Genomic DNA, 115,343 nt, shown 5'->3' on the forward strand with positions numbered 1-115,343 from the left:
AGGCCGTCATCAGGGCGGGGGCGATGCCCTTCCCCTTGTAGATCTGGACCTGCGACTCCGGCCGGGTGAGAACGAATTCGACGAACTTCCAGGCCGCGGCCTGTTGCTTGCTGCTTCCTGCGATGGCGAGGTGTGTGGAGTTCACCGTCGTGGCGCGCGTGCCTCCGCGGCTGACGGCAGGCGGTAGACGTACGCCCCATTTTCCGGCCTCCGCAGGAACCGTCTCCTCGATGATGCCGCCGAACCAGGTCGGCCACGGCAGGACCGCCGCTGTGCCCTTCTTGATCGAGCTGATCAGGGCGTTCCACCCGCCGGAGAGGTCGCTCACCAGTCCCGCGTCATTGAGCTCCTTGATGATCGTCATGGCCTTCACGGCCGCGGGCGAGGCGAGGGTGATGTCGCCGTCGAGATTGAAGTAGAAGGCCCCCTGCAGCTGGAGCAGCATCTGGAAGAAGTTCGCGGCGTCCGCCTGAGAGGCGGGCTTGTCGATGCCGAGCAGGTACTTGCCGGTCTTCTGCTTGATCTTCTTTCCCGCTTCGAGCGCGTCGTCCCAGGTTTCGAGGGCGGCGGCGTCCACCCCCGACTCCTCGAAGATGTCGGCACGGTAGTAGAACCCGGCCGAGTTGGCCTCCCAGGGCAGGGCGCTGACCCGGTCGCCCTTCGGAGACACCGTCTGCCACATGCCCTGCGCGAAGGAGTCCTTGTAGTTGGCGGCTCCGAGCTTGCCGAGGTCCGCGAGGCCGTCCGGGAACTTCTCGACGTATCCGGGAAGGTAGTCGACGCCGATGTGGAGCACATCGGCGAGACCCGCGCCGCCGGCCGCCATGGCCGTGGTGATCTTGTTCCAGATGGCCGGGTTGCCGATGTCCTGGACGTTCACCTTGATGTCCGGGTACCGCTTGTTGAAGTCGGGCACGAGGGCTCTGAGTTCTGCGGCCGGGCCCTGCCAACTCCAGACCGATATGTCACCCTTCCTGCCATCCCCGGCGGACCCGGAACCGGCCCCGGCGCCGCCTGTGCCGGAGCACGCGGTGAGGCCGGTTAGGCCGGCACCTGCGGCGAGAGCCCCACCGATTCCGAGGACCTTGCGACGACTGACGTTCATGACCGGACCACCTTTGTTCGCGAAACCACGCCCGCGTCTGACAGACCGGGAAGCTAGCAACCAGCCATCGCGCTTGCAAGATTTCATTGAAAATTTTCTGTCGCAACTGGCAATTGAAATGCGCAGGAGTCTTGCGAGCGGCTGGAAACCGTGGCTAGTTTCGAGCTGCCCTCACCCATCGATCCAGCCTGGAGCCGCCATGAGACCCTCCCGACCTGCGCGCCTTGCATTGACTGCCGCACTCGCGACGCTCGCGCCCCTCGCTCCCCTGCCCCTCGGCGACTCGGCTGCCACTGCGGCACCGCGACTCCTCACCGTGATGAACCCCGGCTTCGAACAGGACGCCACTGGCTGGAACTTCACCCCCGGCACCGGTGTCGCCACCAACCGCCCGCACGGCGGCGCAAAGCTGATCTACCTCGACGCGGGGGCGGGCAGGAAGGTCTCCCAGACGAAGACGGTGTCCGCCACGGGTTCCTATGACTTCTCGGCCTGGATCGCCGCGGGCGGAACGGGCGGGACGTTCGTCGTACGCGTCAACGGGAGCCCGGTCGGGGCGGTGGCCCTGCCCAGCCGCTCCGGCTACGCGCGGTACACAGTAAGCCGGGTGGCGCTCAGATCCGGTGACACACTGGAGATCGCCTTCGAGTCCGGCGACGGGTGGATCAACGCCGACGACGTCATGGTCTCGCCGGCAGCCCCCGCCGACCCGGTCGTCACCTCGTCCAACCCGAAGATCGTCGAGATCTTCGGCTGGTCAAAGCACAAGGCGAACAGCTGGGTCCAGCTGAGCGGCACCGAGGGCAGGCTCAACGTCGACGAGGGCAACCCCTCCGGCACCGCGTCGGGTGTCTATGCCCCCTCGTACTGGGCCGGATACTCGCACCGCAGCGGCTACTACTCACGCGACATGGTCCACCAGGTGGCCGGCGCCGCCGTCCTCGGACTGAACCGCGAGAACAAGACGATGCTGCGTTCCTTCGCCGCCTCCGCGACGGCCGAGCACAAGTACTTCCCCGTATGGGCGTTCAACTTCGACGCCAAGACCTACCTCTCGATCGACTACAAAAGCCCGACCAACTACGTCCGGGAGGTCCCCGCGGCGTTCGAACTGGTGGAGAAGGCCAACGAGGCATACCGCTGGAGCGGTGACCGCGCGTACATCGACGACGCGGCGTTCTGGAACTTCTACCGGCACGCCACCGATGAATTCATCAACCTGCACGACGGCGCGAAGCCGAACAACGTCGCCGAGGGCACGGGGAACGGCATCTTCGCCGGCTCGGCCAGCTACAACGAAGTCGACGACGAGCACCTCGCGGAGGCGGGCGACGCGATCAGCTCCCAGTACCAGGCCTACCTCGCCATGTCGGCACTCGCCACCGACAAGGGAGACAAGGAGCTCGCCACCCGGTTCAGCCAGAAGGCCGCCGATCTGAAGTCGTACTTCAACTCGACCTGGAGCGGCAACGGTTCAGGCAGCCAGATGGTTCGGGGGTACACCGTCGACGGCCAGGCGCTCACCGGCTGGGGCAAGGAGAACAGCTGGTTCATGCCCATGAAGCAGATCATCGCTCCGGGCGCACGCAACAGCGCCTATCTCGACTTCATCGACCAGCAGGCCGGCGGCAGCGGCGTCCCGGACAACATCGAGGCCATCACCTATCTGCCCGACACGTTCTTCGCCCATGAGCGGAACGACACCGCCTGGAAGTGGATGCAGCAGGTCTACGACCGGCGGGACGAACAGCACCCTGTCGGCAAGCAGGGCACCAACGGCGACTACCCCGAGGTGTCGTACACCTTGGTGAGCCAGACAGTGGAGGGCCTCATGGGCGTCGCCCCCAATGCTCCCAGCCGTGCTCTGACCACGCAGTCGCGCCTGCCGACCGGCACTGACTGGGTTCAGATCAAGGACATGCGCATCGGCCGGAACACCTTCGCCCTACGCCATGATGGCGCCACGAAGTCGACGCTCACAAACAGCGCAGGCCCCGACAAGTACACCTGGGAAGCGCGGTTCCGTGGCGACCACGACACCATCGAGGTGAACGGCAAGTCGCACAAGGCCGGCACGAAAGTGGTGAACGGTGTGACCTATGCCTACGTCACCGTGACCATCGCTCCCGGAGCGACTGCGACTGCCAAGGTCCGCTGATGCCCTGCCAATCACGGTGACGACCGGCCTGGTGGTCGCCGGGTCCACCGCGAACCGGTCCAGCAGCGCCTCCCGACACACGGTGCAGTCGTCGAGGCCTGCGTCGTACAACCGCGCCACCAACGCGTGGTCGGCATCGCCCTCACCCGACCGGGAATCGAGGGTCGGCACGGTGAAGTCACGGCGCCTGTCGCCTTCTCCACCATGATCGTGGTCGTGATCGCCCATCGTCGTTCGACTACCCTCGCTCGCGGGATCGTCCTCGGACGCATCGTCCCGCGCACGGCGAGACCACATACACGCTCCCGGCCCGAGGTCCGGGAGCGGCGTGCCGGGCGGGGGTGGGGCGCCGGGGAGGTGCGGCGAGCCGCGGTGCGCGCCGTGGGCGATCCGCATCCGCCGGCCGGTGCTGTGGGTATGGGGAACCGGCCGGCGGTATTGGCGGGCCGGTGGTGTCAGCGGGCCGTGCCGAAGTTCTGCGTCCAGTAGGAGTTCGGGCCCGCGAGGCCGACGCCGATCTCCTTGAAGGCGCAGTTGAGGATGTTCTGCCTGTGTCCGGGGCTGTTCATCCAGCCGGTCATGACCTGCTGGGGCGTGCTGTAGCCGTAGGCGATGTTTTCGCCGTAGGTCGTCCAGGTGTAGCCGGCGCGGGTGATGCGCTCGCCCGGGTCGGAGCCGTCGGAGCCGGTGTGCGACATGTTGGCGTGGGCGGCCATGTCTTGGCTGTGTTGCAGGGCGGCGGCCGTCAGTTTCGTGTTGACGGTGAGTGCCGGGCATCCTGCCTTGGCGCGCTCCTGATTGACGATGGTCACCACCTCGGCGGCGGGGCCCGAGGGCGGAACGGCCGAGGTGGTCGGCGTCTGCGTGTCGGCCGGAGTGGTCGGCTTCGTCGGGGTGGGGGGCTCGCTTGCCTCGGTGGTCGGCTTGCCGACCGGGTTCGTCGGCCGGGTCGGGGCAGGCTGTGTCGGTGTCGTCGCGGTGGGGGGCTTGGTCATCCCGGTGGGCTTGCGCTTGTGCGGAGTGTGAGTGGTCTTCGCGGTCGGCTGGGTTGCCCCGGTCGGATCGGCCGCACTGTCCATCCGGCTGGGGACCGGCGTGCCGGGGAGGGGCCGACTGGAGGAGGGGTGCGTGCTCTGATTGCCGAAGTTCCTCGTCGCGCCCGCGACGTTCTTCGTCGCGCCCGGGCCCTGGGGGCCTATGCAGGCCATGGCGGCGGTGGGTATGCCAATGATGCCCAGGGTGGCGGCGGCGATGGCCATCTTCTTTTTGTATCGCGTCCTACGGTGCTTCCGCATGCGTGACCTCACTTGGTTTCGGCGTAGCGTCCAGTTGCCCGAACTGTCGGACGCCGGCGGGCCGCCATTGTTGGAAGTCCTGGAACGGGCTCGCAAGTATCGGCGCCCGCGTGCCGGGCGGAGCCGGACGGCAGGCTTGACTCGGGCGGACAGTCATGCCTGTGGCGTGGTCACCGGGTGGTGCGAAATTGGTGATCGGCGATCGGAAACGGCTCTGGCCATCGAAAATGACGCATGGGATTCCGTTCGCTGGGATGCTCAATTCGGCCGAGAAGCGGATTGATCGCTTCCGGTTGGATAAAGCACGACATATGGGCGAGATTCGGAGGCGTAACGCTTTCGCGGTCACTCGCGCGCCCGTGACGCATGTCACTGTTTCAGCAGTGGTCGGAATGTGCCGTGGGCGTCGTGCGCCGCATTCAGTGGGACGGCGACACTCGTGGCGGCGGAACATGGCCGCCGCCGACGACCTGATCGCCGACCTCGAACGTGGCCGGCTTCCCTTCCCCCGCTGTCCGGCGGAACACCACGGCCTGGCCGTCGCCGACGCCGAGGCCACCCTCGACGAGGACCCCGACCTGGTCGCCGACGAAGCCGCCGGCCTCCCTGCCGACCCCACCGACTACCAGTGGAACGCCTGCCGGCGCTACCTGCTCACCACCTGCCGAACCCCCGACGAGGACCCGCAGCGGTGGTTCGCCCCGTTCCCGGACGTCGAACCACGCCGCCCCTAGCCGCCCGGACCACGCAAGCACCCGCACCCGACCGGGCAGGCCGCGCATTCAGGTGGTGGTGCGCTCCGGGAAGAACTCCGCGTTCAGGATCGCGAGCGTGGCGGCGTTGCTCAGCCGGCACATGGGGTGTTGGAGGGCGAATATGCCCTTGGCGGTCACGCTGTCTCCGCGGTCGACCGTCTTGAGCCACCGCACGGGCAGGACGTTCTCGGCCACGTCGGGATCGGTCTCGTCCCCGACGTGGCGGTAGTTCCCCACGAGCTGCTGCTCGGCCAGGCGCACCGAGCCGTCCCCGACCACCGCCTCCGTGAACGGCGCCGGCTCACCCCAGACCTCGCCGACGCCCACGTAGCCGACCTTGGGGGTGTACACGTCGACCCGGTCCCCCCGGGCGCGGCCGGCGCAGGCCCTGGGAGAACCACTTGTCGCCGCCGGCGGAGACGAACCCGACGAACCTGCGGGCGTCGTCCCACGACCGGGTGCCACCCTCTCGCCGAACGCGGAATACCAGTCGACACCGTTCCACGGCTCGCGGGTCGAGGACTTCCCCACCCGGGCGGGTGCGGCCTTGGCCTCGTCGCGCAGCCAGGTCCGCGCGAGGTAGCGGTGTCCGTCGTCCTCGTAGTAGTGGAAGAAGACGGCGTTGACCGGGACCTCGAGGTCCGCGAGGTAGCCCACGATCCGTTCGGTGGCCTCGTCCAGGCGTGCGGCCACGATCGTCACCCTGTGCGCGGCGTTCAACTCAGGCCCCGGACGCGGCCTGATCCTCCGCACACTGAGCGAGGGACCCCGCCACACGTGGACCACCAGCAGCCAATCACCCGAAGGACAGGCGTTCCTCCCGATCCTGGCCGCCGAGACCGCCACTGCGCTCACCGTCGGCAAGCCATGCCCACACATGCATGCCGATCACCTCCCCCACGGCACGCCCCGGCCCCGACCCCGCCTCGTACGACAGCGATGACGAGACGGCGCGACCGCGCGGGGCGGGCGCCGGTGCTTTTGGCCCCGTGCCGTCGGCGGTCGACGCGGCCGCCGGGGCCGTCTGCCGCGCGTCGCGTTCGACGGCGAACCGCCGGATCACCACGTCCCCCCCGCGGCCAGGTTCGTGAACAACCGCGCGTCGTCGTAGAGCAGCATGCGGCAAAGCTAGTGCGCGCCCCCGACATCGAGATCGTCGGCGGTGCCGGCGACGGCGGGCCTCAGGTCGTCCGGGAAGTGGGCCATCACCAGCGCGACGGCCTCCTGCGCGGTGTCGGTCTCGCCGATCACAAGACCACCGGAGCCGCGCCTGCGGACGCGGAACCGCCCATCGCGCAACGGCTCGACGAACGGCACCCGCACGGCGTACGGATGCTCGATACAGCTGCTGAAGGTCAGGTTGTAGTGACTGGTGAACGGGAACAGCCGCCGCAATCCCGGCTCCGCGCCGGCCGCCTCGATCAACTCCACGACGCGCGGATACGGAACCCCGGGCCGCTCGCTCTCGTGCCATTCACGCATCCACCCCCACCGCAGCGACAACACCCGCCACTGCGCCTCGACCGCGTCGGCCGGCCCACGGGCACGTGCCACGGCCATGTCGGGAAAATCCGGTCGTGGAGGCAGCGGCCGGCGTCCCGCCGTACCGGCGTCATTGGCGTTCACCGCAACAGTGTGGAGCCGCATCGCCACAGGGGAAAACCCAAGAGTGTCTTGGACAACCTCGGCCGGCCCCGCGTCAGCAAAGGGTTCTGGTACCACCGCCGATCCACGGACTTTGGTTGGCACCCACGCCGTCTTGCCGGCCATGCCTGAAATGGCGCGCGGACTGACGGAGGGTCGATCGAACGCCCGTCGGAGCCGGTCGACCTTGCTGTGGTGGTCCCAGGACCGCCCATGCCGAACACGATCGCCTGGAATCCCATGGAGCGGTCGAATGCGCGAGTGGTGAACCGGGCGCAGACGACGGCAGGCGCGACAGGGCGCACCTGCGGGTCGTCAGTCGCCGGCGCGGTCTCAGAAGGGCGGGTCGTCGCCGAACCCCTCGGCGTCCGCCCAGGGATCGTCACACGTGGGGGGTTGGTGGGCGCCCGGGTCGAACATCCGGTTCAGGGTGTGTGTCAGTCCGGCGCCGTCGTAATCGACCTGCCGTATCCAGGGCGCCTCGGCCATCAGGAGGCCGAGTTCGTGCGTGACGGTGTCGTCGAGGACGGCGCGCAGGTCATCGGGCACCGGGTCCTCGACCAGGCACAGCCATCCCAGCGCGGCTCCGACCCTGACCTCCGGTGGGCGTGCGGGGTCCGACCAGCACGTGCGCGTGAATCCGGCGGCGTCCTCGTGGCGGTGTTCCCTCGCCAGTTGCGCGATCGCCAGGACCAGGCCGGCCCGCAGGCGGGGAACCTCCTCGACGCGGAACCGCTCGTGCAGGGCGGCGGAGATCTCCCACGCCCGGCCGGACGACGCCGCCAGGACGTACGCCGCCGCCTCCCGCGCCTCCGGGTCAGGGTCGTCCAGAAGGGTGATGGGGATGTGCGCGTCCGCAGCAATCGCGTCACGAACCGGGCATCGTCCCCGCCCACCGATGGCACCCCGGCCCCAACGCCGACACCACACGACGCACTTGCCACCTCGGCGCCGTCCTACGCCTGCCCAACCACCGGCCCGCGGCCCGCGGTCACCACGAGTGACACGTGAAGCCGTCGAGGATCCCTCTTCCCGACGCGGCGCACCTTCGACGACCGCACCCCGAAGGCACCGCACCCGCCAGGGGGTGTCAACCGCCTCGGCAGCGACCCGCCGCCGACACCCGCCCCCACACGGATACGCGAACACACGTGAACGTCACCACCCCACCCCACGCGCAAAACTCCCTGGCCAGGCCGGCGATCGCCCTCCGGCTCTACCTCGAACCGCTTCCCGACGAACCGAAAGTCGGACACTGCCCCGGATGTGAACCCGCCGAACCCGGCTCGGGTCGCTCGACCACCGCAGCCGCGAACACCCGTACGCCACGATCACCGTCACCGACCACCGCTCAGGGAACCCCCACCACCCAGTCCGCGAACGCGTACCCCGCAGCGACTCACGCGCGTCCCACTCGCTCTTCCCGAACACACCTCGCTCGCACACCGGGCCGCCCCTCACCCGACACCGGTTCAGGTCCGCGCGCGAGACCGCCTCCTGGACCGGGTAACGACCGTGACGACCACCTCCAGCCGGAAGGCGTTCACACGGGCCGCAGCCGACATCGTCGTCGAACTGATCACCCTCGCGACACACCACGACATCCCGTGGCAGCGTGTACACAGCCACGTCGCCGAAGTCCAGCGGTACCGCAAACCGCGGCCCAAACTCGCCACCACAACATTGCGGACCGACCCCCACACCGTCTCCGGGCCGGATGCACCGTGACCGCCCCGGTGACACCCGGTTCCACGTCCCAAGCAGCACGTCCTCCCCTGAGTGGAGCGACTTTTTACAGTCCCTCGGCACGGCTTCCGCGTGAGGGTGGGGAGGGGAACGAAGAAGCGGACTCGGATGTGGTGTCCGGGCCCGCTTCGTCGGTTGGTGTGGTGTTCAGGGGTCACCAGGTGCCGGGTGTCGCCTGCCATCCGTCGAGTGCGGTGTCAAACCTGCCGTCGGCCTGTGCGAGGAAGGTGTGGAACCCGCTCGAGCCGTCGGAGGAGTCGTACATCGCGACGATGTCCTCGCGACCGTTGCCGTCGACGTCGCCGGACAGCGGCCGGGCGGCGTCGCCCCACCACGTGTTGGCGGGGGTTTGCCAGCTCTTGAGGTCCTGCGTAAACACGCCGGCGGACCCGCCGCCGTAGTCGTACATCGCGGCGACATCGGCACGATGATCGCCGTTGTAGTCGCCGGAGGTGAGCTGGACGCGGTTCCAATCCCAGTTCCCGGCCGGGACGTTCCAAGACTTGACGGTTCCGTCGAAGCCGCCGTCGGGACGGGATCTCATGGTGAACAGGGCGACCGGCCCGCCGTTGAGGTCGCCGTAGCCGTACATCGCGGCGATGTCGTCGCGCCCGTCGCCGTCGAAGTCGCCGGCGACGTACTTGCCGCGCGGCTGTGCCCAGTTCCAGGCGCCACTCCGCCAGCTCCCGAACGCGTCGTCGAAGGTCCCGGTGCCGTCGGCCTTGGCGATCCAGGTGTAGGCGCCGGAGCGCGCTGATGGCCCAGTGCTGGTCGTATTGGCAATCGGGGCGCCGCAGGTAGCGGTTCAGATAGGCCGCCAGGTACCGGGCATCCTCCTCGGCGCCGAAGCGGGCGAGGGCAAAGCAATAGCCCTGGCCGGAGAAGCAGAATTGACTGACCGAGAAAGCAGGTCACCGAGGACGTCGCGAAAGTACGCGCGGCGGTCGATCCCGATCAGCCAGGCGGCAGTGATCCGGGAGCCCCATTCGCTGTCGAGCAGGATCTCGAGTTCGTCATCGGTGACCTGCCGTGCAGCCATGCCGGCCACCGTTGTGCCGAATCCCGATCAGCGTGCCCGCGTCGTCGTAATCGAGCGCGATCGCATTGCCGTTGCGGTCGACCATCGATTCGAGGACGTGGACCGTCGACCCCTCGATCGGGCGGAACGTCAGCCCCACACCGAGTTTCGGCTGCCCGATCACCACGACCCCGCCCGCCTCGCCGTCCCACGCCAGGGGCCACCGCGAGCCACCATAGGGAAGAACGAATCGATCCGGCTCCGGCATCGGGTACCGCAGGATCATGCCGTCGGCGGAGCGGAAGACGACCCCGTCCTCGTCGAACTCCACGTGCTGGTCCAGGAACGAAGCCCAGGACGCGCCGCAGTGGCGACCGTGGCGGTACGACGATCGATGGTCCCGTCCGAGCAGAACGGGTAGCGCACCCTCCAACCGCACATCGATCTGCGACAGCGACACCTCGCCCGTCACCGGATCCACGGGATCCCCGCAGTCCTCACAGGTGTCCTTCGGACGGTCCTTCTTGCTCAGGTCGACCGGATCCGGCGCGTCCGGTTTGGCGATCGTCACCGCCTTGCTGCTGCCACCCGTCAGCAACCCGACGAGCAGATCCGGGGCGGTGAGACCGAGCGCCCGCGCCGGGTTCTTGCTCCACTCCTCCCAGTTCACCGCGTCCTTCGCGAACCCCACGGGATCGGTGAACACCTTCTGGTACCCCGCGGCGATCTGCTTCAGATCCGTCAAATAGGCACCGGGCTCCGCGTACAACCGGCCCGGGTTCAGCATCGCGGCCGTCTCCACCAGACCGACCACACTGTCCTTCGCGCCACCACCGAAGCTGGTGAGCGCCGTGGTGATCGGATCACCGCCGCTGGGCGCCGCCTGGATGCCCTTGTCGATGCTCTTCGTGAAGTCCTCTTGGGCGTCCTTGAGCCGCCCGCGGATCCGCCCCAGTTCGTCCTCGGCGTCCTTCAGCCGGTCCTTGCCCAGGTCCTTGTCCGGAATCGAAGGGTCCGGTGGCCCGTTCCGCGTCGCTTCCCGGTCCATCAGCCACTGTGCCGACGCCGCGGGCCGCGTTCGCCTCGGGGATCACCCGTGCCGCGACGTCCGCCTGGGCCCGTCGTAACGCGCCCGCGTACCCACGCAACGCGTTCGCCGCGTCGGTGAAGTGGCGGACCGCCTTGTCCAAGGTCTTGGGCAGATCCTCCATCTGCCCGACGAAACCCTCGGCGGCCTCCCCGCCCCACTCCTCCACCCTCGCCATCGGCCGCATCCGACCGGCCGCGTCCGCGGACGAAGTGGAGTACAACGCCAGGGAGTCCGCCAAGACCTCCAACACACCGGCGTCACCCGGGATCAGGTCCGACACGACGGGACAATCGGGGATGCTGTTCCTACCCATGAATAGCGACCCGCCTTCTACTTCTCCGGGGGTGGGGCAACGGCCGGGGGATTCGGCGCGAGCGGATTCGGCGTCTGTGGAACCCCGGCGCTTCGGGACGCCCGCTCGACCGCCCCGGGTGGCGCGGGCACGAACCCCTGCTGCGCCTGCAACTCTGCCAACTCGTAGTTCGCCACCACCTGTTGAAGCGCCGCCGCTATCGCCGACCCCTGCTTCACCACCACACCCATCGCATGACCCCAGTCATGCACGAAACGCCGCACACCGTTCGTCACCGGATCCGAGCCACAGCGCTCGACCCCCGCCGCGATCTGGCCGTCGTCCTTCCAGATCCGATCCGCCACCCGGCCCGCGCCGCGTTCGCGCATTTGGGGACCGGGCACTCGGAAAGGCACCGGAGAAACCCGCCCAGCTCCTGATTGCCGACCTGTTCGGTATTCCCCCGACGACGGTCGACGAGCAACCATGGCCCGAGTGGCTGTCCGAGGACCCCGCCCAGCGACCCGCACCACGCTCCTGGACGCTCCTCCGCGCCGCGCAGGCACTCACCGAGGTCGCAGGGGGCGCAGTGGACACCACCCGCAGGGAACTCGTCCTGATCGCCGGCGGAACGCTCACCGCCTCACTGCTCGCCTGGATCACGGCCGACCCGGCCGCCGCCGGCCAACTCACCCGCGGAAGCCGCATCGGCGAAGCTGCCGTCGCCCGACTCGAGGACCGCGCCCGCGTCCTGCGCCGCATGGACGACCGGGACGGCGGCGGCACCGTCCTCGCCGAGACCGCCGGCGCCCTCGCCCTGATGTCCGCGCTGCTGCGCACCCGCTCCTACACCGACGCACACGGCACCCGCCTGTACGCGGCCGCCGCGGACCTCGCCCGACAACGCGCCGCGGCACTGTTCGACGTCAACGGCGAATGCGCCGACGGCGCCTACGACACCGCCCTGCGCGCCGCGCACATCGCGGGCGACGCGGCCCTGGGTGCGAACGTCCTCGCGTTCTGGACCGTCGCCGCCTACAACACGGGCCGGCTCCACGACGCCCTGGCCATGGCCTCGACCGGACTCACCGCCGTCCGCGGCCGCGCCACCCCCCGCGTCGAAGCCTTCCTCACCTCACGCCGCGGCCGCGCCCGCGCCCACCTGGGCGACCCCGCATGCTGGAAGGACTTCGACCGGGCCGAATCCCTCCTCGCCGAAGCCGACGGGCACTCCGATCCGGACTGGGTCTACTGGTTCGACGAGGCGGAACTCCTGGGGGCACGCGCATCCAGCCACCGGGACATGCACCAACCGGGCCCCGCCGCCGACGCGTTCGCCCAGGCCCACACCCTCTTCGACCCCGCCTGCGTGCGCACACACGCCCTGTACCTCACCCGCCAGGCCGACGCCCTGTTCGACCAGGGGGAGATCGAGCGCGCGTGCGCGACAGCGGGCGACGCCCTCGACCTGGCCGAGTCCATCAGCTCACACCGCACCACCGAAACCCTGCTCGGCCTCGCCGACCGACTCGCCGCCCACAACACACCGCAAGCACGCGACTTCAGCGACCGCGCCCGGACCACACTCGCCGCCTGACACGGACTCGAACCCGGCCCGACCGTGTGCCGGTCGAACGACGTCGACCGGGAGCCGGCAAGGGTGCCGTGGATGCCCGGCGAGGTACGGTGCGCCATCGGCGACCGCGCCCTGGCCCCGGACCACACCCCCGGTCGTCGTGAGACCGCGGGCGGAGTGGAACCGGTCGTGGTGGTGCCGGCCGAGATGAGGACGTTGTACTTGACGTTCGGAGACGACCCGGCGGACGACATCGGAGGCCACCTGTACACCTACAGGGTCCGGGCCGCAGACGACGTCGAGGCGGCGCCTGGCTGTCGCAGGACTGAAGGAGCGTCGGGCGCTCCCGCGAGCACACGCGAGGTGTAGGCCGGTTCGCCGTCCCCCGGCCGGCAAACCGGCCGAGGGACGGCATCGTCTGCTCGACGACGGAGTGCACGGTGGCGGGGGTGTCGGAGGCCAGGAAGCGTCCCGCCTCCTGGGGCCATCCGCCGAAGCGCGGTACGGCTCTACTCGACGTAGAGGAACTCCGGTCCGTAGGTCTTCCCGCCGCCGTCCGGAAGCGGCTTCACCATCAGGGAGCGCGCGAGGGGCCCCATGTTGAACATGTGGCCGACCGCGGTACCCACTTCGCTCTTGCCCGCGTTCGGATCGTCCGCCCGCCACGCGCGCTCCAGCGCCCGCAGCATCGAGCTGAACTCGGTGTTGAACGCGTCGAGAGTCTCCCGGATCTCGGGAGTGGGAGCGTTCGTCGGGTCGTTGGCCCAGCCACCCTCGGGGACCCTGCCCATGGGATGCGCCGGGGGCAGGGGAACGGCGTCACCCGTGAAGTCCCAGACGTCCGGGGATTCCGAAACCTTGATCAGCTTCCGGCCGTGGAAGAGTTCGCGGAACACGTAGAAGTGCGCCAGCTCTCCCGGCTTCCCGGGGAAGGGATTCTCGGGCGAGGCGGAGGTGCCCTCGCCCTGCTCCTTGATGACCTCGATGGCGGCGCGGACCTTCTCGATGCTGTCGAGCGGGACGATGTTGTTGCCCTGCCCGTGGTGGGCCAGCGAGTAGTCGATCTGTCGGGCGCCGGTGATCAGGTGGCTGTGCGTTTCGAACGCTTCCTCGATCGCGGTGTAGAAGGCCCCGATCGTGGTGAAGCTCTCGAATTGCGCGACGGGGTCGTCCGGGCGCTCGATCTCGGAGAACATCTCGACGGAAGCCTTGTTCAAGCCCTCCAGGAAGACGATCAACTCGGGGCGCACACCACCCGGCAACGGGTGCTCGTACTTCGGCACCACGCTCACGTCGGCGATGACCGGATCCCCGCCGATGGTGGTGAGCATGTTGCACACCAACCCCATGTGGGTCATCTCGTCGAACATGACCGCCCGGATGGCGTCGTAGACCGGCCCCTGCCTCTGCTCGATCGACCAGAGGCCACTCGCGTAGGGGCCGATGGTCGCGACCTCGACCATGATCGCCTGCTGTAGGGCGTTCCTGAGCCACTCCGCGTCGCGCTCCGCAGGGCGAACCCCCATCAGTTCGACGATGGCGTTGCTCTGGTACTCGAGAGTTTGGGTCACACCGCAACCTTTCCGATCCGTGCATGAAGACGCGCCGGCCGCGGGCCGCCGTCGACGGATTCCAACGTAGGTGCCCCGGGCCCGCGGGCCGCCGCCACACGAGACAACCATTCGGGTGATTCACGGTTCGATCCGCGCACGGCGCTTCGATCGACGGCGCGCCCGCCCAACGACCATCCGATTCAAAGGAAACGGCCGGCCGTACCACCATCCGAGTGCGTGCGGATGTCCTGCCGCCGGCGCGCACGGCGGGCAGCACCCCTACCGCTCCAGCTATGCCTATTCCCCGCAGTCGGCGCACCGGTGGCCCGTGCGGGCACGCGGCGTACGTGCTTGTCCCAGTACGGATCAGCGCCGGAAGACTGGCGCCTCATTCCCGGACACAGTTTCCGTTGGCTGTAGCCGCCGGCAACGGCGATTCCGGCCTGCCGCCCAGAAGGGTTCCGAGTCACGGAAGTGGCCGCCGAGCGTGTGCCAGGTCAGGCCGGGATGCTCGGCGCGAAGGGCCGCCAGGCCCGCGGAAGCAAGGCCGCACCGTTGATACTGCGGGTGGGTGTAAGGCTGTTCGACCCACCCGACTCGACAGTCGCGGCAGATCAGATAGTCGCCGGCGAACACGGACTCACCGAAAAGGTTGGCCACGCGTTGACGCCAGCCGTTCCGCTCACCCGAGACCGTGTCCTGCCACGGCGTGTCCAACTGCGGAACAACGGCCCAGCCGCGTTGTCGACCCCACCGACCTCCGCTGATCCGCCGAAGGAACGCGCGCCTTTCGGGTCGGTCGAGGATCGCAACGACGGGCCCTGCCCCGGGTCCCGACCGGTCCGGAGTGGCGACCGGCCCTCGGGCTGGTCGAGGATCGCAACTTCAGAGGGCATTTGATCTGGATGAAATGCCCTCTGAGGTCTTCCGCTTCGGCCGGCACGATCTCCGGACCCCGCAGCAGGCGGAGCCCACGGTCCGACGATTCCTCAAGGACCTGTTCACCGCGTTCGGCGTCACCACGACGTGAATCGGCCGCATCCGCGCCGACACGGACCCGGCCGCGGAGCCGGTGTTCAGATCCGCCAGGAGCGCAGGAGTTCGGCGGCGGCGTACACGTCGGTAGGGCCGGTGTCGACGGCTCGGGCGAGATCGATCAGCGCCCCGTAGGGGGCGTCGACGCCTTCGTCGCTCGCCGCCATGTAGGCCACCGCGACGCCGCACGCGAACAGCGCGTTGCGAGCGGGCAAGGGGCGCAGGCGGATCAGGGTGTGCAGGAGGGCGGCGGCGCGCCAGGCGGCGTCGGCGTCCTCGCCGAGGCGTGGTGTGTTGACGCGGTGGCGGGCGATCGCGGCGACCAGGCCCGAGTAGTCGTGGACGTCGATGCCGTCGGGCAGGACCGCGGTCTGGCGCTCGAGGAGCCAACGCAGGTCGATGTGCAGGTCCATGGGGTTCAGGCGGCTCCGCGTCGGCGCTGGCGGGCGGCGGGGGCGTCGTCGGGGAACGCCTCGTCGAACGCGGCCGCGTTCTCGCGGACGAATGTGTCGAGGACCTCGGTCATGCGTGCCAGGGCGCGGTGTCGGTCGAGGTCCCCGGTGACGGCCTCGCGGACCAGGCCCTTGAGGGTCACCCCGCGTTCATGGGCGGCCGCGCGCAACTCCGCCAGTTCCTCGTCGCTGAAATCAATGTTCAAAGCCGGCATGCACCCACACTACCGCTCCGGTACCGCTGAGGAAATAATCCCTGGTCACAGGTCATATGAATAGGTACCAGGCAGGGCCGCGAGGAGTGGGCTCTCTGGCCGGGCGCGGACTCGGGCGTGCGGCGGCGCGGCGCCTCGCTAGTGTCGTGCGCCGGTGATCAGTCGTAGATCGTGGGTGACTGGCTCTTCGGGTGTTTCGGTGCGTCGTCGGGGTCCGAGCTTGGAGCCGTTGCGCCTGGACGAGGACGAGCGGGCGGTGTTGGAGCGGTGGACGACAAGACTCCCGCGATCAGGAAGTGGCCGGCTCTGCACCCCGGATTCCACATGCTCTTCACCCCGACCGGGTCCTCGTGGATCAACCAGGTCGAGAGGTGGTTCGGCTTCCTCGCCGACCAGATGATCCGCCGCGGCGCCCACAAGAACGTCCAGAACCTCGAAGCCGACATCCGCGCCTGGGTCAAGGACTGGAACGAAGACCCCAAGCCGTTCGTCTGGACCAAGACCGCCGAAGAGTCCTCGACTCCCTGGCCCGCTTCTGCCAACGGATCACCGGCGCAGGACACGCGGGGCTTCGGGTACGGCGGCTCCCGATGGGGTGAGAAAGGTACTCGGGGGAAGCGGGCATGCCGACATCCGGAACGCCTGCCTGGCTTGGCCGAGAAACGCGGGGAGGAGTCGACCGATCCACCCGTATCCAGCCCCCGGTGGCCTCTTCCTTCAGGAGGTTTCGGCCAAGCAGCAGCATAAACAAATACTTCCAAATTAATATATAAATCCAAATGTGATATTTTATATTGGAGGAGAGATGTTATCGGTGCGTAGGGAGCCGAGCCGGACACGGATCCGACGGAAAGGCGGGGCCGACGGTGGATCTTGGCAGCCCCACAAGCCTGGGAAGTAGGGCGGAGAAGGCGCGAACCGACAGGTTGTGCCTGCTTGCGGCTTTGGACAACCAAGCGACGGACACCGACGTATTGACTGCTGCGGTGGAGCACGCGACCGCAGCGCTCGGTGGGTTCGGCGCCATGGGACACCTGAGCGCGAGCGCCTCTCAGGGCTTGCACTTGGTCGCGAGCGGTGGACTACCCCGAGCTGTCACCCGCAACTGGGAGGACATCCGCATCACCGATTCGGTGGCTCCGGCGCGAGCCTTCCGGACCGGCGAATTCGCCTACGAGTCCACCGCGAACTGCCCGGCACGCAACCCATCGGATCCGCCTCACCCGTCGCCCGCCGCGGACGTCTCGGCGCGCTCCGCAATGGCGGCCGTACCGCTGTCCGGACCGGACGGACCGCTCGGCGTCCTGTCAGTGCTGCTACCGGTGGCCGGCGCGCCCTCCGCCGAGCAACAAAAGTTTCTCGAGGAGGTGGCCCGGTGGGCGACGGACCGGCTGCGCCTGGCCCCTCCCACGCCGGACGACGTGTCCCGCGCTTTGCTGGGGACGCCACCGGACCGCGCCCCCGGACAGGGACCCGGTGGGACCTCAACCGAATTCAAGTTCGAATTCGATGTGCAGGCGAACGAGGTTGTCCTCGACGAGCGGTTGCTCGACGCCATCGGCATCGAGCGAGAGACATTCGACGGGCGGCTCGCGACCTTTGACGACTACGTCCATCCCGACGACCTCCCCTGGGTGGTGGGAGAGGTCGAACAAGCACTCAGGACCCGTGGCCGAGTGGATAGCGAGTACCGGGTCCGCCGTTCGGACGGGACGTATGCCTGGGTGCGCTTCCGCGGCCGGGCGGTCTCGCGCCAAGGCAGCGAGCCGACCGGTCTGGTCGGCACCATGTCGTACACCACGGAGACCCATGCCGCGCTGGAATCAGTGGGACGTGCCCTGGCACACATGAGTGATGGCTTCCTGTCCGTGGACCGCGACGGGCGGATCGGATTCGTCAACGTGGCCGCCGAGCGTCTGTTCGGCCGGCCGCGTGACCTGGTGGGACGGTCGCTGTGGGACGTCTCCATCGTCCGGAAGGTGCCCAGGCTGGAGGAGCGCTCCCGCCGCGCCGCCACCGCGGGGGTGCCCGACGGGTTCGAGGTGCCGTGGCCGGGCACCGATCGCTGGTACCACCTACGACTGGTCCCCGTCGCCGACGGACTCACCCTCTACATCACGGATGTCACCGAAAGGCGCCTGCGCGAGGCGGAGAGCGCCGCTGTCGAGCGCGCCGCTGCCGAGCGCGCCGCCTTCATAGCCCGGCTGACCCGAGCGCTCGCCGAGGCGGCTACCACCCGGGACGTGACCGCCGCCGTAGCCGAGAGCGTCCTTCCTCCTCTCCACGCCACCGGGCTGGTCATTCTCGCCCTGGAAAACGACCGACTGGACCTCGTCGGCTCCGTCGGCTACTTGCCGGAGCTCCTCGACCGCCTCCACGGCATGCCGGTCGTCGCTGCCACACCTCTGGGAGAGGTTCTGCACAGCCACGCACTGATGTTCATCGAATCACCCGACGACTTCACCGCTCGCTATCCCGGGCCCGCGGACTTCCCGGTTGCCGGAGGGAAGAAGGCGTGGGCCTTCCTTCCGTTGATCGTCTCGGGCCGCGAAATCGGTGTCGTCGTCGTCTCCTTCGACCAGCCGCGACATCTCACCGAGGACGAACGGACCCTGCTGACCGTGTTCAGCGGCCAACTCGCCCACGCGCTGGAGCGGGCCCGCCAGTACGACGTGGCCACGACTCGCGCCCGTGATCTCCAGCGTGCCCTCCTGCCCCGTGACCTGCCCGCGCTTCCCGCGGTCACTGCCGCCGCCCGCTACCTGCCTGCCGGACATGGTGCAGACGTCGGTGGCGACTGGTACGACATCATTCCGCTGTCCGCCGACCGTGTGGCCCTGGTCATCGGCGACGTCATGGGCCACGGCATGCCCGAGGCCGCCACCATGGGCCGCTTGCGCACCGCCGTGCGCACCCTCTCCGACCTCGAACTGCCTCCGGACGACGTCCTCGCCCGGCTCAACGACATCGTCGGCGAACTCGGGGAAGAGTCCTTCGTCACCTGCCTGTACGGCGTCTACGACCCGACCACCCAGATCCTCACCTATGCCAACGCCGGCCATCTCCCGCCCGTGGTCGCCCGCCCCGACGGCATCGTGTCCCTGCTGACATTCGATCCCGACCCGCCACTCGGGATCGCCGCCCCGCCCTTCGGCGTCAACGATGTCCCCCTGCTCGACGGCAGCTTCCTCGTTCTCTACACCGACGGTCTCGTGGAGACCCCGGGTCACAACATCGACAAGGGCCTGCGTCACCTCACCGAGACCATCACCGCCGCTCTTGCCGACCGCGATGGGCCGGCCGGGGAACCCGACCTGCTGTGCGACGCCGTCACCACAGCCCTGCTGCCGGCACACCGCCGCACCACTGATGACACCGCCCTCCTCATCGCCCGCGCCCGTTCCCTCCCGCCGAATGACATCGCCGTCTGGGCTCTCCCCGAAGACCCCACGGCCGCGGGCCAAGCCCGGCAGCATGTCCATGAGCAGTTCCGGATCTGGTGTTTGGACGCGGAACTGGAAATGGCCACCGAACTCATCGTCAGCGAGCTCGTCGGCAATGTCATCCGCCACGCAACAGGTCCGATCCAGCTGCGCCTGCTGCGCAGCCGCACCCTCATCTGCGAGGTCACCGACGGCAGTTTGACCACGCCTCATATCCGACATGCCCGTGCGACGGACGAAGGTGGTCGCGGCCTCCAACTCGTCGCCGCCATGGCCCAACGATGGGGCACTCGCTACACCCTCACCGGCAAATGCATCTGGACCGAACAAGCACTGGGTTTATCGGAGAAATGGCTCTGAAAGAATTCTCGTAGCCGTTGATCGACTTTGCGGTATCGGCCTCGGCAAGTGCCTTGGTGGGCAAGGCTGGTGCCGTGTGATGACGAATCGACAGCGCTGCTTCCCGAGCCGCCTTCGGTGCTGGTCGAGGCGGTGGAGGCAGGCAAGGGCCTGGTCAGGATCACGGTGCGGACCGCCACCGGGTCCCGGTGACCTGCCCGAGCTGCGGGCGGGAGTCGGCGTGGGAGCACAGCCGATACGTGCGGCATGTCGCCGACGAGGCGATCGGCGAGAGACCGGTGATGATCGACGTGTCGGTGCGCCGCTTACTGGAGAACCCGGACTGTTCCCAGACCACGTCCGTCGAACAGGTCCCCGGGCCGACGGTGCGCTACCGGCGGCGGACCCCCGCCCTGCAGAAGGTGGATCTCATCGGTCGCGACCGTCCCGGACGGGAGAGCCGGGGCAGGCCCGGTTGCAGATCCATCTGCACCGGACCCTGTCGTGGGCGAGCATGCCGACCACCTTGTCAGGCGTCGCCCTGCCCACCGTGGCGATGCCCGCGGTTCTCGGTTGTGGACGACTTCGCACTGCGGCGCGGCCGGTTCGCACGGATGGGTTGGTCAACGACTCGCGTTTCGTCGCTGTCGGTGAATGAGATCGGCGACAGCCGTGGGCCGGCTCAGGTATGGCGAGTGGCTGGTCTCCCATGTCTCCGAGGCCGAGCAACGGGCCGCGAAGCGGCTGACCAGTGGAGCTGCGATCGCACGGTCGTCGCGGGCGGCAACATAGACGGAGGGTGTGTCGCGCCAGCTAACGTGGCTCGGTATGGCCCCGAAGATCGAGGGCGGTTCCGGACGCAGCAGCTCGATTGCACGGGTAGCCGCTGGTTCGTCGACGTCGCCGTAGAGGTTCTTTCGAGCATCTGCGGGATCGAGTCGAAGCCGCCCGTTGTCGTCGAGGGCAGCGAGCAGCCCTTCGGCGGGGGCACCGGTTTCCTTCGCGACTTCTTCGAGGAGCTGTGCGGGTGATTCACCGACATCGAGAAGCCAACCGGCCAGGAAGATCAGTTCTGCCGCGCCACGGACCATTCCGGCGGTCACACCGCCGAAAGAGTGCCCGAGCACCAGCGGAGGCCGCTCGGAGGCGGTGACGAGGTCCTCGACCAAGGCGGTGCTGTCGACCGGCGACAGCTCGTAGAGGTCGGGCACTTCCACGCTCAGATTTCGGGAGCGCAGCAGCCCGACCAGGTCATCGTAGTGAGCCGGTTGATGCCAGGCACCGTGCAAGACGATCACGTCGGTCATGCCCGCAGGCTACTCCAGGCCAACCGGCACCATTCGCCTCCGTGCTACCCGGCCGCGGTCTTGTCCGAGGAAGGGCGGCCGGGGCAACTGCCCCCCGCCGCCCGTGTGTTGCTCCGCCGGCACAGGTTCACAGGCGGGATCCGGTAGGTGCCGCCCCCTGCGAGAACCTACGACATCGCGACGACCGCCGCGCCCGGCACCGCCCACCCCAGGTCCTGTCGCCGCACCACCGACTCGACCGGGGGCTGCCCGTCCAGGCCGGGAACGGTGTCCCCCACCCCGGATGGCTCGAACATCCATACCCCACACCGAAGGAGACACTGCCCGACCTGTGCAAACACGAGAAAATCCATAGCGATTCCCGCGATACATCCGGCATTCCAGCCAAACCACGGAAAACGCAGGTCACAGCGCTACTCATTTCCGCCCCGAGCCGAAACACCCCGCAATCCACCCAGCTCAACCGGCACAGCGGGAAAAGCCGGATTCGTCCAACCAAGCCCCGGGATCACAACTCAAGCCCCACTCGCCTACCCAAGAAAAACCGAGAACTCACAGCAGGCTCCGCCGGGATCGCCGTGGACCGGGACCGGCCCGCGGCCCCCGAACCGCCCGCCGGTCGGTCGGTCGGTCGGTCGCCGACGCACGCGTGACGCCGTGCGTCGCGGCGGATCGCGCGCACTGCCGACCCTCGACCCCGAGCCCACACACCGCGAAGTCGACGATGTGCGAGGGGGGGTTCGCGCCACCTCGGGCCCTCCGCGCGACCCTCATATCCGACCTCGCCGGTCGACCGGCCCACGGCACTCCGGGTGATGCAAACCCTCCAACCCTCCAGCCCCCAGCCCCCAAGACGGAGCACGGAGCCTCGTAGGATCGCCACTCACGGACGTGGTCGATCAACGGCACGAGCCGGCGGCGGCCCGACACCGGATCTCTTGGGGAGCAGTCGATGCGCCGCGCGGTCGTCATCCTGGGCATCGTCACGGGCGTACTCGCGGTCGTCGTCACCGCGTTCGCGTTCTTCGTGGACCACGCACTGTCCGCCGACGCGGATCACGAGCAGACATGCTGCTGGAAGGACGGCGCGACCCCCGCCTGGACGAGTGAGCTGATCGGCGTCGGAGTCCCGGAGACGGCCACGGACCGGCGGGCCGGATACAAGACCGGCTCCCGCTACGACGTGGCCCTCCTCGCCTTCACCCTTCCCGAACCGGAAGCAGACGCCTACCTGTTGCCGCTCAACCCGAAGGGGACCAGGATGATCCCGAACCTCCACCCCGAGGCGAAGGACTACCGGCCGGCGGCAGGTTTCGCGCATCTGGGCCTGCCCGAGCCGGAGACCCTGCTCCAGGGTCTACGCGAGGGCGGGCTGTGCCCGGGTGATGTCACGTCCCCCCACGGCAAGAACGTTCAATACTGCGTCGACCTCTTCGCCCACACCCTCGAGACGGGGCAAACGCGGATATACATCCGGTCGACAATCGAGCCGGGCGTTACGCCGCCCCCATCACCTCGATTTGTCCCGGGTGCCTGAGGTTCTCGCGGCTCGTCGTGGGCATCTGCGTCTTCTGCGGGGCGACGACGGTCATGGCGTTCACGCGTTCCGCCGTGCGGTGTCGGTGACCGAGGGATGGCGTCGTGATCGTGTGAGGCCGCACCGGCAGAAGCATCACGACGGCGGCGGTCAGGTCAGGGACTCGCAGCATTCTCGACACGGCCTTCCGAAGAGGGGAACAGGCCGGCAACGGGGCGCTGCCGGCCGTGGACTCCGGACGGCCGCCGTCGTGGTCCGCGTCCAACGCGCCGGCGACCACGTCCTCACCACGGTCAAGGGGCGGGCGGGCACAGGCAGCCTGCCCGCCACTACGCCGAACAGCCCAAGCGGTCCGCGGGAGGATCCGACGGCCGTCCTGCGCCGAGTGTCAGGCCAACAGCTGTGCGAGCTCGGCCATTTCGGTCTCCGGGTCCACAACGGGCTGGATCACCAGCTCGTCGACCCCCGACTTCTCCAGCTCGTCGATCCGCTCGGTGACCTCGCCCCTGGTACCGACCAGGCCGAATTTGTCCACCAGGGAAGGCACGATTAGTTCGCGGTCCTCGGGGGACAGCCGACCCAGGTAGTTGCGGTAGAGCGCCTGGTGAAGCTTGGGATCGGTGGGGGTGGTGCCGCGCAACCGGAGCAGACGGTCGACAGCCGCGGCCTCTTCCGGAGGCAGGGCCGCGCGGAAGGCGGGGTCCTCCGCGCCGAGGATCAGTGCGCTCAGTGCGATGTGCCCCATCGAGTCCTTGACCGGATCGCCGTAGCGGTCCTCGCCGTCGGCGAGGACATGCAGGGAGGACATGAGATACGAACGGGTCTTCTCGGCGCTGCCCGCGTCCCGCGCCGCCGCCCGCCGGGCCTGGCCGAGGGCGGACCAGGCCGCGGGGTCGTGCATCCCGAAGGAGATCACTCCCGCGCCGAGCCGGCCGGCGACCGCGGCAGCCTTCGGGCCGAACGCGGCCACGACGAACTCCACGGGAGCCTCGGTGTTGACGTACGGGCCGACGTGCAGGAATCGCACCCTGCTGGACCGGGTCCCCTCGCGGTAGTCCGACTCGCGGCCCGCGGTGAGATCCTGTAGGGCGGCCGTGAACGACTCCAGCTCCGCCGTCTTCGTAGGCCGCATGCCGAGCGTACGGCGCGCCGTGTTGCCGGTGCCGACCCCGCAGACGATGCGGCCGGGGGCGAGGGCGTTGAGGCTGCCGACGGCCGCCGCCGCGGCGGGCGCGGAACGCAGTGCCGGTGAGGTGACACCGATGCCGAGCCTGATCCGGTGGGTGGCCTTGGCGCAGAGTGCGAGACTCACGAACGGATCGCCGTGGATCATCGGCGTGTCGTACACCCAGAAACTGTCGAAGCCGAGTTCCTCCGCGCGGGCGGCCAGGTGTTCCACACCCGGCCCTGCTGTCATGACGATGCCGGTCCGCATGGCGACTCTCCTCGCCGTCGAGTGAGGTGGCTGAACCATTCCGGTTGCAGTTCGCTGTCGTTCATGGTCAAGAGCATGCTTCCCAGTGCGCTGGTGGGCCTACCGCCGCGGTTTCAGGATCGGCAACTCGCAGTCGACGAGGCCCTCGTTGCTCAGCCTGCCGCTGCCGACGCTGCCGGGGCCCAGGTCGATGAGGCCCTGCGGGATGCGCACGAACAGGTGGGTCGGGCGGCGCTCCGAGGAGCGTCGGAAGCCCGGCGCGTCGGGGCTCGGGCCCAGCGGACGTTCCGCCACCGCCCGCGGGCGGGGCCGAGAGCGCGAGCGTTCCGTGGTCGCGCACACCGGTGACCGCCGGGTCGTCCCCGACCTCCGCGATCACCACCACCGCCGACGCCCCCAACGCGACCACCGCGCCGCCGACCGCATGTACGCGCACGTCCGCCCCGGCACGAGCCAACGTGCCGGCCTCCTCGACCACGACGAACCCCCGGGCGGACGGCAACCCCGACTGATCCTTCATCCGCACATCGTCTCGGAGAGGAACGGCTCGCCGTCGCAAAAACATCCACGAACCCGGGATCCTCCCGGTGGCGGAAGTCATCATGGGACTGCTCGACAACGGCGAGTTCCACCAGGTCCTTCGTTCGCGTTCGACGGTCCTGCGAGAGCGACCGGGCGTCCGTAACTCGCGCCCGGGCTTCTCGGCGATGGAAGTGCCGGCGGGTCGCTACCCGATGCGGCGCCGGGCCTGGAGAACGACGGCCACGACGTCGTCGGACACTTCGTTGCCCACCGAGATCCGAACGTCCGTGACCGTGCCGGGCCAGGGCGCTGTGAGCTCGGTCGAGACGTAGTCGTTCTCCAGGGCCGCCAGCAGCTCACCGTCGCGGACCGTCCGCCCGCGCTCCACCAGGCCCTCCATCACGCGCCACGGTCCGCCGAATGGCGCCGCACCCCCCGTGGTGAGCTCCTGTGGCCCCATCTCGAGCCAGACCGGCGGTGCCAGTGGTCCGCCGATGCGTCGCTCGATGCGGTCCAGCGCCTCCGAGGCGCGTCTTGCCGTGTGGCCATCGTCGGCGCTCAGCCTGCGCAGCAAGGGGCCGATTGCGCGGACGTCCCCCAGTCGCCCGAGTACGTCGAACGCCTCGGACCGCGTCAGTTCGCTCGCGTCGTCCAGGCAGTCGACAACGGCCTCCGTGTGAGCGGCGGTGCCGTGCACGGCCAGACCGCACAGGGCTGACCAGCGGACTCCGCTACCGGGGTGCAGCCCGCGTTCGAGAATCGGCACCGCGCGGGGATCCTCAACGCTCTTCAGCATCCGCATGACCGCCGGTTCGAGTGTGGGGTCGTGCGCCACCGCGTCGAACAGGGTCTCGGGAAATGTTCGGGCGAGGAGTCCCTCCAACTGGTCGAGGCGCTCGAACTCCTCCCGGCCGCAGCGTTCCCCCTGTGCCCCCGGGGCGTCCCAGCCCAGGTCGGCCCGGCCCGCCAGTGCGCCGATCAGACGGCGCAGACTCACCGGTCCAGCGGCCACCAGCCTGTCGCCGGCCCTGTTGTCGCCACCCAGAAATGACACGATGAGGTCGTCGATCCCGTCGGGTACCACGTACATCGGAAATCAACCGCGCTTTCGGCCGGCAAGGAGTCGGTGCAGGCAAGGGCACGGCGCTGGCAAGAGCACGGCGCAGGATGCACGGACCGGCCCCGCCCAGTGTCCCTTCAAGCGGCGGCCTGCGGAAGTCGGCTCTGGAGCGGCGTACCGGTACTCGGCGACCCAAGCAGTGCGGCGTATTCCTCAGCGTCCGCGTCAGACTGCGGCGATGACTTCGAACTCTTCTCTCCCGACCCACCGTGAGCCGTCACCCGCGAACCCTGATCAGTTCTTGGCGCCGGTGTCGCGCCCGCGCCCGCGCCCCACGCCGGCTGCGGTGAAGTGTCCCGGCCCGCCGAACCGTCCCCGACGCAGGTCTATTTGTCGGGGACGGTGGCGTTGTCGGCGAAGGCGGTGCCGGTCAGCTTGAACTCGCCGGGCCCTGGTCCGGTCGGCCCGAGTAGACGACGTCGATCAGCAGGATCCGGTCGTTGCCCGCCGTGCCGTCCTTGTCCGTGGACGTGGTGAGCCAGATGTCCCCGTCGGGGTCGACCTCCACGGTGCGCAGCCGGTCGTACGTCCCCTCGAAGAACGACTTCTGCTCGACCAGGTTGGAGCTGGAGTCGATGCGCAGCCGGTAGACTCGCTGACCCCGAGTCGTGGCCACGAACACGTGGTCGTTGATGATGGTCAGGCCGCTCGGCGAGGCGGACGACACCGGCCAGGTCTTCTTCGGCGCGATGTATCCGGAGCAACTACCGTCGGTACCCTCACAGTTGGGCCAACCGTAGTTGCCGCCTTTCTGGATCAGGTTGACCTCGTCCATGATGTTGTCGCCGAACTCTGCCTGCCAGAGGCGTCCCTTGGAATCGAAGTCCAGGCCCTGCGGGTTGCGGTGCCCGATGGACCAGACGGCATTGCCGAACGGGTTGTCCGACGGGATCGAGCCGTCCGGATTGATGCGCAGGATCTTGCCGTTGAGGGAGTTCTTGTCCTGCGCCCGGGAGTCGTTCTGGGCATCGCCCATGCCGGCGTACAGCTTGCCGTCAGGCCCGAAGCGAAGCCGCCCGCCGTTGTGGTAGCGGCTCTTGGCCATGCCATCGAGCAGCACCTTGTAGCCGCTGAGCGCGTTGTTCTCCAGCTTCATCCGGGCGATGCGGTTGCCGTCGGACGAGGTGTGCAGGAAGTACACGTAGTGGTCGGTGGCGAAGTTCGGGGAAACCTCCACGCCCATGAGGCCGCCCTCGCCGCCGGTGGTCTGGGAGTTGGGCACCTTGCCGAGCTGTGTCTTCTGGCCGGACTTGGTCAACCGGTAGACGTTGAAGGTGTTCCGCTCGGTGTAGATCCCGGAGCCGTCCGGTAGGAACGCCACGCCCCAGGCGACGTCCACACCGCCGGCCAGGGTTTTCACGGTGCCCGGATCGGGGGTGCCGCCCGGCAGGGAACCGGCGGTGGTGACGCTGATCTCCGGGCCGAACGCCGACCGGTTGCCCTTGGCGTCGAAGGCCCGCACCTTGAACCTGTACGTCGTGTCGGCCTTCAAGCCCGCGACGGTCGTGGTCGCGGTTCCCGTGGTACCCGCGGCGGCGCCGTCACGGTAAATGTCATACCCCGTGACCTTCACGTTGTCGGTGGACGGCGTCCATGCCAGGTCGACGCTGGTCGCGGTCTTGCCGGTGGCGTGCAGCCCCTGCGGGGCGCTCGGCGCCTCGCCGTCGGGCGGCGCGGGCAGCGTGGCGATGGTGACCGCGTTGCTGGCGTCGGAGACGTTCGGGGCTGCGTCGCGCGCGAATACGGTCCAGTCGTAGCTGGTCTCGGGCGTCAGGCCGGTCACCGTGGTGGCCAGCGTGGAGCCGTCGACCTGCTTCATGAGCTGGCCGTGCTGGTAGACGTCGTACCCGGTGACCTTCACGTTGTCACTGGCCGCGTCCCAGGTGAGGGACACGGAGGTGGTGGTCGGCTCCTTGTCCTTGCGCAGGTTCTTCGGGGCCGTCGGCTTCTCGGTGTCGGTCGGGCTCTGCGGGGTGACGGTCAGGCTGTCGAGGTTGGGGCCGTCCACACCCGAGGTGGTGGCGCGGATCTTGTTGGTGCCCGCGGCCAGTGCCGTCGTGACGGAGGCCGTCTTCCAGGTCGTCCAGGCGCCGGTGCCGGGGAAGGAGAGGTCGTCGGCGGCCTGGGTGCCGTTGACCGTGATGTCCAACGGCCGGTCGGCGGAGGTGCCGTTGGCGTAACGGAAGTCGAGCTTCGTGGCTCCCGGCTGCCCCGCCTGGACGGTGAACTCGACGTACGCGTCGGAGACCACGTCGAAGTTCACGAAGCCGGTGCCGGTGTGGCCGGCGTGGTTGGACTCCACCTTGCCCTTGACGATATGGGCGGCCTCGGCCTCGTACGTGGCGGCGCGAGGGAGGGAAACGGAGTGGGCAGCGGGCAGGCCCACACAGAGCGAGGCGGTGGTGGCCGCTGCTACCAAGGCGCCGAACGCCCTGGACGGCCGGGGTTTGATGCATCTCACGGTGTCCTCCAGCGAAGAGGGGCTGAGCGCAGGGCGACTCAGCAGCTCGTGGTGCCGCCCGGGCGGATCCGCTGCGAAGGTCACACGGCAAGCGACTTCCGGCAACGGGCGATCACGCGGGGGAAGTTGGCGCTGGACCTCGATAGTTAGGAAACTTTCCTATCCGGTGATGGGCACGCTAGGGCTCGGTTGTGTACCTGTCAACGGGTCACGCGCCACTCGATGTGCGGGCCCACTCCCGACCGCGCCTCGGTCATGCCGCTGAATCGCCGCAGAGGCATTGAAGCGAGTACCGAGCCGCTCTGCACTCACCCGGCCTCGGTCGTGACGGTCGTTCAGATAACCGAATGCATCGCCGGGAGCCGGCGGGTGAAGCTGCCGATCGAGCGGATCGCGCAAAGCATTCCCACCAACCACTCCCGGTACTTCGCGCCCGTGCTCGACCCCACCCTGACGACCGGTGTCGAGACACTGGTGGCCGCCGCCCTCACCTGGCTCGCCCGTTAGCGCGCAGCCGCGCCGGGCCACGGTCGCCCACCCACGACGCCGCCCCTGTCCGGGCGTTCGGACAGGGGCGGCGCGCCGGGTGTGTGGTCACACCGCCAGTCGGTGCACGCTCCCGTACGTCGTCCCCGCGAACAGCCACCGGCCGTCGGCCGACACGGTCAGCGACGACACCGACGGCTCCGGCAGGTTCCTGGTGATCGAGCCCCAGGTCCGGCCGCCGTCGGTGCTGCGCAGCACCCCGAGCGCCGGGGTGAGGTAGTAGTGCGAGCCCGCGAACACCGTCGAGCCGTCCGGAGTGAACGCCAGCGAACTCAGGGAGCCGGTCAGGTCGGCGGCCACCTTCGTCAGGTGCTTGCCGTCGTCGGTGGTCACGTAGAGCGCGTCCTTGGCGGCGATGACCGCGTGGCCCGGGGTGCGCGGGTTCAGCGCGATCGCGCTCACCCAGCCGTCGAGGACCTTGTTCAGGGTGACGCCGCCGTCGGTGGTGCGGAACAGCCCGTCCGGGCCGCCGAGCCAGGCGCTGTCGGGATTGGCCCGGTCGACGGCGACGCTGGTGAAGCCCTTCAGGTCGTCGTGCCAGTTCTGGACGAGGGACTCGCCGCCGTCGTTGCTGGTGTACACGGCCGACGGCGAGTGGGTGGCGATGTACAGCCGCTTCGGGTCGGCGGGGCTGACCGTGATGCCGAGTGCCTTGCCCGGCACGGCGGTCTGGACGATGGTCCACCGCAGGCCCGCGTCGGTCGACTTCTCCAGGTAGAAGCAGGGTTGATCGGAGGTGCAGGTGTTGCGTACCCGGTACACCGTCGAAGGGTTCGACGGATCGGTGGCCAGGCCGTCGATCCGGTTGCCGAAGGTGTGCGGCGCGGTGCCGGAGAAACCCCATTCCTGGTACCCGAGCGGCAGCTCGCTCTTCAGGGGCGCGGACGACTGGTAGCTGCCGGTCATGGTGCCCGCGACGATCGCCGGGCCCGACGTGCCCCGGGTGACGGTCAGCGACAACACTTCGGAGCCGGGCACCCCGATCCGGCGGAAGGACTGGTGGTCGTCGGTGGTGTAGATGCCCGCGCCGGCCGAGATCACGTCCGTGCCGGGCCGTCCGGGGAAGGTGCCGGTGGCCTCGTACAGGTCGATGCGGTCCAGGCCCGCCTCGGGGTGCCAGGTGCGGCCGTTGTCGCGGCTGCCCCATTGCTGCATCTCGCCGGTGGCTTGGTTGACCTGGATGTGCAGCCGGCCCGAACCGTCCACGATCGCGGCCAGGACGACCACGTCGGTGCCCCACGGCCCGCGCAGCGCCCGCCAGTGCGCGCCCCGGTCGGTGGAGACGTGCGCGACCTGCAGGTCACTCTTGGCGACCAGGGTGCCACCGGTGCCGGTGAACTGATCGACATGCGCGCCGGTCGAGCCGGGGCGGCGCAGCTTCACCGGGGTCTGCGCGCCCTGGCGGAGCACCCAGACATCAGCGCCGGAAGTGAAGTACAGGTCGAAGCCGGTGAACTTCGGGTTCCGGGCGTCGGCGGGGGAACCGGGCAGCAGCCGCCACGTGTTGCCGTGATCGGTGGTGATGTGCACACCGTCGGAGGCCATGGCGTACAGCCGCGCGCCGATCGGGTCGAATACGACGCCGCTGACCTTGCCCGGGGTGTCCAACACTTGGGTGAACGTTTTGCCGGCGTCGGTGCTGCGCAGCACGTACCCGTGCCAGTTGTCCTTCTCCACGCCGCCGGCGAACACCACGTCGGGTCGGAGCGGGCTGGCCGCGATGCCGCCGGCGTCCGTGGCGTTCACGGGTAGTTCGTTGCTCTGCTGCCAGGTGGTGCCCCGGTCGTCGGATCGGAAGACGACGTTGCCGATCGGGGTCTGCACGTAGGCGCGTTCGGGCCGGGCGGGGGTGAAGGCCAGTTTGCCGCCGCTGCCGTTCGGGCCGACCTGCCGCCATTCGTTGCCCCGGGTGGCCAGGGTCGTCGGCGAGTCGTCGGGAGCCACTGGTTGCGCTTCGGCGGGCGCCGCGCCGAACGCGCCGAACACGGTGCCGAAGGCCACCGCGGCGATCAGGAGTAGTCGGCGCCGGGACAGCTTCGCTGAACCCGACCGTGAATGCTGTGCGTTGAACATGCCGTCTCCCATGGGGCCGGTGGTGTGCTCTTTGTAGTCGCGGCTCACGACGGTCGGCCAGGTGTGGCCGGTGTCCGGTTGCGGCCGGCGCCGGAATCGGCCATGCTCGCTCGCCATGGAAAATGACGAGCTCGTGTTCGGCGCGGTCGGGGTCGCGCCCTTCGACGAGCGGGTCTACCGCACCGTTCTGGCCGGACCGCCGGTCACCGTGCGCGACTTGGCGGAGCGCACCGGCTGGGGTACCGAGAGGCTGCATTCGGCCCTTGCCCGGCTGCGCGGCCACGGTCTGGTCAGCCGACTCTCGGGCCGCCCCACCCGCTGGGCGGCCGTCAGCCCCACCGCCGCCCTCGCCGCCCTGGTCCGCAACGCCCACGCCGACCTCGGCAGGGTCACCGAGACGGCCGCCGAACTCGAGGCCGTCTACCGCGCGCTCGGCGAGGCCGCCCGCCCCGGCGAGGGCGTCGAATTGCTGACCAGCGCCGACGAGCTCGGCCGGTGGTTCGCCCGGCTCCAGCAGGAGGCCACCGAGGAGATCATGAGCCTGGACCGGCCGCCGTACGTCCTCGCCCACGGCAACCCGCTCCAACACAACCTCCTGGGCCGTGGGGTCCGGTACCGCACGATCTACGCCCCCGAGTCGTTCCAGATACCCGGCAACCTCGACGACGTGACCGGCCTGTCGCAGGCCGGCGAAGAGGCCCGGGTGCTCGCCGGCATCCCGCTGAAGATGTCCGTCGCCGATCGCCGGATCGCCCTGCTGCCCCTGCACCTCGACTCACCCATCACGCGCAGCGTCGTCATCCGGGGCACCACCCTCGTCGACGCCCTGGTCACCCTGTTCGAACGGCTCTGGACACAGGCCGTCCCACTCACCGCCGCCGGCCCCGAGGAGTGCGACCCACTCGACGCGGAGGACCGGCGGATCCTGAACCTGCTGCTGTCCGGACTCAAGGACGAGACGATCGCCCGGCAGTTGGGCACCAGCACCCGGAGCCTGCGGCGGCGAATGCGGGTGCTCCTGGACGAGTTGGGTGCGGAGAACCGGTTCCAGGCCGGGGTCCAGGCGGTGCGGCGCGGCTGGGTGTAGGGATGGGTCACGGGCCAGGAGCGGAGGAGCACGGCGACGCGGTGGGCGCTGCGGTCTTCGCGGCGCAGTTCGTCCACGAGTCGGGTGATTCCTTCGGGCCCCGGTTCGACCGGTCTGCCGGAGGCCTGGAGGTAGGCGACGGTGACCGCGACGGCGACCGGAGTCACCGAGGCGGTTCCATACGGCTATTTCGCCGGTGCGGCGAGACGCGGTGTGGGGCGTCGCGGACCTGCGCAGGATCGAAGACACGCGCTAGCGTGCGGGGGCAGGCGAAGAACCGCAGACAAGGTGGGTACGTCGATGGTGGAATCGAGCAGGGCGTGGCAGTTACCTCAGGAGGATTCGGTCGGGAACCATGTGCCGCCGGGCATCGACGTGACCCGCCCACATCCGGCGCGCATGTACAACTACTACCTCGACGGCAAGGACAATTTCGCCGCCGACCGCGACGCGGCCGAGCAGGTCATCGCCGCGGCCCCCAGTGCGCGGCCGTCGGCTCGTGGTAACCGGGTCTTCCTCCGGCGCGCGGTACGGCATCTCGCGCGGCACGGCATACGCCAGTTCCTCGACATCGGCACCGGTATCCCCACCGCGGGCAACACCCACGAAGTCGCACAGGACGTGGCCCCCGACGCACGGGTGGTGTACGTGGACAACGATCCGATCGTGCTCACCCACGCGCGGGCGCTGATGCGCAGTTCACCGCAGGGTCGTACCGCGTACGTCCAGGCGGACGTGCGCCGGCCGCAGTCGGTCCTGGCCGATCCCCAGGTGCGCGAGGTCATCGACTTCGATCGGCCGACCGCCGTATTGCTGGTCGCGTTGCTGCACTTCGTGCGCGACGAGGAGGATCCGCGCGCGCTCGTGGCCGAATTGCGTGACGCCTTGGCCCCCGGCAGCTATTTGGTCCTTTCGCACACCAGCGCCGACTTCGACGGGGAGCGGGCTCACAACGGAGCGCGGGTCTACAACCGTGCGACGGCGCCGGCGGTGCTGCGCCCACGGCAGGAAATCCTGTCGTTGTTCGACGGATTCCGTCTGGTGCCGCCCGGGTTGGTACCGCTTCCCCGGTGGGACCCGGACGACGATCCCGACGACGGTTCGTACGGGACGTTCGACGAGAGCCTGGTGTGGCTGTACGGCGCTGTCGGCCGCAAGGATTGACTCGTCGGGCCCGCGTCGCCGACACCGTGGAAGCGGAGCGCTTCCCCTAGGATCGGCGGTCCCAGGATGCGCTTTCACGACACCGATATCCTGAGCAGGACATGACACTGAACCGTCCCGAACTCGCCGATTTCCTGCGCCGGTCCAGGGAGCGGCTGACGCCGCGCGACGTCGGGCTCGTCGAAGGGCCGAGGCGGCGGACCCCGGGCCTGCGTCGCGAGGAGGTCGCGATGCTCGCCGGGATGTCGGCCGACTACTGCATGCGGCTCGAACAGGCCCGCGGCCCCCAGCCCTCGGTCCAGGTGCTCGCCGCGCTGACGGGCGCGCTGCGGCTGACCGAGGACGAGCGGGACCACCTGTACCTGCTCGCCGGGCACCGCCCGCCGGAGGGCGCGCGGGCCGGGGAGTATCTGCGGCCGGCCCTGCGGTACCTCCTCGACCGCCTGGACGGCGTGCCCGTGCAGGTGGTGAGCGATCTGGGCGACCTGCTGGCGCAGAACGACCTGGCGCTCGCGCTGTTCGGGTGCGTGTGCACGGTCGCCGAGGAGGACCGCAACATCGTGCTGAGCTGGTTCACCGACCCCGGCGTCCGCGGTCACTTCGCGGTCGAGGAACACGAGGAGCAGGCCCGGCAGTTGGTCGCCGACCTGCGGGCCGCAACGACCCGTCGCGGCGACGACGCGGCGTCCCGCTCGCTGGTGACGCGGCTCCGGGCCGCGAGCCCGGAATTCACGGCGCTGTGGGACCGGCACGAGGTCGCCGTGCGCAGGTCGCACCCGTACCGGCTCGTGCATCCCGACCTGGGCAGGATCGACCTGGACTGCGAGGTGCTGGCGACGCCCGCGGCGGACCAGCGCCTGCGGATCTTCACCCCTCCGCCCGGTGGCACCACAGTGCTGGACGAGTTGCGCGTGTTCGGCCCGCAGCACCGGCACGACACCCACGCGGCGGGCGTGACCGCACCGTAGGTCCCGGGAACGCTGTGCCGGTTGCGGGTCGCTCGCGGCGTTGCCGAGGACGCAGAACTCGTTGCTCTCGGGGTCGGCGAGGACGACCCACGGTGGTCGCCCTCACCGCACTCCCGAGCGTCACCGATCGCCGCTCGTTCTCCGGCTCCACTACCCCGACCGAAGCCCTGCCCCCAACGTCCTGGCCACGACCGTGCGCAAGGCCATGAAGCCCGCCGCGACATGGACGTCCTCCGGCAAGCGATCGCATGGAGTCGACCGAGGGTCGTGCCGAGGTGCTCCGCCAGATGCGGCGACCATGCCGGCAGCCACCGTGACCATCCGCCGGCGATCCGGCCTGCGGGCCCGCGGTGGAGGGCCTTGCCGCCGCCGCCCGTGGGAGGTTCGTTCGATTCGACGGTGCGTGCTTACCAGTCGGTTGCGGTGTCCATCGACTGCTGCCAGTACGTGACCTTGAGCGAGTCGTCGACGTAGGTGCCCTTCGCGGGCAGCGACGGGTGGGCGCCCGTGCCGACGTTCTCGTTGCCGGAGGGGCCGTGGAAGTAGACGGTGAGGGACTTCTCGGTGTGGCCGGTGCCACCGCTGCCGTCGGCGGCGGACAGGTTGACGGAGGCGTAGCCGGACTCGCCCGGCCCGAGCATGACGACCGCCTGCGGCTTCGACGCCTCGATGACGGGAGGTACGGACTGGGCCTCGCCGAAGCGCATGGCCGGGTAGCCGTAGAGGGCGCAGAGCTTGCCGCCCGTGTTGGTGACGGTGAGAAGCATGTGGTTCACGGGGCGGTTCAGCGGGGCCGCGACGGTCTTGGTGTTGGAGCCTTCGCAGGTGGCCGGGTCGCCGGAGTCCGTGCGGCCGGCCGGGCCCTTGGTGTTGGCCGGGCCGGGCTTGCCGGTAGCGGAAGAGGGCCGGGAGGAGGGGGTACCGGCGGGGGCGGACGCGGACGGTGTCGCGGCCGGTGGCGCGGTGGAAGGGGCACCGGGCGCCGGGGTCGCGGCGGAGGCCTTGGCGTCGGCGTCCTTGTCGTCATTGCACGCGGTCAGCAGGAGCGCGGCGAGCGCGAGCGTGGCGGCGCCGACGAGACGGGAGCGGGAAGTGCGGTTGCCGGACATGAGGTTGAGCCCCTTCGGTGTTCGGGTGGGGGTGCTGCTTGAATGGTCACGAGCTTGTGGGGCGAGCCGTCCCAACCGCCAGAGACGGCGGGCAGTTGGGGACGCCGGAACGGCAAAACCCGCTCTGAGCAGCGGAAACGCAGCGCCCCTGGAACGCGGGAATGGGACGCGAGGCATGGAGGAACGGGTGTCGGGGGCAACGGGGGCCGAGGAAACGGAGGCATTCGCGCGACTGCTGCGGGAGCTCAAGGACCGCTCGGGATTGAGTTACGGCGCGCTGGCCAAGCGGCTGCACACGGGCACGTCGACGCTGCACCGCTACTGCAACGGCACTGCCGTGCCGAGCGATTACGCACCGGTGGAACGCCTCGCCCGGGTGTGCCGGGCAACGCCGCAGGAACTGGTGGAGCTGCACCGGCACTGGATCCTGGCGGACGCGGCACGGGGGCGCCGGGCGGATCCGGCGCAGGCAGCGGCTCCGGCGACGGGGGCTCCGGTTCTGGATCCGGCCCCGGCGTCGGGTTCGGCTCGGGGCGCCGGTCCGGATGGAGTGGCTCAGGCGGTCGACGCGTCGGAGACGGTGGATGCGGGCGCGGCGGAGGATTTGGCTGAGCGGGCGAACACGGCGCCTACGACTGAGCCGGATACGGGCACGGAGTCGGGCTCGGGGTCGGACTCGAACTCGAACTCGAACTCGGCGACAGTGCCAGACTCCGCTGCGGCCCTCGCTGCGGCCCCCGGGACGGGCTCGACCCGCGCGGCGACGTCGCACGGGCAGGGACAGGGCGAGGAGGACGGTGCGTCGGCGGACGTCGACGCACCTCGCGAGCCCGCGCCGTCACGGCGTCGCCGTACCGTGGCGACCTCCTTCGTCGCGGTGGCGGCCCTGCTGGGAGTCGTGATGGCCGTCGTACATCCGTTCTCCGACGACGAAGGCAACGATGCGGGCAATCACCGGGCAGCCGGTCCCGCCGCCGCGATCACCGGCACGGCGGATGCCACGGAACGACCCACAGAGCGGGCCTCCTCCTCCCCGTCTCCCCACGGGACCGCCCCGGCCCCGGCCGTCACGACCGACTCCGGCAAGGTCGGGCCCGGTGTCTCGAAGAGTGGCGGTACGCCGGGCGCGCGGGAGTCATCCGGCGAGAGCGGTGCCGGCGCCCTCCCGCTCAATGTGGGCATTCGCCCCTACGTCTACAACAATCCGTGCAGCCAGCACTTTCTCGTCGACAGTGGCGCCGAACAGGTCGGCCCGCCCGCGAACGAGCGGGACGCCCCGCGCTGGGCCGCCGCGTACGGCGCGGTCTCCTCGAACGAGCAAAAGATCGCCCTCACCGTCCAGGGCCGCAGCCAGGACACCGTGATCCTGGAGGCGCTGCACATACGCGTCGTCGGCAAGAGCGCGCCGCTCGCCTGGAACGACTACTCGATGGGCGTCGGCTGCGGCGGCGGCGTCGACACCAAGTCGTTCGACATCGACCTCGACAAGGGCAGCCCCGTCATCACCGCGAAGAACGGCCAGGGCGACTTCCCGTACAAGGTCAGCGCGTCCGACCCGGAGGTCTTCTACGTCACCGTGCACACCAAGGCGCACGACGTCCGCTGGGATCTCACCCTGGACTGGTCCAGCGGCGACCGCCGCGGCACGGAGCACATCAACAACAAGGGCACGCCCTTCCGCACCAGCGCCGACGCCGGCCGCCCCGGTTACGACTACCCGCTGGGCGGCGGGGAGTGGATCGAACGGCAGGGATGACAGCAGATGGCAGACGCGTGGTGTGCCGGGCCGGTGGGCGACGAGGTCACGGGTTACGGAAGTCTGTTGGCGCTACTGGGCCGGACCGGCCTCGCGGGGCCGGACGGGCGGAGGGTGACCGTCCCTGTCCTGTGCCGGTACTGCGCCCATGACGAGTTCGAGGTGGCCTCGGACGAGGTTTGGTGCGTGGGTTGCTGCCTGCCGATCGGCATCGAGGACGGCGACGTGTACTCCGGCACCTGCCAGTGGAGGCTCGTGCGATCCGACGTCCAGCCGTCGGGAGCAGGAAACGTCGTTCGGAAGCGGACGGCGGAGTACTGCCCCGCGGGACACGGCGTGTTCCTGGTGGCCGTCGCGTACGCCTTCGCCGCGGACGGTGCGCTCTGCGGCCTCTCCGTGGGCCTCAAGTGCCCGGAGGACGGTGCATTGCGCCTGCACGTCGACAACGCGCGCGTGGTGCAGGAGCGAGCCTGACGACGGGTCGATCATGCGCTACGTGGCCTGCGGGTTGGCCGCTGGAATCCCCGGGTTCGGGTCGCGAGTGCATCGGTCGACGGACCGGCCGACCTGCGCAAGGCGGCCCTGGAGGTGGGCATCGGGCAACCGACGCTCAGCCGGCAGATCCGACGCCTCGAGGAGGACCTCAACGTCAACCTGCTGATCCGCCGCGCCAACGGGGTCCTCCCCCCGAAGCCACCCCTTGGCGGACAAGCCAACCGTGAGTGTCTCGGACCTGGAAGGCCGGCCCTGGGTGCTCCCCGCGCGCGGTTACGCACTGCGGGACCTTGTGGATTCCCGGTTCACGCCAACCGACCAGAACATCATCTACGAGACGACCAACCCGCACACGAGCCTGCTCATGGTCGCCGCCCGAGTGGGCATCGCCTTGCTGCCCCGGTACACGCTCCGCGGCCACCGCGCCGAGGAGAGCGTGACTCCGGCAACCGACTGGGCCCCGCCCCGGCTGACCGTCTCCATGATCGCGCGCACGGACACGCAACCGGGGCCCGCGGTGCGAAAGCTCATCGAGGCGCTGCGCAAGGTCAGTACGGAGCGGTCACAGGCCGCCGTCCGTCACGCAACCGCAGCCCGACACTAGTCCGATCCGGGACTCGAATCCGAGCCGTCGATCCCGCTGTCGGCCGGCGGGGTCCCGGGCGCGCCGAGCATGACGGTCTCCGGGTACCGCGCGTCGAAGGCCGGGCACTCGGAGCGGATGCGCGGCAGCGCGGTGAAATTGTGCCGGGGCGGCGGACACGAGGTCGCCCATTCCAACGAACGCCCGAAGCCCCACGGGTCATTGATGGCTACCTTGGCGCCGGTCTTGTGGGTCAGCCACACGTTGTACAGGAACGGCAGGGTCGAAGCCCCCAACAGGAACGCCCCGATGGAGGACAGCGAGTTCAGGGCCGTGAAGCCGTCGCCCGCCAGATAGTCGGCGTACCGACGGGCCATGCCCTGGGCGCCGAGCCAGTGCTGCACCAGGAACGTGGTGTGGAACCCGACGAACAGGCTCCAGAAGTGCACCCGGCCCAAGCGTTCGTCGAGCATCCTCCCGGTCCACTTCGGCCACCAGAAGTAGAAGCCGGCGAACATCGCGAAGACCACGGTGCCGAAGACCGTGTAGTGGAAGTGCGCCACCACGAAGTACGTGTCGGAGACGTGGAAGTCCAGCGGCGGCGACGCGAGGATCACCCCGGTCAGTCCGCCGAACAAGAACGTGACGAGGAAGCCGAGGGACCACAGCATCGGAGTCTCGAACGACAGCGAGCCGTTCCACATGGTGCCGATCCAGTTGAAGAACTTCACCCCGGTGGGCACCGCGATGAGGAACGACAGGAGCGAGAAGAACGGCAGCAGCACCGCGCCTGTGACGAACATGTGGTGCGCCCACACCACCGAGGACAGCCCGGCGATCGCGACGGTGGCGCCGACCAGGCCCAGGTAGCCGAAGATCGGCTTGCGCGAGAACACCGGCAGAATCTCGCTGATGATGCCGAAGAACGGCAGCGCGATGATGTACACCTCGGGGTGCCCGAAGAACCAGAACAGGTGCTGCCACAGCAGCGGCCCGCCGTTGGCCGGATCGAAGATGTGCGCGCCGAACTTGCGGTCGGCCTCCAAGGCGAGGAGCGCGGCGGCCAGGACCGGAAACGCCATCAGCACCAGGAAGCCGGTCAGCAGCACGTTCCAGCAGAAGATCGGCAGGCGGAACATGGTCATTCCCGGCGCCCGCATGCAGACGATCGTGGTGATGAAGTTGACCGAGCCGAGGATCGTGCCGAATCCGGACAGGGCCAGGCCCATGATCCACAGATCCGCGCCGATCCCCGGCGACCGGATCGCGCCGGACAGCGGCGCATAGCCGGTCCACCCGAAGGCCGCGCTGCCCTGCGGGGTGAGGAAACCTCCAAGGACCATCAGGCCGCCGAAGAGGAACAGCCAGTACGAGAGCATGTTCAGGCGCGGGAAGGCCACGTCGGGCGCGCCGATCTGTAGCGGCATGATGGCGTTCGCGAATCCGGCGAACAACGGCGTCGCGAAGAGCAACAGCATGATCGTGCCGTGCAGCGTGAACGCCTGGTTGAACTGTTCGTTGGACAGGATCTGGTTGCCCGGTCGGGCGAGTTCGGCGCGGATGATCAGCGCCAGGATTCCCCCGATGAGGAAGAACCCGAACGACGTGGTTATGTACATGTAGCCGATCACCTTGTGGTCCGTGGTGGTCAACCAGCCGACCACTCGGGCCCCGGCGCCCGCCTGTTCACCACCCGGGACCACGAGCGATGCCACGCCGCGTTCGGCTTCCCGACTCACACTCACGTCAGTCCTCCCGACCGGCCTCGGCGGAGCGGGTCCGCACCGGGTCCTCGCCGGTGCGGCACATATTCGCCCCAAAGCCTCGCCGCGCAACGTATCCCGCATCGTGCGCCCGCCCGCCGAGACGCGCGGGCATCGCGAGCACGGTTCCCCATTCGGCGCTACCGGAGCACCCCACTCGTCGTACTGGTCCGCCGCCGCGAAGAGCAGGCCACGGCGTGCCCGAGATCGCGAAAAGCAGACAGAGACAGTTCAGCGCACTACGCCCGACAATGGCTCGCCCATCGGCACACGGAGAACAGGGAGTGCGGCCTCGCAGGGCGTATTCCGGCACGGTCGGGACAAGGTCTGCGTCGGCGTGCCGGCGGAAGGGCAGCCCTACCCCCTACGCCAACTCCGCCGCGATCGTTCTCGCCGCCTGTTGCAGGCGTACGGCGATGGCCGCCTCGTCGGCCGCGGTGCCGCCGAGGTGGACCACGGCGACTGCGCCGACAAGGCCGCGGGAGGCGCTGAGGACGGGGACGGCGAGCGACGACAGGCCCGCGATGACCTCGCTGTCGGAGCGGGCGTGGCCGAGGCGGCGGGCCTCGGTGACCTTGGGGCGTTCGTCGGGCCGGGCGGGGCCGGCGGAGAGCAGGGCGATGCCCGGGGCTCCGGAGTCGAGGGAGTGTCGGCTGCCGGGGCGTTGGGCGACGGCGGCGACGGAGTGGCGGGGTTCGACGGCGGCCAGGGTGACGCACTCGTCCCCGTCGACCACGGCGAGGAAGGTGGTCATGCCGATCTCGTTGGCCACGGCGGTGAGTTCGGGCAGTGCGGCGGCGTGCAGGTCGCGCGAGACGTTGCGGGCGAGGGTGGCCAGGCCGACGCCGAGTTCGCAGGCGCCGTCGGGGCCGCGGCGTACCAGGCGGTGGTCCTCGAGTGTGCGCAGGATCCGGTACGCGATCGAGCGGTGCACGCCGAGCGCGTCGGCGAGTTCGGCGATGGCCAAAGGGCGTTCGGCGTCCGCGAGGACCTCCAGGAGGCGCAGTCCTCGGTCCAGCGTCTGGGAGTGCGGGGCCACCTTGTCCCGTGGGGATTTCTCGTCGGGCGTTGGCATGGTCTCTTCTCCGGCCGCTGCGGCGTGTGTATATTGCCGCCATCCATGATCTAAATATGAGCTCGCTGTTCGATAATAGAACAGACCTCGGGCTGATGTCGAGAGAGGCGGGACACGATGACGGCGAAACCGTTCGCATCGTCGGCGGACCTGGGCGAGAAGCAGCGGACGCTGGAGGTCCTGGCCGAGGGGGTGTACGCCCTGACCGCCGATGGGGACCCCAACATCGGGGCGATCGAGGGTGAGGACTTCGTGGTCGCCTTCGAGGCCCTGGCCACGCCGGTCGCCGCCCGCGAGTGGCTGGCGATGCTGCGCGAGTACACCGACAAGCCGGTCCGTTACCTGGTGCTGTCGCACTACCACGCGGTGCGCGTGCTGGGCGCGAGCGCGTTCGACGCCGACGTGATCGTCGCCCACGACAGGACGCGGGAGCTGATCGCCGAACGCGGCCGGCAGGACTGGGAGTCGGAGTACGGCCGCATGCCCCGCCTGTTCAAGGAGCCGGCCTCGATCCCCGGCCTGACCTGGCCGACCGCGACGTTCTCCGACCGTTTCACCATCGACCTGGGCGGCGACCGCGGCGATCTGGAACTGCGGTACTGCGGGCGCGGCCACACCGAGGGCGACATCGTGGCCTGGCTGCCGAAGCAGAAGGTGCTCTTCGCCGGTGACCTGGTCGAGGCCCAAGCGGCGCTGTACACCGGCGACGCGTTCCACCGCGACTGGGCCTGCGGAACGCTGGACGCCGTGGCCGCCCTCGGTGCCGAGGCGCTGGTCGGTGGGCGCGGCGCGGTCGCACGCGGCCGCGAGGCCGTGGACGCGGCGATCGCCCAGACGCGGGACTTCCTGCGCGTGATGATCGAGCAGGTCGGCGCCGTGCAGGAGCGCGGCGGCACGCTGAAGGAGGCGTTCGAGGCGGTGCACACCGAACTCGCGCCGCGCTACGGCCGTTGGCCCATCTTCGAGCACTGCCTCCCGTTCGACGTCTCCCGGTTGTGGGACGAACTCTCCGGCGTCGAGCGCCCGCGCATCTGGACCGCGGAGCGCGACCGCGAGGTGTGGGCGCAGCTCCAGGGCTGACCCCCGACCGTACGCATAACGGGGCCGGGAAGGACGAAGGGACGTTCGAGACGATGCCGCAGGCGATCGTGGTGGTGGGGGCGGGGCCGGTTGGGCAGACGGCCGCCTTGCTGTTGGCACGTTGGGGCGTGCCGGTGACCGTGCTCGACCGTCGTCCGGCGCGCGACCCGGTCGGGTCGAAGGCGATCTGCCAGCAGCGTGACGTGCTGGACGTCTGGGCGTCGGTCGGCGCGTCGGCGATCGCCGACGAGGGTCTGACGTGGACGACCGCGCGCACGTACCTCGGTGAGCGGGAACTGTTCGCGTGGACGTTCGCCGAGGACGGCGACTCGCCGCTCCCGCCGTTCGTGAACATCTCGCAGTCCCGCACCGAGGAGATCCTCGACGGGCGGATCGCCGCGAGCGACCTCGTCGACGTCCGGTGGGGGCACGAGGTCACCGGCGTCGTGCAGGACGCGGACGGGGTCACCCTCACGTGCGCGAACGGCGCGGTGCTGCGTGCCCCGTACGTCGTGTGCTGCACGGGGTCGCGCGGCGGCGGCCTGCGCGAGGCCCTGGGCTTGGACTTCCCCGGTCGAACCTTCGACGACCAGTTCCTGATCTGCGACATCCGGGCCGAACTGCCGGGCTGGGAGAGCGAACGACGGTTCTACTTCGACCCCGCCTGGAACCCGGGGCGCCAAGTGCTGATCCACCCGTGTCCCGACTCCGTCTTCCGGATCGACTGGCAGGTGCCGCCGGACTTCGACCTCGCGACCGAGGAGGCCTCCGGCGGACTCGACCGGCGGATCCGGCAGATCGTCGGGGACCGACCGTACGAGATCGTGTGGCGGTCCGTGTACCGCTTCCACTCGCGCATGGTCGACCGCATGCGGGTGGGGCGCGTGCTGCTCGCGGGGGACAGTGCCCACGTCGTCGCGCCGTTCGGGGCCCGCGGGCTCAACTCCGGGGTGGGTGACGCCGAGAACGCGGCCTGGAAGCTGGCGTTCGTGTCGCGCGGCTGGGCGGACGAGGCGGTGCTGGAGACCTACCACGGCGAACGGCACGCCGCGGCGGCCGAGAACCTCGACATCACCGGCGCCACCATGCGCTTCCTCGTACCCCAGGACGAGACCGAGCAGGCCGTACGGGCGGCCACGTTGCTCGCGGCCGCCGGCGATCCCGAACTGGCCGCGCGTACGGTCGACTCCGGGCGGCTGGCGGAGCCGTTCTGGTACGTGGACTCCCCGCTCACCACCCCGGCCCCGCACCGCCCCTTCGGCGGCCGCCCGGCCAAGGGCCAACTGTGCGTGCCCGCCCCCGGGGTGATCGTGCCGGACGTGCGCGTGCGCGTGCCCGGACACGACGAGCCGGTGAGGCTGCGCGAGGTGGTTCGCGAGGGGTTCACTCTGCTGCTGGCGACGGCCGGAGGGCCAGTGGACCCGGCGGCCGCCCCGTCGACCGACCACGACGACGCGTGGGCGGAGTCCCTGGCCGCCGCCGCCCGGGCGGCGTCCACGGCCCCGGTCACCGTGCTGCGCCTCGACGGCCACGGGGCCGAGGCCGACCCGGCGCGGCCCCGAGATCTGCCCGCCGTCCCCGGAGAGGCCTGGCTGATCCGACCCGACGCCCACATCGCCGCGATCCTGCCCGACGCGCGGGCGGGCGACGTGACCGTCGCCGTGCGCCGCGCCCTGGCCCGGACCGGTGGGTGACGCCGGGCGGGCGAGGACGGACGGACCGTGCCCCCGGGGCGGCGACCCGGTGGACGACTGCCCGGTGCCGGGCGCCCCGGGCGAGCTGGTGGTGATCCGTCCGGACGGTCGGATCCTCGCCCGCCTCGACGCCACCGCCCCCGAGCGGCGCGAGATGTTCCTCACCCGACTGGTGCTGCCGCTCGCGGTGGACGGCGGCGACACCGAGGCGTTCCGCCGCGCCGTGGAGACAGCCGTACTGCCCGGGTAGCGCGACCCGGTTCGCACGAGAGCCCACACCCTTCGGAAGCAGGGAAAAGACCATGGCCCACTACCGCAGCGTGGGGGAAATCCCCCGCAAGCGGCACACCCAGCACCGGCGCCCCGACGGGGGGCTGTACTACGAGGAATTGGTGGGCGAGGAGGGATTCTCGTCGGACTCCTCGCTGCTGTACCACCGGCGGATCCCCTCCGCGCTGGTGGACAGCCGGGTGTGGGAGCTGCCGGACCTGTCCACCGCGCCCAACCACCCGCTGAGGCCGCGGCACCTGAGGCTGCACCGCCTGTTCCCCAGCGAGACCTGGCGCGACACGGACGTGGTCACCGGCCGACGCCTGGTGCTGGGCAACGGCGACGTGCGGATCTCGTACGTGGTGGCCGGCGCCGCGTCGCCGCTGTACCGGAACGCGATCGGCGACGAGTGCGTGTACATCGAGTCGGGCGGGGCCCGCGTGGAAACCGTCTTCGGCGTTCTCGACGCGGGCGAGGGCGACTACGTGATCCTGCCGCGCGGCACCACCCACCGCTGGGTGCCCACCGGCGACGCCCCGCTGCGGGCCTACTGCGTCGAGGCCCACAGCCACATCGCCCCGCCCAGGCGCTACCTGTCGCGGTACGGGCAACTGCTGGAGCACGCCCCGTACTGCGAGCGGGACCTGCGCGGACCCGACGGGCCGCTGCTGGTCGAGGGCGACGAGATCGAGGACGTCGAGGTCTACGTCAAGCACCGCGGGCCGGGGCCGGGCGGGGTCGCCGGGACGGTCATGGTGCAGCCCTCGCACCCGTTCGACGTGGTCGGGTGGGACGGGTGCCTGTACCCGTACGCCTTCAACATCGGCGACTTCGAGCCGATCACCGGCCGGGTGCACCAGCCGCCGCCGGCCCACCAGGTCTTCGAGGGGCACAACTTCGTGATCTGCAACTTCGTGCCCCGCAAGGTGGACTACCACCCGCTGTCGATTCCCGTCCCCTACTACCACTCCAACGTGGACAGCGACGAGGTGATGTTCTACTGCGGCGGTGACTACGAGGCCCGCAAGGGCTCCGGCATCGGCCAGGGTTCCGTCTCACTGCACCCCGGCGGCCACGCGCACGGCCCGCAGCCGGGCGCGTACGAACGGTCCGTCGGGGTGGAGTTCTTCGACGAACTGGCCGTGATGGTCGACACCTTCCGCCCGCTGGAACTGGGCGAGGGCTCCGTCGCGTGCGAGGACGACGGCTACGCCTGGAGCTGGTCCGGCCGTGGCCCGGGAGGGAAGCGATGACCGCCCCGCTGTTCACCGCGCTGGTCGACGACGCCGGCCTCTTCCCGCCGGAGGAGCTGCCCATGCCCGCGGCGGTGGCCCGGTACCGCGCGGACTCCGCGGCCGCACACCCCGTGCCCACCGGCCGCTTCCTGTGCCCCGCCACCCGGCTGCCCGAACTCGTCGCCGCCTTGGACCCCGCGGATCACCTCGACCTCGGCCTGATCACCCCGGTGGACGGCGACACCGCACGGCGGGCGCTGGAGCGCCTGGCGGCCGAACCCCGGCTGCGCCTGGCGGCCACCGAGGGCCCGCTGCCCGCGGCCGACACCCGGGCCGAGGCCGCGCGCGACGCGGTCGCGGCGGTGCGACGGCTCGCCGACCTGCTGCCCGAGGGCCTGACGCATCACGCAGAGGTTCCGATCACCGGCGACTGGCGCGAGGCGCTGCCCGTGCTGGCCGACGCCGGGCTGGGGGCCAAGGTCCGCTGCGGCGGTGTGCGGGCCGAGCTGTTCCCGACCGTGGCCCGGCTGGCCGACTTCGTCCACGCGTGTGCGCGGCTGGAGCTGCCGTTCAAGGCGACCGCCGGGCTGCACAACGCCGTACGCCACCGCGACCCGCGTACCGGCTTCACCCACCACGGCTTCCTCAACCTGCTGCTCGCCCTCTGCCGCGCGGTGGACGGCGGCACCCCGGAGGATGTCGCCGCCGTGCTCGCGGCCACCGACGCGACGGCCCTCGCCGAGCAGGCCCGCGCCGTCGACACGGTGACCGCCGGGCGCGCCCGCGCCCTGTTGGTCGCGTACGGCTCGTGCAGCACCCGGGAGCCGATCGACGACCTGCGGTCCCTGGGCCTGTTCACCGACACCGGCCCGCACACCCCGAACATGGAGACGCCCGCATGACCCTCACCACCTGGGTTCCCGTGCCCGACGACAGCGACTTCCCGGTGCAGAACCTGCCGTACGGCGTGTTCTCACGCGCCGGCGAGCGGCCCCGCGTCGGGGTGGCGATCGGCGGGTCGGTGCTGGACCTCTCCCGCTTGGACCTGCCCCACGCCTCGGACTTCGCGGCCGACCGGCTCAACCCCTTCATGGCGCGCGGCCGTGTCGCGTGGCGACAGGTTCGGGCCCGGCTGACCGAGTTGCTCACCGACGAGGTACACCGCCCGGCGGTCGAGCCGCACCTGGTCCCGCTCGACGAGGTCACGCTGCACCTGCCGTTCGAGGTCGCGGACTACGTCGACTTCTACGCGTCCGAGCACCATGCCTCCAACGTCGGCCGCATCTTCCGACCGACCCAGGAGCCGCTGACCCCCAACTGGAAGCACCTGCCCATCGGTTACCACGGCCGCGCGGGCACCGTGATGGTCTCCGGCACGCCGGTGGTGCGTCCCTGCGGCCAGCGCAAGGCCCCGGCCGAGGCCGCGCCCGACTTCGGGCCGTCGCGGCGCCTGGACATCGAGGCCGAGGTCGGCTTCGTCGTGGGTGTCCCCTCCGCGCTCGGCACGCGGGTGTCCACCGCCGACTTCGCCGAGCACGTCTTCGGCGTGGTCCTGGTCAACGACTGGAGCGCCCGCGACATCCAGGCCTGGGAGTACGTTCCGCTGGGCCCGTTCCTCGGCAAGTCCTTCGCGACCTCCGTCTCCCCATGGGTGGTGACGCTCGACGCGCTGGAGCACGCCCGTACCGCCCCACCCGCCCCGGACACCCCCCAGCTGCCCTACCTGCGTGAGGACCGGCCGTGGGGGCTGGACCTGGAGCTGGAGGTCGCCTGGAACGGTGACGTGGTCTCCCGGCCGCCGTTCGCGCAGATGTACTGGACCGCCGCCCAGCAACTCGCCCACATGACCGTCAACGGCGCCTCGTTGCGCACCGGCGACCTGTTCGCCTCCGGTACGGTCTCCGGCCCCGAGCGCGACCAGCGCGGCTCCTTCCTGGAACTGTCCTGGAGCGGCCAGGAGCCGGTCCAGCTCTCCGACGGCACCGCCCGTACCTTCCTCGAGGACGGCGACACCGTTGGCATCCGGGCCGGAGCTCCCGGCGCCGACGGCGTCCGGATCGGTTTCGGCGAGGTCACCGGAACCGTCCGGCCGGCTACCCCGGACCCCGACCGCGCGCGCGAGATCAAGGCCACGTTCGGGGCGATCGGCTGACGGCCGGCACAGGAGCGGCGACCCGGAACCGCGAAATCTTCAGCACCCCGCGGCCCGCCGTGCGACGGCCGGCCTGCGCAACAGGTCCGCCGCGACCTCCGCGGGTACCCGGGCCACGATCACGTCGCCGCGGACACGGAGGGCAGCCGCTCCCGGCCGCGCAGCGCCATGCGGGCAGCGCCCACCAGCCCCCGCCGCCGGCGCACGGCGGCGGGCGAAGGGCGCACTTCCCGCTCCTTCCTCCTCGGTGAACTCGGGCTGCGCCGTTCCGCCGGCCGAACCGGGATCTGTTTCGACAATGCCATGGCCGAATCGAGCCCACAGTTCCCCCCATCGATACCATCAGGGAGTGCTGCCCATGGAATTCGTCGACGGCGACGCCACCGCCCCCCAGGTCGACGGCAACAAGATCATCGCCCATGTCTGCAACGACATCGGCGCCTGGGGCGCCGGTATCGTCCGGGTGATCTCCTGCCGCTGGCCCGAGCCCGAGCGGGAGTTCCGCGCCTGGCACCGCGACCGTGCCACCACGGGCTACCGGCTCGGTGCCGTGCAACTCGTAAAGGTCGAGCCCACCCTGTGGGTGGCGAACATGGTCGGCCAGCATGGCATCCGGACTCGCGAGGGCATCAGGACCGAGTCCGGGACCGATCCCGCCGATAGCGGCCCGGCCATCCGCTACGACGCGGTGCGGGAGTGTCTGCACGTCCTGGCGGAGCACGCAGAGGGACTGCATGCCTCGGTGCACATGCCCCGCATCGGCTGCGGCCTGGCCGGCGGCACCTGGGACCGTGTCGAACCCCTCATCACCCAGGCGCTGTGCGCCAGACACATCCGTACGATCGTCTACGACCACGTATAGCCACCGGGGGCTTGTCGGCCGGAGGGGCCGACTGCGCTCGGAGGGCGTCGTATGGCCGGCCCGACAACGGTGTAGCGGGGCGGGGCTCACGCCGGCACAGCGGGAGGTGTTGGCGGAGGTGGGCGTGCGCGTGGTCGAGGTGCCGGTGCACCGGTAGACGCTCACCCTCGCCGCGGCCACCACGTACCGGGACGGGAAGGACATCTGACCGTGCCGCGCAAGCATGTCGAGGCCGTCGAGGTCGACGTGTGGTGCATGAGGTGAAGTTGGGTGTCGCGATCGCCAACGTGCGACAGCGGCGGGCGACATGGGCGGCGGAACGGGTCGAGGTCCTGACCGGGCTCAGGCGCTGACGACGTACTACGGAGACTCGGGCAGGCTGACGGCCGTTGCCGTGTCGTCAAGTACCGTGCAGTGACCGATGGTCGAACAACCAGGCGGCGCCGTCTGGCGGAGAAGCCGCCCGCCCTGACCCTCTGGTCTACCGAAAGTTGGCCGACTCCTCATGGACCTGGCACTCGATGAGATCGACGGTCTCCTCACGGATTACATGTACGGGGACGACAGCGCCCTCGACGGCCTGCTTGCAGCAGGGCCGGTGAGTCTTCGTCGGCTCCTCGCCATTCGGGCGGGCCGGGCCGAGCCGGGCTGGGACATGGTGGAGATCATGCGCCACGACCGGGACGACTACCGACGCCCCGGAGAAGCGCAGATACACCTTGCCCGCGCCTTCCCGGACACCTTCTTCGACGAGGCGGCGGAGGACCCCGTGCATGAATCGGCAATCATGGAGACGCTGGAGTACATCAAGGATCCGCGAGTTCTGCCGTTCCTGGAGCGCCAACTGAGGGCCCGTAGCCCGGAGTACCGCCGTCGAGCGCTGCGAGGTCTGGCCGAGAACGGGACGGCCGATCACACGGAGGTCGTCGCCGCGTGCCTGGCGGACCCCGAGGCGCGGTCCGAAGCGGTGAACACGCTGGCGCGGCTGGGTGACGCCCGCGCGGTCGGGCCGTTGCTGCGCGAGCACCTGGCAGACGACTCCTCGTTCGCCCGGTGCGCCGGAATAGCCCTCGACCAGGTCGAGCAGCGCATCGGCGGGCCGCCGGCACCGCCGGTCTGGCGCGAGTTGGGGCCAGTGGTGTTCACCGCGAAGGCTGTGTTGGGCGTGCCGTGGTGGGTGACCGAGGTCTTGGTGGAGCCCGGCCAGACCGTCCGGGGTGGCGAACTCATGGCCACCCTGGAGAACGACGCGGTCTGCCAGGAGCTGATCGCCGACTGGCCCGGCACGGTCACGGAGGTCCGGATCGCGGTGGGCGACCAGGTTCCGGAGGAGGCCGTCGTCCTCGTTGTGCAATCCCGTCGCCGGATCGGCTAGTGCCGCGCCCGGCAACGTTTGCCCCTGAAGAAGTCCGGGTCGGTGCTGCGGTGACCTGGGGAAATGCTGGTGCCTGTTCTGCGGAGCCGTCACAGTGGAGATAGGACGGCGCTCCGGGGATGGTGACGGTGCTGCGTCTGGCCGTCCGCTGGAGACTGGCGAGTACGGCTACCCTCCGTCTCCGGCCACGGTGGCAAGTTCGTGCAGCAGCGAGGCGACGGCGGCGTCGGTCAACCGATAGCCGTCGGCGGTCTCCGCAATGTGGCCCGAGGCGATGCGGGAGTTCCACCACTCTTCGAGGAAGCCGGGGGCGTATCCGCCGGTGCGGAAGCCGTACGGCTCGGTTGCGAGGCCGAAGGCGATCATGAGCTCGTAGTCCGGCAGCGCGTAGCAACGCTCGGGCTGCGGAGGTGTCCTGAGGTACTGCTCGAAGGAGCCGACCTGGTTGAGCCTGGTGAACAGCCAGAACAGGTAGTCGTACATCAGCACGGAGCGCGCGTCGGCGTGGCGGACGAAGAACCCCTTGTCGCGCGATGTCACCGCGAACACCCGGACCAGCGCGATGGGGCCGGTCCGCTCGACGTGCTCCCGTTCCAGATCGATCAGCTCACGATCGAGCCGGCCGACCGTCAGGGTCGACAACCACCCCGCCCCAACCCGCGGCTGCCCCGGTGGTGTCAACCTGAGACCGGGATGGCCGGCGCGGCCGTGAGGTAGCGGGTGAGCATGGCCACGAGCTCGTTCACCACGCCGGGCACCCCGTACCGTCCGGCTGCCGCGAAGGCGTCTGCGGCAGCTGCGAACTCACCGTCGTCGACGGGGAACCCGAGCACCGAGACGACATCGGCGCCCCGGCGGGCCGCATGTACGCCTGCGTGTCCCGCGCACTGTCGCCCCGCCTCGTCGTGGACCTGTGACTCAGCGCCGGCGGGCCGCGCTGATGTGACATCACCGCTGTCGCGGCCCGCGCGTCTTGTGGGTCGGTGTTGCTCGGCACGTCCAGGCGCCCGCAGAGCATTCCGCCTTCCATGGTGAGGACACTGGTGCGCCGGCCCTCCGGCGTCGCCAACAGGACGATCCCCTTCGGAATGCCCCAGGCGGGGCGCTTCTGCCGAGCGGGCGGCCGGGCCCAACCGGCAGCTCCCACGACCAGGACGCGTCCAAGGACGATGAAGAGCTGCGCGGATCCAGCGCACTCGCAACCGCCTGAGCCCTCCTCGGATTCAGCGGTCGCGGACATCAGGGACAGGGAATCAATAGGGTTCGGGCATGACGGAGCACCCCGGTTTCAGTGTGATGCTGGCGTGGTTACTGGACCGCAGAGAGCTCAGCGTGGAGGAGTTGGCCGATCGCGCGAGGTTGACGGCAAACGAGGTCCGAGCGGTACTCGCGGGGGAAGCCCCCGGCGAGGGGATGCTGCGACGGCACCTTGGCGGTCGCGACGCCCACACTCCTGTCGGCGGGGCGGCCTCGGACACGCTCAGGTCGTGCACATGGGCCTTCACCGACTTGCCCCCAGCTGCGCGGCCTTGCGCACGGCGGCCCTGGCGGCCCGACCCGCAGCACCCGCATCGCCCACTCGCGGCCGAGGGTCGCAACGCCTACGACCCAGACTCCCACGGCGGGCACCTCGTGTGGCAGCTGGCCTTCGGGCCAGCTGAGGAAGGGGAATGGACCGCTATTCGGCCAAGTATGCGCGCTTCGTAACGCAGAGTTCGTCGCAGGATCCTTCTCTCCTCGCGATAGCGTGGCTCGCCGGCAGCCGCCCAGTGTGGAGGGAAAAACCGGAGTGAGCGAGCAAGCGGTCACCTATGTGCGCCGACTGGGCATCACCGACCACGTCACCCTGCGGGTCTTCCTGGTCTTGGCCAAGCACACCAGGACCACGCACAGCCCGTCCGGAGCCGAGATTCCCGAAGTCATGGGCACCAACCTCGCCGAGACCGATCTACCTCGCCTCGCAGCCGAGGCCGGCCTCAACGTCGAGGCGTTCCGTCGGGAACTACGCACCCTCAAACGCCACGTCCCGATGGACATTTTCGAACATGACGACGGGGTCTGGGAGATCGTTTATGGCCCCTTGTATACCGACCCTCAGCCGCCGGTGGGTAGACGTGCTGTTGTCACCGATGAGAACGTCGGCGGGCTGTACGTCTTCTCGATGCCGGGCTGGAACCGCTACAGCACCTGGGGATACGACCGGAACCCCGACTGCCTGTACGCCCAGATCATCCGCAACGAGGATGACCCCGATGCCAGGCCCCGGATCTGGATCACCCCGCCCAGGTACTGCCCGAAAACGATCGACGAACTGGCACGGGCGATCGCCGAAGCGATGGTCCCCTACTCTGTGGTGCCGCCGCCCGCCGAATTGATCAAGGACTGGTTGACCAAGCCTCGGGTTTCGTGACCACCCAACACACCGCGCCGGCGCGCAGCGGGGTCGGGGCCTGGGGATAGGCTGCGGTTCCGTCGGTGTCGATGTGCTCTCCAGGGAACGATGTGCTGTTTCGGGACCCCGAGTGCACACGCGACATGCGGGTCGTATCGAAGGCGAAGGTCCGTTTTCTCGCAATCGACGATGTTGGCAAGCTTCCGAACACATTGCTCTCGACGGACTCTCCCTGCTCAGTCAGGTGGCGGCCGGCCTTCGGGCTGGTCGAGGGTGGCGTGCGCCCTCGTCTCGCGGCGTGCGTCACGGCTGGCGCCCCCGACGAGGACCTCGCCGTCGTCGTGGAGGCCGCTCATGGACCCTGAACACGCCCGCCGGCACGTCGGATCGTTCTCGCCGGTCGGTGGGATCGTCCCGGCCTCCCGCCCGGTCGGAGTCAGTCGGAGTTCTCCCACACGAGCACGCCGGGGCCGTCGGGGGTGACCACGGGGAGCCACGCCTCGGCAACCTCGTCCAGGCGTGACTCGTCCAGGACCAGTGGCGTCGGGTACAAATCGTCGTGGTGATCGCCGGCGTACACGGCGAAGGACGCGACGGCGGTTCGCAGTCGGTCGAGCAGTTCCACCGGCCACGTGAGGCCGCGTGTGCCCCAGCCGTGCAGTTCGCCGACGAAGATCTCCCTCAGCTCCTCGTCCAGGCCCTCCCCGAGGAGCGGAATCAGGTAACCCTCCTGCTCGTACTGGGCGCAGGAGTAGCCACCGCTCTGGTTCCGGTACACGACACCCGTGGGCGCCGCGACGACGACGAACATCCAGCCCCGGTCGGCACCGCAGCCGTCGGGATCGAGCACGACAAGGCGCTTTCCTCCGGTCGCGCGGCCGTGTTCCATGGTCGTCGGTCTCCCCCGGCTGTCGTCGATGCCGTTCGCCGCGGCGGACGAGAGCACCGACGTAGGTATGGATGGGAACGTACAAACCCCCGCCGAGCGGACTCCCGGGAACATCCAACCGGGGCGGCACTCGCGAGACCACACGTTTTCGACGACAGGGCGGAAGCCCGCGCGGGCCCGGATGCGGGAGCGGAAGCGAGGACACGCGTCCGCGGACGGATCGGGAGTTCCGTGTCGGACTGCCCGTGACTCCATGACCAACGACACCTGCGATCGCGTTTTCGCCCCGCGGCCCGGGGGCGGCTCGCCCGCAGACTCACACCTCGAACCGCCCCGCTCGACAAAATAGCACGAACGATCGTGCTAATCTCTGTACTCCCCGCCACCGACCGAGGAGTCCTGGGCATGAACCTCATCGAGATCATTGCCGGCACCGCCCTCAACGGCGTCTCCCGCGCCTCCGGGCGGCTCGCGGGTGCCGGCGCCTACACCCTGTTCCACATGCCGCTGGCCCGCAGCGGGATGCGCGACTCGGAGCGTGGACTGTTCGCCGCGGCGCGGACCGAACGCATCAAGGTGGGTGGCAAGTCCGCGGTGACCTACCGTTGGGGCGGCGGCGAACGGCCCGTCGTGCTGGTGCACGGCTGGCAGTCACGCGCCTCGCGGTTCGCGGACTTCGTGCCCGGACTGATCGAGCGAGGCCACAGCGTCATCGCTTTCGACGCACCCGGCCACGGCGACTCCACCGGCCGGAGCACCACGGTCCTGGAGTACCGCGACATCCTGTGTGAACTCCAGCACCGGTACGGGGACTTCGACGCCCTGATAGCGCACTCGCTGGGGGTCGTCGGCTCGTTCTTCGCGCTGAGGAGCGGGGTGCGGGCCGAGCGGATCGTCGCCCTCAGCGGGGTTTGCGACTACGCCTACCTGGTCGAGGAGTTCTCCTCTGCGCTGAACCTGCGCCCCGCGTTGAAGAGCGCGCTGCTCGATCGGATCGGCCAGAACCTGTTCCCCGGGATGCCGGTCGACCGGGTGCCGTTCTCCGCCGTGCACACGACCGAGGACATCACGGCGCCGATCCTGGTACTCCACGACGAGGACGACAGCCGGATCAAGGTGACGCAGGGACGTCGGCTCGCCGACGCCTTCGGCGACCGGGCCCGCCTGGTCACCACGCGCGGCCTGGGGCACCGGCGCATTCTCGGCGACCCCGAAATCATCCGCGCGGTCGTGGAGTTCGTCGAACACGGACCGGTCGGCGCGACGATGCCGCAGTCCGCCGGGCACCCGGTGGCCTGAGCTTCCCCGCACGCATCAGGCAGCCCCGGCCCCAGAGCCATGGATCGCCTGGGCAGGCGTGCGCTCCTGGTGCGCAACCGGTGCCGAGACTCACCGGCCCCGGGGACGCGCCGCGACCGGACGGTTGAAGGCATGTGCCAGAAGTAACGCCGAAGGAGTGATCACCCTTGCCGGCAGTCCCCGCCGCGACATCGACGCAACCATCCGACGCGGCAGAAGCCCCGGTCGACCATCCCCGACCCGCAGACGGCCGAGGCCGGCTCGTCCGGTCTCCCACGGCATCGCGTCCATGGACACGGTCGTGGGTATGAAGATCGTGAAGACGGGGTGGCGCCCCGGAGCGGCCGCCGGTGGCGCGGTACCCGAAGGCGGACTGCTGGTCAGCGTCACCGACTTCACCGCCGCCCGTGCCACCGACCTGCCCGGTATCGCCCGCGCCGGCTTCCGGCTGAGGCGTGCTTGGCCGTCGCTCGACGGCGCCGTCGGAATGTGGCTCTGGACGATCCCGCATCGTCGTCGCACCGGATCGGTCGCCATCTGGCGCGACACCGCGGCAATGCACGCCTTCGTCGGCCTGCCGGAGCATGTCGCGATCATGCGGCATTACCGGGAACGAGGTACGACACGCGCCGGCACCTGGACCGTCAGCCATGTCGACCCGGACCGCATCTGGACCGACGCCGAGGCGGTCTTGCTTCAGCGGGGCGCGCCGGGACCCGACCGGGACTGACCGCACTGCCGGAAGCAGACGGTCATGGCGCTGCACATCGTCGCCGACACGAGACTCAGGCGTCGCCCCCGCCTGTCGCGGGCCGCATGTCCCGGCTTCCGGAACCGCGGCGATCACCACGTGACGACATCGCAGCGGCTGGTTCGGCGACCTCGTCCAGTCGGATCCCCGCGCCGCCGACGTCCCACGCCGAGGGCTCGTACGACTGGCACTGCTCTTCGCCGAACCAGGCCCGCATCCGATCCAGGTGGCCGACGTCCCCACGGATCGTGCCGTCCGGTCGCCGGGAGGGCCCACCGGCCCCTGGGTCGAGGCGAGTGCCCCGCCCAGGGAACCGCAGGGTCAGGAGAAGTCGGCCGCGTGGTCCGCTGCCCACTCGGCGAAGCCGCGGGCCGGGCGGCCGGTCAGCTTCTCCACGTCGGGGTGGACCGCGGCGGGCACGCCGACCGACTTGGCCCAGCCCTCGAACAGGGTGCCGATGATGAAGGGAGGGATGAAGGCACTCATCTGCTCGCGGGCGACCTCGGGGGCCAACTCGTCATAGCGCAGCGGCCGGTCGATCGCCGCGCCGATCAGCGCGACCTGCTCGGCGGCGGTGAGCGACGCGGGGCCGGAGAGGGTGTACACCTGCCCGGTGTGTCCTTCTTCGGTGAGCGCGACGGCCGCGACCGCGCCGAGGTCGGCCTCGTGGACGGGGGCGCTGGTCGCTCCGGCGTACGGACCGCGCACCACGTCGCCGGCCTTGGTCTGGCCGGCCCAGGGCAGCGCGTTGGTGGCCATGTGCGCGGAGCGCAGGAAGGTCCAGGCGAGCGGCGAGTCGCGCAGCGCCCGCTCGATCTCGGCGTGGTATCCGGCGATCGGGTTGGGCTGCTCGGCCGCGCCGTCCAGCACCGCGTCCGAGGAGAGGAGGACCACCCGGCCAACGCCGGCCTGCTCGGCGGCCCGCACGAAGTCGGGGCCCGAGCCCGGTACGGCGAACAGGAACACGCCGCGCACCCCGGCGAGGGCGGCCGGGAGCGTCTCGGGCCTGCTCAGGTCGCCCCGGAACACCTGCACGCCGTCCGGAAGTTCGGCGGTCGCCGGGTCACGGACCAGGGCGCGGACCGACACGCCCAGAGCGAGCAGCTCGCGAACGACGTGGCGGCCGACGTTCCCGGTGGCTCCGGCGACGAGGAACATGCGTTCTCCTTGACGAGAGGCGGTGGCCGGGGCGGTGCGTGGCAATCACCCCGGTGCGACAAGAAGAAGACTATGGAGCCAACAGGAAAGCCTCCTTCCTGATTCGTTTCCCGTATCGGCACCTACTCGGGGAAGGCGCGTCCCGCAGGAGGCCGCAGAGGTGCGGGAGAGACCCGACGCGGCGGGCACGTGAGACGAGTCGTCGTGGGCGCGGGCCCGAGCGAGGAGTTCGCGGTGAACGGCGGCAACGTTGCCGCACCACAACGCCAACAGGCGACGCACCCGGTCGCACCGAACGTCGCAACCGCCCGATCACAAGGCCGACACGATGGATCCGGTCTCACGCGGAGGCCGAGCACGCGGCGATCCAAGTCACGTTCGCGCGCAGGAGGTTGTGGTCCGACAGGCCGTCGACGTCTTCGACCACCACGCCGTCCACATCGCCGCCGGGCACGGCCACGTGATCGATGTGCTGCGACCCGGCGCTCCGCCCGGCCGGTCGTGTCGGCGGCGCGTCCGGCGGGAGCTCACCGCCACCAGAGCGCGGCGTATCGGAACGCGGCATGGGAGCAGCCGCAGGGCCTGGTGGAGCGCGGCCGTCGGCGGTTTCGTCACCGCGTGAGACCGCGCCGCCGACGAGGTCGACACCTTCGCCGTGCGCCGTATCACCGGCGTCGCAGAGCTGACGAAAGACCCTGCCCCAGGACGGCGCTCAGCCTCCTTCGAGTTCCCGGCGCACGGTAGCGGCGATGCGGGTGAGTGCGACCCCGAGGTGGCGGCGCTGAGCGGCGCTGAGTGGATCGAACACGAGCCGCTTCACCTGTGCGACGTGTTCCGGTGCGCTCTGGACGAGCTTCTGCCGGCCGGCGTCGGTCAGGGTGGCGAGGGTGTATCGACCGTCGCCGGGGTCGGGTCGGCGGGCGACCCAGTCGCGGGCTTCGAAGCGGTCCATCGCCTTCGACAGGCGGGGTTGGGTGCTGTCGCAGACCCGGGCCAGGTCGCTGAGCCGCATCGTGGCCTCGTCCGCCATGGACAGCCGGGCCAGAACCCCGTACTCGAAGTTGGAGATGCCCGCGTCTCGCTGCAGTTGTCGGTCGAGGGCCGCCGGGAGGGCGATTACGACCGTGAGCAGCGCCTGCCACAGGTCCTGCTGGTCGTCGTCGAGCCAGGGTGACTGGGTGTCCATGAGCCCCATCATACTTGCCCGGGAAACTGACATCACTTGCCTGGGCAACCCTTGAGTAGCTAGCTTTTCACTTGCCTCGGCAAGTCAAAGTACTTGCCTAGGCAAGTGAAGGAGCTGATTTCGATGCCCACCACGAGCAGCCTGGCCTCCCCGAACGGCCCGACTTCCCCCGTCCCGTCGCGCGCACCGGCCGCGGCATACGACGACCTCCTTGCCCGGGTCCTGCCACAGGCGCGCGAGCAGCGGGTGTGGAACCCCTCCGACGGGCCCTTGCCCAGCCTCTTCGTCAGCCACGGCGCCCCGTTCACCCTCGACGATCCGCAGTGGCTCGGCGACCTCTTCGACTGGGCCCGGTCGATACCCAAACCCCGGGCCATCGTCGTCGTCTCGGCCCACTGGGAACGGGCACCGGTCGCGATATCCCGAGCCGCGGCCGGCACCCCGCTCCACTACGATTTCAGCGGCTTCCACCCCCACTACAAGACCCTTCCCTACGCGACCCCGGACGCCGGCGACCTGGCTCGGCGACTCACGGGCCTGCTGGGCCGGACGCCGGTGCACGAGTTCGCCGACCGCGGCCTCGACCACGGCGCCTTCATCCCGCTCATGGCCATGTATCCCGCGGCCGACGTCCCGGTCGTGCAGCTGTCGATGCCCAGCCTCGACGCCGGCGCTCTGCTCGGGCTCGGGGCACGCCTGCGGCCGCTGCGCGAGGAAGGCATCCTCGTTCTCGGCTCGGGCTTCATGACGCACAGCTTCGCCGTCTTCCGCCGGCCGGAGCTCGCCGCCGACACCGCGGCCTTCGACAAATGGGCCGTTGACACCCTCGCCCGGGGCGACGTCGACGCCCTCGCCGACTACCGCAACAAGGCACCCGGCGCCGCGGTCGCCCATCCGACGGCCGACCACTTCGTCCCGCTGCTGCTCACCGTCGGCGCCGCCGATGACCCCGGCAGCGCCGTGAGCGCCATCGACCGCATGGTGATGGGCAACTCCACCCGGTCGGTACAGCTGACCTGAGCGCCTCGACGCGCTTCACCTTCCCGTCCGATCGCCTCGTCCGTTGGCGACGACATCGATACACCCTGGAGGAAAATCCCATGAAGGCAATACGTTTCCACGAGTTCGGCGGCACCGAGGTCCTACGCTACGAGGACGTCGACCGTCCGGTCCCCGGCACCGGGCAGGTGCTGGTTCGGGTGGCGGCCACGTCGTTCAACCCGGTCGACGACCACATCCGCGCCGGTGTCCTGGCCGAGATGATCCCGATCACTCTCCCGTACGTGCCGGGGATCGACCTGGCGGGCACCGTCGCCGAACTCGGCGCGGCCGTGACGGGCCTGGAGGTGGGCGACCGGGTCGTGGCGATGCTGCCCCTCGACACCGCCGGCGCCGCCGCCGAGTACGTGCTCGCCCCGGCCGAGTCCCTGGCCCCGGCGCCCCGGACGATCGAGCTGGTCGACGCCGCAGCGCTGCCGCTGACCGGCCTGGCCGCCTGGCAGACGGTGTTCGAACTCGCCGAGCTGAAGCCCGGTTGGACCGTCCTGATCAACGGGGCGGGGGGCGCGGTGGGCAGCCTCGTGGTGCAGCTCGCCGTCGACGCGGGAGCGCACGTGACCGCGGTGGACGCGCCGCAGCACGCCGACCGCCTTCGGGGCTACGGCGCCGACCGGGTCGTCGGCCCCCTCGCCCCCGCCGCGGATCCGGCCGCCGTGGGCGGTCCGTTCCAGGTCGTGGTGAACCATGTGCGCGTCTCCCCGGAGGAGCTCGCGCAGCTGACGAACTACGTCGCCGACGGCGGGGTCGCCGCCAGTACGGCCGGCCCGATTCCCGAGGACCCCGCGCGGGGGGTGCGCAGCGCGAGCCTGTGGGTCCGCAGTGACGGAGCCCAGCTGACCGAGCTGGCCGCCAAGGTGGATGCCGGCAAGCTCCGGCTCCACGTCGCCGCCCATCGCCCGGTGGCCGAGCTGGCCGCCGTGCACGAGGACGCCGGCGCCGGGCGGCTGCCGGGCAAAACGGTCGTGCTCGCTCCCTGATCACACCCTGACCGCACCCGACCGGGCCGCCCGCCGTTCGCTCTCCGCCGGCGGGCGGCCCGGAAGTTCGACGACAGCCGCACCCGCGACCCGTCGGCACCGGCGAGGCCGTGCGGCAGGCCCTGCACGCGGCCGGCCGGGCGGCTTCGTCGTCGTCCTCCACAACGTCGCGGTCGACGAACGGGAGCTGGGGGTGTGCGCTGAGCCCGTGACCGTGCCGGTGGGCGGATTCGAGCGTCGCGAGAACCTGGGCGAACTCATCGACGACCATGAATGCAACCAGAACTGCAACCAGGATGGCTGGGTGGTTGCAGTTGGGTGGGGCACGAGTGGGCACTCCGCAGAGTGTGCTGCCTGTGCGAATCCGTCAGTGGCCGGGGAGCCGTCGGGCGGTCACCGTGGATCGTGACCATCGAGATCGATTGTCGTGCTGCGGTGCGGTGTGCTCCAGCCGTCGGGCTGTATCTCGATGATTGCCTGGAGCCCATCCCGGGATCCCGTCCGATGTCGGGGAATGTGGAAGACCGGGATGCGCCCGTGCTGGATGGTGTCCCGGGGGAGGGTGAGCCCGAAGTGTCGTTCGACGGCTTGCAGGGTGTTGTAGCCGAAGGTGTATTGGTGTGTGTAGTCCTGGATATCGGTGAACCGGCCCTTTGAGTCGAGGGCTTCGGTGTCTGTGAGCGCGGCGTCGAGGAGGTCCGGGCAGGTACCTGACCGCTGGAAGCTGCCGTCGTGGTCGTAGCCGTTGGAAGCGGTGACGGTCAGTTCGCAGACGGTCGTGCCGGTGTCGTCGACGTAGGCGCAACGACCCGTTTTGATGTGTCCGCCGGTCACCCACAAGGTCACCCCTGGGAATGGCGGTTCGCCCCGTTCGAGGCGGTCGGTGTTGTTCTCGATGGCGAAGGACCAGCCGTTGCCGCACTCGCCGACGCGCACCTGGTCTTCTTCTCGGTCGTGGAAGAGGCTCATGGCGGCGGTCCGGGAGGTGCACGGAGGCGGGGTGACCGCCGAGGGGTCGACGCCGAGGCGCTCGGCGAGCTGCCGTGGGCCCAGGTCGCGGGTGAAGGTGATGCAGTACGAGAATCCCAGTTGCGGTTGTTGGAGCCACGTGATGCCGTCCCGCGCGGGTGGCTCGTCGAGAACGGCTGCAGGCCGGCCGGGCCGTGGGGTGGTCAACAGCAGGCGGGCCCGTTCTGGGGTGATCAGCGGGGCCAGGTAAGGGTCGGCGAGCAGTTCGATCGGGGCGAGGTGACTGTTGCCGACCGGTCGCCACTCGGGGAGCGCCTCGGTGGTGAGCACGTGCCAAGCCGCGTCCAGGTCGCCCCAGAGCACGAGTTCGCGCGCCTTCTCGATGCCGGGTCCGTGCCAGGCCGTGAACGTTCCGTTCCTGATCTGCTCGCGGTATGGCTCGAGTGCCTGATCGGGCTTCCCGTGGTACGACCCACGTTCGGCGAACGCCGCGAGCACCGGCAGTGCGCACCGCTCGAGGAACGGATCGTCCGGGGGAAGCAGGGCGGCGACGTCGGGGAGCATGTAGTTCTCGCCGAACAGCACGCGGATCTGAAAGATCCCCAGCCCGGCTCGGGGCCGCCCGAATCCCGTCGCCACCTCCAGCGCCGCACGCGCCCGGTCGAGCCGCCCGTCCAGCAGGTCCGCCTGCGCTCGCAGGATCTTCGCGTCCTGGTCCCGCGAGGTGGCGTTGTCCGGCTGCATCTGCTGGTGGAAGCTCTGGAACATCGAGTACATCAAGTCTGCGAAGGACTCGTGGCGTTTCGGTATGTCGCCCCACCAACTCGCATACCTGTACGCGGCCCATTCGCCGTCGGGTCCGACGTCGCCGGGGTCGAGCACGAACCACGTCAAGTCGCCCTCCAGGGAGACCTGTACAGCGCGCTTCCACTTGCCGGCCGCGTGGATCCGCTCGGCGTCATCTCCAGCGGGGTCGTCAGGGTCTGTGTCCTCGGCGAGCTCCTGCTGCTCGTACTCGTCGAGCATCTCGCAGACGAAGTCGGACATGTCCCGGAAGAAGCCGACCGTACGGGTCGAGCACATCTCATCGACGGACCCGGCGTGCCTCCACCCGTTGCTGGCAGCCAGGAACGCCCGGTACGACGGCGGGAACCGCAGCCCGAGTCGCCGCTCGGCCGCGGCGATCTCCTCCTCGGCGGCGGCCTCGAACCCCAGCCAGTCGCCCGGTACCGGGTCGTAGTGATCGTCGGTGCGCGCGGCAACCCACTCGTCGCTCCACGTCCGCAGGAACGCAGTCCAGTCATCTATCGCCATGGGCGGGACGATGCCGTCCCCCGCTGACAATCCGACTGGCGGACACCGTTCGGCCGTGTGGTCGTCGGGTGCGAAGTGCCATCCGTAGACGGCGGTGGGGGACACGGCGGCCGTGGAGGCCGCGCCGAGCAACAGGTCGCGGCGAAGCACAACGACTTCCAGAGGCCGAGTTGGGACGTGCCGACCGGGTAGGGCGCACGCCCGGCGTTGTAGCGCGTTGCCGATCTACGGTGGACGCATGCGAGAACCCCTTTGCAACCATTGTGACTTGCTCATCGGTGCCGGCTGTGCCTACCGTGACGTGGGGTCGGCTCGTCGAGTGACGGTCGATGCGACCGCGCAGACGCCGTGGACACGAATTCCCAAGCGCGCAATCTTGATTTCGCCGTCAAAGGTGGCGCACTACCCCGGCGCCTGTGGCCATATGACCGAGTCGGATGTCCTGAAGGAAGGTTCCCGGTGGGGCTGGACGGTTGATCCGCCCCACGGCACCTGCACGCGGATCAACGAACACTGCCCGGCTGTCGCCACCGATGGCCACATCGGGATCTCGGCCATCAGGCGTTGCCGGGACTGTTCGGACTCCGTTGGTCTTGCCTAGCTGTACTGCCCGAGTGGATGCGAACCCCGGACGGGTTCGCCTGGTTCCATCGGGCGCTCGCGGCGACGTCGGCCGAGTACGGGAAGTCGCTTCGACAGTCCCGCCTCGCCGGGTGCCCGACAAAGCGGGTGGTTCACAACGACCGTCGCCGCCTCGGCCCCGCCGGGCCCGAACCGGCCGCACCATGGTGAACGTCACCCTTGATGAGGATTCCCGGAATCGGCTGGGGCGGATATTTCGTAGAGCGCGGGGACCACCAGGAACCAGTCGGCGTACTCCTCCGAGCCGAGCACCGCGACGTCGCCACCGCGTACAGAACCGGCTTCCACACCAAGCGGCGAACCACCCCCGGGAGCGATGCTCGACGCGCGGGCAACGATGCGCACGACGCGTGCCGTGGGAGCGAGACCTCGGTGCAACGAGAAAACCCCGGGCGCTTTGACGTCCGAGGCTTTGCTCAAGGTATATTGGATGGTTCTGAATACCGGTGATTTCACAGTATTCAGAAAGCTTATGGAGGCATAATACGTGTCCGGGAGTAGAATTGTCAAACGCTGAATTGCGACACGAGCAGGAATTCGTCGAGGTGCTGTACGCGCGCCTCGCGGACCTGCGGGCGCAGGCGGAAGCCGCCGTGACGAACGCGCTCGGGCGCGAGCACGACGGCACCCGGCAAGCACGCGTCGAGCGGGACATCGCGGTATCCGAGTATTCGGGCCTGCGCGCGGCATTCGATGCCGGCGCGAATGGCCTGTGCTTCGGGCGATTGCTGTTCCGCGACGGCGCCGACCTCCACATCGGAAGGATCGGTATCCGCCGCGACGACGCCAAGCACACCCCCATGGTCATCGACTGGCGCGCCGACGTCGCACGGCCGTTCTACCTCGCGACCGGGTACACCCCGATGGGCCTGCGGCGCCGGCGGCACATCACCACGTCCGGGCAGCGGGTCACCGCGCTGCACGACGAGATCCTCGACCTCACGGACGACACCCGCACCGGCTTCGAGGGTTCGGACGCCGACGCGGTCCTGCTCGCGTCGCTCGACGCCGCCCGCACCGGGCGCATGCACGACATCGTGCAGACCATCCAGGCCGAGCAGGACCGCATCATCCGTGCGCCGCACCGCGGCGTCCTCGTGGTCGAGGGCGGCCCGGGCACCGGCAAGACGGTCGTCGCACTGCACCGCGCGGCGTACCTGCTGTACGCGAACCGCGAGCACCTGACCCGCCGCGTCGTGCTCGTGGTCGGCCCCAACCCTGCCTTCCTCGGCTACATCGAGGACGTCCTGCCGTCGCTCGGCGAGACGGGCGTGCAGTTCGCCACACCCGGCGAGCTGTTCCCGGGCGTCACCGCGACCACCGTCGACACCCCGGAGGCCGCCGAGGTCAAGGGCCGGGCCGCGATGGCCGAGGTGCTCGCCCGCTTCGTGACCGACCAACAGACGGTACCCCAGACGCCGTTGGTCATCGGGCACGACGACGGCGATCTGTTCCTCGACGCGGGGATCGCACAGGCCGCCCGGAGCAGGGCGCGCGCAACGCTGCTGCCACACAACCTCGCCCGCCCGGCGTTCGCGGCGCGCGTGATCGACGGCCTCACCGAGCAGTTGGTCGACCGGCTCGGCGCGGACCCGTTCGGCGGGCCGAACTTCCTCGGCACACACGAGGTCGCACAGCTGGCGATGTCGGTCGCCGAGAGCCCGGCCGTGCAGGCGGCCATAGACGAGCTGTGGCCGCGCGTCACCCCGCAGGGGCTGCTCGCCGACTACCTCGCCGAACCGGTGTACCTGTGCGACGAGGACACCGCGGCGGTCCGGCGTCCGGCCGTGTACGACCCGGTCTTCGGGACGTGGACGACCGACGAATGGACGGTGGCCGACGTGCCATTGCTCGACGAGGCCTCCGAACTCCTGGGTGAGGACGACTCATTGGCGCGGGCCGCCGCGGAAGCCGAGCGCCGGCGGCAGATCGCGTACGCGCAGGGCGTGCTCGACCTGTCGTACGGCTCCCGCACGCAGGAGTTCGAGGACCGCGACGACGAGGAGTCCGAGGTGCTGAGCGCCCACGACCTCGTGGACGCCGAGCGCCTCGCGGAACGCCAGGAGGAGCTCGACCACCGCACCTCCGCCGAGCGCGCGGCGGCGGACCGCACCTGGGCCTACGGCCACATCGTGGTCGACGAGGCCCAAGAACTCTCGCCGATGGCCTGGCGGTTGCTGATGCGGCGCAGCCCCACCCGGTCGATGACCCTGGTCGGCGACCCCGCGCAGACCTCGGAGCCGGGCGGGTGCGGGTCGTGGGAGCGCATCCTGGTGCCGTATGTCGAGGGCCGCTGGGAGCGGGTCCGGCTGGGCGTGAACTACCGTACGCCGACCGAGATCATGCAGGTCGCGGCCGACGTCATGCGTGCCGCCGACCCGGGATTCGAGCCGCCGAAGTCGGTGCGCTCGACCGGCGTGAAGCCGTGGTCGCGCCACACCGGGGACCTGCCGGGGGCCGTGGCGTGGGCCGTTGCCCACGAGGCGGTTGCCCACGAGGCGGTCGCCCACGAGGGGGTCGCCCATGAGTCGGGCACGCGGAACGGGACCGGCGGCGGCGATCCGCAGGTTGCGGTCGAGGGCCGCCTCGCGGTGATCGCGCCGCGCGAGCTGATCGACGCGGTGGCGGCGGCGATCCCGCACGCCGAACGAGGCGTCGAGCCGGACCTCACGCGGCCGTTGGTGCTGCTCGACCCCAAGCAGGCCAAGGGCCTGGAGTTCGACGCGGTGATCGTCGTGGAGCCGGCCGCGTTCGCCCTGGCCGACCTGTATGTAGCGCTGACCCGAGCGACGCAGCGGCTCGGCGTCGTACACACCCGCGACCTCCCGTCGGGGCTCACCGGTCTGGCACAGGCGGGGTGACCGGGGCGGTCCAGGCGGTGCCGTCGAACGTCGCCGCGAGGGAGGGGTCGAGGGGGAACTCGGCCAGGCCCGCGCGGAGATCGGCACCGCGCGCCGGTGCAACTCCTCGCCGTTCCCGAACTCGCCGGCATCGGGATGCAACGGCCGTGGCATCATCGCCGTATGGAGGTCATTGACGCCGGCCGGTTCACACCCGCCGCAGACGGGTCCGCCGACTACGTCGAGCATCTGCGGGTGCCCGCACTCAGCTTCGGGACGTATTCGATCCCCGCCGGACAGCCCGACGACCAGGCCCCGCACCTGGAGGACGAGATCTACGCCGTGCTCGGCGGCCGCGGGACGTTCACCTCCGGTGGCCGCACGATCGACGTCGGCGCCGGTTCCACGCTGTTCGTCCCGGCGGGCGAGGAGCACCGCTTCCACGACGTCACCGAGGACCTCACGGTGCTGGTTTTCTTCGCACCCGCCTACACCGGACGGCCCTGACCCGAACCCTGCCCGCTCGCGAGTGCGGGGACCGTCGCCACGCATCGTGCGCGCCCTGGTGGACGCGTCCGCGACACGCGGGCGCGCACGATGCGTGGGGTCCCCGTCGGCTACGGGTTCACGCGCTTCCACGGGCCGCATTGGCCCGTCTGGGAGCACATGCGGACCAGTACCTCGCCGCTGGAGTTCGGCAGGGTCCCGATCGGACCGTTGAACGGGCCGATGGTGCTGTTACACCCGTACCCGGCCGTGGTGTAGGTCTTGGTGCCGTAGCCCTCCATGTAGATCTGCAGCGACGTCCACTGGCTGTTGCAGTCGGTGTCCTTGACGTAGACGTTCTGCGCGCCGACGGCGGTACCGTTGATCGCGATATGGCCGTAACCGTTGCCGCCGCCGCCCCACACGTCGAACCAGTTGGCGCCCTGGCCGGCTTGCGCCGGCTGGGAGAGCAGCGCGACGGCCGCGGCAGCGGCCCCGACCGTCGTGGCGATTTTCCGCAACATGGGAGATACCCCTCTTCTCGGGTGGTGTGCGGACACCGCCCATGCTGCCGATCACCTCCGCCGCCCGGCCACGATTAAGCCCACGCCTAACCTCCGTGCGGGGCGAGATGGCGGAAGTGCGGTGCAGCGCACCCGGGTTGGTGTGGCAGACGGGAGGGGTAGCTTGCCGAAATGATAGAGATCCTTCTCGGTCCTGCCGACGTGGCCATGACCCGCTTCGCGTACTCCCCGCTGGAAGAAGTGATCCACAGCGTGCGGGTACTCGCGGGCACCCACACCGGAAGCCTGCACAGACCCTGGTTGAAATCGGTGCGGCCACGGCTCACCGGAATCGATCTGGGCATGTTGCGCGCGTTGGTGCGCGGTCCGCGCTTCTTTCCCGACTTCCTCGCGCCCCCGCTGGAACGGATGAGCGGTCGCTTCGACGAGGAGATCGAGGCCATCCGCGAGACACCGGCCGAGACCGTCCGGGAGTCCCTCGACGAACTGCTCGGCGACGGGCCGCTGCCGTACGAACTCACCGCTCTGTACGACCACCCGGAGCAGCAACTCGGCATCCTGGCCGGTGCCATGACGGCCTACTGGCAAGCCGCCATCGCGCCTGTATGGCCCCGCCTGCGCTCGGTGCACAACGCGGACATCGGCCACCGGATGGAGCAGCTCTCCAGCGGCGGACTGGCCCAGGTCTTCCTGCACCTGCACCAGCAGGTCGAGTACGCCGACGACCGGCTGCGCATCGACAAGCCGCAGCACACCCGGACGCGTGACGCGCAGGGAGCCGGTGTCCTGCTGGTGCCGTGCGTGTTCGCCTGGCCGCGGCTCTTCGTGCTGTACAACGAGCCGTACCAGCCGTCCCTGGCCTACCCTCCGCGCGGTATCGGACAGGTGTGGTCGGGCACCCGGCAGGGACACGACGCGGCGATGGCCTCACTGCTCGGACGTGGCCGCGCGGCACTCCTCGCCCACCTGGACATGCCGCTGTCGACCAGCCAGCTCGCCGTCTACCTCGGCCTGACGCCGCCCGCGGTCAGCCAGCAGCTCGCGATCCTGCGCCGGTGCCGCCTGGTCACCTCCCGGCGATCCGGCAGGTCGGTGCTCTACCAACGCACCCCGCTGGCGAGCCAGTTGCTCCAGGCCGGGGAGCTCTCCTGACGGGCCCGGCGGGAAGCCTCTGCGTGGAGTCCTCGGTCGACAAGCGCGCCGGCGGACAGATCAGCGATCGTTCCGGTCACGGGCTCCGGCTCGATCCGAAGCCAGGAACGCGGCCGTCTCGGCGGTGCCTTGAACACCCGGTCGAGGGCGTCCTCGCGTGCGGTCATGGATCCAATACGCAGGTGACTACTGCATATTCAAGAGCTCCGGCGTGACGGGTGCACCAACCGGCATCCCTGTCTGAACCGCCTGGCCGGCAGGTAGCCTGCGGCCCTCATGTCGAACAAGCCGGTCCGCCTGAATGCGCCGCTGCGGCTGCGTACCTCGTTTCGGTTCCCGATCGCGGATCGCGCCGCGCGGACCGACGTGTTGATCGGCGCGGCATGGCTGTTGGTACCGGTCGTCGGATGGCTGCTCAACCTGGGCCACCGGGTGGAGGTGGTCCACCGGCTTCAGCACGGCCGGCCGGGGTTCCCGGCCTGGCGGCACCCCGGACGCCTGCTGTGGCACGGACTGGTCACCGCCGCGGCGATGGTCGGCTACACCGCGCCCGGCGGCCTGCTGACGGCGGCCGGACTCTGCTGGGGCAGCGTCCCTGTCGCGGTCGTCGGGGGTGTGCTCTTCGTCGCGGCGATCGCCGCGATTCCCGGGTTCATGACCCACTACTGCGTCGCCTTCCACGCCACCGAGCTGTTCGATCCGGTCCGGGCGCTGCGCCGGGTGGCCGCCTGCGGTGCGGCCTATTGGCGGGCGTGGGGCATCGCCTTGGCCGGCCTGGCGGTGTCCGTACTGGGCCTCCTGGCCGCCGGGGTCGGTTTCCTCGTCACGAGTGTGTGGTTCTGGCAGGTGGCGGGGTTCAGCTTCGCGACGGTGTTCACCGACACCCATCAGCTCGCCCCGGCCGGGGCGGAACCACCGTTGCCCGCACCGCCCGCCGAGACGAATGAGGTCGAGTAGGCATGGACGACCGCTCCCTGGACCCGCCGCCCGGTGAGCGCCGACTCGGCCGCGATCCGCCGGGCGCTGCACGCGTCGGAAGGACTGGCCGGGTTCCGAGCCGCGTGCGCCCGCGAGCATCCGCCGCAACTACTCGTCGACGCGATGGCCGGGTCCGGGCCGGGCTCCGAGCAGCGCGACCAGGTGAACTTCCTGATGGAGTGGGGCCCGCCGAGCCCCGCCGACTGGGCGGCGCTGGCGGCCGCGCGGCAGGCGGGCCGGCTGACCACGTCCTGGAACACGACGGTACTGGCGACCCACGGCGCAGGCCTGGGGCACCCGCCCGAGGTCGTCGAGGCGGCGCTGCGGCCGGCACTGGCGGTGGTGTACCGCCCGCTTGGTGCCCTCGCCCGCGACGTGTACGGCGACGGCTTCCACATCGCCGTCCGCATCCCTGCACTCGCCGCTCTGCTCCTCTACGCCCATGCGGACGCCGATGTCGCGGCCGACGGCGGCGCGACCCGCTTCGCGGTTCTCGACACCCTCCGCGACAACCCCGACGCCTGGGCGGCGGCTGCGGCGCTGCTCCCGGACTTCACCGGCACGCTGCTCGAACTCCTCGAAACGGCGGAGCGCACGGCCGCCCGCCGCGGGGCGGCCGGCTGACGACCCCGCCATGCCGCGGTGGTCCTTCCTTGGCGTTCATTCCGGGATCAGTTCGGCGGCTCGTTCGGTGACCTCATGGCGTAGAGCGGTCCATAGCGCGCGTACGGCCGGGTGCGTCACCGCCTCGCGGCGGACAGCCAAAGTGATGGGTAGCCGAATGTCGATCTCGTCGGCGAGCAGCCGACGTAGCTGCGTCCGCTGGGCCAGAAAAGCCGGCAGGACGCCGATACCGGCCCCCTGGTGGGTGGCTTCGAGCTGGGCAAAGACGTTCGTCGAGGAGAATGCCGGGGTCACTCCGGGAAGGTGTCGTTCGATGTCGAGGTCGCCGACCTGCAACATCGACTCGATGTAGAAGATGAGCGCGTGCTCCCGCAGCTCGGCCACCGTCTCCGGCCGGCCGTGCCGGGCGAGGTAGTCGTCGGATGCGTAGAGCCCCAGCGTGTAGTCGGTGAGGTGCTCGGTCACCAGGCGGCTGCTCGAGGGAACGCCGATGACGAGAGCGAGATCGAAGCCGGACGGGCGCAGCGCGAGTTGCCGTGTGGCGGTGATGAGCTCGACCTGGAGCCGGGGGTGCCGGCGGCGCACCCGCACGAGGGCGGGCGTGGCGAAGGCGGTGCCGAAGCCGTCGGGCGCGCTGACGCGCACCGTACCGTGCAGGGACGGCGAGTCCTGGCCTGCCACGGTGTCGACGATGCGGTTGAGGGCCTCCTCGATCGCGCGCGCGTTCTCCGAGACGGCTCTTCCGATGTCCGTCAGCGTCCATCCGTCCGTGCCGCGCTCGATGAGGCGCAGGCCGATGCTCTTCTCCAATGCGGCGATTCGGCGTGAAACGGTTGTGTGATCCACGCCGAGTGCGTCGGCGGCTGTCACCAGACGCCCGGTACGGGACACCGCGAGCAGGTAGCGCAGATCGTCCGCGCGGAGTTTGCGCGGATCGACGGGGCGGTGAGAGCCGACCGGCTGCGGGGTGTCGCTTCGGTCCGGGGAGTGGGGGTGCATGGCAAAACCGTATCTGCATTTCTGCACAGCGGGTGTGCGTCATTGGTGGTTGATTGCACACGGCGCGAGGCCACACAGTCAAGGCAGTGGGCGTGACACGCCCCGCCGTTCTTGCCGAAAGGGCCCACCATGGTTGCCAGCCTTTCCCTCCCGCGGATCCTGCGCGTCGGCCGCGGCGCCGTCGGTGAACTCGGCGACGTCATCACGGGACTGGGCCTGCGCCGCCCCTTGCTGGTGACGGACGCCTTCCTCGCCGGAACCGGCGCGGCGGAACGACTGATGGCGACGCTGAGGGACGCCGGACTGCGGCCGCGCCTGTTCGCCGACACCGTGCCGGATCCGACGACCGACTCGCTCGGTGCGGGCCTGACGGTGCTGCGGGAGCATCGGGCGGACTCGGTGATCGGATTCGGCGGTGGCAGCCCGATGGACACCGCCAAGGCCCTCGGCCTGCTGGGTGTCCAGGGCGGGCGGATGCGGGACTACAAGGCCCCGCGCACCAACCTCGGTCCGGCGCTTCCGGTGATCGCGGTCCCGACGACCGCGGGCAGCGGCTCGGAGGCCACTCAGTTCACCATCATCACCGACAGCACCACGGACGAGAAGATGCTCTGCCCGGGGCCGGCGTTCCTGCCGGTCGCCGCCGTCGTCGACTTCGAACTGACCCTGTCGATGCCGCCCCGGCTGACCGCCGACACCGGCGTCGACGCGCTCACGCACGCCGTCGAGGCGTACGTGAGCCGCAAGGCCAATCCGTTCTCCGACGGCCTTGCGCTGAACGCGATCCGGACCATCGGCCACCACCTCCGCAGCGCCTACGCCGACGGAGGAGACATCGAGGCTCGCGAGGCGATGATGCTTGCCGCGACCCAGGCCGGCATCGCCTTCTCCAACTCCAGCGTCGCGCTCGTGCACGGCATGAGCCGCCCGATCGGCGCTCACTTCCACGTCGCCCACGGTCTGTCGAACGCGATGCTCTTCCCCGCCGTGACCGCGTTCTCCGTGCACGCCGCCGAGAGCCGGTACGCCGACTGCGCCCGTGCGTTCGGAGCCGCCGCCGAGGGCGACAGCCACGCCACGGCCGCCGAGAAGTTCGTGGCGGCGCTCCACACCCTGTGCCAGGACCTTGACGTGCCCACCCCCCGGGCCCACGGCATCGACAGGGCCGAGTGGTTCCGCCTGTCGCCCCTCATGGCCGAGCAGGCACTCGCGTCCGGATCCCCCGCCAACAATCCCGCCGTACCCACCGCAGACGAGATCGAGGGCCTCTACGCGCAGATCTACGCCTGACGCCCGGCGGACCGTGTCCCACGTGGTGCGTCGGTGGAGTCGTTCGTGGCGGGTCAGCGCGCCCTGACCGACCGGCGATCCCGCCGATGACCACGAACGCCCGACCGGGACCCGGTCGGGCGGTGCGTGATCGCGGGCGGAACCACCATGGCGTGGCGCGCCCTCTCGGGCCTCGCCGGCACCCCGATGTCAGCTCGCGGCGGGTTCTGGCACGGGCTCGGATTCGGGCCGGATCGGCCGCTCCGCGGCGGGCGCGGGGGCGTCGCGCACGGTCAGCAGGACCAGGACACCAGCCGCGATGCCGAGCACCCCGCACACCACGAACGTCCGGTCCAGACCCGCCGCGAACGCCGCGCGCAGGGCATCCAGCACGCTCTCCCGGGCGTCGGCCGGCGCCGCCGCCGTGATACCACTCGCCCGGCCGCCGCCCAGGGCCTCGGCGGCGGCGTGCGGGTCGCCGATCGACTCGGCGTCGCGCAGCGAGTGCGCCGCGCCGTCGCGGAAGAGCACACCCACCACGGCGATCCCGAGCGCGAAGCCCAACTGCCGGAAGGTGTTGAGCGCGCCGCCGGCCATGCCGGCCCGGGCGGGCGGGACGGAGGCCAACGCCGCACCGGCCATCTGCGGCATGGCCAGCCCGACCCCGACGCCGGCCAGGATCAGTCCGGGGAGCAGTGCGGTCGCATCCGATCCGGCCCCGACCAGGGTCATCGACAAGCTGCCGGCCCCGATGAACACCGCACCCATGCCCAGCGGCCACTTCGGTCGTACGCCGTGCAGGAACCGGCCCGCCAGCGCGGACGCCACGAACGACATGGCGGCCAGCGGCAACAGCGCGAGCCCGGCCTCGACCGGGCTGTAGCCGAGCACCGACTGAAGCCAGACGGACATCTGCGGGAACGCCGCGAACGCGGCGAACTGGATCAGCAGACCGGCTGCCATGATGCCGCCGAACGATGCCCGGCGGAACAGCGCGAGGTCGATCATCGGTTCCGCCACCCGGATCTCGGCCGCCACGAACAGGCCGAACGCGAGCACGGCGCCGACGAACACGGCGAGCGTGCCGCGATCGGCCCAGCCGTCGGCGCCCGCGCGGATGAACCCGTAGGTGAGCAGCGCCGCGCCAAGGGTGAAGGTGGCCATGCCGAACGGGTCCGAGCGGGCCGAGCGATTCCCGTGCGACTCGGTCAGCACCGACCAGGACAGCAGCACGGTCAGCACGCCGATGGGCACGTTGATCAGAAAGATCGCCTCCCAGCCGAGATGTTGCGTCAACAAACCGCCCAGAATGGGGCCCACCGCGGCGGCGGCCCCGCTGACCGAGCCCCAGACGCCGAACGCGACGCCCCGGTCGCGGCCCTGGTAGGCGTGTCCGAGCAGGGCGATCGTGGTGGCGAACATGGCCGCGCCGCCAACGCCTTGCAGAGCTCGCGCCGCGATCAGGGTCGCCGTGTCGGACGCCAGCGCGCACAGCAACGACGCGACGGTGAACAGCACCGTGCCGCCGCCGTAGACCCGCCGCCGACCGACCCGGTCGGCGAGCGACCCGGCGCCGAGCATGAGCGCGGCCAGGGCGAGGGAGTAGGCGTCCAACACCCATTGCAGGCCGGTGTACGAGGAGCCGAGGTCGGCGCCCATGTCGGGCATCGCGACGATCACGATCGTGACGTCGACGAGCAGCATGAAGGATCCGAGACAGACCGCGAACAGCGGTCCCCACTTGCGCACGATGACTCCTTGGCGGGTCGGCCGAATCGGCCGGACCGGGTGACGAGACGAGACAGGCGCGACGCGGGCGGTGGTCCGCCCGCGTCACTGACGGAAACAGTCGCGGATTCGCGAGACCCAGTCGAGAACACGCCCATTCTCCGGCGGATTTCGACCATTGCTAGGCTTCGGCAGGTGGAATTCATCGAACTCGACGCCGTCGATCTCGGCATCGTGCACGCCCTCGACCTCGACGGTCGGGCCCCCTTCGCGCGGATCGCCGACGTGCTGGGCGTGTCCGACGCGACCGTGGTGCGGCACTATCGCCGCATGCGCGCGAGCGGTGCGCTGCGGGTGGTCCCGATCACCGACACCCGCCGCACCGGCCAGAGCGCGTGGGTGCTGCGGGTGCGGTGCGCGCCGAACGCGGTGGACGCGGTCACACAGGGACTGGGCCGCCGGCCGGACGTGTCCTGGGTACAGGTGCTGGCGGCCGAGACCGAGGTGATGTGCGTGGCCCGGCCGAAGGGCCCGGACGTCCGCGGCGACGAACTGGCGCGACAACTGGGCCGGGTGGCCGGGGTGATCGGACTGGAGACGCACTGCCTACTGCGCACGTTCGTCGGTGGTCCGATGACCTGGCAGGGGCAGAACATCGGCCTGACCGCGGATCAGGCCGACGCGCTGCTCCGGGCCGCGCCGCAGGTGTCCCGGGACGGTCCGCCTCCGGCGTGGGTGGACGGCGACCGCGAGCTGTTCGCGGCCTTGGCCAAGGACGGACGCACCTCGTACGCCGAACTGGCTCGGGCCTGCGGGACTTCGGAGTCGGCGGCGCGCCGACGGGTGGAACTGCTGCGCGCCACCGGCGTGTTGTACTTCGAGGTGGAGACGGACCCGGCAAATCTGGGATACGGCCTGTGCGTCTTCATGTGGATGAGCGTGCGGCCCTCCGCGCTGGAGGCGGTGGCCGAGGTGGTCCGGGCCGATGGCCGCGTGGTCTTCGCCGCCGCCACCACGGGACGCGCGAACTTCCTGCTGAGCGTCATGTGCCGGGACACCGGCGACCTGTACGACTTCCTCGCCCGCTCACTGGGCTCGGTGGACGGAATCACGAATGTGGAGACCACACCGATCGTCGACACGATCAAACGCGAGGGCCCGATGCGCAGCGCGCGTCGGCGGGGCTGAACACCACCGAGGCCACCCGGACGGGTGAGCCGGGCCGGAACCGGATCGTCGCCCGGGGGTCATCGGCCCTCGCGCGTGGCCCTGGTCGGCCACTCGGCACGCTCCGCCTCGGTGGCCGCGGGCGGCAACCACACCTCCTTCACGGCCACGTCGACGTCCAACTGCTCGTCACGCGCCTTCCAGACGCGCCCGAACCCTCCCGAGCCGAGGCTCTCCACCAGGAGATGGCGGCCGGCGATGCTCCGACCCGGCCGTGTCGATGCCACCGACGTCGTCCCCGATCTACGACTCCCGTTCGCACCTGCACGGCCACGATGGGACAGCTCGATCTCGATCATGTGCCGTTTTACGTGCCGACGGTCGGTGTGCCCGCGTCGATGCCGAGCATTTTGGCGGAGAGGACCACTTCGTCCATGGCGCTGGTCGCCACGACGTGGTCCTCGGTCGCGAGGATCCGGTCGAAGTTGGCGAAGTATTCGCCGGGCGTCGCGCTGCCGGGATCGGCGGAGAGGTAGCCGGGCGCCACTCCCAAAAAGACTCGCGCGGCGCGGCCCGCCCCCACGCTGAACGTCTCGCCCGTGCACGGGACGTTCTCATCCGCGAGCACCGCGACGAACGGCGCGACGTATTCGGCCTTGAAGAAATGTGCGAGGAGGGTCCGCAGTCCGTCGTCGGGGATCTCGGCGGTCAGCCGGGTGTACGCGGTCGGCATGACCGCGTTGACCTTGATCCCATGGGCCACGCCGTCCTGCGCGAGGGCTCGGGTCAGACCGAGGACGCCGGCCTTGGCCGAGATGTAGTGGCTGGTGTGGGGGATGCCCAGGACCGATGTCGACGACGAGTTGACGACGCGTCCGTACCCCTGCGCCCGCATGACCGGCCATGCGGCGCGGATCATCTCGACGGTGCCCCAGTAGTGCACGTCGACCATGCGGCGGAACTCGGCGTCGGGGATGGCGTCGATCTCCCCACCGCCGGAGATGCCCGCGTTGTTGACCAGGATGTCGACGCGGCCCCAGGTCTCGACCGCGGCGCCGATGACGCCCGCCGCGTCGGTGGTGATGTCGCGCGTGTCCGCGCGCGCGGTGCCGCCCGCCGCACGGATCTCGGCGGCCACCTGCTCGGCCGCGCCGAGGTCGTCCGCCCCGGCCGGGTCGTCGGCGGGCGGTTCGCCGTGGCTGCCGCCGCCGAGGTCGTTGACCAGGACGCGGGCGCCGAGTCGGGCGAGTTCGAGGGCGTAGCCGCGGCCAAGCCCGCCTCCGGCGCCGGTGACCACGGCGACGCGGTTCTCGAAGTTCATATCTGTCTCTTCCTTTGTCGGCGGGCCTGCCGGTGGGTCGGTGTGCGGTTGCGCCGAGTGGCGCGGTGGCTCAGTGGACCGTGAGGCCGCCGTCGATGCTGACGATCTGGCCGGTCATGAAGCTGCCCGCGTCGGAGGCGAGGAGCAGGGCCAGTCCGGTCATCTCCTCGGGGTCGGCCATGCGCTTGAGCGGGGCCGCGTTGGTCATGCGTTCCTGCATGTCGGGTGTCGTCTTGAGGACCATGTCGGTCTTGACGGTGCCGGGCGCCATCGCGTTGACGCGGATGTTGTGGACGGCGAGTTCGCCGGCCATCGTGCGGGTGAAGGCCACCAGCGCGGACTTGCCCGCCGCGTACAGGCCCTTGCCTTCGGCGCGCGTGAACACGGCGGCGCTCACCACGTTGACGACCGATGCGCGGCCACTGGCGATCAGGTGCGGGAGCGCGTACTGGACCAGGAAGACCGGGCCGCGCAGGTTGACCGCGAACGACTTGTCCCAGGCTTCGGGGGTGATGTGCCCGACGGGCTGGGCGAGTTCGTTGGCGGCGTTGTTGACGATGATGTCGAGGCGCCCGAAGCGCGCCACAGTGGCATCGACGAGGGCCTCGAGCTGGTCGAGTTCGCCGAGGTGGGTGGCGACGTCCAAGGCCTGCCCGCCGGCCGCCTCGATCTCCTCGGCCACGGCCTTGCAGGCGTCGGCCTTGCGGCTGGCGATCACGACCGCGGCACCGGCGCGGGCGTAGGCATGGGCGATGGCGCGGCCGATGCCGCGGCTGCCGCCGGTCACGATGGCCACGCGGCCGGTGAGGTCGAATCGGTCGGTCACGAGGTCCTCTGTTCGTCGGTTGGTCCGAGGTCGGTGCGGGGTGCGGCGTCGAGGCCGGCCCCGGCGGCGGCGTCGCGCCAGCGTGCGGCGAACCGCTCCAGGAGCTCACCCAATTGCTCGCGTTCGGCCGGGTCCCAGTCGCGGACCGCCCAGGCGATGTCGGCGAGCCATGTGCCGCGCACCCGGGCGCGCAGGAGCAGGCCTGCCTCCGTGACGCGGACCAGGCTGGCCCTGCGGTCGGCGGGGTCCGGATCGCGCGCGACCAGCCCGGCGACCTCGAGCGGCCGGACCTGGCGGCTGGCCGTGGACTGGTCGACGCCGAGGCGCACCCCCAGTTCGCTGACGCCGAGGGGGCCTTCGCGTTCGAGGACGGACAGGATCGACAGTCCGGACTGGTGCAACTCGACGCCGGCGACCGCCAGCAGCCGGTTGCGGTAGCCGGGCAGCCGCGCCATGTCGGCCACTTGGCCGACAAACGCTTCGATCTGGCGCACGGCTCGTTCGTCTGACATGGCGTCACCTTTGCATGCATCAGTACATGGATACAAGGCCTTCGCGAGCAGTGTTGTCAGGCGGGCCCAGAGCCGAACTCCCGGGGGACCGCGCACCGCGACCGGGACGATCCGGAAGCACCTGATCCGGGACTCGGCGGGCGCATTGGTGCAATAGGCGCATTGGCGCAGTAGAGGTCACGCGGTCCGCACCCGCACCGTCCTTGAGCCAGGCATCGGCGTGGACTTTGGACAGCCAATGTGCGGAATGGTAAAAATGTCACATCATGGGGCCTTTTAGTCGATCGTCCACGTCGCGGCCTCGTCGCTTCCCCTGGTGGCGTTCGCGGCTGCCGGACAAGGCGGGCCCCGATCCGGCTCCGCCCGACCACCCGGCATCTGTCCGACGACGATTCCTGCCGGGCCCGCGCAGCCTCGCGGGCCAGATGTTCCTGCTCCAGATCGCGGTCGTCCTGCTGCTCGTCATCGCGGCCGTGGCCGCGCTGGTCCTGCAGGCCCGCCGCGATGTCGAGCGGGATGCACGCCGGCGGAGCCTGGACATCGCCGAGTCCTTGGCGGACGCCCCGGGAATGGTCCCCGCGTTGCAGAGCCCCGACCCCTCGGCCGTGCTGCAACCGATGGCCGAACGGGTCCGCCAGGCGACGGGCGTCGACTTGATCACGATTCTCGGTCCGACCGGGGTCCGCTTGGCCACGCCCTACCCGGAGCTCCTCGGTCAGCGAACCGACGACGACATGCCACGATTCTTCGCCGAAGGCACGGTGACCTTCAGATACCCCACGGACCAGGGCGATGCCGTCATCTCGGCGGTCTCGGTGTACGGACCCGACGGCGCCCCGCTCGGCCTTGTGGGGGCGGGGATCACCGTGGCGAGCGTGAACGACGCCGTGTACCGCCAGTGGACGCTGCTGCTCGGCGGTGCCCTCGGCGCACTGGCCGTCACCGCGGGCGGGGCCGCGGTGATCAGCCGCCGCCTGCGTCGGCAGACGCGTGGGCTCCAGCCCGCCGAGATCACGCGCATGTACGAGCACCATGACGCGGTCCTACACGCCGTGCGCGAGGGCGTGCTCATCACCGATGCCGACGGTCGCGTACTGCTCGCCAACGACGAAGCGCGGCGTCTGCTCGACCTGCCCGAAGACGTCGAAGGCCGCAGCGCAGCCGAACTCGGATTGGATCCGGCGCTGACCGAGTTGCTGGCGTCCGGGCGGGCCGCCACGGACGAGGTGCACCCGGCAGGCGATCGGCTGCTCGCGGTGAACAGCCGCCCGACGGCCCCGTACGGTCCGGCCGGCTGCGCGGTGACCCTGCGCGACTCCACCGAACTCCAGGCGCTGACCGGTCGCGCGGAGGAGACCCGGCAGCGGCTGAACCTGCTGTACGAGGCGAGCATGCGGATCGGCAGCACGCTGGACATCATGCGCACCGCCGAGGAGCTCGCCGAGGTCGGCGTGCCCCGGTTCGCGGACATCGCCACCGTGGACCTCCTCGACCCGGTCCTGAGCGGCGCCGAACCTTCCGGCCGTGCCACACGCATGCGGCGCGCGGCGAACCGTTGGGCCGACGCGGATCGGCCGCCGCCGCTTCATCCGATCGGCGATCTGATCGACTTCGGGCCTACGACGCCGATGGGAGCCGCGCTGACGGCCCTGCGGCCCGTCCTGGAAACGGATCTGGCCGCCGCCGCCGAGGGTTGGCGTACGCAGGACCCGGAACGCGCGGACCGCGTGCTCGCCTACGGCATCCACTCGCTGATCTCCGTGCCGCTGCGGGCCCGCGGCGTGGTGCTGGGCATGGCGACGTACTGGCGGTGCAACTCGTCCGAGCCGTTCGACGCAGAGGACGTCTCCTTCGCCGAACAGCTCACCGCCCGGGCGGCGGTGTCGATCGACAACGCCCGTCGATACACCCGCGAACACGCCATGGCGGTGACGCTCCAGCGGAGCCTGCTGCCCGGCGGGCTGCCCGAGCCGGACGCGCTGGACGCGGCGTACCGCTACCTGCCCGCGCAAGCGGGAGTCGGCGGGGACTGGTTCGACGTCATCCCGCTGCCGGGCGCGCGGGTCGCGCTCGTCGTGGGCGACGTGGTCGGGCACGGACTACACGCGGCCGCGACGATGGGGCGGCTGCGCACCGCCGTCCACAATTTCTCCGCGCTCGACCTCCCGCCCGACGAAATGCTCGGCCACCTCGACGACTTGGTGGCCCGCATCGACCGCGAATCGCACGACCCGGACGACACCCGGCAGATCACCGGCGCCACGTGCCTGTACGCCGTGTACGACCCGGTCTCCGGCCGCGCCACGGTCGCCCGCGCGGGGCACCCCGGTCCGGCGCAGGTCACACCGGACGGCGAGGCCTCCTTCCCGGACGTTCCCGCGTCGCTGCCATTGGGCCTCAACGGCAGCCTGCCGATCGACTGCGTCGACCTGGTCCTGCCCCACGGGTCGCGCCTGGTGCTGTTCACCGACGGCCTGGTCGAGGACCGGCGCCGCGATCTCGACACCGGCCTGCGGATGCTGGAGACGGCCCTCGCCTCCGCCGGCGCCGACGCGACACCCGAACAGACCTGCGACACGGTCATGGGAGCGATGCTCACCGAACGTCCCAGCGACGACATCGCACTGCTGGTGGCCCGCACGCGGCTGTTCGACCCGGCGCGGGTCGCGACGTGGGACGTGCCGTCCGATCCGGCGGCCGTGGCCGGCGTCCGGGCCGCATGCGCGCGCCAACTCCAGGCGTGGGGCTTGGGTGAGATCGATTTCACCGCGGAACTCGTCCTCAGCGAGCTCGTCACCAACGCCATCCGCTACGGCATCCAGCCGATCCGGGTCCGGCTTCTGCGCACCCGCACGCTCGTCTGCGAGGTCTCCGACGGAAGCAGCACTTCCCCGCACCTGCGCCGTGCGGCCACCACCGACGAGGGCGGCCGAGGCTTGTTCCTCGTGGCGAAGTTCGCCGAGCGCTGGGGCACCAGATACAACCCGCAGGGCAAGGTCATCTGGGCCGAACTGCCGCTGGACCGGGGCGCGGAGCCGCTGGGCGATGTCCTCACGGACGCCCTCCTCGACCAATGGGACGACATCGGCTGAGCCCCCTCCCAATCAACAACCAAGGCGCCACGATGCGCCCACTCGATGCCGCAGCTGCCGACGGGCCCACTGACCTCGGGCCGGCGACTGCCCATCCGAACCGTGTGTCCCCACCGACCTCCAACGGGCCCAAGCCCCAGCCGGGGTGGAGCACGGCGGCGCGTCGGGGCATCGCGGCCTCCGGGTTGCACGGTGGCAACGGGCCGGCGGTGGCTCGCCGATGCCGGCAGCCTGTGCACTCGGCGACCAGGTGGGGCGCCGAGTTGGGAGCGTCGTGGATCTGCAACGCATCACCGGGCCCGGGCTGGGCATCGGTCGATCGGTTTTGGTGTTGCTCGGCTGCGTGGTGGTGTTCGCCGCGGCGGTCAGCCTGCGCAACGCGTTCGACGACGACAGCGACCCGCGGCCGCCGGTACACGAGCTGAACGTCAACTCGACGTCTTTCACGGCGTGGCCGTTCACGGTCGATCGGGCCACGTTGCAGTGCCTCGACGGTCGATCGGTCACTCTGCTCGCCGACGGCCGGCAGTACGCGCTGAACGGCGCGGCGACCCAGGCCGGATACCCGGCCGTGGATCCGATCCGGCGTGAGGACCCGAACGTGCCGGGCCTGCGGGTGGACCTGGCGACGGCTCTGTCGTTCGGGCAGTCGCTCTGCGGGTGAGCCCGCGGCCGGGGAAGGCCGCGGGCTCGGTCGTGATCCGCGAGGGGTGACGGCGGGCCACGACCGGCTCCATGAGCCCCGGTGGCGTGAGTTGCAGTGGGTCGCCCCTGGTCCGGATCACCCCGTCGTCGGCGCCGGCCGCGTTGGCCGTGACGACAGGGCGTCACCCGGGAACCGGGCTGCCCGAACGGTGGTTAGGCCGACTGGAAGGTCGCGGCGAAGTCGGTGGGGCTGTAGCGCTGGAAGTTGTTGTCGGAGAAGAACTGGAAAGCCGGTTGCAGGCGACCTCCCACCTCCAAGGTGTCGACTCGAAGCTCTCGGCGGTGTGTTCGGGCATGCCGAGCACACGACTTTCGGGCATGCCGAGCACACGACTATGGACAACTCGGGTAGGCAGACGACACTACCCGGCCCTCCGTCGCCGGACCTGCGGCAGCGCCGTCTCGACCACCACCGGCGTCCTCGCATGCGCTGACCGGCGGGCTGGTCCCTTCGTTGCCCGGGTGGTTACCAGCCGGTGACGCGTTCCCAGAAGGTCTGAATCGCCGGTGCTGTGTTCGTGGTCGGTGTGCCGTCGACTACGTGGTAGCCGCGGTGCTGGGCGGCGGTGGCGCAGGCGTGGTTGGGCAGGATGCGCAGGCGAGTGCCGATGGGCAGGTCGGGCAGGTGGGCGCCGTCGCGGGCGGTGAGGGTGCCGTGTTCCTGGCTTGCGGCCGTCATGAGCAGGCCCGGAATGAGGTTGCCGTCCAGGTCGGTGACCAGGCCGTAGCCCTGGTCCTGCGGCTGGACGGCGGTGCCGCGGTCGCGGGACATGGCCATCCAGCCGCCGTCGGTGACGATCCACCCGTGTTCGCGGCGGTGGCCGATGACGGTGACGACGACCGACAGGGCGAGATCCTCGATCTGGCAGATGCCGATGCCGGCCATCACCAAGTCGAAGAAGACGTAGTTTCCCGCGCGCAGTTCGGTGACTCCGTCGAGGTCCTCGGCTGCGTGGGCCGTGGGGGTGGAGCCGACGCTGACGGTGGTCACGGGCAGGCCGGCCGCGCGCAGCCGCTCGGCCGCGGCGACGGCGGTGTCGCGTTCGTTCTTCGCCGCCAGGCGCCGTTCCTCGGCGGTGTAGGCGAAGTAGGACTCGCCCGCGTGGGTCAGCACGCCGTCCAGACATCCCGCGTCGTGCAGGATGCGGCCGATCTCGGGGAGCGCGGGGGCGTCGGGCTTGAGGCCGCCTCGGTGGCCGTCGCAGTCGATCTCGATCTGGGTGGGGACGGGAAGGCCGGCCCGGCGGGAGGCTTCGGCGACGAATGCCGCCTGCTCGATGCTGTCCAGCAGGATCCGCAGGGTGACACCGCGGCGCAGCAGCGCGAGGACGCGCGTGAGTTTGTGGGGGTCGATACCGACGGCGTAGGTGATGTCGAGGTAGCCGCCGTCGGCGAACGCCTCGGCCTCGGCCAGGGTGGAGACGGTGACCGGGCAGGGTGCGTCGTGCGCGAGGCCTGCGACGTCGAGGCTCTTGGCCGTCTTCACATGGGGGCGCAGGGCGACTCCGAGCCGGTCGGCCCTGGCTGCCAGTCGTTCGATGTTGCGCCGGGCCTTGTGGACATCGACGACGGCGAACGGGGTGTCGGGGTCGGCCAGGCTCCGGGTGGCGTGGGGGCTGGTCACCCTTGCGGGGCTGTTCACAGAGAGATGTCCATCTTCTTCAGAAGGGCCAGGCCCAGGTACAGGTCCTGCACTCCGATGCCGGAGCTGTCGAAGACCGTGATGTCGTTGTCGTCGGTGCGTCCCGTGGCGTGGCCGGTGAGGACCTCGCCGAGCGGGGTGAGGACCGCCTGCGCAGGGGCGTGCTGGCTTTCGCCCATGCGGCGGGCCTGCTCGGGCAGGTCACAGAAGACGCGGGCGCGCCTGAACAGTTCGGGTGGGAGTTCCCGTTTGCCGGGGGCGTCTGCGCCCATGCAGGAGATGTGCGTACCGGGGCGGACCCAGGCGGCCTCGAACAGCGGCGGGGCGTCGGTCGTGGCGGTGGTGGCGGTGACGATCACATCGGCCCGGGAGCAGGCTTCTTCGGCGTCGACGCTCCGGGCGGCGTGTCCGTTTGCGGCCAATGCCGCGGTCGTCTGCTCGGCGCGCTCGGCAGTGCGCCCCACGACCAGGACCTCGGCGATGGACCGCGTGCGGCTGACCGCCGCCACCTCGTAGGCCGCCTGGTGGCCGGTACCGAAGACCGCCAGGGTGGTGGCGTCGGCACGGGCCAGCAGGTCGACGGCGAGGGCGTCGGCCGCGGCGGTCCGGTAGGCATTCGCGGTGCCGACCTCCAGGACGGCCGCGATCCTGCCGTTCGTCTGGTCGAAAAGCAGCAGGGTGGAGTGGTGGCGCGGCAGTCCGTGTTCCGCGTTGTCCGGCCAGTAGGTGCCGATCTTTACCCCGGCGTGCGTCGCGGATGCGGATGGCTTGAGGGTGAACCGGTTGCGCGGGTCGGACCCGTGCACGGCGAGGCTGGGAAAGGACGTGCCGTCCACCGTCGCGGCGAAGGCTGCGCGGGCCGCTTCCATGGCCAGGTCCTCGTCCACGAGCGCGGCGGTCTGCTCTTCGGTGATGTACAGCAGGCGGCGCGCAACCGGTGGCCGGCCGGAGCCGGCCGCAACCGGTGGCCGGCCGGAGCCGGACGAGGGAGCGGGCACGGGGCGGGTGGTCGAACCGGCGGCGGTCACGAGGCGCCTTTCACTTGATGTAGTTGTAGACGGTCGCCCGGGACACGCCGAGCAGGTCCGCGATGTTCTGCGCGGCATCGCGCGAGTCGAAGTGGCCCTCCTGATGCAGCTGCCGCACGAGTGCCTTCTTGCTCTCCCTGCTCAGCGACCGAGGGGTCGCCGCGCGCTCCGCGGCCAGTTCCTCCACCACCCGGCGCAGCTCGCGGGCGTTGCGGTCCCGGAGGGTTTCCAGGGACTGGTCGCGGTGCTCGGTGTCCGTGGCCACGAGGTTCGACAACGCGAGTGTCACCGGCGACAGCACCGACACGTCCAGGTTCAGGCAGAGGGCCGCTACGTACTCGCCGGCGGCGTTCTTGATCCCGATGGACGTGCTCTTGGCCGGGCGGCCGTCGGGGAACTGGTTGGGGTAGTTCTGGATGACGCTGGGGTAGCTCGGGTCCTCGATGCGGGCCAGGCCCAGCTCTGTAACCGAATCCCCGACCTTGCGGCCGGAGAGGTTGTTCTCGATCGCCCGGATCGCATGCTGCGGATCCCGCAGGTCATGCAGAACCACTTCGCACAGGCCCGGAAACATGCGGCCCAGCGCGACGGCGATCGATTCGACCTCACGGATGAGGTGCTCGTCCGCCTCGGCGGAGGTCGCGGCAACCACACCCGTGCGCTCGGCCGTCTCCGGACCATCGACGTGTTCCATGTGGGCCCTTCCAGCTGCTGCGTTGTATTTATTTTCTATTCTTAGACAGTTAGTCTAAGGAGGCGGTTCGGTGGTTGTCCAGCAGGCCCGTCAGTTCAGTCGCGAAGCGACCCGGGCGGGGTGCGGCATCCGGTCCCGGCGTGTCGGCAGTCGCCGACACATCGCGCCGATCTTGCACCCGTCGCGAGATGCTCCGACGGAGCCGAAGTCCTGGCAGCCGATGCAAGGTTGATCGTGACGTGTCGGTGGCCGACGACACTCGACTCGTGAAAAGTGTCGGCGCCTGCGGAGTCTTTGAGCAGGCCAGAAGCCCTGGCGAGACCACGTCAACCGCCGACACAGCGGCCCGACACCGCGGCAACATTGCTCCGGTCCTGTGAACGGCGCGCGTACACGTGGACCTGAGGTGCCCGAGGTGGAGCGAGTCCTATTGTGAACTCTCAAGCCCTTCATCCCCTGTCGGTCGGCAACAAGGCTTCTGATCTGCGCTTTCCGACAGGGACTGAAGAACGAGAGGGCGGCAGTAGGGACTGAACCGCGTCCCTGACGTGACGCAGCACGGGCACTGCGGAGTCGAGGCCCGGGCACCCCGGCCGGGGTGTGCCGGCCCTGACGCTCGTGCCTGGGAAAGCAGCCCGCCGGGCCATCGTGAGGATCGGCGACCCTTCTCGGGACGCATCCCGCGGGTCCGAGTGTTCATTCCGGGTCACACACTGCGGCGGAAATGCGAGCCTCTCGCATCATTACGAGCCATGACCGCAACCGCAGTCCTCAGGGTTGCTCGTGCTCCCCGGAAGGTTGACGCAATGCCCGTGCGAGGTGGTCGCTGATCAGGACCCGGGTAGCGCTTGCATGATCGCGTGCCAGGGGGTGGCGTCGAAGATCAGCCGGAGCTGCTGATACGGCCTTGGGCCAGGCGGAAGTGTTCGGCGGTGCATTGGACACCGACCGCGGGGATGGTGGTGTGAACGTCGTAGACCAGCGTGGCTTCGTCAGCGGCGTAGAGCTCGCTGACGAGGTCGACGCCCGAGACCATCTGCAAGAACATGCCCAGCCCCGCGAGGTGTTCGTTCCTGTCGTCGGAGGCGGTGAGCGGGCTTCGGAAGTGGAACGGGTCGGCCAGGGTGCGCGCTGCGGCATGTATGTCCCCGCGGAACCGGGCCTCGTGGTAGGCGCGGACGGCGTCGCCGGCGGCGGCGGTCGAGGGGGCGATCATTCGGGCGTGCCTCCGTCGCGGGTTTCGAGGCGGGCGGCGATGCGCTGCTGGTTCTCGACGATCCGCAGGCATAGGTGGCGTAGTTGGGCCAGTTCGGCGTTGGTGAATCCGTGGAACACCGCTGACATCGCGCGTTGGGTGGGGGCCCGGAAGTCGTCGAGCCAGGTGCGGCCCACGGGAGTGACGCGGCCGAGGACGGACCTGCGGTCACGCGGATCCGGCACCCGCTCGGCGAGCCCGTCTCGTTCCAGGGTGTCGAGGAGACCGGTGACGTTGCGCGGGCTGACCCCGGCCGCGCGCGCGAGGTCGCCGACGTTGATGCCGGCCTCTCCGGCGGTGCGCAGCCTAAGGAGGGCGTCGAGTGCTCCGGCGCTGAGCCCGCGGCCTTCCGAGCCGTGGGCTCGAAGCCGCTCGACTGCGTTGTGCGCGGCGCGTGCGGCTGCTGCGGCCTCCAGGCGGAGGGTGTCGCCGTCAGCGGCGAACTGGGCCATGGAGTTGCGTACTTGGGGGTCGTAGAGGAGCCCGTCGGCGTCCGGAAACAGCTGCTCCGATTTGTTTGGTGCAGCCACGCCCCGGCAAAGGGTCAGCGGTCGACCAGCGAGGCTCGTCGGGGCCATGCGGGGCCGCTCCTGGAGAGCACCGGGGTGGGGAGCTTCGGCAGGCAGGTCTGTCCCATCACCTGACGGAACGTCGCCGACGCCTGTCATCGGTGCTGCTGCGCAAAGTGTCCCGTTGCGAGCCGTGTGCACGACCTCGTGTGCCCGCGCGGCACCGGAGGGTACCGGCCCGGCTGCGGTATCGGGGGTGGTGTCGCGGACACGCGGCAACGGCCCGCACAGCGGCAAGGCATGGGGCCGGACCCTGGACGTGCGCGATCGTCACCAACGGCCGTGTCGCACTGCAGGAAGCGAAGATCAGGACAACTGGACCGACAGGCACATCCATGGCTGGGGAAGCAGCCGGCGATCCCACCGAGGAGCACGACCAGGTACACGATGCCCACGAAGGCGTTGGGCGACCCATGGTTGCCCAGGTTCGAGACGGTGGCGCCGAGCCACCAGGACTGCGCACCGTCCAGCAGGCTGATCGGTGAGAAGAGGCCGAACCAGCCTTCCGCCGAGTAGTTGCCCCGGTTGTAGGCGACGCCCTGGAGGGCGCGGACCGCCCCGTAGGAGATGGTGATCACCGCGATGATCGTCGAATCCGGTCCGCGATCGTCTCGATCCACTGGTCGGGCCGGCACCATCCGAGGACGCCCTACGCGGATGGTGCCGGCACTCGATCCCTTTGCTCAGGCCACGCGCGAGGACGCGCGCCGACGTCGAACCACCACGGTGCCGACACCGGCCACAGCACCACCACCGATCAACACGGCTCCCGCCGCCGACCAGGCGTCGTCCTCGGCGACAGGCCCGAAGCCGGTGTCCACTCCGCCGACGGGCGTCCGACCCGTCACCGCGTCGGCCGCCTCGGCCGCCTCGACCGCACCCGCGGGGGCTGGGGCGGTCGGGCTGGTCCCCGGCGCGGCGACGGTGCCGGGGGTGGACGCGGTCGACGCACCACCGGGGGCCGAGGGCCGGTCCTCGCAGGCCAGGTTGTCGTTGTCGGCGTCCAGGCGTTCAGGGTCTGAGGGGTCGAGGTCGAACGCGGCCTGGGCCAGTTCGCGCGTGGCGAAGTCCACGCAGTCCCGATCCACCGGCGCGGCCTGCGCGAAGGAAGCCATCGGCAGCACGGTGAAGGAGGCCAGGACGGTCGCGCAGGCAGCGTGACGAATACGCACGACACAACTCCAATACGGAAGGTGATCGAACGGTCACGACGATCATCCGCCGCGGACGACCACCACGCCACCCGAGAAGTTGGGCGCATTCCCGAAGGCCACCGCACCGCCACCGCACCTCACCGGAATGCCCGGACACCAGGAGTGGTCCCGGCAGCCGGCATGCTGCGCGAGGATTCCGGCGACCAGGAGGGTGCCGAACGCCTGCTTACAAAGCCGCCGACGCCGGAAATCCACACGTGTTCGTTCGGCTGGTCATCCTGCGAAAGGAAGCCGGAGACCGCGAGAGTGCCGAACGCTTCGCCCGCGAAGCCACCGACACCGACACCGACAGAAGAACCGTACGCGCTCGCTACGCTGGCCGAACTACGGGAAAAGGCGGGGGATTAGGCCGGCGCCGAACGCCTGGCCCGCGAAATCGCCGACGACGCGGGAGAGCCCCGTTGTGGCGCAAGCCGGATCCGAGTGATCGAGAACGACCACGACCATGTGTTCGCGCGTGGCCGCGGACATCCGCCGCGAGGGCCGCGACCGGGTCGATGCGGGCTTCCACCAGAAGACCCGACTGACCGACCTCGGCCCGGCCCAAGGACACGGAACCAGCCTGGAGTTCGTCCTCGACGACGACTACTTCCCCGACGCATCGGTACTCCCGCTCGACCCCACCCCGCGATCGAGACCATGCTCGACACACCCACATGGGAAAGCAAAACCAAAGTCCGCGGCCAGGTCGACCTCCGTATCGAGGACCGACGCTCCGGTTCGCGCGTGCTGCGGACGGTCCTGCCCATAGGCACCGGCCGGTGCGCGGGCTGCCACTTCGACTGCCAAGACCCGTTGGCGGCAACCGGCCCGCCGCCACCCACCCCAACAGCGTAGAGCGGCGTGCCGGTTCAAGACACGCGATGAAGAGCGGGCCGCGCGATGGGCCCTCGTCCGGGTTCTCGATCACGAGGTGGTTGTCGTTGACGTCGTCAGGGCTTGGGCAGGATGGGTGAGGCGACGGCACCCTGGGACGGCAGTTGCGCCACGATCGGATGGTCCCGTCCGATCGGACCGAGCTTCGAGCTGCTGCCAGGGGCGCCGAGGTCGGAGAAGAACTCGGCGTTCACGGTGTTGAAGTGGCGCCATTCCTGCGGGGTGTCGTCTTCGAAGAAGATCGCTTCGACCGGGCACACCGGCTCGCAGGCGCCGCAGTCGATGCACTCGTCCGGGTGGATGTAGAGCATGCGCTCTCCCTCATAGATGCAGTCGATGGGGCACGCCTCGATGCATGCGTTGTCCTTGACGTCCACACAGGGCGAAGCGATCACAAACGTCATCGAACTGCCGTCCTCTCCGGGTCGTTCCTGCTTGCCGTTCCGACGCGGCCGACCGTAGGGCCTCAAGTAATGTTGAGGTCAAGAGGAGGCTTTGCATGACGAGTTACCGTTCCGGTGAGGTTCGAGCAGGCCCGGACGACTGGCTGAGCATCGGCGAGGTGAGCTCCCGGACCGGGGCAGCCGTCTCCGCTCTGCGGTTCTACGAAGAGTTCGGCCTGATCGCGTCCGAACGCGACGATCGCAACCAACGCCGGTATCCGCGGCACATGCTTCGCCGAGTCGCATTGATCTCGGTGGCGAAACGCATCGGCATCCCGTTGCTCGACCTCCGAGAGGCGTTCGCCGATGTGCCGCTCGACCGTCCGCCCAGTCACCGGGAGTGGCAGCGCGCCTCGCGCGGCTGGAGGCGTCGGCTGGAGGAGCGTCGGCAGACCATCGAGCGACTCGAGGCCGAGCTCACCGGGTGTATCGGCTGCGGATGTCTCTCGATGAAGGCATGCGCTCTGCTGAACCCCGGCGACGCGCTCGCCGGGGATGGTGCCGGACCCCGACGACTGTGAGAGACGGACTGTCGCAACAGAGGGTTCGGCGCGGTTGCCGCGCGGTGTCAATGGCCTTCGAGTCCTCCACGCTGATCAGCTGGTCGGCGTCGGCTGGAGACCGGTGATCACGCCTCCGGCGCTCGTTGACGGAGACCCCTGAAATCGGCTGTGGCGGAGTCTTCGGATGCTGTTGGTGATCTTCAGGCCGGGAGCCCTCGCGGTGCGCATTCACCGGTGAGGACGCTCGATCCCCGGCCGGGGGCTCTTGCTTCGTCGCGTCACGAGTGGCCGGCCGCGTCCTATCCGCTGGTCCACGTGGGCCACGGGTGGACCACGCGAGGAGCCCGGGAAGATCAGCAACAGCATCCGGGGACTTGAGCCAGAGCCCGAGTATGGGCATGGGGGTCAGGTGGTGCGGTAGACGATGGAGGGTGTCGCCAGTGCCGCCGGCGATGGCGGGTGCCGACATCGGGGCCGGCGCCGGAAGGTCGAAGGCGTAAGCGGGCAAGGGTTCGTCGGGACCGTGGATCGGATCGACGGGCTGTCCGCCCGGGCACTGTGCTGCGATAAGCGCGGCGCCGGCGACGGCTTCCTCCGCTTCGGTGAGGTAGCCGTCGGTCGTGATGGTGCGGGTCAAGATGGTCCGAGGAAAGGTGCTGCTCATGCCACTGAAAAGCTTTGCGCGTACTGCCGTCCGGATGATGGGGTGGCACGGTGATCAGCCACGATGAGCCGGAGGCCGTCCGACCGTTGACACTGGCTTGGGTGAGCCGGCATCTGGAGGTCGGCGCACGGATCGTCGGAACCGAGGCGCTGCACGGCGGCATCACTGCCGAAACGCGAAGGCTGACCATCGGCACGCGGGACGGAGGCACCCGTGACCTGGTGCTGCGGACCTTCGTCGGCCCGTTCTATGTGAAGCACGCCGAGGACTGGCTGAACAGGGAGGCCGGCGCCCTGACGCTGCTGGCGGGGACCGACGTGCCGGCTCCTGGACTGGTCGCGGTTGATCCGACCGCCGCGCATTGCGAGTATCCGTCGCTCCTTATGACACATCTGACGGGCCGGACGGTCCTCGATGATGAGGGGTTGGAGACGCGCGTCCCTCTGCTGGCCCGCCAACTTGTAGCGATCCACGCGTTGCGACCCGCCGAGCGGCCCCGGGAGTACGTGGCGTGGACAACCGCCGACACCGTCGTGGTTCCAAAGGGCGCCGACGCGGCGGCATGGGCCGCGGCGATCGACGTGATCCGCAAACCCGCGCCGCCCTATGAAGGGCGATTCCTGCACCGGGACTTCCAACCCGGCAATGTGCTGTTCGACGTGCTGCCCTCGAGGTCAGCGGGTGCGCGGATCACCGGCGTCGTCGACTGGGCGGCCACCTCCTGGGGCCCGGCGGATCTCGATGTGGCGCACTGCTCCACCAATCTCGCGCTGCTGCACGGCCCGGCGTGGGGTCAGCGGTTCGCCGAGGCGTATGAGGAGGCCGGCGGGGTGCCGGCCGCGGCCGCGAGCGAGCGGCTGTACTGGCGGGTGCGGGACGGACTGGCGTGCTCAGAAGAGGTGCAGTTGGTGGCGCAGGCATGGCGGGAGGCAGGGAGGGCAGAGCTGACGACGCGAGCCGTGGAGGAGCGGCTGGGTGCCTATGTCACCGCCCTGATGGACACGCTGGGCTGAGCCAAGGCGGTCCGGGGCGCGGGCCCGGCTTCCACTCACAAACGTGATCACCCAGGCCGGTGGCTTCGACGTCGTGCTACCAGTGCATCCCACTGGCCCGCAGGCGCCGGTTCCGGCGTGCCGAAGGTCCAATCTGACGTCTCCGCCGACAGCCCACTGCCGTCATGGGATCTGGCCCAGGATTTGTGCACCGCACACAGTGGCCAACAATCGCTGCCCATGGCCACCTGACGCCGACCGTCGCAACAGGGTCGGTTGGCAAAGTTGATCTTTTCGAACTATTGTCCGAATAAGAGGTTGTTTTCGGACAAGGGGGTGGGTGAGGGCGGAGGTGCGCCGTGGACGGTTTCACGCACCTCCACACGGCCTCGGGCTACTCGGCCCGGTACGGTGCCTCGCATCCGGAGGATCTGGTGGCGCGGGCCGCCGAGCGCGGTATGTCGGCCCTGGCGCTGACGGACCGCGACACCGTCGGCGGCGCGGTGCGCTTCGCGGGGGCGTGCGCGGTGCACGGAGTGCGCCCAATCCTCGGCGTCGACGTGGCCGTGGCCCCCGCCGTGCCCGGCACGCCCCGCGCGGAGCGGCGCCGAACGCCGGTACGCGGCGGAGCCCATGTCGAACGACCCCCGCTGCGCGTGACTCTCCTCGCCCGGGACGGCGCCGGCTGGGCGCGGCTGTGCCGCCTGGTCTCGGCCGCACACGCCGCCGGCGGGCCGCCGGTGGTGCCGTGGTCGGCGCTGCGCGAGCACGCGGGGCCGGGGCTGACCGTGTTGCTCGGCCCGGCCTCGGAGCCGGTCCGAGCGCTGTCGGACGGCCGCCCCGACACGGCGGAGCGGTTGTTGGCGCCGTGGCGTGAACTGTTCGGCGACGCGCTGCGCTTGGAGTGCCTGTACTACGGGTTGTCGGGGACCGGGCCGGGCTCGCTGCGCCTGGCCGCGCGCACCCTGCGGCTCGCCGACCGGACCGGGGTCGCGGCCGTGCTGACCAACGCCGTGCGCTACGCCGACCCCGACCAACACAAGGTCGCCGACATCCTGGACGCCGCCCGGCTGCTGCGCCCCATCCGCTTCGCGTACCCGGCCTACCTCGACCCGCGCGAGCGCTGGTTGAAGGATCCGGCGGCGATGGCCGCGATCGCGGCACGGATCGCGGATGCCGCCGGGGCCGGGCCCGACCGCGCCCGAACACTGCTCGCGCGGACGGCGGCGACCGCGGACGAGTGCCGGCTGCACCCGGTGGAGGACCTGGGCCTGGGCGGCACGCACTTCCCCGAACCGGCCGTGGTGGGCGCCACGCCCGACTCGGCCGCGCGGGTGCTGCGCGAGCGCTGCGAGGCCGGGATGGTCCGGCGCGGCCTGGACCGCGACGAGGCGGCGCGGCAGCGTCTGGCGCGGGAGTTGGAGGTGATCGCGCGGTTGCGGTTCGACACGTACTTCCTCACGGTCGGCCAAGTGGTCGCGGATGTGCGGAAGATGGGCGTGCGGGTGGCGGCGCGCGGGTCGGGGGCGGGGTCGATGGTGTGCCACGCGTTGGACATCGCCACCGCCAACCCGCTGGACCACGGCCTGCTGTTCGAACGGTTCCTCTCCGAGCGTCGGTCGTCGCTGCCGGACGTCGACATCGACGTGGAGTCCGCCCGACGCCTGGACGTCTACCGCAGGATCTTCGAACGGTTCGGGAGCGAACGGGTCGCGGTGACCTCGATGCCCGAGACCTACCGGGCCCGCCACGCCCTGCGCGACGTCGGCCTCGCCCTGGGCCTGGCCGCGCCCGACATCGACCGCATCGCCAAGTCCTTCCCCCACATCCGGGCGCGCGGGATCACCGCGGCCCTCGCCGAGCTACCCGAGCTGCGGCCGCTGGCGGCCGAGGCCGCGCGGTACGGGCCGCTGTTCGAACTCGCCGAGAGGTTGGACGCGTTGCCGCGCGGGATGGCGATGCACCCGTGCGGGGTGATCATCACCGACGCCACCCTGCTGGACCGGTTGCCGGTACAGCCCACGCCCGGCGACGGGTTCCCCATGGTGCAGGCCGCGAAGGAGGAGGTCGAAGCCCTCGGACTCATCAAACTCGACGTGCTGGGGGTGCGCATGCAGTCCGCGATGGCACACGCCGTCGCCGAGGTCGAACGCACCACCGGCGCACACATCGACCTCGACGATCCGCACCAGGTGCCGCTCGACGACTTCTTCGCGTTCAAGATGATCCAAGCGTCCGACACCATCGGCATGTTCCAACTGGAGAGCCCCGGACAGCAGGACCTGTTGAGCCGCCTGCAGCCGCGAGGCGTGCAGGACGTCATCGCCGACATCAGCCTCTTCCGTCCCGGACCGGTGGCCGGCGGCATGCCCGAGCGGTACGTCGCCGCCCGCCACGGCGCCGCACCCGAGTACCCCCACCCCGACCTCGAACCGGTCCTCGCGGACACCTACGGCGTCACGATCTGGCACGAACAGATCATGGGTTTGCTGTCCGTCATGACAGGTTGCGACCTGGCACTGGCCGACGTCGCCCGCCGCGCGCTCGGCGACCGGGACCGCCGGCCCGGGCTCCGGGCCTGGTTCCACGATCGCGCCGCCGCCCGCGGTTACACCCCGGACGTGCGCGACGAGGTGTGGCGGATCGTGGAGAGCTTCGGGTCCTACGGCTTCTGCCGGGCGCACGCGGTGGCGTTCGCCGTCCCGGCGTTGCAGAGCGCGTGGCTCAAGGCGCACCATCCGGCCGCGCTGTACGCGGGGTTGCTCGAGCACGACCCGGGGATGTGGCCGCGTCGGGTGATCGTCGCCGACGCCCGCCGCCACCGGGTGCCGATCCTGCCCGTCGACGTCAACCGCTCCGAGTCCGGCCACACCGTCGAGCAGGCCGGGGACGGAACGTGGGGGGTGCGCCTGGCGCTGTCGGCGGTACGCGGCATCACCGACGAGGAGTGTGCCCGGATCGCCGCCGGCCGGCCCTACACCTCCCTGTCCGATTGGTGGCAGCGCGCCCGCCCCACCCTGCCCACCGCCGAAAACCTCGCCCGCATCGGCGCCCTCGACTCCGTCCACGACGGACACCTGACCCGCAGGGACCTGCTCCTGCAACTGCCCGAACTCCACCGCCGGACCCGCGGGGTCGGCGACGGGCAACTCCCCCTCGACGACAGCCGGCTCGACGCCACCCACCCCAGCGGACTGCCGGAGATGACCATCCGCGAGGCCGTCGGCGCCGAACTCCACGTGCTGGGCATCGACGTCACCCGACACCTGATGGAGCACCACCACCGGCTGCTCCGCGAGATCGGCGCGGTCGACGCCCGACACCTCGCCGAACTGCGTCCCGGCCGGCAAGTCCTCGTCGCCGGAATCCGGGCCTCCACGCAGACCCCGCCGATCGCGTCCGGGAAACGGGTCATCTTCGTCACCCTCGAGGACGGCTCCGGCCTCGTCGACCTCGCCTTCTTCGAGGACTCCCACCCGGCCTGCGCACACACCGTCTTCCACTCCGGGCTGCTCCTGGTCCGCGGCAAGGTCCAGGTCCGCGGGCGCCGCCGCACCATCGTCGGCAGCATGGCCTGGGACCTCGAGGAAATCGCCGCCATCCGCCGCGACCACGGACCCCAAGCGGTACTGAACCTGCTCGGCGCCCCCGCCCCGCACCCCACCCCCGCCCAACCCCGACGCGTCCTCGTCCACGGCACCGGCGCCCGCCAACACCCCTACGCCGACCTCCAACCCCCCGGACAGCGCTCCGCCGACCTCAGCCGCTACGGCCACCGCAGCCCCGGAAGCCCCGGCTGAGCACCCGGGAGATGGCCGCCTCGCCGATGGACACCCTCAGCGAGGACCGCGCCCTCTCCGACGTCCACGACGACGACCAACGAGCCCTCGATGCCCTGGTCGAGACGAAAGCGCCTTCCAGGCGTACTACCTGACGCTCGCCCACGACCTGGACCCCGAGGAACTGTTGGCCGGGATGGACTGCGACGTCGACAACCTCAGACGCATGACCCGCCTCGATGCCCTGAAGTGCATGACCGGGGCGGGCCGCCGGGACTTCTCGTCGGACAATCCCAACCTGGCCCTCGCGGGCCCGGCCCGCCGCCCGCCCAGGACGCTGCCGGCGCGGGTGGTGTCGAGCCGGTCCGGGCGGGTGGAGCCGTGGGCGCCTACTGCGATTTCAGTAGTTGGTGGTCCGGTTTCAGTAGGGCGCAGTGTCCGTAGCGGCATGACGACGGGACGGGTCTCCCCGGGCGAGCCTTGAGCGGTCATCGCTTGTGGAATGGAGACCCTGACGTGGCGACTTTTCTGTATCGGCTCGGTCGCGCCGCTTTTCGGCGGCGCGGCTTGGTCGTCCTGGTGTGGCTGGGGGTGCTGGTCGCGGTCGCGGTGGGCGCCGCGCAGGCGCAGGGGCCCTCGGACGAGGAGTTCTCGATGCCGGGGATCGAGTCGCAAAAGGCGTTCGATCTCATGGAAGACCGTTTTCCCGGAACGGCCGCGGACGGCGCCACCGCCAAGGTCGTCTTCGTCGCCCCGGGCGGGCGGAAAGTGACCGCGGGCGACACGCGGAAGGCAGTCGAGGACGCGGTGGCCTCGCTGGGCAGTGGCCCGCAAGTGGCCGGTGTCGCGGACCCGTTCGAGTCGAAGGCCGTCAGCGAGGACGGGTCGACGGCGTATGCGACCGTCACCTACAAGGTGGAGTCCTCCAAGGTCACCGACGCCGGCCGTGCGGCGGTGGACAAGGCGGCGGACCAGGCGCGGGCGGCGGGCTTGACGGTGGAGACCGGCGGGTCGGCGATGGACGGCGGCGGCGGACCCGGCGGGACCGCGGAGATCGTCGGCCTCTCGGCGGCGGCGGTCGTACTTCTGTTTACGTTCGGGTCGATGGCGGCCGCGGGCCTGCCGCTGCTGACCGCGATCGTGGGTGTCGCCGTGAGCCTGTTCGCGATCCTGCTGCTGGCGGGCCCGTTGGGCCTGTCCTCGGACACGATCACGCTCGGGATGATGCTGGGCCTGGCGGTGGGCATCGACTACGCCCTGTTCGTGGTGTCCCGCTATCGGGAGGAGCGCGGGCGCGGCCGGGCACCGCAGGAGGCGGCCGGGGTGGCGGTGGGTACCGCCGGGTCGGCGGTCGTGTTCGCCGGGCTCACCGTGGTGATCGCGCTGTCGGGCCTGGCGGTGGTCGGGATTCCGACGCTGACGAAGATGGGCCTGGCCGCCGCGGGGACCGTCGCGGTCGCCGTGCTGGTCGCGTTGACGGTCGTCCCCGCGCTGCTCGGGTTCTGGCCCAACGCGGTGCTGGCTCGCAGGACACGCAAGTCCCGCATACGGGGCCGCGACCGGGTCGTGCTCCCGAGCGGTGGTGCGCCGGGCGCGGGTGGGCGGGGCAACCTGGGCACGCGCTGGGCTCGTTTCGTGCTGCGTCGTCCTGTGGCGGTGCTGGTTCTCGGCGTGGTGGGCCTGGGCGCCCTGGCCGTGCCGGCGGCGTCGCTGCGGCTGGGCATGCCGGGTGACGAGGCCAAGTCCACCGCCACCACCGAGCGGCGGGCCTACGACGCGCTCGCCGAGGGCTTCGGCCCGGGCTTCAACGGCCCGCTGACCATCGTCGTGGACGCGAGGGGAGCAGCCGACCCGCAGTCCGCGGTGCGCACCATCAGCGACCGGATCGGCGGCACGGACGGCATCGTGTCGGTCTCGCAGGCCAGGTTCAACCAGGCCGGCGACACGGCGGTTTTCCGGGCCACCCCCTCGACCAGCCCCACAGACGAGAAGACCAAGACCCTGGTGGAGACGATCCGCCGCGACCGTCCGGCTGTGGAGAAGCAGGCCTCGGCGACGTTCGAGGTCACCGGCACGACCGCGCTGAACATCGACATCGCGGCGAAGGTGCAGTCCGCGCTGGTGCCGTATCTGGCGGTGGTGGGCGGCTTGGCGGTGGTGCTGCTGCTGCTGGTCTTCCGGTCCGTGCTGGTACCGGTCAAGGCGGCCCTGGGTTTCGTCCTCTCGGTGCTGGCGGCGCTGGGCGCGTTGGTGCTGGTCTTCCAGGAGGGACACGCGGCGGACCTGTTCGGGGTCGAGCAGACCGGGCCGATCATGAGCCTGATGCCGATCTTCATGATGGGCATCGTCTTCGGACTGGCCATGGACTACGAGGTCTTCCTCGTCTCCCGGATGCGGGAGGCGTACACCCACGGGGAATCCGCCGGTCAGGCGGTCGTGTCCGGGTTCCGGCACAGCGCCCGGGTGGTGACGGCCGCCGCGCTGATCATGATCGCGGTCTTCTCCGGGTTCATCGGGGAACAGGGAGGGCTGATCAAGATGCTCGGGTTCGGCCTGGCCGCCGCAGTGCTCTTCGACGCCTTCGTGGTCCGCATGGCGATCGTGCCCGCCGTCCTGGCCCTGCTCGGCGACCGGGCCTGGTGGCTGCCGGCGTGGCTGGGCCGCGTCCTGCCCCGCGTCGACGTGGAAGGCGCGGCGCTCGGCCACGCGCGGTCGCACAGTCCGAGCCCCGATCCGGACGGGCCGGTCCAAGCGCACGTGTGACCGACTCCGCCCGCAGGACCGCCCGAGCAAGGTGTCTCGGGCGGCCCGCGCGCCTGTCCTCGTCGTCATCGGCCACCATGGACCTCGCCACGCCCCCTACGGAGAGCACGATGACCAGCACCCTCGAACGGTACGCGGAGCGCCATGCCCGGGCCACGGACGTGGTGACGGCGGTGGCGTTGTGCGTCTGCACGGTCTTCGGGGCCCAGATCGGCACATCGGAGTCCTCACCCCCGCACGCCTTGTGGCCCGCCTGGATCCTCGCCGTGGGCAGCGCGGCCGTCCTGGCCGCCCGCAGCCGCCCGCGTACCGCCCTCGCGGTCGCCGCCGCCGCGGCCGCCGCGCTGACCGGCCTGGGCTACCTGCCCAGCCCCCTGCTGCTGGCTCCCGTCATGGCCGCCCTGTACTGGCTTGCCGCGCTCACCGATTCGCGGACCACCGGCATCTACGGCTCGGCGACCGCGGCCGTGCTGGTGGCCACCTCGCTGGCAGGCGCGCCGCTGGGCGACGACTTCATGCTCCGGACCGTGGGCACGGTCCTGTGGCTGATGTTGCCGGTGTCCTTGGGCGGCAGGAGCCGCTTCCGGCGCGCCTACCTCGAATCGGTCAAGGCCCGCGCCGCGCATGCCGAACGCACCCGCGAGGAGGAAGCCCGGCTCCGCGTCGCCGAGGAACGCATGCGCATCGCCCGCGAACTCCACGACGCCGTCGCCCACTACATGGCCGTCGCCCACGCCCAGGCCGGCACCGCCGCCCACCTCGCCGACACCCACCCCGAACAGACCCGCAAGATCCTCGCCGACCTGGTCGGCACCACCACCTCCGCGCTCCTGGAACTACGCGCCACCGTGGGCGTGCTGCGCCGGACCGCCGACCCGGACGCCGACCCGCTGGAGCCCACCCCGGGCCTGGACCGCCTCCCAACGCTGGTCGCGGCCTGCGAATCGGCCGGCCTGACGGTCACCGTCACCACCGAGGGACAGGTTCAGCCCCTGTCCCCGGGAGTGGACCTGACCGCCTACCGGATCATCCAGGAAGCCCTGACCAACGCCACGAAACACGCGCCCGACCACGCGGCCCGAGTCCGGCTCCGCTACGACAGCTCGCGCCTGCTCGTCACCGTCACCAACGACGGCACAGCGAACGGCGGGGCCGTCCCGCCGATGCCCGGCGGCGGATACGGACTGATGGGCATGCGCGAACGCGCCCACTCCATCGGCGGCGACCTGCGCGCCGGCCCCCGACCCGAAGGCGGCTTCGAAGTCGCCGCCGCCCTCCCCCTTCAGCCCCGCACCCCGGCAGATGCCCCGGCCGGACAACAACACGAGGAAACCCGTTGACCATCCGCGTCCTGCTCGCCGACGACCAGGCCCTGCTGCGCGGCACCTTCCGGCTCCTGATCGACTCCTGCGACGACATGGAGGTCGTCGGCGAGGCCGCGGACGGCCACCAGGCTGTGGAACTGGCCCGCGCCCACCGGCCCGACGTCGTCCTCATGGACATCCGCATGCCCGACACCGACGGCCTCGCCGCCACCGCCGCCATCTGCGAGGACCCCGACCTCGCCGGCACCCGCGTCCTCATCCTGACCATGTTCGAGACCGAGGAATACGTCGCCCAGGCACTCCGCGTCGGCGCCAGCGGCTTCCTCGGCAAATACGTCACCACCAACGCGCTGCTGGACGGCATCCGCACCGTCGCCGCAGGCGAAGCCCTCCTGTCACCAGGGGCCACCCAAGCCCTGATCACCCGCTTCCTCACCACCCCCGCCTCCGGACCGCCCCTCGCCCCGGCCGAACGCCTCGCCGACCTCACACCGCGCGAACAAGAAGTCACCGTCCTGGCGGCCCACGGCAAATCCAACGACCAGATCGCCCAAGAACTCGTCTTGAGCGTCCTAACCGTCCGCACCCACATCCAACGCGCCATGACCAAACTCGGCGCCCGCGACCGCGCTCAACTCGTCGTCATCGCCTACCAAAACGCCCTCGTACGCGCCGAACCACCCAGCCTCTGACGACAGCGGACCCCCCGCGCGCCCTCATGGCAGCCATCATCGTGCCCGCACCACCCCGGGCACCGGGAAACGGGGAGGTCCGCGGCGGAGGAGCCGGGCCGAGCGGGGCCAGGCTCACGTTCTACGGGAACTCCCATGAACGACTTGTCCATCGCAGCCCGCCGGACGCCGGGGCGGCGACCCGCGCACGCCCGGTCCCGGGTGGACTGCTCGCCATCGATCGTCTTGGGAGCTCCCACCCATGAGAAGCGGTCGATGAGAACCGCCTCGCAGTCGTCTGCCCCGGGCTCGCCCCTCACTTCGAGTTCGATGGCTTCTCCTTGGCGCAGTCGCGCGCGCCCTCGTACCTCTATGAGGAGTGAGAAGCCGACAGGTTCGAGGCGGTCGTCCACTGTCAACGTGCCGCGTCCGCTCGCGTCGTCGAAATAGAGCACGACTGCCTTCAACGAGGTCAGGACCCTCTCGTCGTGAGAGGGCGGGTGCTCCTGCGGGCCTTTGTCCCGCCATTCATCGACGATCGCCAAGTCGGCGCGATGAAGCATGAGTTCCGCAATCCGTGTTCTCCCGAGGCGAAGGACCTCCGGTTCGGACCGTGGCGTGCACTGTCGGAACAGCAACGGATAAGCGCATACCGCAAGTCGCTCCAGGACCGCGAGATCCTGCGCCGGATAGTCCTCATCCGATCCTTGGGGAATACCCATCCGTTCCGCCAACTCGTCCCGGACACGCGATCCGAGGAGGCGATGAGCGAACAACCGCTCCGGGTCCAGTCGGGGTTGGTGACGCGCCTCCCACATCGCCCCCTCGACCGCTACCAGGACGTGCTCGGCACCGGCGTGGCCATAGGCCGCAGCGATCTCCAACAGTCCCTCCGCTTCCTCGGCGACGCCACGTCGGCGATCGCGGAACGCGGGCTGCGTCCTGGATGTCGAGGCGCGTCGGGAGTGCTCCTGTTCCAGGAGAAGCCATGCAAGACGGAAGGCCGCGCCCGACTGCACGCGGCCCGGACTGCGCCGAGGGACTGGCCGCATCGGTAACCCGAGCGTTAACCGTGGTTGCGGGATCGGCCGTTGTTCGCGGCCCTCGCACACGCGAATCTTGAGGTGTCAAGAAGAGGGCGGCGAAACACCGGAACCACGAGCCGCCCGACCCCCACACACCACCCCCTCGGGAGTTCGCCATGGCCACCATCAACCACACCCTCACCGCCACCGCCGCCACCGCCGCTGCCTCGGCCGACACCGTCGCCGCCACCCGCGACACCGTCCGCCGCTGGCTCACCGCCGGAACCGTCGCCAACGGACTCATGGCCGGCACCTACGTCGCCTTCACCGCCGTGGTCATGCCCATGCTCTCCACCAAGGACGACACCGGGTTCGTGAACTCGATGCAGAGCATCAACACAGGGATCGAGAACCCGCTCTTCTTCGCGGTGTTCTTCGGCGCCCTGGCCGCACCCGCCGTCGCCGCCTGGAAGCTGCGCAAGCGCGGCGGCGGCACCACCATGAAGTGGGCCATCGGCGCGCTCGCCCTCTACACCACCACCGTGCTCACCACCTCCGGCATCAACGTCCCCCTCAACGAGATGCTCGCCTCCACCGGCGACGCCGACCCCACCAAGGCCCGCACCGACTTCGAGACCACCTGGAACATCTGGAACGGCATCCGCGCACTCCTGACCACCGGCGCCACCCTCGCCATGGCCAAAGCCCTCCGCCTCCACCGCCGCAACCGGATCTGAAACAAGCCCCGCAGTCGGCCAAGGGCGTCTCGCCCACACCCCTCATCAGCACCCTCACCGCACCCCGACGCCAACCCACCCACTCCCGACCCAACCCGAAGGCGACACGCCGCAGCACGCCCTCACTTCGGCGGAAACTGGTACGCCTGGCCGCTTCCGCGGCTGGTCCGGCAGGCCGGCCTCGACGAAACGCTGGTGACTGCGATCGGCCGCGCCTTGGACGGGGATCCCGGCGGGGGTATCACCTTCTGGATCACGACGACGTCTACAGCACCGGCTTCACCGATCCGCCGGCGTTGCTCGGTTCGTCCGCCGACGCCGAGATCGCCGCCGCCCTGGCCGCGATCGACACGGACCACATCCTGGCCGTCATCCCGCGTCGTCCGGACCTGGCATCGGGCCTGGCCCGAGTTCGTCCCCTACCCGGCGTTCCCGGAGCGCACGCCTGCGCAAGGCCACCCGCAATCGAACCGCGCGCACGCGACCTGAACCGGATCGCGCCACACTGGAAGAACGCCGTCAACGCTTTCGCGCTCTTCTTGGAAGACCGCATCAGCGTTCAGTGACCACCCCAGGTTGGAGTCACGCATGAAGGATCTCAAGTTTGAGCAGAAGCGCTCGCTGTCACGCCTTGAGGCGGCTGACCAGCTCACGGCACTCGCAGCCGTGCTGAGGGAAGGTGGGGATGCCGAACTGGAACTCGGCCCCGGGACGCTGAGCCTGCGGGTCCCCGACAACCTTCGCAGCGAGATGGAGATCGAGGTCGGTAACGGGCAGATCGAGTTGGAGATCGAGTTCAAGTGGCCGACCGCACCGACCCCGACAGCGCCTTCGCAGGCGGTCGCAGGCACAGAGGCGGTCACGAGGCAAAAGCGTGTGCCCGCCAAGCCCGGTCGGAGCAGCACGGGCACCAACAGGAGCAAAAGCGCGAAGCGGTCCGCCACATAACGCCCTGAGTCCTGCCGTGGGCCTCGGGCCGACCCCCACGCCCTGGTCGGCGGCGGCCGACCTCGTAGCAGGCCAGTCAGCCTGTGGCGTCCCGCGGCGATCACAGCGAGTGATCCCTGCCTAGGTGGCGAGCACGAGGCCGGACACCGGCGGCGGGTGTCGGGCGACTTCGCCGGGCACACCGACCGGGAGCCGGTCGGGATCTTCGAGGCCCCCGGCCGGGTGGGGTGGTGACGCGGCGGGCGGTGCTCTCGAACGTGACCGTGCGGGGCGGTCGCGGGCTCGGCACGCAGCAGTTCACCCCCGAACGGGCTTACGAATAAAGCCACTTCACGGCATAGCGCTACGCGAAGCCGCCGTCGACAAACCGCCGGTAGGCCGTGCCCCACGAACCGGGCAAGCACGAAGACGACGTGTGCCCGGTCAGCCGAGGGGAAGTCCGCCGAAGGAGAACCAGAAGAAGAGGCCGTCGCCTCCCTCCAGATTGATGCTCACGCTCTCGCCCTTGCGGACGGGGAAGGCCACTCGTTTCTGGTCGCCGTAGTAGGTGGCGTCCGGACCGGCCACCAGCACACCGCGCCTGGCCGTGGAATCCGGCCCGATGTACAGCCGGATTTGCCCCCGGGGCACGTAGGCCCAGAGGAATCCGTCGCTCGGCGCTGTCCCGGTGAAGGGCGCCTCGATCCTCTGCGGGGCGGCGAACAGTTGGACGGGGCCGGTGGCTTCGAGTTGGCCTTCGATGGTGAGGTTGCGGACGACCATGTCCGGTTTGTTGACCGTCACGCTGACGTTGAGGGTGCGTTCGACGTGGTCGTTGCCGGCCTGGGCGATGGCGCGCAGGTAGAACATGGTGCTTTGGCGGATGTTGGTGACCGGGTAGTCGCGACGGTTGGTGACGTCGATCTCGGCGGTGCCGTAGAGGAGTTTGTAGGTCGCGCCCTGGGACGCCTCCCATTCGAGGGTGGCGGTGCCGCCGTTTTCCACGACGAGCGGATCGACGCGGAGGTTGCGCAGGTAGAAACCGGCCGGGAACTTGCCGACGCCCAGTGTGGTGGTGTCGGTTCTCCACGCGGAGGTGCCCACGGCGCGGTATTCGAGTTCCAGGACGACGGGTGCGCTGCCGACGACGCGGTTGATCCGGATGCCGCCGAGCTGGATCGTGACGCCCTGGCCGGGCTCGATCGTGGCCGTGCCCGACGGTGGGGCGAACACGATGCGCTGGTTGGTCGGGTCGGCGGCGGGAGTCCAGCCGGGGAGGCTGGTCTGTGCGGCGATCCCGGTCAGGTCCAGGGCGAGTTCGGCGGACGCGGTACCGGTGGGGATGTACACGGTGAGTTTGCGGGCCTCGATACCCGAGTCGGAGTGCCGGCTGCCCACGATGACCAGGTCGGCGCGTTCGACGGCGCCTTCCGCGGGTGAGACGCGCACCGGATCGGGCTCGGTGGACAGCTCGTAGACCAGGACCGTCCCCACCCCGGCGGTCTCCGCGTCGTTTCCCTCACCCGCGGACCCGGCCACGGATTGTGACACCAGACTCATGCGCCTTCTCCATTCGTTTCGCGCCACTGAGGCGGCGTCGTCCAGTACCGGGGACCCCGATCGGATGCGTGTCGCTCCCGGCGGCACCCGGCCGGATCGGGCACGGTAGCCGGCGCCGGCGAGGCGCGGATCGGGCCCGGATCGGTGGTGAGTTCGTACGACGGCACCGCCCCGACGGTGCCGATGGGTCGACGTCGGTGAGGGCCCGGTGATCGGGTAGGCCACGAGGCTCATGGCGGGACTCGGTCGGCGGATGGAGTGGCGGGTGTCGCGGCCACGGGCGCGCGTCGAACCGGTGGGCCCGGGGTTCGGCGCGTCGTCGGCGGCGGCGCCGTTCGCGGGGGCACCCGGTCGACGGCGTGCCGGCGGATCCAACCCGCGAGCCCTTGCGCCGAGCCCGTTCACGGCGGACACGGCCGAAGCCGCGTCGGGCTGTCTCCCCGACCCGTTCAACGTCGTCCCCGGCCGGGAACACCCGCACCTCCTCCGCCCGGATCGCCACGCGGTCCCCTCCCCTCGATCCCGCAGCTCCCGCGCCGGTCGCAACCACGTCGAACCCTCGCGGAGTCCCGCCTTTCACCCCCGGCATCCGACAAGCGCGGCGACCGGGACGGACGCGTCGACCCGCTCGAACCACGAACGTGGTGATGAATCGTGACCGGTCGACCACGACACGTGATCTCGACACTAGGGGTGCACCGACGTGTCGGGTAAGCACCGAACAAGCCGACGGGCCACCCCCACGAAACCCCCCGAACCGCAGCGGCAACACGGCGGAACGGGCACCGACCAAGGAGACACCCGGCCACCTCGCCTCGCTCGCGCCACACCCCCACCGGCCGGAACACGCCCGTGGCGCAACGCCACCGACGGCGCCACGACGTCGACGGGTGCGAGGTTCGCGCAATCGGAACTGACCCGACCACACGTCGGACGCCTGCCGAGCGCCGCCCGCCCACGCCCATCCCGATCTGGACAGATTGTCGAATCTGGACATATAGTCCAGACATGGTCGCAATGAACGAGGGCCGCGACCCTCGTGTTCGGATGTGGGCCCCGGTGTGCCGGGCCGTGGCGCTCTTGCTCGGCCCGTACGCCGAGGTCGTCCTGCACGATCCGGAAACCGACCGGGTCCTGGAGATCTGGAACCCGATGACCGCTCGCGGCCCGGGAGATCCGTCTCTGCTCGGCGAGCTGGACGCGCTCGACCCGTCGGCACAGGACGTGTACGGCCCGTACGAGAAGCTGTTGGCGGACGGCCGACGGCTGTCCTCGGTCAGCGCGGTCCTGCGGGATGCGCAGGACCGGGCGTCCGCGGTGTTGTGCATCAACCTCGACCGCACGCCGCTGGAGCAGGCCGCCGCCGTCCTGTCCGCCTTCGGCGCGCCGACCGTGCAGCGCCCCGAGCCGTTGTTCGAGCAGGACTGGTCCGAGCGCATCCAGCACGTGATCGGCGGCTACGTCCGCGAAACGGGACGCCCCATCGAACGCATGACCCGCCAGGACCGCCTCGCCGTCCTCGGCCGGCTGGACGAGGCCCGTGTGTTCGCGGTGCGCCGCGCCGCCCCGGCCGTCGCCACGGCCCTGCGCGTGTCCCGATCCACCGTCTACGGCCTGCTGGCCGAGCTCAGAACACCAAGCGCGAAGGACCGACCACGATGACCCGGCTGCCCGACCTCCGCCCGGAAACGTACTTCTCCCGCCGGGAGTGCATCGCCCGCCACCACCTGACCGCTCCCGACGCCCGGACCACGACACTCGGCGAGCCGGCCGACGACACCGATCGCGACGCGTTCGAGGACCCGACTCCGGGCTGCACCGAGACGGTCGGCGACCCGGCCTTGCGTACGGTGATCGCCCGGACGTACGAACATGCCGACGCGGACGACGTCATCCGCTTCGCCCGCGCGGAGGAAGCCCTCCACCCGGCGATGAACGTCCTGCTCGACGGCGGCGACCACGCGGTGTCGGCGACCTCGAACCACCAGGCCGCCGACACGGTTCCACTCGGCTCCCCGGGCCGCCCCGTCCCCGCACAGTCCGCCACTCGCGCGCGAATCGGCGAGCCGCCCCGCGTCTGGATCCTCCCCCACCGTCCCGAGTCCGTCGGAACCGCCCGCCGCATCACCAACGCCGCCCTCGACGCGTGGGGCATAGGCGACGAGACCACCGACCGGGCACTGCTCGTCGTCTCCGAACTCGTCACCAACGCCGTCGAACACGCCCTGCCCCCCGTCGCCCTCCACCTGCTGCACACCGGAGCCAACGGCATCCTGCGCATCGAGGTCCACGACGGCGGCCCCGCCGCCGACGAGGGCACCTGGACCGCGAGCTGCACACCGGAAGAACACGGCCGCGGCGGCGACATCGTCGCGCTGCTGGCAAGCGCGCACGGCACCCACACCCTGGCGCACGGAGTCACCTACTGGGCCGACCTTCCGCTCGCCGGCTGAACACCGAGCGATGCCGACGCCCCGGTCGGAGTCCGCCCCGTGACGCCGTCGCCGCCGCGACGGCGTTCAGCACGGCGGGCGGGTGCGGGTCGACGGGCACGCCGCCCGCCTCCACCGTGCCGGCCGCCCTCCACGACATGCATCCCGGCGCCGGGACGGGCCGCCCGCCCAAACCCCCCTTCTCCGACCAGGTCCCGCTCGCCGTGCTCCACCTGCGGCTCGGCCCTCCCGCAGGACGCGGATGTGTGGGACGCGGCGTATCGGACGGGTGGTCGGGCGAGGTGGCTCGGGTCAGCGAGCCGCGCGGCGGCGGCGCCGCAGCAGCTCGGCGGCAACCAGCACCGCGGCGACGACCAGCACTGCGGCCACGATCGCCGTGACGGTGACGAGCCGACTGGGTCCCGAACCGGCCGACGAGGAGGTCGGGGCGGCGACCGGGGCGTGTGCTGGCGGAGCCGGGGAGGCGGGCCCCTGGGTGGACGGTGCCGTGGCCGGCGTGACCGGTTCGGTCGCGGCGCTTGGGGTGGGCGCCGTGCCCGGCACTGCCGTGACGGTGAGGTCCGCTTGGCCGCGGCCGAGCGCCGGGAAGCCGGACTCCACTGTGACGGCCCAGTGGCCGGGCGGCAGGGCCAGGCGGGTGGTGAAGGTGCCGGGGGCGTCGGCCACCGGCTCCAGCTTCCACGGGCCGATCGTCCGGCCGTCGTCGGCCACCCCGCTGAGCGTGCCGGCCACCTTGTCGGTGACCGGGTCGTGGTCGTTCGCCCAGGTGGCGACCGCCCGGGTATGCCCGTCGCCCAGCTCGGAGATCGTGAAGACGATGGTGTCGCCGTGCGCGCCGGCCTGGCCGGCGCCGCCCAGGAGGACGGCGGCGGCAAGCGATGCGGCGGCGGCGAGGATACGGATGCGCATCTGTGGTGACTCCTTGGACGGCGGTGGGGCGGGCGGGGGTGTTTCCCGCCCCACCGCCTGCTTGGGGCGGCCTCAGGAGACCGGCTGGATGGCCCAGTTTTGGTAGGTCTGGCCGTTCGGCTGCTGGAGTTCGAGCAGCCAACCGCCGTAGTACCAGCGCTTGCCGGCGCCGAGGACGAGGGAGGAGTTCTTCGCCGTGAGCGCGTAACCGGTGCCGCTCGCGGTGACCTTCCACTGCTGGGCGTCCGCGCTGCTGCACGGCTGCTGCATCACGTATTGGCCGGCCACCGCCGAGCCGCCGATCTGCAGGCACTTGTCGGACCGCACCGAGCGGACGCGCAGGTTGCCGTCGCCTTGGTCCTCGAACAGCCACTGCTGGTTGGCGTAGCCGTGGCGCTGGTAGCCGATCAGCACGGCGCCGTCGGAAGTCGAGGCGCCCCAGATGTCGGCGGCCTGGCCGGTCAGGGTGTTGACCATCACGTATTTGGTGCCGGGCTTGGTCGGTCCGACCGGTCCGGCGGCCTTCGGGGTGCGGAAGGATGCCTCGCGGCCGGGCTTGGCCACGTGGCCGGCCTGGTCACGTACGGCGACGGCGACCTTGAAGGCGGTGTCGGGCCTCAGGTTGACCAGTCGGACCACGGTGGAGCGGACGGTGCCGAGCGTCCGGCCGTCCAGCGCCACGTCGTAGCCGGCCGCGTCGGCGACCCGGCCCCAGCTCAGCACGACGGAGTTCTGGGTGAGCTGGCCGATCACCACCTCGGGCGAGGTCGGGCCGCCGGTCCGAGTCGGGCTCGGGGTGGAGGTGGGGGTCGTCGAGGTCTTGGTGGGGCTCGGCGTGGAGGTCGCGGTGCCGGTCGAGGTTTTGGTGGGGGTCGGGGTGTGGGTCGGGTTGGGGCCGGTGCCGCCCGCGGCGATCAGGAACTGGTTGTTGGCCACGTTCCAGTGGGTGGTGAGGTAGCTGCCCGCGGACGGGTTGGTGTTGTAGTAGTCGTCGTGGTTGCAGTCCAGCCGCTCGTCGGCGGCGCGGTTGGGGCACTTGATCTGCATCTTCGGGTAGTACGGCGAGTCCGAGTAGCACATGACGTCCCACTCGTCGACGCAGTGCCCGGCCTTGCTGGTGTTCGGCGCGCTGTTGTTGACGGCGCCGAGGTTGTGGCCGAGTTCGTGTGCGGCGGTCGAACCACCCCAGCAGCCGCTGTCGGTCCGGCCGTACGAGGGGCCGAAGTTGCTCATGTTGTCCTTGCCCGGGCGCTCGTCGCCGGCGAAGGTGCCGATGCCGCAGTAGACCTGGGCGTCCGCGAAGATCATGTACTTGCGATCCTTGCGGTTGAACCCCTGCTTGGCCAGCTCCTTGGTGGTGGCGCCGAACTGCTGCAGCACGGACGTGGGCAGTTCCACGTTCAATATCGCCGCCGAGCAGTCGGACTCGGTGACGTAGCGGATGTGGCGGGTGCCGCCGGTCTCCTGGGCGCTGGCGTTGTAGATGACGTCGGCGTCGGCGGCCCACTTCTTGAACGAGGGCAGGTACTGGCCGAAACGGTCGTTGCCGGGCGCGTGTATGTACAGCACCTGGACGCGGTTGCCGGTGCTCCCGTCACCGTCGCAGACCACCGCGGTGCCCGCGGCGGCGGGCGCCTCGGCGGCGGGCGTTCCCGCGGCCGGGGCGTCGGAGGCCGGCGCCGCGCCGGACTGCACGTCGAACACCGGCGGGCCGCCCTTCAGCAGGTCGGCCGCGGACGGCGGCGGGTCCTGGCCCACCTTAGGCGCGGCCGGCACCGCGGCCGACGCCGCGGCGGGCTTGGTGTCCTGGTGGATGTCGACGCCCTTCGGCGGCTCGTCCGGGCCGTGCGTACACAGCCCCGCCTCGGAGACCTTGTACACGCCGGCGCACTTGTCGCCCTTGGCCGACGGCACCAGGCCGGTGTACACCAGGCCCTTGCCCTCGTCGCTCTTGGGCACCGCAGCCACAGGTGTGGGCGCCTCGTCGTGCAGCGGCCCCGCCGCAGGGCCTATCTCCTCCGGGCCTGTCTGCTGCGTGCTCGCGGCGTCGACGACGGCCGGCGGGTCGCCATCCAGCGCGGTGTCGATGGTGACGGCGCCCGCGGCCAGGCCGACTGTCACGGCGGCTGCGACGAGCAGCCAACCACGGCGATTGCGGCGGCGGTGCGGCTTCGCTCCCCTGCGTCCCATACGTGTCTCTCCTTTGTCGGCGAGTGTCGGGTTGTGAGTGCCGACACCTAGGAGATGGATGGGACGGGTGGGAATAACGGAAAATCGCACGGCTCTTCGACTCGGCAGCGCAGGGGCGACGTCGATGTGCCCTCTCGTGCAACGGTTTGGCGTCGCCTGCGGGGTATGCGCCACGAGCCGCGTGGGGGTGGCCACTGCTCCTGGAGAAGGCCGGGGCTGTGTGCGGGTGACCGTGGAAATGCCGGTGCGCGGGCTCGGGGAGTGGAGGCGGTTGTGGGTCGTGCCCGGGCGTGGTTGCGGTGCTGCGTGTGGCCGGGGTATGGGATGGGTGGTGGGAGGTACTGCCGGAACAGGCACGGCGGTTGCCGATACGAAGGGCTGTGCCGTGAGGTGGCGGATTCGCCGAGCCGGCGGCGGCGGTTCCGCCGGATCCCGTGGACGCCCGCGGTGCCGCACCCGACCACGTTGGCCAATCCCGTGCACCGAAGCGGCGGTGTGTTCGTCGACGAACTCGACCGCGCTGCCGGGGAAGTCGGTCGAGGACAAGCTGGTACGGCGCCGCAAGCTCCGTGTAGACACCGTCGTCGAGGCTGACTCCGCGGCCGGTCGGAGGACTTCGATTCGGTGACGGAGGGCGGCGGTGTCGCTGAGCACGTAGCGCACTTGGGCGAGGTGGCAGCGCGGCAAGAAGGGTCAGTGGTCGGCTGCGGCGGACGGCATTGCCCGGCGCATGTCGGCGTCGGCGTCGGCGTCGGCGCGCGGGTACGGGGCGATGATGTCGACCGGGAACGCGGCGGCCGTCGGCCGGGCGGCGCAGCCGCCGAACATGTCGTCGAGGTCGTCGAGTTCGCTGATCTTCTCCAAGGGCCTCGTCGAGGCCGGCCAGCGATCCGTGTCCGCGCTCCCGAGGGTGATCAACCGTGTCACCGTCGTCCGCGCGCGGGGTGCCCGGTTGGGCCCGCCTCGGCGGGTGTGACCGGACGGTGCGGCCGGCGGCCGAGGACTTCGAGGATCGCGTCGCGCCGTGTACGCACGGGCGCCGGGTGGTCCCGGCCCCGAGTTCATGCGCGGCGAACCGAGCCTCAAGAGCGGCACGGCGCTTCTCGTGGGACAGGGCGACAAGGTCCTGGTCGGCGAGATGAAGCACATCTCACGAAATTCTTGGGACGTTCCCGGGCCGGGCGCGCGACCGCCGTGTGGGTCCGATCGATGCGCTTTCGGAGCGGGTCGAAGGCATGCCGGCCGTCTTGCCGGAACAAAGCAACGTATTCACCGTCCGCAAGCCCTTGGAAGCAGAACATCCGGGTCCAGGTCCAGCCCTGGGTGACCACGCCGAGGCCCATTTTGGTCAGGGAGCAGTCGAGTCGCCGTGCAGCTGGACGGCGCGGGTGAGAGGCGAGTCGAGGGTCACGGCGGGGCAGCCCGCCTCGGCTCGCTCGGCGTTGGTGGTCGCCAGGACCTTCTCGGCCGGTGCGCCCGCGCGATCAGCCGTGGTCGTAGGTTCGGGCGTGGTCGGCGGCTGCTTCGACGGGGTCGGAGCCGGCTTGGTGGTGGTCGGCGCCGGAGGGGACTTCGTGGGTGACGCGCCGGGGTTCGGCGAGACGGACCTGGTGGGCAAGCGGGACGGGGATGGGGACGCCGAGCCCATGGGCGAGGCGAAGACGGCGGGTGTCGAAGGCGTCGCGGACTCCGATTCGGTGGCGGAGGCCGTCCACACCGGGTCCCGTTCCTCGTCCGGTGACAGGACGGCGATTCCGGCGACCGTGCCTCCCGCGACGAGGAGGGCGAGGACGGCCAGGGCGGTCGTACGGCGCCGCCTCCGTATTCGGCGGCGCCGACCGTCGTGCAGCCGGCCACCGCCCGCCATGTCGAAGGCGGCCGCCTCCCCGGGCGCTCCGGCGCCCCCGAGCGCGGCGGCCCCCGCGAGACCCCGCAGCGCCTCGGCCACCGGTACCAGGGCCAGGCCCGCCAGCAGCCGCTCGGCGGGCACCAGGCCCGCTCCCAGACCCGAACAGACCGTGCAGTCCCGCGCGTGCCGCGCGACCCGCTTGCGCCACAGCGCCGACGGGACGCCGTCCCAGGCCGCGATCACATCGTCCAGCAACACACAACGCGGCACCGCGGCCAGCGCCCGCACCACCACCCGCGCCGTCTCCAACCGCGCCTTCATCCGCTGCACCCGCACCGCGGTGTGCTGCGGCGACAACTCCAGCGCGGCGGCCATCTCCGCCCGCTCCAACTCGCCCAGCACCTCCAGCCACCACATCGCCAGCAGCGCACCATCGTCGGCGTCCAACCAGCGGGTGGCCTCGGCCACCTCCCGCCGCTGACCCTCCAGACCCAGCCGCACGATCGTCAGGTCCACGAAATCCGAACCCGGGTCGGCCACGTCGTACGCGTCCTGCAGACCGGAACCGGCCGGCACCGCACCGCGCGTCTGCCAGTGGCCGCGTATCTGATTCATCGTGATGGCCACCAACCAGGACCGGAAACTTTCCGGGTCACCCAGGGACCCCAGACCGCCGAGCGCCCGGATCATGGTCTCCTGCACCACGTCGTCGACGTCGGCGTGCCTGTTCAGCGCCCGGCCCACGATGTTGTACACGAGCGGCAGATACGCGGCGACGAGCTCGTCCTGCGCCCGCTGGTCGCCCCGACGTGCCGCCTCGACCACCGCACTGTCGAATTTCCCGCTCGCGCCCAAGTCCGTGCACTCTCCCTCTGGGTCCTCGCCTGTCCCGTCTGACACAGGGGAGACCGTTCGGCCGAGGCCGCGATAACAGAAAAGTGCGCCGCAAACCTGGGCGCTATTCGAACGAGTCTCCAACGGCTCGTCGAGGGTGGGATTGCGACCGACCCCTGCTGGGACTGATGATCGCGCGACTCTGCCGACCGGGATGCTCGCGGCGTCCGGGAAGACCATCTATGAGGTCGTCGGGTCGTGGAACTCGTCCTTGACCCGGTATCAGGCCCGGCTACTGGCCTGGTGGTGGAAAGGATCGAGGTCGCCCCGGGTGACGTGACGGCGTTCATGATCCGGTGACGTGGTGCCGTGTTGCCGACGTCGGTGCTCATGGTGAGTGGCTGACGTGGCGAACCTCCGCCGCTGTCGGCCCCGCGTATGCGGGGATGTGCCTGCCGCGCGGCCGGCCGTCATCGCATGGCACCGCCGCGATTGGGCGGGAAGGGGTGTTACACCGCCCGCCAGTTCACGAACACGTGCCGGTCGTCCGCCTCGATCCGTTCGCTGAACGGGTCGGCCTCGCCGGTCAGGACCGCCACGCAGAACGACGCCATACCGCCGTCGAAGACGGTCCAGCGGTTCACCCCGTACGGTGTCTGCCTCCGGAAGACGGCCACCCGCCAGCCGTCGGGAGCTCCCTCCCGCAGCCAGAACGCGACATCGCCACTCGCCGAGAACGTGAAGGGCAGCAGCTTCGGCAGGTCACCTTCCGGCAGAAGGGCGCCCAACTCGTCCTCGTTGGCGAGAGCAGGATCGACTCTGTCCAGGAGGTCCCCGTACGGCGACCCGGGCACCGGAGGCGTACTCACGGACAGGTACTCGTCGATCTCGCCGCCGCCGTACGACTCCACGAACTCGCGGTAGTCGGCCGGGAACCGGAGGAGCGTCTCACGCTCGACCGCTTCCCAGTCCACTTCGTCGCCTCCGGAGACGGGCGGTGGAAGCAACAGGCGCAGCCGGGCGACGACGGGGTGGGGCATTCGGGGTTCCCTTCGGGTGCTGTGCGCGCGGCCGGGCCCACGGCTGCCCCGCCAGGGGAACGTCGGCACCGGTACGGCTGTCGATCGCGGTCGGTGCCAGAGTTCTTCCAGCCCTGGCCGGCAGCGTAAATGAGGTTCGACACGGCGGTGACGTCGGCACCCGCGTATCGCCCCTCGCGGTCCCACGTCGTGTAGGACATCCGGATGCGTGAGGCACCGTCCAGCCGCCGCTGTACGCCGGTGTCACCTCGTACCGCACGACATGCCGGTTGTCGACGAGGGACCGAACGGTGTCCTCGAAGATCAGCATGCTGTCCATTGGAAAATCGGCGTCCGGGCTTTACCGACGTAGGAGTTGGCGTCCGATCCGCAGTCGCCGGATTGGCCGGGTCCGTGCCCGATCCGCTCAGCTGGGCACCCAGCGGATGGCAGGCGTTGACGCCGCTGGGCCGGCCGCCCGGATAGCCGATCAAGCGTAGGTAGCGGTCGCACTCGCAGGGGCCGGGTCAGACTTGGGCCTTTGAAGCCGCGGGGGCGGTGGTGGCGCTCGCCCAGGTGGTGTGGCCTTGGGCGTGCAGGTGGTGGGCGAGGTCGCGGATGGTGGCCGGGCGGATCTCGACGGTGGCAAGCGTCGCGCCGCTCACTCGGACCCGCCGCGCCCCCGCGCGCCCGAACTCCGGTGATGCGCGGGGCAATTGCCGCGCGGCCGATCCCCGGCCTACCTCGCCGGTTCGACCTTCGGTGTCTCCTCGGCCGCTCGGAGGAGGTGGGCCGGGCCGGTCCGGATCGGCACCCACAGGCCAACCGACCAAGTCGTCACGCCCAGATGTCCATCGGCACGAACCCCGTTCTGCGTCCCTCGGGATCCAGAAGGTGGCCCATCCGCTTGGCGTTGGCCAGCGTCAACCACCGGTCCTCGATGGTGAGTTCGGGGAATCGCTCGGCAAGATGCGCCTCCAGGCGGCGGGTGTCGGGGATCGACCGTACCCAGGCGGTGATCAGCAGGCTGTGCCGTGCCGCGATCGAGGCGCACATGCGCACCTCGGCCACGGCGGCGATCGACGCGCCCACGTGGGCGAGATGCGCACTGGGCACGTTCGCCAGGTAGTGCACGAACACCGGGAAGCCCGAGACGCTGTGCGCGATTTCGCAGCGTGGGACGACGCTGCCCTCGCGAAGCATGCGCGTCACCCGGCGGCGTACGGTCGACTCGCTCATGCCCGTGGCCTCGGCCAGTTCGCCGTAGCCGAGGCGCCCGTCCGCGCCGAGCGCGATGAGCAGCGGGCGGTCTTCGGGGGCGATGGTCCCGATGCCCGCCGGCGGTGTGTCGTCGCCCGGGCGCAGCAGGCCGCGTTGGTGGGGGTCGAGGGAGCGCAGGTCCCAGCGGCTGCCTTCGGTGAACAGGTGGGTGGCGATCATGCTGCGGATGGCGGTGACGCCTTCCTGTGCGCCGATGACCTCGATCGCCAGTCTGGACAGCGCGGTGAGGTCGGCGACCATCACGGTCAGCAGGAGATCGGTACCACCGGACACATGTTCGATACCGGTGATGTGCGGGTCGCGCAGCAGGCGCTCGGTGACCGCGTACACCCGTGCGGGGTGGCAGTCGACCTCGACGTACGCCGAGCAGTTGACCTGCAGGACGAACGGCCCGCCGTAGGCGGTCACCCATGCCAGGCCGCGTGAGCGCAGGCGTTCCCAGCGGCGCGCGGCGGTGATGGCGCTGATGCCCAGGGCCTGCCCGATCAGCGTCCACGATGCGCGCGGTGCCGCTTGCAGCGCGTTGACCAGCGCCAAGTCGGTCTCGTCCAGGGTGGTGGGCCGCATCTCGCCGGTTGGCGGAAATTCGGCGGAATGCTTCATCATCGACCTCTGAGTGACTCTTCTCGACAAATTTCTCGGGATTCTATCCCGTAAGTCTCATGCTCCAAGGGTTCACGAGAAACGACGACCCCGGGAGCAGTCCATGCGTGTCGCAGTGCTTCTGCTGATGGTGCCCGTGACGGCACTGCTGGCGACGGTGTGGCTGCCGTTCGTCAACGCCCCGCACATTTGGCTCGGTATGCCGTCGATAATGACCTGGAGCGTGGGCTGGGTGATCGCCCTCACTCCCGCGCTCGGGTACGTCGAGTACCAGCGCACGCGCCGCGGGAACGGGGGCGGCCGATGAGCACGACCCTGGCCGTGTCCGTCGTGGGCATGCTGCTGATCGCCGGACTCGGGGTGCTCGGCCGCCGCAAGCCGGCCGCCAACCTTGAAGAGTGGACGGTCGGCGGGCGCCGCTTCGGTGCCGTGACGACCTGGTTCCTCCAGGCCGGTGAGGTCTACACGACCTTCACGTTCCTCGGTCTCGCCGGCCTGGCGTACGCGTCGGGTGTCGGCGTTGTCTACGCGCTGCCGTACCTTCCCCTCGCGTACGTCGGCATGTACGTCGTCGCTCCGCTGGTGTGGCGGATCGGCAAGGAACGCGGCTACCTCACCCAAGGCGACTTCTTCGCCGACCGCTACGGCAGCCGCGCACTGGGCACGCTGACCGCCGTGCTCGGCGTGGTCTTCCTGCTGCCCTACCTCCAGCTCCAGATCACCGGCCTCGGCCTGGTCGTCGAGTTGGCCACCGGCAGCAGCGGCTCCGGGACGGCGAGCATGATCGCCGCGTCCGTGCTGATCACCGGCTTCGTCCTGTGGTCGGGCATCGGCGGCGTGGCGCGTGCGGCGTACCTGAAGGACGCGCTGATGGTGCTGGTGCTGATCGTGCTGGCCATCGCCATCCCCGCGCACTACGCGGGCGGCCTCGGCGAGGTCACGCACCGGCTCGCCGACACGCACGCGGCCAAGCTCACCGTGCACGACGGGCCGTTCGACCGCATCTGGTTCTTCACCAGCATGGTGACCAGCCTGGTCAGCGTGATGTTCATGACCATGCCGCACGGCTGGCCCGCCATCCTGTCCGCCAAGGACGAGAAGGCCTTGCGGCAGAACAGCATCTGGATCCCGTTCTACAGCGCCAGCCAGGCGATCCCGATGCTGATCGGGTTCACCGGCATCGTGGTCGCGGGCGCGGCATCCGGCGGCCCCAACGGCATACTGCTGTACCTGACGAACGGCGCCATGCCCGACTGGCTGGTCGGCGTCGTCGTCACCGCGGCGGCCGCGTGCG

General features: G+C 70.2%; 101 protein-coding genes and 7 pseudogenes (2 of these 108 cut by a window edge). 55 read left to right on the top strand and 53 right to left on the bottom strand.

Annotated features, from left to right (window positions below; genetic code table 11):
* Positions 1-1,105 carry the 5' portion of an ABC transporter substrate-binding protein gene (locus OG928_RS00575; RefSeq protein ID WP_406277438.1) on the bottom strand. Its footprint begins 242 nt before the window's first position, so 1,105 of the gene's 1,347 nt are visible here — the first part of the coding sequence; it begins with the start codon at positions 1,103-1,105; its stop codon lies beyond the left edge, outside the window.
* A gap of 73 nt (positions 1,106-1,178) precedes the next feature.
* Here OG928_RS00575 and OG928_RS00580 point away from each other — a divergent pair, with 73 nt between their 5' ends.
* Complete coding sequence (locus tag OG928_RS00580; RefSeq protein ID WP_406277441.1) at positions 1,179-3,263, top strand: hypothetical protein; 2,085 nt, start codon at positions 1,179-1,181, stop codon at positions 3,261-3,263.
* A 455-nt stretch (positions 3,264-3,718) separates the two neighbouring features.
* Here the strand turns inward: OG928_RS00580 and OG928_RS00585 are convergent, their stop codons facing one another.
* Positions 3,719-4,522 (bottom strand): CAP domain-containing protein, encoded by an 804-nt coding sequence (locus tag OG928_RS00585; RefSeq protein WP_406277443.1) that lies wholly within the window; start codon positions 4,520-4,522, stop codon positions 3,719-3,721.
* A 488-nt stretch (positions 4,523-5,010) separates the two neighbouring features.
* Here OG928_RS00585 and OG928_RS00590 point away from each other — a divergent pair, with 488 nt between their 5' ends.
* On the top strand, positions 5,011-5,292 hold the full coding sequence (locus tag OG928_RS00590) for a hypothetical protein (RefSeq protein WP_406277446.1): 282 nt from the start codon (positions 5,011-5,013) through the stop codon (positions 5,290-5,292).
* A 48-nt stretch (positions 5,293-5,340) separates the two neighbouring features.
* Here the strand turns inward: OG928_RS00590 and OG928_RS00595 are convergent, their stop codons facing one another.
* The 4 genes from OG928_RS00595 to OG928_RS00610 all read right to left on the bottom strand — a co-directional run bounded on the left by OG928_RS00595 (position 5,341) and on the right by OG928_RS00610 (position 7,887).
* Positions 5,341-6,006, bottom strand: coding sequence for a hypothetical protein (locus OG928_RS00595; protein ID WP_406277449.1), 666 nt, complete (start codon positions 6,004-6,006; stop codon positions 5,341-5,343).
* 103 nt (positions 6,007-6,109) lie between these two features.
* Positions 6,110-6,379 (bottom strand): hypothetical protein, encoded by a 270-nt coding sequence (locus tag OG928_RS00600; protein ID WP_406277452.1) that lies wholly within the window; start codon positions 6,377-6,379, stop codon positions 6,110-6,112.
* Between the two features lie 62 nt (positions 6,380-6,441).
* On the bottom strand, positions 6,442-6,873 hold the full coding sequence (locus tag OG928_RS00605) for a DUF6193 family natural product biosynthesis protein (protein ID WP_406277455.1): 432 nt from the start codon (positions 6,871-6,873) through the stop codon (positions 6,442-6,444).
* 417 nt (positions 6,874-7,290) lie between these two features.
* Positions 7,291-7,887 carry a hypothetical protein gene (locus OG928_RS00610; protein WP_406277457.1) on the bottom strand — a complete coding sequence of 199 codons (597 nt, stop codon included), beginning with the start codon at positions 7,885-7,887 and terminating at the stop codon, positions 7,291-7,293.
* Between the two features lie 585 nt (positions 7,888-8,472).
* On the opposite strand from OG928_RS00610, the gene OG928_RS00615 reads away from it, so the two are divergent.
* Positions 8,473-8,685 carry a hypothetical protein gene (locus tag OG928_RS00615; protein WP_406277460.1) on the top strand — a complete coding sequence of 71 codons (213 nt, stop codon included), beginning with the start codon at positions 8,473-8,475 and terminating at the stop codon, positions 8,683-8,685.
* Between the two features lie 172 nt (positions 8,686-8,857).
* Here OG928_RS00615 and OG928_RS00620 read toward each other — a convergent pair whose 3' ends face one another.
* From OG928_RS00620 to OG928_RS00645, 6 genes and pseudogenes are all read right to left on the bottom strand, one after another.
* Positions 8,858-9,433, bottom strand: a complete 576-nt coding sequence (locus tag OG928_RS00620; protein ID WP_406290698.1) for an FG-GAP-like repeat-containing protein — start codon at positions 9,431-9,433, stop codon at positions 8,858-8,860.
* A 1-nt stretch (position 9,434) separates the two neighbouring features.
* A pseudogene (locus OG928_RS00625) lies at positions 9,435-9,524 on the bottom strand (DUF6000 family protein); the annotation flags it as partial.
* The gene (locus OG928_RS00630; protein WP_406277463.1) at positions 9,509-9,742 is read right to left on the bottom strand and encodes a DUF6000 family protein; all 234 of its coding nucleotides are present in this window, start codon (positions 9,740-9,742) and stop codon (positions 9,509-9,511) included. The pseudogene OG928_RS00625 and the gene OG928_RS00630, both read right to left, overlap by 16 nt.
* The gene (locus OG928_RS00635; protein ID WP_406277466.1) at positions 9,717-10,769 is read right to left on the bottom strand and encodes a DUF6531 domain-containing protein; all 1,053 of its coding nucleotides are present in this window, start codon (positions 10,767-10,769) and stop codon (positions 9,717-9,719) included. Before OG928_RS00635 ends, OG928_RS00630 begins: the two co-directional genes overlap by 26 nt.
* A gap of 67 nt (positions 10,770-10,836) precedes the next feature.
* Positions 10,837-11,124 (bottom strand): annotated as a pseudogene (locus tag OG928_RS00640) (WXG100 family type VII secretion target); the annotation flags it as partial.
* A 17-nt stretch (positions 11,125-11,141) separates the two neighbouring features.
* The gene (locus OG928_RS00645) at positions 11,142-11,492 is read right to left on the bottom strand and encodes a hypothetical protein (RefSeq protein ID WP_406277469.1); all 351 of its coding nucleotides are present in this window, start codon (positions 11,490-11,492) and stop codon (positions 11,142-11,144) included.
* A 200-nt stretch (positions 11,493-11,692) separates the two neighbouring features.
* Here OG928_RS00645 and OG928_RS00650 point away from each other — a divergent pair, with 200 nt between their 5' ends.
* Together OG928_RS00650 and OG928_RS00655 are read left to right on the top strand one after the other, a co-directional pair.
* Positions 11,693-12,700, top strand: coding sequence for a transcriptional regulator (locus OG928_RS00650; RefSeq protein ID WP_406277471.1), 1,008 nt, complete (start codon positions 11,693-11,695; stop codon positions 12,698-12,700).
* A gap of 72 nt (positions 12,701-12,772) precedes the next feature.
* The gene (locus OG928_RS00655) at positions 12,773-13,048 is read left to right on the top strand and encodes a hypothetical protein (protein WP_406277474.1); all 276 of its coding nucleotides are present in this window, start codon (positions 12,773-12,775) and stop codon (positions 13,046-13,048) included.
* A gap of 140 nt (positions 13,049-13,188) precedes the next feature.
* On the opposite strand, the gene OG928_RS00660 is transcribed toward OG928_RS00655, so the two are convergent.
* The 3 genes from OG928_RS00660 to OG928_RS00670 form a co-directional block, all read right to left on the bottom strand.
* A complete protein-coding gene (locus tag OG928_RS00660; protein ID WP_406277477.1) occupies positions 13,189-14,250 on the bottom strand; it encodes a ferritin-like protein in 1,062 nt (353 codons plus the stop codon).
* Between the two features lie 1,058 nt (positions 14,251-15,308).
* The gene (locus OG928_RS00665; RefSeq protein ID WP_406277480.1) at positions 15,309-15,680 is read right to left on the bottom strand and encodes a toxin Doc; all 372 of its coding nucleotides are present in this window, start codon (positions 15,678-15,680) and stop codon (positions 15,309-15,311) included.
* 5 nt (positions 15,681-15,685) lie between these two features.
* The gene (locus OG928_RS00670; protein WP_406277483.1) at positions 15,686-15,934 is read right to left on the bottom strand and encodes a hypothetical protein; all 249 of its coding nucleotides are present in this window, start codon (positions 15,932-15,934) and stop codon (positions 15,686-15,688) included.
* A gap of 267 nt (positions 15,935-16,201) precedes the next feature.
* On the opposite strand from OG928_RS00670, the gene OG928_RS00675 reads away from it, so the two are divergent.
* The 3 genes and pseudogenes from OG928_RS00675 to OG928_RS00685 form a co-directional block, all read left to right on the top strand.
* Positions 16,202-16,681: a hypothetical protein gene (locus tag OG928_RS00675; protein WP_406277486.1), complete on the top strand. Its 480-nt coding sequence runs from the start codon at positions 16,202-16,204 to the stop codon at positions 16,679-16,681.
* Between the two features lie 119 nt (positions 16,682-16,800).
* Positions 16,801-19,737: a SpoIIE family protein phosphatase gene (locus OG928_RS00680; protein ID WP_406277489.1), complete on the top strand. Its 2,937-nt coding sequence runs from the start codon at positions 16,801-16,803 to the stop codon at positions 19,735-19,737.
* A gap of 188 nt (positions 19,738-19,925) precedes the next feature.
* Positions 19,926-20,033 (top strand): annotated as a pseudogene (locus OG928_RS00685) (transposase family protein); the annotation flags it as partial.
* A gap of 306 nt (positions 20,034-20,339) precedes the next feature.
* Here the strand turns inward: OG928_RS00685 and OG928_RS00690 are convergent.
* The gene (locus tag OG928_RS00690; protein WP_406277492.1) at positions 20,340-21,023 is read right to left on the bottom strand and encodes an alpha/beta hydrolase; all 684 of its coding nucleotides are present in this window, start codon (positions 21,021-21,023) and stop codon (positions 20,340-20,342) included.
* Positions 21,024-21,190: 167 nt separating this feature from the next.
* Positions 21,191-21,319 carry a hypothetical protein gene (locus tag OG928_RS00695; RefSeq protein ID WP_406277495.1) on the bottom strand — a complete coding sequence of 43 codons (129 nt, stop codon included), beginning with the start codon at positions 21,317-21,319 and terminating at the stop codon, positions 21,191-21,193.
* Positions 21,320-21,975: 656 nt separating this feature from the next.
* Here OG928_RS00695 and OG928_RS00700 point away from each other — a divergent pair.
* Complete coding sequence (locus tag OG928_RS00700) at positions 21,976-22,560, top strand: hypothetical protein (RefSeq protein ID WP_406277498.1); 585 nt, start codon at positions 21,976-21,978, stop codon at positions 22,558-22,560.
* Positions 22,561-22,948: 388 nt separating this feature from the next.
* On the opposite strand, the gene OG928_RS00705 is transcribed toward OG928_RS00700, so the two are convergent.
* From OG928_RS00705 to OG928_RS00720, 4 genes are all read right to left on the bottom strand, one after another.
* Positions 22,949-23,995 (bottom strand): LLM class flavin-dependent oxidoreductase, encoded by a 1,047-nt coding sequence (locus OG928_RS00705; protein ID WP_406277501.1) that lies wholly within the window; start codon positions 23,993-23,995, stop codon positions 22,949-22,951.
* Between the two features lie 99 nt (positions 23,996-24,094).
* On the bottom strand, positions 24,095-24,289 hold the full coding sequence (locus OG928_RS00710) for a hypothetical protein (RefSeq protein WP_406277504.1): 195 nt from the start codon (positions 24,287-24,289) through the stop codon (positions 24,095-24,097).
* A 433-nt stretch (positions 24,290-24,722) separates the two neighbouring features.
* On the bottom strand, positions 24,723-25,514 hold the full coding sequence (locus OG928_RS00715; RefSeq protein ID WP_406277507.1) for a HEAT repeat domain-containing protein: 792 nt from the start codon (positions 25,512-25,514) through the stop codon (positions 24,723-24,725).
* Between the two features lie 493 nt (positions 25,515-26,007).
* Positions 26,008-28,098 carry a PQQ-dependent sugar dehydrogenase gene (locus OG928_RS00720; RefSeq protein ID WP_406277510.1) on the bottom strand — a complete coding sequence of 697 codons (2,091 nt, stop codon included), beginning with the start codon at positions 28,096-28,098 and terminating at the stop codon, positions 26,008-26,010.
* 369 nt (positions 28,099-28,467) lie between these two features.
* Between OG928_RS00720 and OG928_RS00725 the strand changes: the two genes are divergently transcribed.
* A complete protein-coding gene (locus OG928_RS00725) occupies positions 28,468-28,605 on the top strand; it encodes a hypothetical protein (protein WP_406277513.1) in 138 nt (45 codons plus the stop codon).
* Positions 28,606-28,692: 87 nt separating this feature from the next.
* On the opposite strand, the gene OG928_RS00730 is transcribed toward OG928_RS00725, so the two are convergent.
* Entirely contained in the window at positions 28,693-30,717 is a 2,025-nt protein-coding gene (locus OG928_RS00730) for a WD40/YVTN/BNR-like repeat-containing protein (RefSeq protein WP_406277516.1), read from the bottom strand.
* 115 nt (positions 30,718-30,832) lie between these two features.
* Between OG928_RS00730 and OG928_RS00735 the strand changes: the two genes are divergently transcribed.
* From OG928_RS00735 to OG928_RS00745, 3 genes are all read left to right on the top strand, one after another.
* Entirely contained in the window at positions 30,833-31,804 is a 972-nt protein-coding gene (locus OG928_RS00735) for a helix-turn-helix domain-containing protein (RefSeq protein ID WP_406277519.1), read from the top strand.
* A gap of 300 nt (positions 31,805-32,104) precedes the next feature.
* Positions 32,105-32,968 carry an SAM-dependent methyltransferase gene (locus OG928_RS00740; protein WP_406277522.1) on the top strand — a complete coding sequence of 288 codons (864 nt, stop codon included), beginning with the start codon at positions 32,105-32,107 and terminating at the stop codon, positions 32,966-32,968.
* A gap of 101 nt (positions 32,969-33,069) precedes the next feature.
* Positions 33,070-33,936, top strand: coding sequence for a helix-turn-helix transcriptional regulator (locus tag OG928_RS00745; protein WP_406277525.1), 867 nt, complete (start codon positions 33,070-33,072; stop codon positions 33,934-33,936).
* 407 nt (positions 33,937-34,343) lie between these two features.
* On the opposite strand, the gene OG928_RS00750 is transcribed toward OG928_RS00745, so the two are convergent.
* Positions 34,344-35,045, bottom strand: coding sequence for a DUF4232 domain-containing protein (locus OG928_RS00750; protein WP_406277528.1), 702 nt, complete (start codon positions 35,043-35,045; stop codon positions 34,344-34,346).
* Positions 35,046-35,220: 175 nt separating this feature from the next.
* On the opposite strand from OG928_RS00750, the gene OG928_RS00755 reads away from it, so the two are divergent.
* The 4 genes and pseudogenes from OG928_RS00755 to OG928_RS00770 form a co-directional block, all read left to right on the top strand.
* Positions 35,221-36,801 (top strand): helix-turn-helix domain-containing protein, encoded by a 1,581-nt coding sequence (locus tag OG928_RS00755; protein ID WP_406277531.1) that lies wholly within the window; start codon positions 35,221-35,223, stop codon positions 36,799-36,801.
* A gap of 6 nt (positions 36,802-36,807) precedes the next feature.
* Complete coding sequence (locus OG928_RS00760) at positions 36,808-37,275, top strand: hypothetical protein (protein WP_406277534.1); 468 nt, start codon at positions 36,808-36,810, stop codon at positions 37,273-37,275.
* Between the two features lie 93 nt (positions 37,276-37,368).
* A pseudogene (locus OG928_RS00765) lies at positions 37,369-37,470 on the top strand (LysR family transcriptional regulator); the annotation flags it as partial.
* Positions 37,471-37,498: 28 nt separating this feature from the next.
* Positions 37,499-37,900, top strand: a pseudogene (locus OG928_RS00770) (LysR family transcriptional regulator substrate-binding protein); the annotation flags it as partial.
* On the opposite strand, the gene ctaD reads toward OG928_RS00770, so the two are convergent.
* Both ctaD and OG928_RS00780 read right to left on the bottom strand, forming a co-directional pair.
* Positions 37,897-39,498 carry a cytochrome c oxidase subunit I gene (ctaD, locus tag OG928_RS00775; protein ID WP_406290700.1) on the bottom strand — a complete coding sequence of 534 codons (1,602 nt, stop codon included), beginning with the start codon at positions 39,496-39,498 and terminating at the stop codon, positions 37,897-37,899. The pseudogene OG928_RS00770 and the gene ctaD overlap by 4 nt on opposite strands.
* Positions 39,499-40,006: 508 nt before the next feature.
* Positions 40,007-40,717, bottom strand: coding sequence for an IclR family transcriptional regulator (locus tag OG928_RS00780; protein WP_406277537.1), 711 nt, complete (start codon positions 40,715-40,717; stop codon positions 40,007-40,009).
* Positions 40,718-40,834: 117 nt separating this feature from the next.
* Here OG928_RS00780 and OG928_RS00785 point away from each other — a divergent pair, with 117 nt between their 5' ends.
* From OG928_RS00785 to OG928_RS00820, 8 genes are all read left to right on the top strand, one after another.
* Positions 40,835-41,797: an MBL fold metallo-hydrolase gene (locus tag OG928_RS00785; protein ID WP_406277539.1), complete on the top strand. Its 963-nt coding sequence runs from the start codon at positions 40,835-40,837 to the stop codon at positions 41,795-41,797.
* Positions 41,798-41,850: 53 nt separating this feature from the next.
* Positions 41,851-43,491 carry an FAD-dependent monooxygenase gene (locus tag OG928_RS00790; RefSeq protein WP_406277542.1) on the top strand — a complete coding sequence of 547 codons (1,641 nt, stop codon included), beginning with the start codon at positions 41,851-41,853 and terminating at the stop codon, positions 43,489-43,491.
* 49 nt (positions 43,492-43,540) lie between these two features.
* The gene (locus tag OG928_RS00795; RefSeq protein ID WP_406277545.1) at positions 43,541-43,741 is read left to right on the top strand and encodes a hypothetical protein; all 201 of its coding nucleotides are present in this window, start codon (positions 43,541-43,543) and stop codon (positions 43,739-43,741) included.
* A gap of 52 nt (positions 43,742-43,793) precedes the next feature.
* Positions 43,794-45,014, top strand: coding sequence for a homogentisate 1,2-dioxygenase (locus tag OG928_RS00800; RefSeq protein ID WP_406277548.1), 1,221 nt, complete (start codon positions 43,794-43,796; stop codon positions 45,012-45,014).
* Positions 45,011-45,898, top strand: a complete 888-nt coding sequence (locus OG928_RS00805) for a hypothetical protein (RefSeq protein ID WP_406277551.1) — start codon at positions 45,011-45,013, stop codon at positions 45,896-45,898. The genes OG928_RS00800 and OG928_RS00805 overlap by 4 nt, the downstream gene beginning before the upstream one ends.
* A complete protein-coding gene (gene fahA, locus OG928_RS00810; protein WP_406277554.1) occupies positions 45,895-47,148 on the top strand; it encodes a fumarylacetoacetase in 1,254 nt (417 codons plus the stop codon). Before OG928_RS00805 ends, fahA begins: the two co-directional genes overlap by 4 nt.
* A 349-nt stretch (positions 47,149-47,497) precedes the next feature.
* Complete coding sequence (locus tag OG928_RS00815) at positions 47,498-48,010, top strand: macro domain-containing protein (protein WP_406277557.1); 513 nt, start codon at positions 47,498-47,500, stop codon at positions 48,008-48,010.
* Between the two features lie 505 nt (positions 48,011-48,515).
* Positions 48,516-49,385 carry a HEAT repeat domain-containing protein gene (locus OG928_RS00820; protein WP_406277560.1) on the top strand — a complete coding sequence of 290 codons (870 nt, stop codon included), beginning with the start codon at positions 48,516-48,518 and terminating at the stop codon, positions 49,383-49,385.
* 168 nt (positions 49,386-49,553) lie between these two features.
* On the opposite strand, the gene OG928_RS00825 is transcribed toward OG928_RS00820, so the two are convergent.
* A complete protein-coding gene (locus OG928_RS00825; protein ID WP_406277563.1) occupies positions 49,554-50,027 on the bottom strand; it encodes a hypothetical protein in 474 nt (157 codons plus the stop codon).
* Positions 50,028-50,128: 101 nt separating this feature from the next.
* Between OG928_RS00825 and OG928_RS00830 the strand changes: the two are divergent.
* Positions 50,129-50,302 (top strand): annotated as a pseudogene (locus tag OG928_RS00830) (2Fe-2S iron-sulfur cluster-binding protein); the annotation flags it as partial.
* 872 nt (positions 50,303-51,174) lie between these two features.
* Entirely contained in the window at positions 51,175-51,795 is a 621-nt protein-coding gene (locus tag OG928_RS00835; RefSeq protein ID WP_406277566.1) for a hypothetical protein, read from the top strand.
* 418 nt (positions 51,796-52,213) lie between these two features.
* On the opposite strand, the gene OG928_RS00840 is transcribed toward OG928_RS00835, so the two are convergent.
* Positions 52,214-52,666 carry a DUF6210 family protein gene (locus OG928_RS00840; protein WP_406277569.1) on the bottom strand — a complete coding sequence of 151 codons (453 nt, stop codon included), beginning with the start codon at positions 52,664-52,666 and terminating at the stop codon, positions 52,214-52,216.
* 405 nt (positions 52,667-53,071) lie between these two features.
* On the opposite strand from OG928_RS00840, the gene OG928_RS00845 reads away from it, so the two are divergent.
* Both OG928_RS00845 and OG928_RS00850 read left to right on the top strand, forming a co-directional pair.
* Positions 53,072-53,965, top strand: a complete 894-nt coding sequence (locus OG928_RS00845; RefSeq protein ID WP_406277572.1) for an alpha/beta hydrolase — start codon at positions 53,072-53,074, stop codon at positions 53,963-53,965.
* 307 nt (positions 53,966-54,272) lie between these two features.
* Positions 54,273-54,695: a hypothetical protein gene (locus OG928_RS00850; RefSeq protein WP_406277575.1), complete on the top strand. Its 423-nt coding sequence runs from the start codon at positions 54,273-54,275 to the stop codon at positions 54,693-54,695.
* A 342-nt stretch (positions 54,696-55,037) separates the two neighbouring features.
* On the opposite strand, the gene OG928_RS00855 is transcribed toward OG928_RS00850, so the two are convergent.
* The 3 genes from OG928_RS00855 to OG928_RS00865 form a co-directional block, all read right to left on the bottom strand.
* Entirely contained in the window at positions 55,038-55,874 is an 837-nt protein-coding gene (locus OG928_RS00855) for an NAD(P)H-binding protein (RefSeq protein ID WP_406277578.1), read from the bottom strand.
* Positions 55,875-56,214: 340 nt separating this feature from the next.
* Positions 56,215-56,439: a hypothetical protein gene (locus tag OG928_RS00860; protein ID WP_406277581.1), complete on the bottom strand. Its 225-nt coding sequence runs from the start codon at positions 56,437-56,439 to the stop codon at positions 56,215-56,217.
* Between the two features lie 147 nt (positions 56,440-56,586).
* Positions 56,587-57,060, bottom strand: coding sequence for a MarR family winged helix-turn-helix transcriptional regulator (locus OG928_RS00865; RefSeq protein WP_406277584.1), 474 nt, complete (start codon positions 57,058-57,060; stop codon positions 56,587-56,589).
* 123 nt (positions 57,061-57,183) lie between these two features.
* Here OG928_RS00865 and OG928_RS00870 point away from each other — a divergent pair, with 123 nt between their 5' ends.
* Complete coding sequence (locus tag OG928_RS00870; protein WP_406277587.1) at positions 57,184-58,080, top strand: DODA-type extradiol aromatic ring-opening family dioxygenase; 897 nt, start codon at positions 57,184-57,186, stop codon at positions 58,078-58,080.
* Between the two features lie 80 nt (positions 58,081-58,160).
* Positions 58,161-59,096, top strand: coding sequence for an NADP-dependent oxidoreductase (locus OG928_RS00875; RefSeq protein WP_406277590.1), 936 nt, complete (start codon positions 58,161-58,163; stop codon positions 59,094-59,096).
* A 393-nt stretch (positions 59,097-59,489) separates the two neighbouring features.
* On the opposite strand, the gene OG928_RS00880 is transcribed toward OG928_RS00875, so the two are convergent.
* Positions 59,490-61,379 carry an SMI1/KNR4 family protein gene (locus OG928_RS00880; protein ID WP_406277593.1) on the bottom strand — a complete coding sequence of 630 codons (1,890 nt, stop codon included), beginning with the start codon at positions 61,377-61,379 and terminating at the stop codon, positions 59,490-59,492.
* Between the two features lie 1,160 nt (positions 61,380-62,539).
* Between OG928_RS00880 and OG928_RS00885 the strand changes: the two genes are divergently transcribed.
* Together OG928_RS00885 and OG928_RS00890 are read left to right on the top strand one after the other, a co-directional pair.
* Positions 62,540-64,882, top strand: a complete 2,343-nt coding sequence (locus tag OG928_RS00885) for a HelD family protein (RefSeq protein ID WP_406290702.1) — start codon at positions 62,540-62,542, stop codon at positions 64,880-64,882.
* Positions 64,883-65,044: 162 nt separating this feature from the next.
* A complete protein-coding gene (locus OG928_RS00890; RefSeq protein WP_406277596.1) occupies positions 65,045-65,368 on the top strand; it encodes a cupin domain-containing protein in 324 nt (107 codons plus the stop codon).
* 110 nt (positions 65,369-65,478) lie between these two features.
* On the opposite strand, the gene OG928_RS00895 is transcribed toward OG928_RS00890, so the two are convergent.
* Positions 65,479-65,871, bottom strand: coding sequence for a hypothetical protein (locus OG928_RS00895; RefSeq protein WP_406277599.1), 393 nt, complete (start codon positions 65,869-65,871; stop codon positions 65,479-65,481).
* 171 nt (positions 65,872-66,042) lie between these two features.
* On the opposite strand from OG928_RS00895, the gene OG928_RS00900 reads away from it, so the two are divergent.
* The 3 genes from OG928_RS00900 to OG928_RS00910 all read left to right on the top strand — a co-directional run bounded on the left by OG928_RS00900 (position 66,043) and on the right by OG928_RS00910 (position 68,625).
* Positions 66,043-67,023, top strand: a complete 981-nt coding sequence (locus tag OG928_RS00900; RefSeq protein WP_406277602.1) for a DUF5937 family protein — start codon at positions 66,043-66,045, stop codon at positions 67,021-67,023.
* 276 nt (positions 67,024-67,299) lie between these two features.
* Entirely contained in the window at positions 67,300-67,980 is a 681-nt protein-coding gene (locus tag OG928_RS00905) for a hypothetical protein (protein ID WP_406277605.1), read from the top strand.
* 33 nt (positions 67,981-68,013) lie between these two features.
* A complete protein-coding gene (locus tag OG928_RS00910) occupies positions 68,014-68,625 on the top strand; it encodes a hypothetical protein (RefSeq protein ID WP_406277607.1) in 612 nt (203 codons plus the stop codon).
* A 36-nt stretch (positions 68,626-68,661) separates the two neighbouring features.
* On the opposite strand, the gene OG928_RS00915 is transcribed toward OG928_RS00910, so the two are convergent.
* The gene (locus tag OG928_RS00915; protein WP_406277610.1) at positions 68,662-69,624 is read right to left on the bottom strand and encodes a LysR family transcriptional regulator; all 963 of its coding nucleotides are present in this window, start codon (positions 69,622-69,624) and stop codon (positions 68,662-68,664) included.
* A 129-nt stretch (positions 69,625-69,753) separates the two neighbouring features.
* On the opposite strand from OG928_RS00915, the gene OG928_RS00920 reads away from it, so the two are divergent.
* Positions 69,754-70,914 (top strand): iron-containing alcohol dehydrogenase, encoded by a 1,161-nt coding sequence (locus OG928_RS00920; protein WP_406277613.1) that lies wholly within the window; start codon positions 69,754-69,756, stop codon positions 70,912-70,914.
* Between the two features lie 189 nt (positions 70,915-71,103).
* Here the strand turns inward: OG928_RS00920 and OG928_RS00925 are convergent, their stop codons facing one another.
* Positions 71,104-72,642, bottom strand: coding sequence for an MFS transporter (locus OG928_RS00925; protein WP_406277616.1), 1,539 nt, complete (start codon positions 72,640-72,642; stop codon positions 71,104-71,106).
* 174 nt (positions 72,643-72,816) lie between these two features.
* On the opposite strand from OG928_RS00925, the gene OG928_RS00930 reads away from it, so the two are divergent.
* The gene (locus OG928_RS00930) at positions 72,817-73,809 is read left to right on the top strand and encodes an Lrp/AsnC family transcriptional regulator (protein WP_406277619.1); all 993 of its coding nucleotides are present in this window, start codon (positions 72,817-72,819) and stop codon (positions 73,807-73,809) included.
* Positions 73,810-73,868: 59 nt separating this feature from the next.
* Here the strand turns inward: OG928_RS00930 and OG928_RS00935 are convergent, their stop codons facing one another.
* The 4 genes from OG928_RS00935 to OG928_RS00950 form a co-directional block, all read right to left on the bottom strand.
* On the bottom strand, positions 73,869-74,075 hold the full coding sequence (locus OG928_RS00935) for a hypothetical protein (RefSeq protein ID WP_406277622.1): 207 nt from the start codon (positions 74,073-74,075) through the stop codon (positions 73,869-73,871).
* A gap of 80 nt (positions 74,076-74,155) precedes the next feature.
* Positions 74,156-75,109, bottom strand: a complete 954-nt coding sequence (locus OG928_RS00940; protein WP_406277625.1) for an SDR family NAD(P)-dependent oxidoreductase — start codon at positions 75,107-75,109, stop codon at positions 74,156-74,158.
* Positions 75,110-75,179: 70 nt separating this feature from the next.
* A complete protein-coding gene (locus OG928_RS00945; RefSeq protein ID WP_406277628.1) occupies positions 75,180-75,935 on the bottom strand; it encodes an SDR family NAD(P)-dependent oxidoreductase in 756 nt (251 codons plus the stop codon).
* The gene (locus OG928_RS00950) at positions 75,932-76,447 is read right to left on the bottom strand and encodes a MarR family winged helix-turn-helix transcriptional regulator (RefSeq protein ID WP_406277631.1); all 516 of its coding nucleotides are present in this window, start codon (positions 76,445-76,447) and stop codon (positions 75,932-75,934) included. The genes OG928_RS00945 and OG928_RS00950 overlap by 4 nt, the downstream gene beginning before the upstream one ends.
* A 425-nt stretch (positions 76,448-76,872) precedes the next feature.
* Between OG928_RS00950 and OG928_RS00955 the strand changes: the two genes are divergently transcribed.
* Positions 76,873-79,539 (top strand): SpoIIE family protein phosphatase, encoded by a 2,667-nt coding sequence (locus OG928_RS00955; RefSeq protein WP_406277634.1) that lies wholly within the window; start codon positions 76,873-76,875, stop codon positions 79,537-79,539.
* Positions 79,540-79,813: 274 nt separating this feature from the next.
* Positions 79,814-80,203: a DUF2511 domain-containing protein gene (locus OG928_RS00960; RefSeq protein ID WP_406277637.1), complete on the top strand. Its 390-nt coding sequence runs from the start codon at positions 79,814-79,816 to the stop codon at positions 80,201-80,203.
* Between the two features lie 507 nt (positions 80,204-80,710).
* Here OG928_RS00960 and OG928_RS00965 read toward each other — a convergent pair.
* The 7 genes from OG928_RS00965 to fdxA form a co-directional block, all read right to left on the bottom strand.
* On the bottom strand, positions 80,711-81,886 hold the full coding sequence (locus OG928_RS00965) for a DSD1 family PLP-dependent enzyme (protein WP_406277640.1): 1,176 nt from the start codon (positions 81,884-81,886) through the stop codon (positions 80,711-80,713).
* Entirely contained in the window at positions 81,883-82,914 is a 1,032-nt protein-coding gene (locus OG928_RS00970) for an ornithine cyclodeaminase family protein (RefSeq protein WP_406277643.1), read from the bottom strand. Before OG928_RS00970 ends, OG928_RS00965 begins: the two co-directional genes overlap by 4 nt.
* Before the next feature lie 10 nt (positions 82,915-82,924).
* Positions 82,925-83,608 carry a transcriptional regulator gene (locus tag OG928_RS00975; RefSeq protein WP_406277646.1) on the bottom strand — a complete coding sequence of 228 codons (684 nt, stop codon included), beginning with the start codon at positions 83,606-83,608 and terminating at the stop codon, positions 82,925-82,927.
* A gap of 883 nt (positions 83,609-84,491) precedes the next feature.
* Positions 84,492-84,824, bottom strand: coding sequence for a nuclear transport factor 2 family protein (locus OG928_RS00980; protein ID WP_406277649.1), 333 nt, complete (start codon positions 84,822-84,824; stop codon positions 84,492-84,494).
* On the bottom strand, positions 84,821-85,393 hold the full coding sequence (locus OG928_RS00985; RefSeq protein WP_406277652.1) for a MarR family winged helix-turn-helix transcriptional regulator: 573 nt from the start codon (positions 85,391-85,393) through the stop codon (positions 84,821-84,823). Before OG928_RS00985 ends, OG928_RS00980 begins: the two co-directional genes overlap by 4 nt.
* 722 nt (positions 85,394-86,115) lie before the next feature.
* Entirely contained in the window at positions 86,116-86,604 is a 489-nt protein-coding gene (locus tag OG928_RS00990) for an excalibur calcium-binding protein (RefSeq protein ID WP_406277655.1), read from the bottom strand.
* A 974-nt stretch (positions 86,605-87,578) separates the two neighbouring features.
* Complete coding sequence (gene fdxA / locus OG928_RS00995) at positions 87,579-87,926, bottom strand: ferredoxin (protein ID WP_406277658.1); 348 nt, start codon at positions 87,924-87,926, stop codon at positions 87,579-87,581.
* A gap of 95 nt (positions 87,927-88,021) precedes the next feature.
* On the opposite strand from fdxA, the gene soxR reads away from it, so the two are divergent.
* The 10 genes from soxR to OG928_RS01045 all read left to right on the top strand — a co-directional run bounded on the left by soxR (position 88,022) and on the right by OG928_RS01045 (position 101,372).
* On the top strand, positions 88,022-88,486 hold the full coding sequence (soxR, locus tag OG928_RS01000; protein ID WP_406277661.1) for a redox-sensitive transcriptional activator SoxR: 465 nt from the start codon (positions 88,022-88,024) through the stop codon (positions 88,484-88,486).
* A 747-nt stretch (positions 88,487-89,233) separates the two neighbouring features.
* Positions 89,234-90,145 carry a phosphotransferase family protein gene (locus tag OG928_RS01005; protein ID WP_406277663.1) on the top strand — a complete coding sequence of 304 codons (912 nt, stop codon included), beginning with the start codon at positions 89,234-89,236 and terminating at the stop codon, positions 90,143-90,145.
* A gap of 338 nt (positions 90,146-90,483) precedes the next feature.
* On the top strand, positions 90,484-93,924 hold the full coding sequence (locus OG928_RS01010) for a DNA polymerase III subunit alpha (protein WP_406277666.1): 3,441 nt from the start codon (positions 90,484-90,486) through the stop codon (positions 93,922-93,924).
* Positions 93,925-94,419: 495 nt separating this feature from the next.
* The gene (locus OG928_RS01015; RefSeq protein ID WP_406277669.1) at positions 94,420-96,666 is read left to right on the top strand and encodes an MMPL family transporter; all 2,247 of its coding nucleotides are present in this window, start codon (positions 94,420-94,422) and stop codon (positions 96,664-96,666) included.
* A 110-nt stretch (positions 96,667-96,776) separates the two neighbouring features.
* Complete coding sequence (locus OG928_RS01020; protein ID WP_406277672.1) at positions 96,777-98,006, top strand: sensor histidine kinase; 1,230 nt, start codon at positions 96,777-96,779, stop codon at positions 98,004-98,006.
* Positions 98,003-98,683 carry a response regulator gene (locus tag OG928_RS01025; RefSeq protein ID WP_406277675.1) on the top strand — a complete coding sequence of 227 codons (681 nt, stop codon included), beginning with the start codon at positions 98,003-98,005 and terminating at the stop codon, positions 98,681-98,683. Before OG928_RS01020 ends, OG928_RS01025 begins: the two co-directional genes overlap by 4 nt.
* 743 nt (positions 98,684-99,426) lie before the next feature.
* On the top strand, positions 99,427-99,720 hold the full coding sequence (locus OG928_RS01030; RefSeq protein ID WP_406277678.1) for a hypothetical protein: 294 nt from the start codon (positions 99,427-99,429) through the stop codon (positions 99,718-99,720).
* Between the two features lie 143 nt (positions 99,721-99,863).
* On the top strand, positions 99,864-100,424 hold the full coding sequence (locus tag OG928_RS01035; protein ID WP_406277681.1) for a DUF1772 domain-containing protein: 561 nt from the start codon (positions 99,864-99,866) through the stop codon (positions 100,422-100,424).
* A 296-nt stretch (positions 100,425-100,720) separates the two neighbouring features.
* The gene (locus OG928_RS01040) at positions 100,721-100,990 is read left to right on the top strand and encodes a hypothetical protein (protein WP_406277684.1); all 270 of its coding nucleotides are present in this window, start codon (positions 100,721-100,723) and stop codon (positions 100,988-100,990) included.
* A 22-nt stretch (positions 100,991-101,012) separates the two neighbouring features.
* The gene (locus OG928_RS01045) at positions 101,013-101,372 is read left to right on the top strand and encodes an amphi-Trp domain-containing protein (RefSeq protein ID WP_406277687.1); all 360 of its coding nucleotides are present in this window, start codon (positions 101,013-101,015) and stop codon (positions 101,370-101,372) included.
* Between the two features lie 423 nt (positions 101,373-101,795).
* Here the strand turns inward: OG928_RS01045 and OG928_RS01050 are convergent, their stop codons facing one another.
* Positions 101,796-102,911, bottom strand: a complete 1,116-nt coding sequence (locus tag OG928_RS01050) for a hypothetical protein (RefSeq protein ID WP_406277690.1) — start codon at positions 102,909-102,911, stop codon at positions 101,796-101,798.
* Positions 102,912-103,919: 1,008 nt separating this feature from the next.
* Here OG928_RS01050 and OG928_RS01055 point away from each other — a divergent pair.
* Complete coding sequence (locus OG928_RS01055) at positions 103,920-104,573, top strand: transcriptional regulator (protein ID WP_406277693.1); 654 nt, start codon at positions 103,920-103,922, stop codon at positions 104,571-104,573.
* Entirely contained in the window at positions 104,570-105,364 is a 795-nt protein-coding gene (locus OG928_RS01060; protein ID WP_406277696.1) for an ATP-binding protein, read from the top strand. Before OG928_RS01055 ends, OG928_RS01060 begins: the two co-directional genes overlap by 4 nt.
* 291 nt (positions 105,365-105,655) lie before the next feature.
* Here the strand turns inward: OG928_RS01060 and OG928_RS01065 are convergent, their stop codons facing one another.
* Both OG928_RS01065 and OG928_RS01070 read right to left on the bottom strand, forming a co-directional pair.
* Positions 105,656-106,273 carry a hypothetical protein gene (locus tag OG928_RS01065; RefSeq protein ID WP_406277698.1) on the bottom strand — a complete coding sequence of 206 codons (618 nt, stop codon included), beginning with the start codon at positions 106,271-106,273 and terminating at the stop codon, positions 105,656-105,658.
* Between the two features lie 72 nt (positions 106,274-106,345).
* Positions 106,346-108,463, bottom strand: a complete 2,118-nt coding sequence (locus tag OG928_RS01070; RefSeq protein WP_406277701.1) for an RICIN domain-containing protein — start codon at positions 108,461-108,463, stop codon at positions 106,346-106,348.
* A gap of 299 nt (positions 108,464-108,762) precedes the next feature.
* Here OG928_RS01070 and OG928_RS01075 point away from each other — a divergent pair.
* Positions 108,763-109,058, top strand: a pseudogene (locus OG928_RS01075) (ISNCY family transposase); the annotation flags it as partial.
* A gap of 98 nt (positions 109,059-109,156) precedes the next feature.
* On the opposite strand, the gene OG928_RS01080 reads toward OG928_RS01075, so the two are convergent.
* The 5 genes from OG928_RS01080 to OG928_RS01100 form a co-directional block, all read right to left on the bottom strand.
* Positions 109,157-109,381: a hypothetical protein gene (locus OG928_RS01080; RefSeq protein ID WP_406277704.1), complete on the bottom strand. Its 225-nt coding sequence runs from the start codon at positions 109,379-109,381 to the stop codon at positions 109,157-109,159.
* Positions 109,382-109,811: 430 nt separating this feature from the next.
* Positions 109,812-111,167 (bottom strand): sigma-70 family RNA polymerase sigma factor, encoded by a 1,356-nt coding sequence (locus tag OG928_RS01085; RefSeq protein ID WP_406277707.1) that lies wholly within the window; start codon positions 111,165-111,167, stop codon positions 109,812-109,814.
* A gap of 488 nt (positions 111,168-111,655) precedes the next feature.
* A complete protein-coding gene (locus OG928_RS01090) occupies positions 111,656-112,186 on the bottom strand; it encodes an SMI1/KNR4 family protein (RefSeq protein ID WP_406277710.1) in 531 nt (176 codons plus the stop codon).
* Positions 112,187-112,692: 506 nt separating this feature from the next.
* On the bottom strand, positions 112,693-112,881 hold the full coding sequence (locus tag OG928_RS01095) for a hypothetical protein (RefSeq protein ID WP_406277713.1): 189 nt from the start codon (positions 112,879-112,881) through the stop codon (positions 112,693-112,695).
* A 121-nt stretch (positions 112,882-113,002) separates the two neighbouring features.
* The gene (locus tag OG928_RS01100) at positions 113,003-114,052 is read right to left on the bottom strand and encodes an Lrp/AsnC family transcriptional regulator (RefSeq protein ID WP_406277716.1); all 1,050 of its coding nucleotides are present in this window, start codon (positions 114,050-114,052) and stop codon (positions 113,003-113,005) included.
* A gap of 100 nt (positions 114,053-114,152) precedes the next feature.
* Here OG928_RS01100 and OG928_RS01105 point away from each other — a divergent pair, with 100 nt between their 5' ends.
* Together OG928_RS01105 and OG928_RS01110 are read left to right on the top strand one after the other, a co-directional pair.
* The gene (locus tag OG928_RS01105) at positions 114,153-114,356 is read left to right on the top strand and encodes a hypothetical protein (protein WP_406277719.1); all 204 of its coding nucleotides are present in this window, start codon (positions 114,153-114,155) and stop codon (positions 114,354-114,356) included.
* Positions 114,353-115,343, top strand: the 5' portion of a protein-coding gene (locus OG928_RS01110) for a sodium:solute symporter (protein ID WP_406277722.1). Its footprint extends 482 nt past the window's final position; only the first 991 of its 1,473 coding nucleotides appear in the window; the start codon lies at positions 114,353-114,355; its stop codon lies off the right edge, out of view. Before OG928_RS01105 ends, OG928_RS01110 begins: the two co-directional genes overlap by 4 nt.

It is taken from the genome of Embleya sp. NBC_00896 (assembly GCF_045207785.1).
Taxonomy (GTDB): Bacteria; Actinomycetota; Actinomycetes; order Streptomycetales; family Streptomycetaceae; genus Embleya.

Coding starts and splice junctions, on each gene's coding strand:
- OG928_RS00845 (WP_406277572.1), top strand. CDS start 53,072: ATGAACCTCATCGAGATCATTGCCGGCACCGCCCTCAACGGCGTCTCC.
- OG928_RS01090 (WP_406277710.1), bottom strand. CDS start 112,186: ATGCCCCACCCCGTCGTCGCCCGGCTGCGCCTGTTGCTTCCACCGCCC.
- OG928_RS00790 (WP_406277542.1), top strand. CDS start 41,851: ATGCCGCAGGCGATCGTGGTGGTGGGGGCGGGGCCGGTTGGGCAGACG.
- OG928_RS00760 (WP_406277534.1), top strand. CDS start 36,808: ATGGCAGACGCGTGGTGTGCCGGGCCGGTGGGCGACGAGGTCACGGGT.
- fdxA (WP_406277658.1), bottom strand. CDS start 87,926: ATGACGTTTGTGATCGCTTCGCCCTGTGTGGACGTCAAGGACAACGCA.
- OG928_RS00605 (WP_406277455.1), bottom strand. CDS start 6,873: ATGGCCGTGGCACGTGCCCGTGGGCCGGCCGACGCGGTCGAGGCGCAG.
- OG928_RS01030 (WP_406277678.1), top strand. CDS start 99,427: ATGAGCGAACAACCGCTCCGGGTCCAGTCGGGGTTGGTGACGCGCCTC.
- OG928_RS00855 (WP_406277578.1), bottom strand. CDS start 55,874: ATGTTCCTCGTCGCCGGAGCCACCGGGAACGTCGGCCGCCACGTCGTT.
- OG928_RS00950 (WP_406277631.1), bottom strand. CDS start 76,447: ATGTCAGACGAACGAGCCGTGCGCCAGATCGAAGCGTTTGTCGGCCAA.
- OG928_RS00700 (WP_406277498.1), top strand. CDS start 21,976: ATGCGCCGCGCGGTCGTCATCCTGGGCATCGTCACGGGCGTACTCGCG.
- OG928_RS00735 (WP_406277519.1), top strand. CDS start 30,833: ATGGAAAATGACGAGCTCGTGTTCGGCGCGGTCGGGGTCGCGCCCTTC.
- OG928_RS00785 (WP_406277539.1), top strand. CDS start 40,835: ATGACGGCGAAACCGTTCGCATCGTCGGCGGACCTGGGCGAGAAGCAG.
- OG928_RS00895 (WP_406277599.1), bottom strand. CDS start 65,871: ATGTTGCGGAAAATCGCCACGACGGTCGGGGCCGCTGCCGCGGCCGTC.
- OG928_RS00980 (WP_406277649.1), bottom strand. CDS start 84,824: ATGATCGCCCCCTCGACCGCCGCCGCCGGCGACGCCGTCCGCGCCTAC.
- OG928_RS00875 (WP_406277590.1), top strand. CDS start 58,161: ATGAAGGCAATACGTTTCCACGAGTTCGGCGGCACCGAGGTCCTACGC.
- OG928_RS00850 (WP_406277575.1), top strand. CDS start 54,273: ATGAAGATCGTGAAGACGGGGTGGCGCCCCGGAGCGGCCGCCGGTGGC.
- OG928_RS00750 (WP_406277528.1), bottom strand. CDS start 35,045: ATGTCCGGCAACCGCACTTCCCGCTCCCGTCTCGTCGGCGCCGCCACG.
- OG928_RS00780 (WP_406277537.1), bottom strand. CDS start 40,717: ATGCCAACGCCCGACGAGAAATCCCCACGGGACAAGGTGGCCCCGCAC.
- OG928_RS00690 (WP_406277492.1), bottom strand. CDS start 21,023: ATGACCGACGTGATCGTCTTGCACGGTGCCTGGCATCAACCGGCTCAC.
- OG928_RS00900 (WP_406277602.1), top strand. CDS start 66,043: ATGATAGAGATCCTTCTCGGTCCTGCCGACGTGGCCATGACCCGCTTC.
- fahA (WP_406277554.1), top strand. CDS start 45,895: ATGACCCTCACCACCTGGGTTCCCGTGCCCGACGACAGCGACTTCCCG.
- OG928_RS00590 (WP_406277446.1), top strand. CDS start 5,011: ATGGCCGCCGCCGACGACCTGATCGCCGACCTCGAACGTGGCCGGCTT.
- OG928_RS00670 (WP_406277483.1), bottom strand. CDS start 15,934: ATGCCGGCTTTGAACATTGATTTCAGCGACGAGGAACTGGCGGAGTTG.
- OG928_RS00860 (WP_406277581.1), bottom strand. CDS start 56,439: ATGCCGCGTTCCGATACGCCGCGCTCTGGTGGCGGTGAGCTCCCGCCG.
- OG928_RS00870 (WP_406277587.1), top strand. CDS start 57,184: ATGCCCACCACGAGCAGCCTGGCCTCCCCGAACGGCCCGACTTCCCCC.
- OG928_RS00890 (WP_406277596.1), top strand. CDS start 65,045: ATGGAGGTCATTGACGCCGGCCGGTTCACACCCGCCGCAGACGGGTCC.
- OG928_RS00740 (WP_406277522.1), top strand. CDS start 32,105: ATGGTGGAATCGAGCAGGGCGTGGCAGTTACCTCAGGAGGATTCGGTC.
- OG928_RS00955 (WP_406277634.1), top strand. CDS start 76,873: ATGTTCCTGCTCCAGATCGCGGTCGTCCTGCTGCTCGTCATCGCGGCC.
- OG928_RS00705 (WP_406277501.1), bottom strand. CDS start 23,995: ATGCGGACCGGCATCGTCATGACAGCAGGGCCGGGTGTGGAACACCTG.
- OG928_RS01045 (WP_406277687.1), top strand. CDS start 101,013: ATGAAGGATCTCAAGTTTGAGCAGAAGCGCTCGCTGTCACGCCTTGAG.
- OG928_RS00915 (WP_406277610.1), bottom strand. CDS start 69,624: ATGCACCCCCACTCCCCGGACCGAAGCGACACCCCGCAGCCGGTCGGC.
- OG928_RS01055 (WP_406277693.1), top strand. CDS start 103,920: ATGGTCGCAATGAACGAGGGCCGCGACCCTCGTGTTCGGATGTGGGCC.
- OG928_RS00975 (WP_406277646.1), bottom strand. CDS start 83,608: ATGGAACACGTCGATGGTCCGGAGACGGCCGAGCGCACGGGTGTGGTT.
- OG928_RS00805 (WP_406277551.1), top strand. CDS start 45,011: ATGACCGCCCCGCTGTTCACCGCGCTGGTCGACGACGCCGGCCTCTTC.
- OG928_RS00920 (WP_406277613.1), top strand. CDS start 69,754: ATGGTTGCCAGCCTTTCCCTCCCGCGGATCCTGCGCGTCGGCCGCGGC.
- OG928_RS01050 (WP_406277690.1), bottom strand. CDS start 102,911: ATGAGTCTGGTGTCACAATCCGTGGCCGGGTCCGCGGGTGAGGGAAAC.
- OG928_RS01020 (WP_406277672.1), top strand. CDS start 96,777: ATGACCAGCACCCTCGAACGGTACGCGGAGCGCCATGCCCGGGCCACG.
- OG928_RS00840 (WP_406277569.1), bottom strand. CDS start 52,666: ATGGAACACGGCCGCGCGACCGGAGGAAAGCGCCTTGTCGTGCTCGAT.
- OG928_RS00745 (WP_406277525.1), top strand. CDS start 33,070: ATGACACTGAACCGTCCCGAACTCGCCGATTTCCTGCGCCGGTCCAGG.
- OG928_RS01035 (WP_406277681.1), top strand. CDS start 99,864: ATGGCCACCATCAACCACACCCTCACCGCCACCGCCGCCACCGCCGCT.
- ctaD (WP_406290700.1), bottom strand. CDS start 39,498: ATGTACATAACCACGTCGTTCGGGTTCTTCCTCATCGGGGGAATCCTG.
- OG928_RS01100 (WP_406277716.1), bottom strand. CDS start 114,052: ATGATGAAGCATTCCGCCGAATTTCCGCCAACCGGCGAGATGCGGCCC.
- OG928_RS00820 (WP_406277560.1), top strand. CDS start 48,516: ATGGACCTGGCACTCGATGAGATCGACGGTCTCCTCACGGATTACATG.
- OG928_RS00755 (WP_406277531.1), top strand. CDS start 35,221: ATGGAGGAACGGGTGTCGGGGGCAACGGGGGCCGAGGAAACGGAGGCA.
- OG928_RS00655 (WP_406277474.1), top strand. CDS start 12,773: ATGCCCGGCGAGGTACGGTGCGCCATCGGCGACCGCGCCCTGGCCCCG.
- OG928_RS00880 (WP_406277593.1), bottom strand. CDS start 61,379: ATGGCGATAGATGACTGGACTGCGTTCCTGCGGACGTGGAGCGACGAG.
- OG928_RS00905 (WP_406277605.1), top strand. CDS start 67,300: ATGTCGAACAAGCCGGTCCGCCTGAATGCGCCGCTGCGGCTGCGTACC.
- OG928_RS00645 (WP_406277469.1), bottom strand. CDS start 11,492: ATGCGCGAACGCGGCGCGGGCCGGGTGGCGGATCGGATCTGGAAGGAC.
- soxR (WP_406277661.1), top strand. CDS start 88,022: ATGACGAGTTACCGTTCCGGTGAGGTTCGAGCAGGCCCGGACGACTGG.
- OG928_RS01105 (WP_406277719.1), top strand. CDS start 114,153: ATGCGTGTCGCAGTGCTTCTGCTGATGGTGCCCGTGACGGCACTGCTG.
- OG928_RS00865 (WP_406277584.1), bottom strand. CDS start 57,060: ATGGACACCCAGTCACCCTGGCTCGACGACGACCAGCAGGACCTGTGG.
- OG928_RS00695 (WP_406277495.1), bottom strand. CDS start 21,319: ATGTTCGAGCCATCCGGGGTGGGGGACACCGTTCCCGGCCTGGACGGG.
- OG928_RS00730 (WP_406277516.1), bottom strand. CDS start 30,717: ATGTTCAACGCACAGCATTCACGGTCGGGTTCAGCGAAGCTGTCCCGG.
- OG928_RS01065 (WP_406277698.1), bottom strand. CDS start 106,273: ATGCGCATCCGTATCCTCGCCGCCGCCGCATCGCTTGCCGCCGCCGTC.
- OG928_RS00940 (WP_406277625.1), bottom strand. CDS start 75,109: ATGAACTTCGAGAACCGCGTCGCCGTGGTCACCGGCGCCGGAGGCGGG.
- OG928_RS00665 (WP_406277480.1), bottom strand. CDS start 15,680: ATGGACCTGCACATCGACCTGCGTTGGCTCCTCGAGCGCCAGACCGCG.
- OG928_RS01070 (WP_406277701.1), bottom strand. CDS start 108,463: ATGGGACGCAGGGGAGCGAAGCCGCACCGCCGCCGCAATCGCCGTGGT.
- OG928_RS00635 (WP_406277466.1), bottom strand. CDS start 10,769: ATGGACCGGGAAGCGACGCGGAACGGGCCACCGGACCCTTCGATTCCG.
- OG928_RS00585 (WP_406277443.1), bottom strand. CDS start 4,522: ATGGCCATCGCCGCCGCCACCCTGGGCATCATTGGCATACCCACCGCC.
- OG928_RS00800 (WP_406277548.1), top strand. CDS start 43,794: ATGGCCCACTACCGCAGCGTGGGGGAAATCCCCCGCAAGCGGCACACC.
- OG928_RS00630 (WP_406277463.1), bottom strand. CDS start 9,742: ATGGCTGCACGGCAGGTCACCGATGACGAACTCGAGATCCTGCTCGAC.
- OG928_RS01060 (WP_406277696.1), top strand. CDS start 104,570: ATGACCCGGCTGCCCGACCTCCGCCCGGAAACGTACTTCTCCCGCCGG.